This is a genomic window from Saccharicrinis aurantiacus (assembly GCF_001660705.2).
Classification (GTDB): Bacteria; Bacteroidota; Bacteroidia; order Bacteroidales; family Marinilabiliaceae; genus Saccharicrinis; species Saccharicrinis aurantiacus.
In genome coordinates this window covers 57,672-173,014 of the sequence record NZ_LYBV02000017.1, presented here as the reverse complement: position 1 = coordinate 173,014, position 115,343 = coordinate 57,672, and the positions used below count along the sequence as shown (strand labels likewise).

Genomic DNA, 115,343 nt, shown 5'->3' with positions numbered 1-115,343 from the left:
TATTTCAAAAGGGCGATATTAATAGAGCTTATAAGTATATCAAAGTAGCATTAGATGATGCGCTATTTAGTCATGCCCGTTTACGAAGCTTCGAAGTATTAAAAGTGATGCCTGTAATTGATTTAGCATATGAGCGATTAAAAGATAAAGAAAAGCGTAATCTAATCCTATTTAGTATTGTAGCATTTACCCTAGTGACTGTGCTTTTAGTGTCATTGTTTTTTAATAAAAGGCAAAATAATAAGCTTATTCTGGCTAATAAGAATGTAAAAAGTATAAATGAAGCTTTAAATGATAGTAACCATAAGTTAAAAGATAGTCATATTGCTATTAGTGAGGCTAATATGGCATTGGGGAAAGTAAATGCAATGCAGGGCGAATACATAGTAAAATACTTAAAGATGTGCTCTTCGTATATTGGAAGCATCGATAATTATAGGTTATCCCTATTAAAGAAAACAGCTTCGAGTAATACTGCTCAATTATTAAAAATACTGAAATCAAAAGAGGTTGTTGATAAAGAATTGCAATCATTTTATAATGATTTCGACAAGGCTTTTTTAGACTTACATCCTGATTTTATCGCAAAATTCCAGACTTTATTGAGAGATGATGAGCAAATTATACTAAAACAGGGCGAATTGCTCAATACAGAGCTTCGAATCTTTGCCTTAATTAGACTAGGAATCACTGAAAGTTCTCAAATTGCAGAATTCCTGCGTTACTCCAATCCAACAATATATAACTACAGAACTAAGGTAAGAAACAAGGCGAAAATGGATAGAGAAGCCTTTGATAGGGCAGTTTTAGCCTTGTAACTACCAAAAAAACGTCTACTTTTCAATCTCTATTTTACATTGTGTTGCTTTGGGTTAATTGTTTTTAAATCAGGTTAATATGAGTATTTTTAATTAATATTTATTCAAATATAGTCTACTTTCAGTTTAGTTTCATCTAATCACTTCTTATTTTTGATTAGAAGTTAATTCATACTAATAGTTAATGCAATAATTTATAGAGTTCGTGTTTATATAATTGCTGAACCTATGGATAAGTGTTATATTATATGAATGGTTTCTTACTCCAGTTAAATTATGGAGTTATTTTAATAATTAGAGTGTAATTAAAAAATAAAGAGATGAAAAACGTATTGTTATTTTTTGCTTTTATCGGATTCTTCAGTGTAATCAAAGCAGAAGAATTAAAATCGCCCAATGGCAATTTTAACTTGAAGTTTGAAGTTAATAATGGGGTGCCAATTTATCAATTAGATTATAAGGGTAAGCCTGTTGTTTTAGATAGTAAGCTTGGTTTTATTTTAAAAGATACTGCCGATTTGACAGATGGTTTTACTATTATTAAAACAGAGAATTCAAGTTTTGATGAAACTTGGGAACCTACTTGGGGGGAAGAAAGCGAGATCAGAAATAACTATAATGAACTTGCTGTAACGCTTAATCAAGATAAGGAAGATCGCCAGTTATTGATCCGTTTTAGGTTGTTTGATGATGGCTTAGGTTTTAGATATGAATTTCCTAACCAAAATAACTTGATCTATTTTGTTATTGAAGAAGAAGTAACAGAGTTTGCTATGGCAGGTGACCATAAAGCTTGGTGGATTCCAGGAGATAACGACACACAAGAATATAATTATACAACATCTAAGTTATCAGAAATAAGTTCAAAGTTAGAGGTATCAATAACTCCAAATGAGTCTCAAAGTCCAATTGGAGGTGCTTGCGTGCAGTCAGCATTAATGATGAAATCTGATGATGGTTTATACATCAACCTGCACGAAGCAGCACTAATAGAGTATGCATGTATGCATCTTGATTTAGACGAGACAAACATGACTTTTACAACTATGTTAGCACCTGATGTTAATGGCAATAAAGGATATATGCAAGCGCCTAGAACAACACCTTGGCGTACTATTATTGTTGGTGAAGAAGCAGGTGACATTTTATTGTCGCGAATGACTTATAATTTAAATGAACCACTAGCGCTTGAAGACGACTCATGGGTTAAACCAGTTAAATATATCGGTGTTTGGTGGGAAATGATTACAGGTATGAGTACCTGGAGCATGGCTGATGTGCCGAGTGTACAATTAGGTGTTACTGATTTTGAGAATGCTAAGCCAACAGGAAAGCATGCTGCGAATACCGAACATGTAAAAATGTACATTGATTTTGCTTCGGAGCATGGTTTTGATGCTGTTTTAGTTGAAGGTTGGAATGTAGGATGGGAAGATTGGTTTGGTAAATCAAAAGATTATGTTTTTGATTTTGTTACTCCTTATCCTGATTTTGATGTTGAAGGATTACGTGATTACGCAAAAAGTAAAGGTGTGGAGTTAATGATGCATCACGAAACTTCAGGTTCGGTGCGTAATTATGAGCGCCATTTAGATCAGGCTTTTAAGTTTATGAACGATAATAACTACAACTCAGTAAAAACGGGTTATGTAGGTGATATCATTCCAAGAGGAGAGTCGCATTACGGACAATGGATGGTAAATCACTATCAGTATGTACTTGAAAAGGCTGCAGATTATAAAATAATGATTAATGCTCACGAAGCAGTTCGCCCAACGGGTATCGCCCGTACTTATCCGAACCTTATAGGAAATGAATCTGCAAGAGGGACGGAATATGAGGCCTTTGGTGGTAATACACCTGATCATACTACAATTCTTCCATTTACTCGTTTAATTGGTGGCCCTATGGATTATACCCCAGGTATATTTGTTACTGATGTTAGCCAGTTAAATCCAGAAAATGGTTCTTATGTAAGAACAACTATTGCACGTCAGTTGGCTCTATATGTAACTATGTATAGTCCACTTCAAATGGCTGCTGATTTACCGCAACATTATGAGCAATTTATGGATGCATTTCAGTTTATAAAAGATGTACCTGTTGATTGGTCTAAAAGTTTGGTACTTGAGGCTGAGCCAGGCGATTATATTACTTATGCTCGTAAAGATAAAAATTCGGAAAATTGGTTTGTAGGTCGTACAAACGACGAAGAGCCGAGAACTTCTAAAATAGCTTTCGATTTTCTTACTCCGGGAAAGAAATACGTAGCTACTATTTATTCTGATAAAAAGGATGCACATTTTAAAGACAATCCTCAGGCATACCAAATTAAAAAGTATGTAGTTACCAATAAATCAAAATTGTCGCAGTTCTGTGCACCAGGAGGTGGTTACGCAATTAGTATTGAGGAAGTAACAAATAGTTCACAAACAAAAGGTTTAAGGAAACTGTAGCAGAAACGAAATAGTTTATAGCACAAAGCCTCCGCTTTATATTAGTATTTCTAATGTATTGCGGAGGCTTCTTCATTTCTTTATAAATCAAACGTGAGGCTTTGATAGACGCGAATGATTGTTTAGGAGCCATAATAAATACAATAGCTTTAGCTTAGAAATAAAAGTTTAAACTTTGGAGTAAATATTAAACATAAACTATTTTTTTTATTTTCGTGGAGAATTAAAAATAAACACGATAGGGATGAATTGACATATTTGACGGGATACATCTTAGTTGTGTGTAACCTAAAAAAGACTAACATATGCAAGAATTAAAAGATTATAAAAAAGAGAAATTGACTATTAGTTTAGCTTGGGCTAACATATTTGGAATTTTGATTATACTCCCAATTGGGTTAATATTTGGTTTGCCATATTATTTCTTGTGGGAACCTCAAATAAGTATTAAAGAATATCTGGATAATGCAGGACTACAGGTGTTTGGTTTAGGGATTTTGATGTTTTTTGGTATTATGCTATTCGGGATAGTATTGCATGAATTAATACATGGAATTGTTTGGGCGAAATATGCAAAGAATGGATTTAAGTCAATAAAATTTGGAGTGTTGTGGAAAATGCTAACACCATATTGTCATTGTAAGGAAGCATTAAATGTAAGACAATATATTAAGGGAGCAATAGCACCAGCAATTATTATGGGGATTATACCTTCAGTGATTGCAATTCTGATTGGAAATTTTGGAGTTTTAATATTTGGAATGTTTTTCACTTTGGCTGCTGGAGGCGATTTATTAATGATTAACTTAATTAGAAAGGAAAATAGCACGGATTTGGTTCAAGACCACCCATCAGAAGTCGGATGCTATATTTATAGAAAGTTTGAACAAAAGGCAACACACAACAAATTATAAACGTAATGCGGGCGAAGTGGGTAATTTAACCGAAATTAAACTAAACAACGATAGTGGTAACTTGAAAGGAAAGAGCGTTGAAACCCGCACTAAACTTATAAGTGGTGGCGGTAAGTTAAGTGCACATTTAATAGATAAAATATTAGTTAAAAGAGTATTATGGACATGAACATTGACAGCTTATTTAAAGAAGCAAACAAAATATGGCCATTTCGAAGTTTTGCAAAATATATGGGCGGTTTTGCAATAATTTTCCTTGTAGTTATACTCATTGCTCTTTTTGCTAATTCGAATAAACTTAACTCAGAATTTTACGAATTTGAAATTCACGGTGAAATCAGTGAAGTAGTTTTGGGAAGAAAAGATAATTACGTTAAAATAAATTCAGAATGGTTCGCTATTCAAGGGGAGTTTAATGCTTATCTGAAAGCAAATCTGAAAATAGACAAAGACATGTATAGCACAGTGATTATTATTAACGACAATGGTAATAGTGAGAAGTTGGATGTACCAAAAACTAAATTTGTACCTATTGACACTGATAGTGATTTGAGAAATGATTTAAATAAACTTAATAAAACCTACCGCTAATAAATAGGAATATGAGCAGTCAGCAAGACCCAGCGATTATTCGCATTTGAACTATAACCCGTTTTTGATACCACCCAAGTATTTTAATCGGGTTTTAAAGTTCTTTTTTGGATTTTAGGATTCGTGTTTATTGTATAATTTTCAGATGTACTTTAGCTTTTATAGCTACACGCTTATCCATCATTCAATAATCCATTTGGTTTAATTTTACGTGAAACTACATGCCACTCGGCGTAGGATTGTACGCCACTCGACGTAGGATTGTACGTCACTTGGCGTGAAATCTCACGCAGCCCTTGCGTAATAATTCACGTAAGGGCTGCGTGAGATTTCACGCAAGTAATACCTATTAATTATCTGTATGCTTAGTATATTTTACAGGGTATTTTACTTAAAAATTAAGTCTGTGTAAATTTCCACACGGGGCCTGTTGAAAAATGCACAGCCCCGTGTGGAAATATTCACACGAGGCTGTGGAAAAACTCACACGGGGCTGTTGAATTTTCCACAAACCCTCTACTAATTTTTTGCGGTGCAACTCATGATGCAGTTTTAGTTCTTAAACTTGCATACCATCAAGGCTTCCTGCTTTCTTGTTGCGTATCACTTCTTTGCAAAAACATCAATGTAGCTATGGCTATAGAACTGTTTCACTCATTACCGAGATCTTAAATAATTCAATTTCTTATCCATCATTCAATAATTCAGTTAAAAAAATAACCTATCCAAATAAAGTATCCCTAGCGAATTTAATTTTCTAGCTTTGTTATTAATCTTTCACATCCTTCTAAAAGCACTTTTTCATTATTATTGAGCTGTTCAACCCAAAAAAAGGCATTTTTAAGGTTCTTCTCAGGACTATCAGATTTACTTAAAGTATAAACTTCTTGCATCAGGTATTTCTCTAATTCTACTATGGTACTATAACCTTCATAAATATTAAGAATATCAATAAGTTCTTCCGAATTTAACTCTCCTAACAAGCCAGTACTTTCAATGCTTCGGTATACTCCCGTTCTAATACTAAGTGTATGAAAGGTAAAAGTTGAATTTACAATATCAGCAGTATCATTAAAGTTCGATAGCATCGAATCTTGTTTACTTATTAATTGTCGAAGTGATTCATTATTATTGTTAAGCTCTTGCGTAATGTTTTGTATGGCAATTCTCTTTTGCTTATTTAACTTATAGCTATCTTTTATGCTATCTAAAGAAAAAGCAATGCTTACACCTAACACTACAATTGCCAATTCAATTAGGAACTTCTTTTTTGTCATTATTCTCAAGTTTAATTTCAATAGTTAGTTTAAAGTAAGGCAAATTAAAGAAATTTTAGATTAGTTGTAAAAGGAGAGGCAAAATTCATTCTAATCTTCAAATATTCACTTCAGCTTTATATTAATACACTTCGATAAACTAATGGGTTTGTAAAAATTGGCTTGTTATACTTTTGTTTCAGAAATATTAATTAGAAGACCTAATAAATTTTAAAATGAAGCAAATATTTTTTATTGCAGTACAAGCAATACTGGTACTTGGTTTTTCTGCCTGCTCTAATACAAATGACGCAAAGGTAAAGAAAGCACGTTACGTAAAATCGTATAAAGTATTACCAAGCTCGGGTAACAAAACCATTGTTTATAATGGTGTAGTAAGTGAAAACAGAGAAGTAGCGCTGCCTTTTAAGGTAGGAGGACCTGTTACTCAATTATTAGTTGATGATGGTGAATATGTTGAGAGAGGACAAACAATAGCATCAATAGATAAGCGCGATTATAAAATTAATGTGCAAACTGCCAAGGCGCAATTTGAGCAAATTGAAGCTGAATATGATCGCTATCAAAAATTATATAATCAGGATAAATTACCTGCAAATACTTTAGATAAAGTAAAGTCGGGTTATTTAATGGCGAAAAGTCAGTTAGAAGCGGCTGAGAATGCCTTATCTGATACCGATTTAAGAGCACCATTTTCTGGATATATTAGTGAAAAACTAATCGAAAATTTCGAAACGGTTGCTCCTGGTCAGCCAATAGTTAAGCTAATTGATGTAAGTAAATTAGAAGTAATCATTAGTATTCCTGAAAACCAGATTAACGAAGTTGAGAAACTAGAGAATATTACTTGCGATATAAAAAATGCCAACAGATTTAATGTTCCAGCATCGGTAAAATCGATCAGTAAAAAAAGTGGTCCTGATAGAATGTTCGAGGTTCGATTAATTCTTAACGATATTGATGGAACACTTGTTAAATCGGGTATGGTTGCTAAGGTTAGTGTTAACTTTTTTCCTAAATCAAGCAATGGCATATCTGTTCCAATTGAAGCAATTTTTGCAGAAGGAACAAAAAGCTATGTGTGGAGTGTGAATAAAGTAAACATGAAGGTGGCTAAAAAAGAGGTTGTTGTTGGCGATTTAGTAGGAGCTGGTTTTGTAACAATTAAAGAGGGAGTTACTATTAATGATGTAGTTGTAACAGCAGGTGTATACTCATTACAAGAAAACCAGGAAGTAAAAATATTACCTAACAAATCAGCATCAAACGTAGGAGGTTTACTATGAGTATCTTAGAAAATATACTAGAAAGAAAGGCCTTCATCATTGCTTTACTGATTGCTGTTTTTATGGGAGGTATTCTCTCGTACCAAGGATTAGGGAAGCTTGAAGATCCTGAAATTCCTGTTAAATCAGCTGTTATTATGACGCCATATCCTGGCGCATCAGCTAGTGAGGTAGAGTTAGAAGTCACAGATTTACTGGAGAAGGCGATACTGAAGTTAGAGAATATTGATTTTATTGAGTCGCGTTCTTCTGATGGAATGTCTGAAATTACGGTAAATATCGATGGTTCAGTACCTACGTCAGACATGCCTCAGCTATATGATCATTTACGCCGAAAAATTAACGATGTAAAAGGTAATTTACCCGCTTCAGCTCACGATCCTATTGTGGTTGATGATTTTGGAGATGTATACGGAATCTTCGTATCTATTAGCGCTGATGGCTACTCATATAAAGAACTAGACGAATATGTAGAGTTTTTAAAGCGCGAATTTTTAGCGCTTAATGGCATAAAAAGGATTGAGATTTACGGACAGCAGATGGAAACATTCGATGTTGTTTTTTCTAACGATAAGTTTGCTCAGTTAGGCATTAATCCAATGCTAATTGCACAAGCCTTAGGTGATGAATCATCTTTAGTTGATGCGGGTGATGTTGTAATTGGATCCGACCGCGTTAGAATGAGTGTTGGAGAAAAATACAAGTCTATAGAGGATGTTGAGAATCTTTTGGTTCAAGTGCCAGGCGGCGGTTCTTTCTTATTGGGAGATATTGCCAAGGTTGAACGTTCGTTCTATACACCAATGATGAATAAGTTTAAGCACAATGGTGTACAAGCCATGTCATTAGCAATTGCTATGGATCCGGGCGTTAATGTAATTGAGATTGGCGAAATTTTCGATAATAAAGTAGCAGAGATAAGTGCCGATTTACCCATAGGAATAAACATTGATAAAGTGTTTTTTCAACCCGATAGGGTTGCTGAATCTATTCAAGGGTTTATGGTAAACCTAATAGAGTCGGTACTAATTGTGATTGTAGTATTACTATTCGCAATGGGAATGCGATCGGGCTTATTAATATCCAGTGGCTTGGTATTTACAATACTAGGTACTTTTATTATAATGAAAATGATGGGTATTGAGTTGCAACGTGTAACCTTATCGGCAATTATTGTTGCCATGGGTATGTTAGTTGATAATTCAATTGTTGTGGCCGATGGTATTTTAATGGATCTGAAAAAAGGTGTAGAAAGTAAAAAAGCTTTTGTCAACACTGCAATCAGAACATCTATGCCTTTGTTAGGAGCTACAATTATTGCAATACTCGCATTTATGCCCTTAGGATTTTCTCCTGGTATGGCTGGTGAGTTCTTAAAATCGTTGTTTTATGTATTAGCAATATCACTCTTTTTAAGCTGGGTATTTGCCATGATACAAACTCCATTTATGGCTAAATTCTTTTATAAAAAGAACGTAAGTGCAGGAGCCTCTGACGAAGCTGATTTATATAATAATGGTTTATACCGTTGGTTTAAAGGTCTTATACGAAAATTACTTTGGCATAAAACTGCTTTTGCAGCCTTATCAGGACTTGGAATTGTTGTGTCAATTTGGTCTTTCGGTTTTGTAAAACAAGAGTTTTTCCCAAATCTCGATTACAATCAATATGTAATTGAATATTGGTTGCCGCAGGGTGGTAATATTTATCAGGTAGAAGAAGATCTTGATGAAATACAAAAAGAAATCAGTACATGGGATAATATAGAGAGTGTAACAACTTCAATAGGTCAAACACCAGCACGCTATAGCTTGTTGCGCCCAATGAATACTTTAAATAGTAATTATGGTGAGTTTATTATTGATGCAACCGATTTTCCTACTTCTCAAACAACCTCTGCCCGAATATTAGAGTATTTATCAAAAGAATATCCGCAAGCTTTGGCAAGAGCGCGTACGTATAGTCCAATATTTGGTGAGTACTTAATGGAAGCAAAGTTCTCAGGTCCCGATCCTGCTGTACTACGTAGTTTAGCCGAAGAAGCCAAAGTAATAATGCGAGCTAATCCTAATACTACAGGAGTAACTGATAATTGGAAAAATAAAGCCAAGGTATTAACACCTGCTTATTCACCAGATCAAGCACGACTTTTAGATATTAGTAGAAGTCAGGTAGCTAATTCACTGGCAATGGCATCTAATGGTATGCCTATTGGAGTAATTCATGAAGGAAGTAGCAGTTTGCCTGTGATGCTTAAAATGGAAGAACCAATTGGAGAAGATGTAGAGCATCTTTCATCAGTACCTGTTTGGGGTAATGGAATGACGAGTACTCCTTTGAGTCAGATTACCGATTCTATTTACTTAAAGTGGGATAATCAAACCATTAGAAGGTACGATGGACAAAGGGCTATTAAAGCACAATGTGATCCTAAACCAGGCATTACACCTCCTGAGTTATTCGAACAAATTCATGAGGATATTGAAGCCATTGAATTACCGCATGGTTATTCAATGGAGTGGTTAGGTGATCATAAAAGTAGTACCGAAGCTCAAGAAGATCTATTTAATTTATTGCCATTAGCATTAGGTTTAATGTTCCTGATTCTAATTATGATATTCAATAATTTTAAACAGCCTCTTATTATTATGGGCGTGGTTCCTATGGCCATTACAGGTGTTGCCATTGGTTTTCATTTGATGAATGCAACCTTCGGATTTATCGGTATTATTGGTACGCTTGGCCTTATTGGTATGATGATTAAAAATGCCATTGTATTACTCGATGAAATTAACGATCAGCTAAAAAATGGAGCCAGTCAACTCGATGCAATAGTAAATTCAGCTGTATCTCGTATGCGTCCTGTAATGATGGCTTCATTAACAACCATTTTAGGTATGATTCCATTGTTATTTGATGTGATGTTTAAAGGAATGGCAATTTCAATTATGTACGGACTCTTAGTGGGTTCATTAGTAACATTATTAGTAGTACCTATTATGTATGCCATTATTTATAAAGTAGATACCCGTTCTTTAAAAGAGATAAAAGAATAAAACAATGAAGAAATTATATATCACAATTAGTTTAATATGCACTGTGTTATCCTTACAAGCTCAAAAACAATTGAGCTTGGAGGAAGCACGACTATCAGCTTTGGAGTATAATAGGTCTTTAAAAGTATCTGAATCTCATAAACAAGCAGCCGAAGCACAAAAGAAAGATGCTTTTACTAACTATTTACCATCTTTTGCGGCAAGTTCTTCAGCAAGCATTATGCCTGGTACAATAAGTACCGGAGAAATGTTTTTACCAACAGCAGCTAGTCCAGCAGATGCAATGGCTGGTAGTTATAATGGAGTAGCACATATGCCAAATTCAGAAATTGATAATTTTACTTTCATAATGGCTGATGTAAGCGTGCAACAAGCTATTTATGCAGGAGGTAAAATCAGAACGGCCAATAAAATGGCTGAGTCGGGAATAGTGATTGCTGAACAAGCATACCAACTTAAAGAATCAGAAGTAATATTGAATACTGATGAAGCCTATTGGCAATTGGCTGCTTTACGAGAAGGAGTTATTCTAGCAGAAAAATATGTTCAAATGTTAGATACTTTAGAAGGTCAGTTAAATGCTTCCTATGAATTAGGTTTGGTTCCTAAAAGTGAACAATTAAAAGTAAAGGTGCAAAAGAACGATGCTGAATTAAGCCTTCTTAGAGCAGGTAATGGATACAAAATGTTACAAATGAATTTGTGTCAGGTTATAGGTTTACCACTAGATACTGAATTTGAGTTAACGGAACGTGTAGATTTTAATCCAACATTACCAAATTTAGTAAATGGCAATGTTTTAGCACAAGATCAACGTCAGGAACTAAAAATTTTACAAGAGCAAGGTAATATAGCCGGATATGAAAAGCGTATGGTTAATGCTGAATACTTACCACAATTGGGTGCTCAAGCTGGTTATAATTATTTTAAAATTGATAATCTGATTGATGATGCACAGTTTATGGTTGCTGCTTCATTGCATGTTCCCATTTTTAATTGGAATCAGCGCAAACACAAACGCGTTGTAGCTCAAACTAAAATTGATGAAGTAAACTATAACTTAGAAGACACAAAGGAGTTTATTCAACTAGAAGTGCAGCAAATACAATTAAAATTACAAGAGGGTTTTGAAGAAGTTCTTTGGGCACAACGTAATAAATCTGAAGCTCAGGAAAGTTTAGAAGAAACACAACTTAGTTTTGATGTAGGCTTAAATACAACTACTGATTTATTAAATGCTCAAGCTACTTGGCAAAATGCTCAAGCTAAAGAAGTTCAGTCCTTAGCAAATTTTGAAATATTGAAAACACAATATTTAAAAGTAATTGGTTCGCTATAAGTATTGAGATTATAAGATTTTTTATAATATTACGATTGTCTAAGTATATTAGGCAATCGTAATAGTTTAAGGTGAGTGAGAGATGGTTAGAAAGGGCTTTATAAAAAGAGATTGTGACTTTATATTTCGTAGAAGTAGAATGCAACTTAAAGAACGATTATCAATAGTTCTTTTAATGTCAATATCATTTTACCTAATAATCTATCGTTTAATACTGAAAGATGTTGATTTTGAGTGGGTATCGTTATTTATAATTAATATTAGTTTTATACTAGGAACTGAAGTTATTTTCCTTTTTGATAGATTAATAGATAAAAAATATCCTTGGCATCAGGAGTTAAAGAAAAGACTTTATTTACTGGTCGTATTTAGTATATCATGGCTGCTTCTTTTTCGTTTTCTTGTACCATCACTAGAAACAGCATTCATTTATCAAGTCATACATGATTCCGAAACGTATAACTTAGTGTTCGTAGTAGGGGTGCTATTTATGATTATTTATGTGACCATAACTATTGCCAGAAATCATCACAATAGCCTCGTTTATTTTATGTTAGAGAATGAGCTGCTAAAAAAAGAAAAAATAGAAAACGATTATAAGCAATTAAGCGATCAACTAAATCCTCATTTCTTATTCAATAATTTAAGCACTTTAATTGCAATAATCCGAAGCGACCAGAAAATGGCCATTACATTTGCTGAAGATTTTACGGATGTATATAGATATGTACTCAGTAACAGTAGCAAAGATGTGGCAAGCTTAAGTGAAGAATTAGACTTTTTAAATGCGTACATAAACTTGCATAAAACAAGAATAGGTGAAGGACTTACTGTTACCTTTAATATTGAAGAAAGTGTGAAACACTTTAAGGTTCCTTATTTATCCTTGCAAATATTGGTTGAAAATGCGATAAAGCACAATATCACATCAAAATCAAAACCTTTAAGTATTACCATCTCAACTAACAATAACTGCATAGTAGTTGAGAATACTAAACAACTAAAGGAATCAACCTACAGTACAAAAACGGGTTTAAATAACCTCAATCAAAGATTATCAATACTCAAAGGTGAGGAACTCGAAGTAGAAGAAACAGATTCAATTTTTAAGGTATCAATCCCATTAATACAGTAATAATATGACTTTAAATTATATAATTATAGAGGATGAAGCACTAAGCGCTCAAATGCTTGAGTCAATGATAAAAGACCTAAGGCCTGATTGGTCCTACTTAAAAACTTTTGACAGTGTTAATGATTCTGTTGCTTGGTTAACTGATAATGAGGCACCTGATATCATATTTCTAGATATACAATTATCTGATGGCTTATGCTTTTCTATCTTCGAGAAGGTAAAAGTAGATAGTGCTATTATTTTTACAACGGCTTATGATGAGCACGCCATGCGCGCCTTTGAGCTAAATAGTGTTGATTATATTTTAAAACCAATTAAAGAAAGTTTACTAGTTAAGGCTATTGAAAAGCTAGAATCTGCCATTGATGTATTTTCTAATAGACAAGACCATACAGAGCAGTATACGGATTTATTAAAAGAATTAAAGCTTAATAAAAAAAGCTATAGAAAGCGTTTCTTAGTTTCTCGTAGAGATCAAATGATCTCTGTACAATTGAAAGAAATTGCTTATATATTTTTCGAAAACAAAATTACTTATGCAATAGGTTTTGATGGCAAAAGATCCATTATCAATTTTACATTAGATAAGCTTGAAGAAGAGTTGGATCCTGATATGTTTATCAGAGCCAATAGGCAAGCCATTGTTAATATTGAAGCTATTAGTAGTTTAGAACAGTACTTTGGCGGAAAGTTAATTGTAAAGCTCTTACCTGAATTAGATTATAAATTAATGATAAGCAGAGCAAGAGCAAGTGTATTTAAAGATTGGTTAGATAATTAACTGCCTTAAGTACCCGAATTAACTACCTTTGAGTTAATGTTGGTCATATGATCAGCTAAAGCACTTATAACTTTTCTGCTATTTCCCACAAATACCTTATCATTTACAATAAAAATAGGTCGTTTAAGCAAGGTGTACTCATTTAAAATGTAGCGTCGTATTTGTGCTTCTGTAAGTTCTTGAGAATGTAAACTAAGCTCTCTGTACTTGCGCGCCTGACGATTGAAAACAGAAGCATAACCTCCGGTTAATTTACTTAAATGGTCAAGCTGTATCGCAGATATAGGCATTTCCTTCAAATCCTGAAATATAAATGAAGAGTCAGGATTAATTTCTTTAATTATTCTTCTACATGTACTGCAGGTCGATAAATAGTAAATCTTTTTCATACTATTAGATTATTTCTACACCGTGATAGGAATTAATAATGTGGTAAAATTACGCAATATGCCTTTACCTATCGAGCATTGTACGCATAAGTGCCTTATCTTTTTATGAACAGTTAAATCTTAATGATTAAGGCCAAAAAAGAACATTTTTAGTAGGATAGGGGCTAACACAATTATTTAGAACAATATCAGGCGTTTTTTTCTAGGAGCATTTTGGAGTATAAACCATTTTATTATAGTAACTTATATTAATAGTTGTAAAATCTGAGTTACGTAATCTAAATCGGAAAAAAAATAGTGTATATTGCACGCATAACAGTAAAGTAAGTATAAGATGGCAAATATTAGAGAATTAAAAAAAGATATCAAATATTTAGTAAGTGAGTTATTAACTCAAGTGTATTTAAAACAAGGAGAGATTGATAAGAAAGACGAGGAGGAAGTTGTTGAAATAATGGTTGAAACATTAAAGATGCATAACGAATTTATTGCCAGAGCAAGTCATCCTGACGGTAAAGACAATCCGGAAATTGTTAAAGCTTACTACAAAAAATTGCGTAATGATGTATTAGACACTACAGCAAAACTTTTTGAACGCATCGGAAAGCTTTAGTATAAAATATAAGACCTCTCATTCAAAATTAGAGTCTGCAGATTACAAGACCTTAGTTAATATTTATTAACTAAGGTCTTTTTGTTTTACAGTTTGTGTATAACGAATAGTTTATCTGTACATTTGTATTGCATAAATAATACTTCATGAGCGATCAACAAACCAACGTAAAAGAGTTAGAATTTCAATCCATACCTAAATTATTGTGGCGCTATTTTTTACCAGCTTTTGCAGGAGTGATAATCAACTCTTTGTATAATATAGTCGATCGTATTTTTATCGGACAAGAAGTTGGTGCTCTTGCCTTAGCCGGACTAAGTGCTGTATTTCCTATTATGATTATAATGATGGCTTTTGGTATGTTAGTTGGTATGGGAGCGGGTGTGCGTATTTCTATCAATCTTGGCAAAAAAGACTTTAATAGAGCGGAGCATGTATTGGGTAATGCATTTATTTTAATGATTATTGTTTCAGTAATTATTAGTGTATTGGGTTTAGCATTGAATAAGCCACTTTTAGGTTTCTTTGGTGTTAACTCTGAAACTACAGCTTATGCCCGCGAATATTTGCACATAATTTTAGGCGGTACTGTTTTTAATATATTAGGTTATGGATTAAATAACTTAATTCGTTCAGAAGGAAGTGCAAAAATAGCAATGCTTTCTATGTTGATTAGTGCAGGTATCAATATTGCGCTTGATTATCTCTTTATTGTTGTATTACATATGGGAGTTTCTGGAGCGGCCTATGCAACTGTTATTTCACAAATTGCTTTAACCATTTGGGTAATTACTCACTTCAGAAGTAAGCGCTCAGTTATCAGGTTGCGTACCAGTAAAATGTGGCTAAAAAAGGATATTGTATGGTATATATTTACCATAGGATTTGCACCTTTTTCAATGCAATTGGCCTCAAGTGCTGTTTTTGGAGTGTACAATATTCAGCTAATTAAATATGGTGGCGATATGGCTGTTGGTGCTTTGGGTGTAATTATTAGTGTGGCCATGTTAATGGTTATGACCATTATGTCAATAAACATGGCTATGCAACCTATAATTGGGTTTAACCATGGAGCCAAACGCTTTGATAGAGTTCACCAAACACTAAAAATAGCCATGATATCAGCTACCATTATTTCCGGATTTGCATGGGGTGTAGTGGAGTTGTTTCCAGAGGCTATTATACAATTATTTAACGATGATAATGCAGAGTTGTTAGCTATTGGAACAAGAGGTTTGCAAATATTCGTGTTATTCCTTCCTATAATTGGTTTTCAAATAATAATTGGAAATTATTACCAATCCGTAGGTAAAGCAGGATTAGCTACTTTATTATCTATGCTCAGACAAGTGATATTTTTAATCCCATTACTTTTTATTTTACCAAAATATTATGGACTAGAAGGAGTTTGGGCGTGTGCACCCTTATCCGATGCATTATCAGCTCTAGTATGTATTATATTTGTAATTAGAGAGTTTAATAAGTTGAGTAGTCTAATTAAGATTCATAACACCTAAAGGTGAGGTTTTTCTAATTTTATTTTATTGATAATATTAATCCCGCAAAAGCTCCATATCCTATACTATTCCAAGGGTTAGAAGTTATGGCACAAGAGCCGGAGCTACAGCCAATAAAATAGTAGTAAGCATAGCCTAAGCCAGCACCAATTAAAATAGCAAAAGTGATCTTATACCAATTTTGTTGTTTTATTTTATCCCAAATCTTCATACTTTCGATAATTATTTTGCGTAAAGGTATTAAAACATCTATAAATGTCGATATATAAATTATTAATTTTAGCATTTCTATTTTCTTCGAATCTAATAAATGCACAATCCTCTTATCAATTAATTGAAGATAAGTTACAGGAGGTTAGTAAGATCAAAGATTTAAATGAAAAAAAGTATCAGTTAGCTTTACTTGTAAATTTATTTAAAAACATTTTGGTTAAAAGTGTTGAAAGCTACGAACTAGGTGACACAGCAATTTTTAAGAAGACGAAAACTAGCGACTCAAAATATACTGTGTATTATTACAATACTTTATTAGAGGCTCAAACAAACCGCCTAGATTGGTTTATAGTTTACGGAGATATCAATCAAAAAAAAGTAGTTCATCAATCCATTAACATCAATTTAAATAATTATAATAAAAATAGTGCGTCAACAAATTTCAAAATAGAGGTAACGCCACTGCAAAAAGGGGATAGTTATATTTATCCGCTTACGATTACACACCTTGCTTCAATGAAAATTTATAAGCAATATGTTGATGTGGCCTCACAATGTTTATTCGAAAATTTACTTAACTACAAATCTGATACTGATCGTTTACAACAGAATGATTTGCTTGAAAAACGTTTGCAAGTATTATTTGATGAGCCAGAGTATTTTGAGAATAAATTTGAGGGCTTAAAACATCTGTCTACTTTACATTCTGATGATGGCAAAGTGAAAGTCTGTACATGGAATGTGGAACTAAGTGAGGTAAATACAAAATTCTTCGGTTCAGTGATTACTAAGCACGACGATGGCACAGTAACTCAAATTCCATTATACGATAAAACAGAGTCTATTCGTAGTCCTGAAAAAGCACAACTCACTCAGAAAAAATGGTATGGAGCTGTTTATTACGATATAATTACAGTAAAAGATAAGCCGAGCAATTATTATATTCTATTAGGTTTTAAGCCTAATAACGAAATGACAAAGAAGAAGGTTATTGAAACATTAGCATTAAGCTCTAATAAACAAGTTCGTTTCGGTAACTCGGTATTTCAAAACGATAGATTTGTTGATAAACGCGTAATCTTCGAATTCTCAGCAAGTGTAAACATGATGCTTAGGTACGAAAGAGAAAATGAAAGAATTATACTCGATCATCTTGCGCCACCTGAAGATTTATACAAAGGAAATTATCGTTTTTACGGACCCGATTTTTCTTATGATGGCTACCTTTTAGAGAAAGGGAGATGGAAGTTACAAAGAGAGATAGATGTTAGAAATCCTAAACCAATAAAATAATACAAGTAAAAGATATGGAAGTTTTTGCAGAGAAATTTGATGATATAAAAATATTACGATTTGAGGTTCCTGGTTTTGAGAATTTACCTCTAAAAAAGAAATTATACATATATTATTTAAGTCAGGCAACTTTAGCTGGGCGCGATATATTATGGGATCAGCATTGCGAACCCAATTTATGGTTGCGCGAAATTTTAGAAGCCATTTATACAAAGGTTAATGATAATACCAACGATGATTGGGATGCTTTTGTGGTGTATTTAAAAAAGGTATGGTTTTCAAGTGGAATTCATCACCATTATAGCACAGATAAGTATACGCCTCATTTTTCACGGGAGTCATTTGTTAGTTGGTGCAATACTTTGGGTTTAGCTACAGAACATCAAAGAGAATTATTAAAAGTTATTTTCGATGAGAACTATTTATCAAAACGCGTAAATAGCTCGCCTAGTGTTGATATGATTCAGCAATCAGCAAATAACTTTTATAAAGGAGTAAGTCAGTCTGAAGTGGAAGAGTTTTACGCAAATCAAAAGGCAAACAGCAGTAATAAAAATTTGTCATTTGGGCTTAATTCAAGATTGATAAAAGAAGACGATACAATTTCTGAAGAAGTTTACTCAGCTCAAGGTAAATACGCAAATGCGATTTCTCATATAATTGAGAACCTTGAAAAAGCTAAACAATATGTTGAAAACACAAAGCAAGAAGAGTTAATTTCAGAATTGATAGCGCATTATCAAACAGGAGACCTTGAGAAATTTGATGCCTATAGTATAATGTGGATTCAGGCACTCGATGGCGATGTTGATTTTATTAACGGATTTATCGAAACATATGGCGATCCGATGGGCGCAAAAGCTACTTGGGAAGGTTTGGTTGAGTTAATTGATGATGAAGAAACAAAAAAGGCTACAATTATTGCCGAAAAAGCAGAATGGTTTGAAGCAAATGCTCCCATCGACGATAGCTTTAAGAAAGGAGCCATAAACGGTATATCTTTAAAAGCAATTGGAGCTGTAATGCTTGGTGGCGATTGTTACCCGGCAAGCCCTTTGGGTATTAACCTGCCAAATGCTGAGTGGATTAGAGAACAATATGGCTCAAAATCAGTAACCTTAACTAATATTGCCAATGCCCACCACAAAGCTTCCCTAAGTTCAGGTTTTCTCGAAGAGTTTACCTTAACTGAAGAGGAAGTTGCCCTAGAAAAGAAATATGGTAGCTTAGCAGATAATTTACATACCCACTTGCACGAATGTGTAGGCCATGGTTCTGGTAAAATGAAAGAAGGGGTAACATCTGAAGCTCTAAAAGCTTATGCTTCTCCAATAGAGGAGGCTAGAGCTGATTTGTACGGACTGTATTTTATGTACCATCCATATTTAATAGAATTGGGTTTAATACCTAATTTAGATGTTGCAAAAGCCCACTTTACAAGTTATATCCGTAATGGTTTGTTAACACAAATAACCCGAATTAAACTAGGTTCTGATGTTGAACAAGCACATATGCGTAATAGGCAGTTAATTGCCAAATGGTGCTTTGAAAAGGGGTTGGGAGAAGTTATTGAAGAAGTTAAGAAGGAAGGTAAAACGTATTACTTCATTACTGATTATGATGGACTTCATGATTTATTTGGTGAACTTTTACACGAAATTCAGCGCATCAAGTCAGAAGGAGATTATGAATCTGCTAAATATCTAATAGAAACTTATGGGGTTAAAATAGATCAGAACCTTCATGCTGAAGTATTAGAGCGTTTTAAGCAATTAGAAGTTCCTCCTTTTACAGGATTTCTAAATCCTAATATGAACCTAAAATATGATGGAGATAAAATATGCGATGTTTTATTAGATTATAACACCAATTATGCAGAGCAGATGCTAGAATATTCTGAGAATTATGGATTCTTAGAATAAGTAATTATTATAAAAAGGTTAAGGGTACAAGCAATTGCTTTGTACCCTATAATTCGAAGGTTTATATTATTATTCGTTCCAAATATCCCAAGCTTTAGCAGCTTGCAGGTGAAGCATTTCTAATCCATTCTTAATTTGAGCATTGTTCTTCTTTCCTTCAGCTAAAAATTGAGTCACTTCAGGATTGTATACTAAATCGTAAAACAGGTGTTTTTCGTTACAAAATTGATAAGGAATATCAGGCTTGCCATCAACCTTCGGATACATGCCCAAAGGCGTAGAGTTTATAATTAAAGTATACTCTTCCATAATGGATTCAGTTAATTCATCATAACTCAATATTCCACCTTTAGCAGTTCTCGATACGTATTTAAACGCAATATTCATTTTCTTTAATGAGTATTCAACGGCTTTAGCAGCTCCGCCTGTTCCTAAAATGAGAGCTTTTGTATGATGAGCCTTTAGTAAAGGTTTAATCGATTGGGTGAAACCATATACATCAGAATTATGACCTATAAGCCTTGGTTTCTCTTTATTTGTCCAATCGAATTTAATTACATTAACCGCTTTTATCTCTGAAGCATCGGGCGAAAGCTCATCTAAATATTGCATTACTTGTTCCTTGTAAGGAATTGTTGCGTTAAGTCCTGCTATATATGGGTGCTTCTTAATTAATTCTGGAAAATCGTTAATTGACTCTATCGGGAAGTTTAAATAACGGGCTTTAATAGATTCTGTTTCAAATTTATCAGAAAAATACTTTTGTGAGAATGATTGGCTAAGCGGATAGCCTATTAATCCGTAGGTTTTCATATCTAAATGAATTAACTTTTAATATATTATTTCTATTCTGCTTTACTTTGTTTAGCTCCTAAGTATTCTGTTATCCAGATACTGAAAACACCCAAAGCAATAAAAACTAAGGCAATAAAGAATTCGCTGTTAAGTGAAGGTAATTGCCAATCGTATCCCACAGTTTTAACCTTCTCTCCAAATGTCTTTGTAATCTCCTGTTTCCACGGCCATAAAATACCTAGTGAGCCTAATACAAATCCGGTTAGCATTGAAATTGTTTGATCTTGATATTTTTTTAACAACCACGAAAGAAAATGAGAGAATGCTAATAAGCCAATTCCAGCACCACCAACCACAGGAAGCAATATTTTAAGGTTTAATTCGCTAACAGCATCAACCATTATAAGTTGGTAGTTACCCAATAAAATTAATACGAAAGAACCTGATAAACCAGGTATTATCATACTACACATGGCTACAATACCGCATATAAATAAATACAACATACTATCATTCTGAGAAGCTGGTGTTGTTATGCTGATAAAAGCCGCAATAGCTGTACCTATTATAAATGTAATTATTGTTGAAGCATTCCATTTACCCACTGTTTTTCCAACAAAATAGATGCTGGCTAATACTAAGCCAAAGAAGAATGCCCAAATATAAATAGGGTAGGCTACAAATAAATACTTAAACAATCGGGCTAAGGAGATGATAGCTATGCCAACGCCAAGAAATACAGAAATAAGAAAGCCTAAGTCAATATGTTTAGCAAAGTTCTTAAATTGGCCTGATAATAACAGTCTAACTGCTTTTATATCGAATGATTTTATAGCATTTATTAATCTCTCAAAAATACCAGTAATTAGTGCGATAGTTCCTCCTGAAACTCCTGGAATTACATTTGCAGCTCCCATAGCAGCACCTTTTAATATATTGCTAGAAAATTCGTTTAGTTTTGTCATTATGTTGATAGTTTTTTGTGATTAGATAAAGAAACCAAAAATAATACAATTACTTAAAAAAAAAAGAGGTCGCAACACGACCTCTCCAATTATATAGCTTAATAAAATTTGTTTAAAGGAAGCTTAAAAGTGTATCACCTCTTAATCCTAAACGAAGCGTTTCTAATGGAATTACTTCATTTGGTGCGATGTTACCCAAGTTTACATTGGCATCAAAATGATTGATAAACCAAACCTGTTGAGATTTTTGAGGGGATTCCCATAGTACATTTTCTGCAACTACTTTTTCTTTAATCTCTTCAATCAATTCAGTATTTGCAGAACCATCGCTATTATAAATACCAATGTTGCCACTTTCACGAGCTTCAGCAATAACTTTCCACGAACCAGCTTGTAATTCTGTTTGCATCATGTAAACCCACTCTTTGTTGGTAATAACTTTATCACCCATTTTTGAGCCTACTTCAGATAATACAGTAACTTGTTCTGATAACCTACGAATGTACTCTAACTTTTCATCATGAGGAATTGGAAGTGCACCATCAGATACTTCAGCATACTCCATTTTGTATTTATCTAAATACCTTCTGTAGTCATCAAACATTCCGCGAGCAACAAAAGCTTCAAATAATGTACCACCAAAATAGGTTTTACATTGTGCATTTTTATAAATAGCAAGCTTATCTTCAAGACTGTTAGTAATTACTGATGTTCCAAAACCAAACTTAACAAGGTCAGTAAATTTTGATGAAGATGCTACAAAGTTTTCGCTTTCTCTAAGACTTAAGCCTTTGTCCATCATCATAGTTAATCCATATTCGCGGTTCTTCTCAGGACGTTCCGGAATATTGGGTAATTTTATATTCATCTGTCGATTATTTATATCTTCTTTTAAAATAGAGCCAAAACTATCACAAAATATTGTATTAACCCAATTTTATTAACAAATACACTTATGATACTTGGTGGTTATTTATTAATATAAGATGCAATTTTAGGGATGTTTGTAAGTTGAGGGTATTTATTTAAAACTAAATCTAAGTCATCAGGCAATAACTGTCGAGCCATTACTAGGTGAGCTAAAGATTGTTTATTGTCATTTTCTTTATTATAAATAATGGCGGCTAAATAATGCAAGGCACCATTAGTATGATCCTTAATTAGTAGTTTCTCAAGAAATGTGATGGCATCAAAGTCACTCTCCGATTCTTCTAAAAATTGATACATTTCAATCCAATTCAAGGTATCTTCGTGTCTATTAATAAGCGCTTTCTTCAAGCATCTTTTTGCTTCGGTCTTATTTTTAGCTTTTCGATGACTTTTACCAAGATACAACCAAAGTTGAGAAGATTCGGGAGTAATATTTAAAGCCTGATCAAAAGCCTCAATACTTGTTTTATAATCTCTATTTTCATAAGAAGTTCTTCCTAATGCCTCTAATGCCTCGATATGCTCAGGGTCAAGCTCCGCTGCTAATTTATAAAACCTATTTGCTAATTGAAGGTTACCTAAATTCTCCCAACAATCACCCATGTAATAATAAGTTAATGGGGTAAATAAGCTTAGTATAATATGCTCAGTATAACTATCCAAAGCTTCCTGATACTTTTCTAAATGTGCCAAGCTATTAGCTTTGTTGTAATAAGCTTCGCTTAATTCAGGAGAAATAGCTAAGGTCATGTTATAAGCATGTATGGCTTTTTCGTATAAATCTAGTTTATTATATAATATACCCAGATTATACCATGCTGTATCAGAGTATGGGTTTATGTTTAGAAGTTGATTGTATACTTCTACGCCTTTGTCAAAGTCATTTAACTTATCATAAGCATAAGCTAACTCAAATAAAATATTTTCCTGCTTTGGAAATTTACCCTTATAATAACACAGTAAGTTTCTTGATTCATTGAAAAACCCATGTTGATTAAGGGTAAAGCTAATTTCAAAAACAAAATCGCTTAATTCGTCACCACTTGCTAATTTTAATGCTTTCTCAAAGTTCTTTATGGCCAGAGTTCTATTTTTCTGATGCGTATGTATAATGCCAATATTAAGGAAAACCTCACTATTTGTTTTTTCTACCTTTTTAAGATAATCGAGTATTCTTAAAGATGCAGCGTATTCGCATCTCTCAATTAGTATAGTACTGTATTTAAGCTGAAGAGAAGTAGAATCGGGGTGTTGTCGCAATCCCATGTCTAAGGCTATTTCAGCCTTTTCGTACATGTTATTCTCGTTATAATGATCAAATATCGATTCAATTTGATGAACATCGAAGTAAGATTCTGATCGTTGCTTAATAAGTGACTCAAATCGTTCAATCTCCCCATTTGGTTGATTGTGATTTTCTTGCGAGAAATCTTGCATATATATACTTTGCTGTTAACTGTACAAAAATACCAATTATTTACCTATAAACAACATCTTATTGTTAACAAAGGTTAAGTAAATAATACCCTAGACGTTAGTGTAATAGGGCTTTTGCTTTAAAATGAATTCGAAAAAGTGAATTACACCTACTAAATAAAATAAGCCAATTATTTGTTCTTTAATTAGCTTATTCTATTTCAGTTTTTTAGGGTAATTACTTAATGTTGTTCAGAATATTCTGGTTGATGCTCAGGACGAAGTAAATCGTTTATTGTTTTAACCGGATTAAAAGTACTGATTGGCACTTCTACAAATAGGGTTATCCAATCTGACATAGCACCATTCCATAAACCAGGAAGCTCAAGCGCTTTTAAATCTTTCCCGTTAAGAGATTTTGCAGAAATAAAACCTGTTTTAGGATCTACAAATTCTAGTAAATCATATTTTTCTCCCTTGTGATTGTTAACTCCACAGATTAAATCCACAGGATTAAAATGTGTACTCTTGCTTACAAGCTCTTTTTTTATCGGGTCATTTAAGTCAATTTGTGAACTTTCAACAACTTGCAATGAAGTTTCTCCATGTTTACCAACTCCCCAAAATGGGCCACCTCCTGGTTCACCTTCATTTTTCACCATACCACATACTCTTATTGGTCGGTTTAACTTTTTGTTAATGAAATTTACTTTCTCTTCATTAGATGCCTTAAGTACATCATCTGGGACAATAATTTGTAATTCAGTTTTAATAACTTCTAAATAGCTATTTAGATCTTTGTTATCTGCACTATTTGATTCAAGATCTTTCAGTATATCAAAAACTTTTCCTTGGTAAAAGCATAGAACACCAGCTAAGGCTTCTTTATATTGTATGGTGTCTTTTAAGCGATATTCAGGACTAACATTATCAATATTCTTTATAAAGATAATATCGGCATAAATATCATTCAGATTCTCAATTAAAGCACCGTGACCACCTGGTCTGAATACAATCTGCCCTTTTGGGTTTCTGAAAGGTGTATTGTCTTTGTTAACTGCAATTGTGTCTGTCGACGATTTTTGAGTTGAATACGTGATTTTATACTGAACATCAAACTTTGCTTCGTATAAAGGCAACTTTTTATTAACAATTTCCTGAAAAAGTGCTTGATGATTTGGTGATACCGTAAAGTGAATTTGTACCTCGTTATGATTGCTGCAGCCATATAAAGCTCCTTCTATTAAATGCTCTTCAATGGGAGTGGTTTCTCTTACATCAGATAAATGAAACTTAAGAACGCCTTTAGGATAGATTCCATATTTTAATCCATCTTCTAAAAGTAGTTTACTAACAATTAAAACTCCGTTCTCGAATACGCTTTTTTCATCACTTAAATCTACTCCAGTGATTTTTTCAAGGTCTTTTGAAAAGGCAAAGTCATTAATGTGTGCTAATAAAGCTTTAATAGGACCCTCTTGTTCCATAAGTTTTTGTGCCTCTTCATCAGCATTTATGTATGTGAACAGATCTTTAAACATTCTAGTAGCTGCACCAGATGCAGGTACAAATTTTGAAACCGTATAATCGTTTTCTAAAGCAGCTCTGTAAAAATCTGTATAGGTTAGTTTACTTTCTTCATCAAGTTTAATAATACCATTTCCTATTGATGCTGGTTTTTCAATATTCATAAATGGAAATCCATTTTTGAAATGGTCTATTTGCGCAATAACCTTTTCAGGGCTAGTTCCTTTAGAAGATATTTGTTCTTTATCTTTTTCTGAAATCATGGTAGTCTTTTAAGTTTTGTGATTTAAATATAGCAATAGATTGTTAAAAATAGAATACTAAAACTCTATAATTAGATTTTTAAATATTCATTATTGATTGTTTTTTTACCTTTGCGGCTTGTAATTAGCTTCAAATAATATTTTGATTTAGTATGGCAGAAAACATATACGATTGGGGACATAGTAGACGGTTTAATGATTATAGTTCGTATATGCGAAGGTCTTTTGACGAGCGTGTTCAAAAAGTATCGATTGATGCAGGGTTTTCATGCCCAAATAGGGATGGGAGTAAGGGGCATGGCGGGTGTACCTTTTGTAATAATTCTACATTTAATCCTGCATACTGTAGTGAAGATGATTCAATAACAAATCAGATAAACACTGGCATTGGCTTTTTCTCAAGTAAGTATAAATCTCAACTTTATTTAGCCTACTTTCAAGCATATAGCAATACTTACGAAAGTATTGATGTTTTGAAAGAAAGATATACGGAAGCCTTATCACATCCTAAAGTAATTGGTCTTGTTTTAGGGACTCGTCCTGATTGCATTAATGATGAACTTTTAGAGTATTTATCAGATTTATCTAAAGAGTATTACATCTCTATTGAATATGGTATTGAATCGACCAATAATACAACTCTTGAGCAAATTAACCGAGGCCATAATTATGAAATTGGGGCAGAAGCAATTTTAAAAACTAGTGCAGCAGGAATTAATGTTGGTGCTCATTTAATTTTAGGCTTGCCAAATGAATCTCATGAAGAGATCCTTAATCATGCAAAGATTATATCTGAATTGCCTCTTGATTATTTAAAATTGCATCAATTACAATTGGTAAAAGGTTCTGTGATGGGAGAGCAATATTTAAAAAATCCGGAAGAAATGGATTTATTTACTGCAGACAGTTATATTGATATGGTAATAGGTTTTCTTGAGCTTCTGAATCCTAAAATAGTGATGGATCGCTTTATTAGTCAATCGCCAAAGGAATTTTTAATTGCTCCGAAATGGAATTTGAAAAATTTTGAGTTTGTAGCTAAGGTAGATAAACGATTAAAAGAAAGAGATACTTGGCAAGGTAAATTATACCCTGCCAAATAATCTTTTATTTAAATACTTTTTTTAGAATATCTGTAACTCTAGCTGCAGGATCTTGTCTAATTTTAGCTTCCTCTTCACTTAGTTTAAGAAAAAGACCATCAAGTGCTTTTTGAGTGAGGTATTTGTCAATCTCAGTTTCAACAGTTTTTAAATCAGCCATCTGTCCGAAAAAAGAACCTGCTATTTTATTGTAGTTTTTGGTTAATGTATCCCAAGTGTTTTTTGCAGATACACCGGCAACCAAATCCTTGCTTAAGGAAGCGTGAATTTTAGGTTGATATAACTCAAAAAGCTTTTGGTACGATTTACTCTTGAAATATTCTGTAGCGGCATTTTGTTCTCCATTTAAAATGGTCATTGCATCCGTGATGGTCATTTCCTTAATGGCATCCATAAAAATTGGCGTTGCTTCTTTGGCTGCATCTTCAGCGGCCCTGTTGATGTTTAAAATAACATCGTCTATTAGTTTTTGTCCGCCAGGAACCTTTGAAGCATTATCAATAATAATATTGGCTTCAGGGGGTAACAGAATCTTTACAAGGTCATCTTTAAAATATCCGTCTGTTGCACCCAGAATATTTACAGCAGAATCAGTACCTACCTTTAAAGCTTCTTTTAATCCTGCAGAAACATCAGCCTCTGAAAGCGGAGCATCAACAGGAAGACTTTGTGCTACTTTTTGCAATTCGGCGCAAGAGCTTATGAGTAAAGATAATAAGGCAATTGTGAATGTTTTAAATAATTTCATAAATTAAAATTTTCGTTTGCGTCTTGGTTTACTTGATTTTGTATTTTGAGACTCAGGCTTTTGTTTTTTCTTAAACTCCAGTTTCTTTCCAAAATGAATATCCTTTCCATTCTTAGTAAAAAGTTGATTCACTAATTCTTGTTGGTTTAACTGATTTAACAATGATTGAATACGTCGTTTAAATTCTGGTTTGTACCAAAATAGAAAAATTCTTTGATTTTGTTTGTCTTCTTTTGATTTTGCTGTATATGTTTTTTCTAAAGTGTAAGGATGATATCCTGAATAGAAAGCAACAGTAGCTACCGTCATTGGAGTTGGCGTAAAATCCTGAACCTGTTCTAATTTAAAATCTAACTGTTTTGTTTCAACTGCAAGTTGAGCCATATCTTCCATTTTACTGCCTGGATGGCTCGAAATGAAGTAAGGAATGATTTGCTGTTTTAAACCGGCTTCTTTGTTGATTATATCAAAGTCTTTTTTGAATTCGTGAAATAATTTAAAGCTAGGTTTTCGCATTTGTTTAAGAACAGCATCTGAGGTATGCTCAGGAGCCACCTTTAAGCGCCCGGAAACATGGTCAGTAATCAATTCTTTCATGTACACCTTATGGCTTTCTTTCTCTTCGTTTGAAGCCATTTTGTTATAAAGCATATCATATCTAACACCACTACCAATAAACGCCTTTTTAATAGAAGGCAAGGCGTTTACTTTTTTATATAGTTCAGTCATTGGTTTATGATCCGTATTAAGGTTTCCGCATATGTTCGGAAAAATACACGACGGACGGGTACAGCGCTCACAAATACGTAGCTCTTTACCTTGCATTTTATACATATTGGCACTAGGTCCGCCTAAATCAGAAAGATAGCCTTTGAAATCAGGCATCTTAGCAATTTCCCTTATTTCCTTAAGAACAGATTCTTCAGATCTTGACGCAATAAACTTACCTTGATGTGCTGAAATTGTACAGAAACTACAACCTCCAAAACATCCTCTATGTAAATTCACTGAGAACTTAATCATTTCAAAGGCTGGTATATTTCCTTTTTTATTGTATTTGGGATGTGGCAGACGGGTATAAGGTAAATCGAACGAAGCATCTAATTCATCAGAAGATAAAGGTGGGTAAGGAGGATTTATAATGATTTCTTCATCTCTAATAGGTTGGATTAATCTTGCAGCTTGCCATCGATTCGATTCTTCTTCAACATGCCTAAAGTTCTTGGCGTACTTAATTTTGTCCTTTAAACAATCTTCATGAGAATTAAGATAGAGGTCATTCCATTTCTTATTCTTTGGTAAATTCCCTTTTTCTTGAATAAAGGAGGTTTGAGGAACCGTTTTCAAGCTTTCAAATGGAACTCCTTTACTCAATAAGTGAAGAATTTCAGCAAGTGGTTTTTCTCCCATTCCATATACTAACAAATCAGCTTTTGTGGTTTCTAGTATACTTGGCATTAGCTTGTCCGACCAGTAATCATAGTGCGTTACACGTCTTAAGGATGCTTCTATGCCGCCAATTAATACCGGTACATCGGGGTAAAGTTCTTTTAGTATTTTAGAGTATGTTGTTGTTGCATAGTCTGGTCTAAATCCTGCCTTACCGCCAGGGGTATAAGCATCATCAGAACGAATTCTTTTATTAGCAGTATAATGATTCACCATAGAATCCATACTGCCTGATGTTACGCCAAAAAACAAATTAGGCTTGCCTAATTTCTTAAAATCTCGTAAGTCATCTCTCCAATTGGGTTGAGGAACAATGGCAACTTTAAATCCTTGCGCCTCAATAGTTCTGCCAACAACGGCAGCGCCAAAAGATGGATGATCAATATAGGCATCGCCACTAAATAAAATTACATCTATATCTTCCCAACCTCGTTCCTTTACTTCCTTAGCAGTTGTAGGAAGCCAATCTGACACTCTATATCTCACTTTTTTATTTGCAAAAATAGCTAAATAATAAGGAATTTAAGATGGATTAGTATGTTAATTGAAAATAAAGCTTCAATTAGCCTTCAATATGTAAAAAGATATTAACAAATGTACACCAATCATAAGTGTGAATAGATTAGTGTATTATGCTGGTATTTTAGCATAATAACTAAAGTATGTATTGTTTGTGTTAAAAACATAATATTAAGCAAATATTCACTTTAAATAAAAACATGTACTTTTGGGGTATACAACTTTATAATAAAATAAGTTTAGTATGTTGAAATTATCAAAGGAGGCGAAAGTAGGTTTAACGGTTTTAATAGGATTTGTTATCCTTATTTGGGGAATTAATTTCCTAAAGGGAAAGGGAGTCTTTTCTGGTGGTGAAAAATACTACGGACTTTATTCGCGTGTTGATGGATTAACTGAGGCAAGTCCCATATTCTATAAGGGTTTTAAAGTGGGAATTGTTAATTCAGTTGGTTTCTCAGAGAACAGGGAAGATATTATTGTTGGTATGAATCTGTATAGTGATGTACAGTTTAATAAAAATACTATTGCTCAAATATATAGTTTAGACCTCATGGGTACAAAAGGTATTAGGCTTGTGAATGGAGATAGTAAAGAGTTATTAGTGCCAGGAGATACATTAGTAACTTCAATTGCTGGAGATTTGGCTGATAAAGTTAGCCAAGAAGTTCTTCCACTAAAAAATAAGGCTGAGAATTTAGTAGTGAAAATTGATTCTTTATTGAGTAGTGTTAATAGTTTGTTTGATGAAGCCAATAAAGCTAGTATATCGGCCGGTATTCATAGCTTTGGTGTGACTATGAAAAATGTAGAAAGTATGAGTCATACTGTAAACTCAAATCTTTCTCCAGATGGTTCTTTAGGTAGAACTATGTCTAATATTGATTCATTAAGTTTTGTTCTGAAAAGTAATGGCGAAGCACTTTCTGGGATTATGAATAACTTGAATGAGGTTACTCAGCAAATGAAAGATGCTCATATAGATTCTATGGCTTCTAATATGAATAATGTTTTAGTCGGTGTTAACTCTATGCTCTCGGATATGAATAATGGGGTAGGAACTGCAGGAAAGTTATTAAAAGATGAAGAGTTATACTATAATTTAAATGAAGTTGCCACAAGTTTAGATCGATTACTAAATGATGTAAGGCATCAGCCTTCGCGTTATGTAAGGTTTAGTGCAGTAAGTTTTGGAGACGGAAAAGCTACTAATGAAGAGAAGGGTAATATAGTTTATAAAGTACAATTGTTAAAGGTTAAAGAACCAAGTGATATTAGAGGTGCTAATATTAATGATAATATTGTAAATGAAGATAGGCATGGGAAATACTTTATTTATACAATTGGTGCTGATGGTAATTATAAAAAAATAGAGGAATTACACACTCAAGTAAAAGATCAATATTCAAATTCTGAGATTATTGCATTAAAGGATGGAATTCCGGTTAAGGTTCCGAAAAATGTAAAATAAATTGAATGAAAACTTGAATATAAATTTTAGGGTCATTAAAAAAAATAAAAAAAAATCAGAGCATCTCCAACTGCTTTGTAATTAGTGGATTTATGCAAATACCAATAGTTTCTCCCTTGGTGTTATTGTATTGATATTTAGTTCCTTATCTTTAAATTGAGGTAAAAGCTTCAAAATTAGCAATCTAATTGATATTCGTAAAAAGCAAGAAATTGACAATTTTTTTTTCAAGAACTTTTTCACAATTTTTGTATTACAGAAAGTCATAATAATACATAATTAATTGAGCCTGAGGAGAAAAAGATGAAGCCTAGTTACGAGATAATTTGGAGCAATTGCCTAAGTGTAATAAAAGAAAACGTACCTCAAATAAGTTTTAAAACATGGTTTGACCCTATTGTACCTATAAAAGTTGAAAAAGATATCTTAACAATTCAGGTGCCAAGTGCTTTTTTTTATGAGTACTTAGAAGAGCATTTTATTGATTTACTTAGAAGTACTATAAAAAGTCAGTTAGGACATTCTGCAAAACTTGAATATAGTGTTATAGTTGATACTCCTCATAAAAAGAATCAACAACCGTTAACTCAAAAGTTACCTTCAAATAATAAAACAGATCTACGTAATCGACCAGTTTCAGTACCAAATAATAGTGCTGAAAAACCACTAGTTCGTAATCCATTTGTGATACCTGGTATAAAGAAATTGAATGTAGATCCTCAATTAAATTCGGCATATTCATTTGATAATTACGTAGAAGGAGAGTGTAATAGGTTGGCAAGGTCTGCTGGTTTGGCTGTTGCGAAAAATCCAGGTAAAACTGCGTTTAATCCTTTGTTTTTATACGGTAATTCGGGACTTGGAAAAACACATTTGGCACAAGCAATAGGTATTGATGTTAAAAAGTATTTTCCAGAGAAGACTGTATTGTATTTGAATGCAAACAAATTTCAAACACAATTTACAGAGTCTGTTAGAAATAATACTGTAAATGATTTTCTTAACTTCTATCAAATGATTGATGTTTTGATTATTGATGATGTTCAGGAATTTGCAGGTAAAGAAGGAACTCAAAACACATTCTTCCATATTTTTAACCATTTACATCAGTTAAATAAGCAATTAATTTTAACGGCAGATAAACCTCCTGTTGAAATTAAGGGAATGGAAGATCGTTTACTATCTCGTTTTAAATGGGGCTTATCAGCAGATGTACATATTCCTAATTACGATACTCGTAAGGCAATTCTAAAGCAAAAGGTTTATAAGGATGGAATTAGTATTACAGATGATGTTATTGATTATTTAGCCGGAAATATTTCTAATAATGTTAGAGAGTTAGAAGGAGCGTTAATATCATTATTAGCTCAAGCCACTTTAAATAAAAAAGAAATTACCATAGATGTAGCTACTTCGATTGTTGAAAAACTTGTCAGAAAACCAACCAAAGAATTAAGCGTAGATTCTATCCAGAAAACTGTTTGTGAATATTTTGGTTTGCAAATGGATGTGCTTCAGTCAAAAACGCGTAAGCGAGAGATTGTTCAAGCAAGGCAAGTGGCTATGTATTTTTCAAAAAGCTTAACAGGATCCTCCCTATCAGCAATTGGATTGCAAATTGGTAAAAAGGATCATGCAACAGTTTTGCATGCTTGTAAAACGGTTAATAATTTAATAGAGACAAATAAAGATTTTAAGAGTCAGATGCAAGAGATTGAGGCTCAGATAAAAATGTAACAGTTGCTAAAACTGAATTTATAAAAGTTGTTGGTTTAATTATCAGCAACTTTTTTTTTGTCAGCACCGATAAATTAGCATAATAAGTTTCGTATTGTCTTTGCTTTGATGGTACTCTTTTTATACTTTTGGGATCAATTATTCAGGAAAAGAATTAAACTAATGATATCTAGAACTATTCAACTTTTTACTATTCTGTTTTTTATTTTAATTTCTTGTGATACAGCTTATTCGCAGAATGTTGAAAAACAAAAAATAATTATTGAAGGTAAAACTTACTACTTGCATGTTGTAAAAAAGGGTGAAGGCTTTTATCGCCTATCAAAGGATTATGGGGTTTCTCAAAAAGAGATTATTGATGCCAATCCTGAAATAGTTAATGGTTTAAAAGTTGGTGAAGTAATCCATATTCCATTTATAAAAGGACGTACAGATAATATTAAAGATTCTAATGATTTTGTTTATCATACGGTAGAACACGGACAAACCTTATACTATCTTTCTAAAAAGTATAAAGTTAGTATCGACGATATTGTTACTAATAACAGAGGTGTTGATAAGGCTCTTGTGCAGGGTGCCATTTTAAAGATTCCCGTAAAAAAACAAAAAGTATTAGTTGAGGATGGTTATGCCTATCATAATGTTAAGCCAAAAGAAACTTTATATGGGATATCTAAAACCTATCACACTTCAGTGGATTCACTAATAATATTAAACCCAGCCTTGAAAAGTGGTGTTTTGTCGGTGAATAGTAGAATACGCGTACCTTTAATTAAAGATAAGGATGTAAAAACAACAAGTGTAGTTGATGAAGACTTAAAAATAGAGGATGAAGAATATATTTATCATTCTATTAAGCAAAATGATACATTTAATGGTGTTTGCAATATCTACAATGCAGATAAAAGAAGTGTTGAGTTAAGTAATCAGGGTATAGATACTAATAACTTGCAATCAGGTTATATATTACGCATTCCTAAAAGTGCAATTAAGAAAGCAGTTCCACTCCCTTTAAATAAAAGAAGTAGTGAGTATATTATTCATAATGTACGCCGTAAAGAAACCTTATATTCTATATCAAATAAATACGGAGTTACTATTAATGAAATTAAAGAGATTAATGATAGTCAGTTAGCATCATTAAAAAAGGGGCAGAAGATCAAAATTCCTACACAGGAATACTTAAATGATCAGAAGTTGAAAAGTGAGGAAGTTAAAAAAGATATTGTTAAGCGAAAGAGAGTTAACTACACAGATACCATAACTGTAGATTGCTTAGCAGAGTATAAAAATAACTTTGATGAAACATTAACAGTTGCTTTATTATTGCCTTTTGACATCGAATCTACTAAAAAAGCAAATATTGTTACAAAGGTTGTAGATGAAGAGGAAGTAGAAGTGCCACGAGAAAAACCTATCGTTTCATCACGATCACGCACATTTATTGAGTTTTACGAAGGTGCATTAATGGCTTTAGATTCGTTAAAAAAACAAGGCGTTAAAATTCATTTACTTACATATGATACAGCACCCGATACCAATAGAGTTAAAGAAATATTGGCTCAGCCAGAAATGCAATTAGCAGATTTAATTATAGGTCCTGCTTTTGCCAGTAATCTTCATTTGGTATCTGAATTCTCAGCCAATAACCATATTCATATGGTTTATCCGCTTTCGAGTATGAATGAGGAAATTGAGCAAAATCCATTTATGTTTCAAGTGAATCCTTCTGACAGTGTATTTTTTGATCAATATTCAGATTACATTGTTAATATGAGCGATACTGCTCGTTTGGTTGTGGTTAGTTCTTCTAAGCCAAGTGACGATGAGAAGAAGTTAACCCATATGATTAAGCAAAAATCGTATTTGCGAGCTATGCAACATGGGAAACAGCCTGATTTTATGCAAATCCCATTTTCAACTAAGGATATACAAGGAGTTGCAGCTTTACTTAGTTCAGATAAAAAGAATATCGTAGTGGTGCCTTCTACCAAAGAGGCTGACGTTTCAAAAATAGTTACTACGTTGAAAGGAGTTAAAGAAACTACTAAGTGTGAGGTTAAACTTATTGGGTTTAATAAATGGTTACGTTTTCAAACCATAAATCCTGAAGATATATTTGAATTAGACACTGAGGTTCTTACTACTCAATCGATAAATTATGATGACGATGCAACTCAAGAATATATTAAAAAATATAGAAATTGGTATCATACAGAACCATATGCAGTAGCTCCTTATTTTGTTCGATCGGGTAGTAATTCAAATTATTCAAGATATGGAACCTGGGGCTTCGATGTAGCTTATTACTTTGTTTCTGCGCGAGCTCAATATGGTCCAAAATTTGAGTATTGCTTAGATGATATTAAAGCAGAGCAAATTCAATTTAATTTTAATTTTAAACGCAGTGAAAACTGGAGTGGCTTTTATAATTCAGGACTGACTTTAATAAAGTTTGCACCTGATTTTAATGTAAAAGTTGAAAAGCTCTAGTCAGTCCAAAAATATACAATGGTTTCAGCAAATCAAGTTAACGTCACTTTCGGAGGTTTTACTCTTTTTAGTGACGTCTCATTTCTCGTTAATCCTAAAGATAAAATAGGTTTAGCGGGTAAAAACGGTGCAGGTAAGTCTACCTTACTGAAAATATTAGCGGGTTATCAAGAACCTAGTTCTGGTGTTGTATCCCGTCCTAAAGATGTTAAGTTGGGGTATCTTCCCCAGCATATGAAACATGATGACACAGGTACGGTATGGGATGAAGTTGAAAAAGCTTTTGGTGAATTAAAACAGCTCGAAACAGATATTGAGCAATTGAACAACCAATTGGCTACACGTACTGACTACGAATCGGAAGAGTATTTAGATATTATACACCAAGTTAGCGACAAAAACGAACGCCTAAGTATTCTTGGTGGTGCAAATTATGCATCTAGTATCGAGATAACTCTTAAAGGATTAGGGTTTGAGCGTGCTGACTTTACTCGCTTAACATCAGAGTTTTCTGGTGGGTGGCGAATGCGTATTCAACTTGCTAAAATATTATTACAAAAGCCTGATGTTTTTCTTTTGGATGAGCCAACCAACCATTTAGATATTGAATCTATTCAATGGTTTGAGGATTTCTTAAAGAATTATAGTGGTGCAGTTATTTTAGTTTCTCACGATAGAGCCTTTTTAGATAACATTACAAAGCGCACCATTGAAATACAAATGGGAAAAATATACGATTATAAAGCATCGTATACTAAATATTTAGAATTAAGAGCAGAACGTCACGAGCAACAATTGGCAGCTTATCGCAATCAGCAAAAGCAAATTGAAGATACTGAAAAGTTTATAGAGCGTTTCAGATATCAAGCAACTAAGGCGGTTCAGGTACAGTCGCGTATCAAGCAACTCGAAAAAATTGATAGAATAGAGGTTGATGAATTTGATAATTCAGCATTACGTATTAAGTTTCCGCCAGCTCCTCATTCGGGTGTAATTACACTCGAAGGTAAGCATGTATCAAAAAGCTATGGCGATTTAAACGTGCTTAATGATGTTGACTTTGCGATAGAGCGGGGCGAGAAGGTTGCTTTCATAGGTCGTAATGGTGAAGGTAAAACAACGATGGCTCGGATGATAATGAATGAAATTGCCTACGAGGGTAGTTTAAAGCATGGTCATCAAGTTAAAATTGGATATTTTGCACAAAATCAGGCTGATTTATTAGATGAAAGTCAATCCATACTAGAAACTATTGATAATGTTGCGGTAGGCGAAATTAGGCTTAAAATACGCGATTTATTGGGAGCCTTCATGTTTAGTGGAGAAACCGTTGAAAAGAAAGTTTCTGTTTTATCAGGAGGAGAAAGAACACGCTTAGCAATGGTGAAGTTACTTCTTGAACCTGTTAATCTTTTGATTTTAGATGAGCCTACAAATCATCTTGATATTCGATCGAAAGAATTATTAAAGCAAGCTGTTAAAGATTTTGAAGGTACTGTGATTGTAATTTCTCACGATCGTGAATTTTTAGACGGTTTGGTAGATAAGGTTTACGAGTTCAGAAACAAAAAAATGCAAGAGCACCTTGGAGGTGTTTATGAGTTTTTGCAACGTAAAAAATTAGAATCATTAAAGGAGATGGAGGCTCAAAAGGCCAATAGCCCTAAGGTAAAAGTTATTGATGAAGATTCATCTAAGGCAACTCAGAAATTATCCTACGAAGAAAGAAAAGAGGTTAGTAGGTTAGTTAAAAAGGCTGAGCAAAATGTTAAGAAATCGGAAGCTTTAATTGCTCAATTAGAAGAAGAAGTAGAATCTCTCGACAAGCAAATGCAAGATCCATCAAAAGCGAGTGATAATGAGTTTTTAATGAAATACCAAGAGGTAAATCAAAAGCTCGAAGCAGAAATGGAACAATGGGAAGAGTATCAGCTAGAATTTGAAAAGGCTGAAAGAAAAAAGAGTTTATTATAAACGATAGTAAAGAAGTACTTATTTTTGTACTTTGATAAAGAAATTGTAATACAATTAGATATGGCAGGTAAAGGTGATTTTTTATTTGGTTTGCATTCAGTAATAGAGGCAATTCGTTCAGGTAAAGAAATTGAGAAAATCCTAATAAAAAAAGGGTTAAAGGGTGAATTGTTTGATGAGTTAATGCAAGAGCTCGAGAGTGCAGATATTGTAACACAATATGTTCCAATGGAACGATTGAATAGAGTTACAAGAAAGAACCACCAAGGGGTTGTAGCCTTTGTATCTGCAGTTACTTACCAAAACCTTGAAGATGTTTTAATAGGTATATTTGAAGATGCAAAAATACCTTTAGTATTAGTGCTAGATGGTATTACAGACATTAGAAATATGGGTGCTATTGCTCGTACAGCTGAATGTGCCGGAGTTAATATGATTATTATTCCTGAAAAAGGAGGCGCACCTATTAATGCTGATGCAGTAAAAACATCCGCTGGAGCACTTCATAATATTCCTGTTTGTAGGGTTAAAAATTTATTTAAATCTGTTGAATATCTTAAAAATTCAGGATTAAATATTGTAGCAGCAACAGAAAAGGCTGATGATGATTATACTTCAGTTGATTATACCGGACCTACTGCAATTATAATGGGAGCAGAGGATAAAGGGGTGTCTGCTCAAATATCTAAAATTTGTGATACGGGTGCTAAAATTCCTATTTTAGGAACCATCAGTTCTTTAAATGTATCTGTGGCTGCAGGAGTTTTATTATACGAGGCAGTAAAGCAAAGACAGAACTAAATAGTTTAGGCGGTTAGTAGCTTGTTAAGATCTTCTTTTTAAGTTTGTTTTTTCTTAAAAAGAGTTTACATTTGATAAAATCGATTTTCGTCGATTTAGTACAGTGTTAATTACTGCCTAAAATAGTTCTTTATGAATCACAAGGAAAGAGTATTAAAGGCACTTCATTCGGAATTTCCGGATAGAGTACCTTTCTTTTATTGGGATACCCCAGAGTTTGGAGAAAAGATGATGAAGCATCTTGGATTTAGTAATAGAGACCAACTATTAGAGTATTTAGATGTTGATTTTAGATGGGTTGAACCCAAATACATCGGAACTCAATTAATAAGCGAAGATAGAAAGCGTAAAAGAGATATTTGGGGTGTTGGATACACTCGTATTGAAGAGGGTAATAATGCATATTGGTTAGCCGATTCTCACCCTTTTGAAGGAATTACTGATCCTACTTATTTAGAAGATTATAGCTGGCCAAGTTCTGATTTATTTGATTTTTCATCTTTAGATCAGCAGTTAACAAAGTATCAGGATTACGCTATTATGACTGCGCCTGGTTATTCCTCTCCCGGGTTATTCCGTATTGTAAAACGACTGATAGGAGAACAAACCTTTACGGAGGTGATGATGGATTATCCTAAGTTCTTTAAAGCGCTTTGCTTAAAAGTAGTGGAGTTTTACACTGATTTCATGAAGCATTTCTTCGAAGTTGCCGGAGATAGAGTTGATTTTATACGAATTGCAGATGATTTCGGCACAAAAGATGGTGTAACTATTAGTAGCGATCAATGGGATTTATACGTTAGGCCTGCAATTGATGCATTCACCGAGGAAGCAAAAAATAATAATGCACATTTTTATATGCATAGCTGTGGAGGCGTTCGTAAATTACTACCTCAATTTATTAGCGCTGGTGCTGAGGTTTTAGACCCAATTCAAACTACTGCTATTGGCATGTCGGCTGATGGACTTAAAAAGGACTTTGGAAAAATAATTACCTTTTGTGGAGCCATGGATGAAGAACTGTTATTAAAACAGGGAGCGCCGAATATGGTTAAAGAGGGAGTTAATAGATTATTAGATACTATGGCACCAGGAGGACGATTTATACTGGGTCCTAGTTATAAAATCACAGAGGATACGCCTGTTGAGAATGTACTGGCTATGTATGAAGCCGCTCGCTCCTGGACTTATCCTGAAGCTGAATAGTTGTAGGTAAATATTTGTCACCAATATGGAATTACATATTGGTGATATTAAAAGTGGCACAAGTCATTAAGGCTGCTGTTTCTGTTCTTAATCTAGCTTCGCCTAAGCTAATTGCCCTAAAGTTACTTTTCAATGCTAACTCCACTTCGCTCACAGAAAAATCACCCTCAGGGCCTATCATTATTGTAGTGTTTTCTCCTTTAGGATAAACAGACTTAAGAATGTCTTTAGTACCCCCATTACAATGAGCAATAAAACTATTATCAGCATTAGAATTCTTCGCAATAAAAGCTTTAAAAGGAGTAAGTTGATTTAAGATAGGTTTGTATGCTTTCAGTGATTGTTTCATTGCACTAATAATAACCTTCTCTAATCGTTCGGGTTTTATGATTTTTCTTTCAGAATGTTCACACAAAATAGGTGTAATTTGTTCTATTCCCATTTCGGTGGCTTTTTCAAGAAACCATTCTAAACGATCAATGTTTTTTGTTGGAGCAACAGCGATATGTAAAGCTGATTTTCTTGGGTTATCTTCTTTTTTACTTAGGATAGATACTTTGCATTTTTTAGGATTATCTTCAATTATTTCGCAATTAAACCAATTCCCAATACCATCCATTACAGATATCTGATCGCCAACAGTGTGTCTTAATACTCTAACACAATGTTTTGAGTCAATAGGGTTTAGTGTGTGTGTATCTAATATATTTGGTTCGTAAAAAAGCTGCATATACAATCTATTTAATTATCACCGCAAATATATTAAATCAAATCCTTTTTCTTCTGAGGAATTAGAATTAATGGTAATTCAACAATAAATGTAGAGCCCATATTTTCTTTAGACGCAACACTAATTTTGCCATTCATTAGTTCAACAAGACTTTTGCAAATTGATAATCCTAATCCGGTTCCAGAGCTAATTTTATTTGTTGATTTTCCACCTTGTCGGAAACGTTCAAATATTACTTTATGGTATTGTTTAGCAATCCCTTCGCCAGTATCAATTACATTAAATATTATTGACTCATTTCCTTTAAGGTAATACCTTAAAATTATTGAACCCTTTGTTGTGAATTTAGCAGAATTACTAATAAGGTTTAGTAGTATTTGTTCTAATCTTAATGGGTCAGTTTGTATATCGTATCCTTTAAGCTTGTCATCTTTATCAATAATTAAAGATACTTCTGGATTATCTTTAAGTAACGGACGTGCAGTTATGGCTATATTATCAATTAATTTTTCAACATCAAAATAAACGAAATTAATATCTAATTGGCCAGATTCAATTTTCGAGATATCAACAATGTCATTGATAATATTTAACAGTTTTTCAGCACTGTACTTTATTTGATGCAAGTAAATATGTTGTTCTTTAGTTTCAAGTTCTTGCTCAGTTACGATATCTGAGAACCCGAGGATAGCATTCATTGGTGTTCTTATTTCATGACTCATATTAGCTAAGAAGGACGATTTTAAACGGTCACTTTCTTCGGCTTTTTCTTTGGCTTGTTTTAATTCATTTTCAAAATCCTTTTGTGAATTAATATCAATCAATATCCCAGTTATTCGAATTGCTTGGTTTTTAGAATCAAACTCAGTAATTTTCCCATGCACAGCAAACCATCCTTGTGTTCTGTTCTTTCTATACATTCGTAACTCGCAGTTGAAGAAGTCTGTTGTATTATTTAAGTGTGCATTAAAGGCGGTTTCAAGTTTTTGTTTATCTTCTTCAACAATAAATTGACGCCAATTTTTAGGTGATAGGTTAAGATCTTCAACAGAATTATAACCAAGGAGTATTGCTAATTTAGTGTTAATAAAAATATTTTCATTACCTATTATATAATCCCAAATACCTTCGTTGGCACTATTTAATGCCATTTCTAATCGCTTCTCACTATCTAATAATTTGGTTTCAGCTTTTCTTCTGGCTAGCATATGATTTACCATCAATATATTGGCAACTATTAATAAAATTAAGGTTGTAAAAACGAAGACGATATAGGTTTTGTATTTGTTCCAAAATGTTGCTGGTTTATTAATGATAATACTATTATCAGGCAATAACTTTTCATCAATTTTATACTTGAGTAGTAAATTGTTGTCAAAGGTATTGATATGATTTGTAGATAAATTAGCCTTTGCAAAAGGCTTGCCATGTATCATATTCATTAAGAGGTTAGCCGCATCATACCCTTGATTATGAGCAGAAACCAAACAGCCGCCAACAATAAAGTCATCCAGTAAGAAATCCCAAAAACTATATATGGGTATGTTGGTATTTTGAAAAATATCTTTTCCAAAATCGTGTAAGTTAATTGGTAAAGAATTTTTTATTGAATATAAATTAAGAAGTATAATTACTTTATTTTCTTTGTTAAGGGAATCTAACTTATTGCATAAATCAGAGAATTCTGTTCCATCAATATTTATGTATGGTATGTGCGCATAATTATTCGTTAGCCCATCAGTAACCTGTTGGTGAAAAATTTTTCCAGATAAGGTTTCATCAGAAATAATGACAAGCGTATCTGTTTGTGGGTGAAATTTAAAAATCAAATCCAGATTTTCTTTAACGTTAATATCCTCTCTTACTCCCTTATATCGTTTTTTATCATATTCGATATCATCAATATTATTAACTCCACAGAATGTTACAGGAACAGGATCTTTCCAAATAGAATCACCATAAGTAAGGAAGAACTCGAAGGCATGATTGTCGGCACATATAATTCCATCAATGTTACTGTCGCGATATTTGTATTTATAGATGTCTTTAAGAGAATTTAAATAAGTTTGGTCGTAAAATCTTTTAGAGTCTAGGTATTCTACAAATATCCGATATCCTGAGCAGGCTCCAAATCCGTCAATAACACCCTCAGTAAGCATATCTGTCCAATTATAACCTACATGATACGAATTAAGTAATAGTGCATCATGTATTTCGTCGTCTATAGCACATAAATTACTGTAGATAAATAAAAATAATATCACAAAAGGTGATTTCATAAATGCATATGGAATTTAGATTACCTAAATTTACAAAAAAAAGATTCTTTGAGTACTTAAATGTTATTGTTTTAAAATTACTTTGATGAATGTGAAGGATATTTTAGTTTATGGCGTCTAAGTATTTATAAAGAACAAAACTGAATGACTACGAGCAATGAAATAGAGCAAATACAGATGGCTTCAAATGGCAATATTCAGGCTTTTGAACAGATTATTAACTCTTATAAGGAGAAAGTTATCAATATTTGTTATTCATATTGTAATAACCAACATGATGCTGAAGATATTGCACAAGAAGTTTTTATTGAGTTGTATAAATCGATGAAAAAGTTTAACCATAAGTCAACTTTTTCAACTTGGATTTATAGAATTGCTTCCAATAAAAGTTTAGATTTTTTGCGAGCACAAGGACGTACAAAAAGAGGAGCAGGCTTAGTTAGTTTTTTAGGAGATGATAATTATATTACTGCGTTCAAAAGTTCAGAATCAACCGCATCGGATGAGATTATAAATGAACAAAGAAAAGAATTTTTGTATGCTGGTTTAAGTAAATTGGCCAATAGGCAAAAAGAGGCATTTGTTCTAACGCAGGTTGAAGGCTTACCACAGAAAGAAGTTGCTGAAATTATGGAAACCACAGTAAAGAGTATTGAAGTGTTAGTCGTAAGGGCTCGTAAAAAATTAAAGACCGTTCTTGAAAAGCAAATAAAGAATTATTTGTAAAAAGTGAAGGGTTTTAATAAACATGACGTCTAATAGAATAGTAGTAAAGCTGTTAATCTTATTAAAGATTGGTATAATGGAAAAGAGAAATATAAATATTGAAGTTGAGAAGATACTGAATAGTACTACTAGAAAAGAACCGATTTCACCATCTCCCTTTTTTACAAATAGGGTATTGCATGAGATTGAACAACAAGGAAATAAATCTACCTTTAGAATAAATTGGGGTTATGTATTGAAGCCTGGTATTGCGGCTCTGGTTGTATTGAACTTAGCCAACTACTTCTTGACCAACGATGTTGGTTTAACAGAAGTTGCTGCATCAGATTCTGAAGTACTATATACTGAATACAGTTATAATTCAGCTGCTACGACTTATTATGAAGAATACTTGAAAACGGAATAATATGAATCAGAAACATTATATAATTATAATTCTACTATTAGTAGTTCTAAACGTTTTTTCTTGGCGTATGTGGTGGGAAAGACCAACGGTTGAAAAAAACATTAAGCAGCGAGTAGAACATTTTAGAGGTAAAGATAGTACTGCAGAGAAAGGGTTGCGTTTTCTGATTAGTAAGTTAGATTTAACTACAGAACAAGAGCAACAGTTTAAAGCTTTACGATATAGCCATTTTAAGCAGATGAAGAATAAAGATGAACATCTCGATAAGCTTAAAAATAATCTGATGCAAGCCTTAGCTGATGATAATGAAATAAAGCAGAAGGAAATAGTTGAGGAGATGGCTCAGATAAAGGGTTCGATAGAAACCGAAATGATAGATCACTTCATTAGTATGCGTAGAATCTGTACTTCAGAGCAGCAAGTAAATTTTGATTTACTATTTGGAAAAATGCTTTTTCATAAAGATAAAGGATTTAACCGAGGAGGACCTAATGGAAAAGAGGGCAGAGGAAGAGAGCGAAAAATACCAAACCAGGATTAAGAGTAGTTGATACGGAATTAAAATCAATTTAAATATATTTTAATTAAGGTAATTGCTTGACTTGTATAAGCAAATCAGGAAAGATGCATCCAATTAGATAATTAAAAGTTGTAACATATTAAGTAAATTATTAAATATTAATATTATGAAATCATTAAAAGTTTTAGCATTAGTAGCCATTGTAAGCGTATTTGGAATAAATAATATTTTGGCTCAAAAGGGTAGCTGTAATAAAGGAGAACGTCAGGGGCAAATGAAAGGTAAATTCTTTGCAGAGCTAACAGATACTCAAAAAGAAGAGATTAAGGCATTGCATGTAAAATTTACTAAAGAAAATATGCCTATTAAGGATGAGATTACAGTTCTTGAAGCTCAACTGAATAAAGCTTCTAAAGGTGATGAAGTAAACACTAAGGAAGTGAATAAGTTAATCGATCAGATCTCTGAACTTAAGGCAGGCATGATGAAAAAGCGTTTTGCCAATAAGCAAGAAGTTAGAAACCTTCTTACCGATGAGCAAAAAGTGATGTTTGATGCACATTCTGGTAAAATGCAAGGTGGCAAAAAGGGAAAAGGTAAACCTGGTCAAGGGCAAAGAGGTCCTCGTGCAGACAGAGGTGGTGAGCACCCAGGTAAATTATCATAAGTTATAGAAGTAAGCAAAAATGGCAAGCTATAGTTGAAAATTAATTTCAACAAGCTTGCCATTTACTATATTTAAAACTTATTTAATTTCAACAATAACCTTTTCTATTTTACCATTGAACTTAGTTTCTTCAGGGCCGTAACCAATACCTAATGCAACAGGGGTTTGATTATCTAAACCAACATCAGCTGTTTCATCAGCAGAAAACATGTTAGGTTGAGTTCTTTCTATTCGAGCATCACCAACTTCCTTACCGGCAATATGTAAAATGCCTTTACCACCTTTACCTAGTCCATCTCCATCGTATATAAAATCAAATTTTACAGTTGATTCACCAACAGGTAGTTTATCTTTTGATGATATAACAAAGCGCTCTAAACCAAGGAAGTTATAAGTAAATTCTGGTTTACCATCAATTATATAAAGCGCCCAGCCTCCAAAACGTCCACCCTGTGTTAAAATTACACCTTGTGAATTTTGGTTAGAGACAACAATATCAGCTGTTATAGTGAACGATTTATTTTTAATATTAATAAAAGTATTTTCCATCATTCCTTCCATACCTTCATAAAGAGTTAATGATGTACGCCCTCCCATAATATCAGGACGTCCTGCAATTGCGGGGTTTGTACGCTCTACAACTCTATCATCGATCGGAAGAACATGATATTTTTCTGCTTCAGCCATAAATAGACTCTTCATTTCTTCAAGTTTCTCTGGGTATTTTGATGCAAGATTTTTTGTTAAACTAAAATCTTCTCTCACATTATATAAATCCCAAACATCTTCTTCGAGAGGAGCAAAGTCTTTCATTTCCCAAGGTGCACGATGAATAGTACGGGCGAACCAACCATTAAGATATAAAGCTCTATTTCCAAACATCTCAAAATATTGAATTGTATGGCGCTCTGCCGCTTTAGCATCATTAAAGGTATATGCCATACTAGTACCTTCAATAGGCGTTTGAGGTACACCATTTACAACCTTAGGTTCAGGTAATCCTGCTATTTCAAGTACTGTAGGTGCTATGTCAATAGCGTGAGAAAACTGTGTTCTGATTCCATTATTTTCTTTAATTCCATCTGGATAATGAATAATTAAACCATTTCTAGTACCACCAAAATCAGAGGCAACTTGTTTAGTCCAGGTAAATGGCGCATCAAGAGCCACAGCCCATCCTGCTGCCATATGAGGGAAAGTATTCTTTAATCCCCAATCATCCATTAAAGGAATTAAGTCCTCAACTTTTTCTTCAACAAAGTTAAAGTAAGTCATTTCATTATACATACCCACCATGCCACCTTCGGCACTAGTACCATTATCACCTGCAACAAAAATAAATAATGTATTATCTAATTCTCCAATTGCATCTATAGCATCCATTAGTCTACCTACTTCATAATCGGTCATTTCCATAAACCCTGCAAATACCTCTGCTTGACGGGCAAATAATTTACGCTCATCATCAGTTAATTTTGCCCAGTCTTTAATGTCCTCTGGTTTAGGTGCCAATTTTGTATTTTTAGGTATGATACCCATTTCCTTCTGTTTTGCTACAGTATTTTCTCTAATGGCATCCCATCCTTTATCAAATTTACCTTTGTATTTATCGCTCCACTCTTTAGAAACATGGTGGGGAGCATGCACAGCACCCGTAGCAAAGTATACAAAGAAAGGTTTATCTGGAGTCATTGACTGTTGGGCTTGTACCCAATTAATTGCCTGGTTAGTCATATCGGTAGTAAAGTGGTAATTTTCCATTTTAGGAGGATTTACCTTCTTTACACCATCATAAATAAGTGGTGCCCATTGGTCTGTTTCTCCACCAATAAAACCATAAAATTTATCAAAGCCTTGATGTGTTGGCCAACGATCAAATGGGCCAGAAACACTAGTTTCCCAAGCTGCTGTCTCGTGCCATTTACCAAATGCACTAGTACTATATCCGTTTAAACGTAACATTTCGGCTAACGGTGCAACACTACCAGGCAAAGATCCTGTATTGCCTGGATATGCTGTAGCAGTTTCCATAATTGAACCTGTGTTACATGTGTGGTGGTTGCGCCCCGTTTTCAATGCCATTCTGGTAGGAGAACATAAGGCGGTAGTATGGAAGTTATTATAACGTAAGCCATTTTTGGCTAACTTATCCATAGTAGGTGTTTGTATTGGTCCTCCAAAAGCAGAAGTTGCGCCTAAACCAAGGTCATCTATTAGGATAACTACAACGTTGGGTGCATCCTTAGGTGCCTTTACAAAGAAAGGTTCCGGAGGTGTTGCTCTACGTGCATCTAATTCAGAATACGTTTGAGGTTCTGGGGGTACAATCGGAAGTATTTCACGATTCATAAAATCTTGAGCTGATAGACTTGCACAGCCCAATAAGAAGATGGCAAGAATCATTTTGAATTGTTTGTTTTTCATTTTTTGGTAGATTAATTGAACTATTATTTAATTGTGGCAATAACTATGTTACAGTCAAGGTAATATATCTATTGTTTAATATCAACATTAGAAATGCAGTTAATGTTTAGCATAAATGTTTTTGCATCAAGTTTTCTCATCAGGATAATTGTGATAAGGGCTAATACATGTGTTATTCTCCTATCTTTTTCACGAATAGATTAGTCATTACTGAGTGTAATTAATCGTGCAAGTTTAATGAGCGTCTAATTGTATCCCAATATTAGCTTACGACATTGTTGAATTAGGAAGTCAAACAGAGCTGAAAATTATTGCCAAATGCTTTTAATATTTAACTGCTAGAAAAGTTACTTTAGCCATAAATAACTACATTTGGGGAAAATTTATTTAGATGAAATATTTTGTTTGAATTTGATTGTCAATCTTTGCACTTTATTAATAAAAAAAATTATCCAACGATTATGATTTTTTAGCTTAGCTATTTTATTATTCAGATAGTTTCCAAAACTAAATAAAACCATTTCTTTCAATTAAAATATAAGCAGTATAGAGTTTATGAATTCCAAGAATACCCTTTTTGCAGTATTTACATCAATAGTTATTATTTACATTATCGGATTATTCCCAGAAGTGGGTATAGATTCGGCAAAGTATGCAGGCGTAAGCCGATATATAATTGATAGTGGAGATTGGCTACATATGCATATTTATGGAAAACCATATCTGCAAAAGCCACCATTTATGTTTTGGTTAAATGCTATATCATTCCAAATATTTGGGATGTCAATGTTTGCGTTTAAATTGCCTACTTTACTATTTACATTTGCAAGTATCTTTGCATTGTTCAAGTTTACAAAACTCTATTACAGTAAGAATACAGGAATAATTGCTGCAGTAATGTATGCTTCATCGCAAATGCTATTTTTATACCATAACGATTTGCATACAGATGCTTTAATGACTGCAAATGTAGTTATAGGTGTTTCGTTAATAGCACATTATTTGAGTACGAAACAATTATGGCAATTTATACTAGGCTTTGTATTTATTGGATTTGCAGTAAGTACAAAAGGACCAATTGGTTTAGCTGTTGCGGCATTTGCTGTAGGAGGTCATCTATTAATCTCTAAAAATTGGAAACAAATATTTTCTCCAATTTGGCTTTTGGCAATACCTATTTTGTCACTTGCATTGTTTCCGACCTTAAAAGGACTTTATGATCAGTTCGGGTGGGAGGGAATCAAGTTCTTCTTTTGGACCAATAATGCCGGAAGAATTGCAGGTTCACATGGTATGAATAAAGATTATGCTTTTTATTTACATACTTTAATCTATATTTATCTACCGTGGTCAGCCTACGCCTTCATTACATTTTACAATCACATTAGGTCTATAGTCAAAAATAAAAAGGCCATATTTAATCGTAATGAATTCTATACCTATAGTGCTTTGTTAATTTTTGGTTCGATACTTTCGGTTTCTGGACAAAAAGCGCCACATTATTTGTATCCTGCAATTCCATTTTTAACCGTTATTGTAGCAGATTTTATTAATACTAGCATTGCAAAAAACGCAAGTGGAATTCTAAAAGCATTTTCAATAGGAAGGTATATAATGCTTGGCTTAAGTTTAATTGTTGTTATTTTAGCAGTAACGTTTGTTTTTAGTACCAGTAATCCATTGATATGGATTGTTTTACTTATAGGTACTATACTTATTATTTACATATTAGTTAAGAGTGATGATGTTTTAACAAAATTGATTATTCCTTTAGTGATTTCTTCACTGATGCTTAATTTTGTATTAAACTATCACTTTATGCCAAAGGCATTCTCGTATCATGGAGCCATAAGAGCTTGTAATATGTATGACGAGTTAGCCAATGATGATGAATTGCTATTAACCTATAAATACAAGCAATTTGAAACGTTCTTTTATGCAAAAAACGTTTCAGAAAGAGCGATGGATATAGATAACCTTGAGAAATATAAACGCAAATCTAATTTTTGGATAATTACTAACCAAGAAGGGAAATCAGAAGTTGATAGCGTTTATCAAGATAGAATAAGCAGAACAGAAATATTTAAGCATAAAAAAATCTCACAGATGGATGGTAAGTTTCTTAATCCACGAACGCGAGAAAATAGTTTAAAAAAGATTTACCTTATAAAGGTTGAATAATTGATTTAAGAAGTATTTGAGAATGAAGATTTCTATTATAATACCCGTTTTAAACGAGGAACAGAATGTTGCTCCATTGGCTCAACAAGTATACGATGCTTTAAAAAACTCAGAATATGATTTTGAGACGGTAATTGTTGATGATGGTTCAACAGACAATACTGCAGAAGAAGTATTGAAAATAAAGGGTAAAAATGTAGTTTTAATTGAGCTGCGAAAGAATTATGGCCAAAGTGCTGCTTTAAAAGCGGGAATTGATTATGCCACCGGCGATTATATTGCAACACTTGATGGAGACCTACAGAACGACCCTGCAGATATTCTTCGAATGATGGATGTAATTAAAGAAAAGAGATGTGATGTTGTAACGGGTATCCGACAAAAGAGACAAGATGGTATGATTTTGCGTAAAGTGCCATCTAAAATTGCCAATAAAATTGTACGTAAGGTATCTAAAACCAACATCATTGATAATGGCTGTGCAATAAAGGTATTTAAGGCTGATATAGCGAAGGAAATTAAGCTGTATGGAGAAATGCATCGCTTTATTGCAATATCTGCAACAAATGAAGGGGCAAAGGTTGAGCAGATCCCTGTGAATCATAGGGCAAGGTTAGCTGGCGAGTCGAAGTATGGCTTGGGCAGAACATTTAAAGTAATTAGTGATTTAATATTAATGCGTTTTGCTAGTAAATATGCCTCGAGACCAATGCACTTATTAGGTTCTATTGGTGTAAAAGCTGTGTTTATAGGTATAGTAATACTAATGTATCTATTGGTATTAAAGATAATGGGTGACGATATTTGGGGGCGTCCGATAATTTTTGTTGGAATTATCTTTTTATTTGGAGGTTTTCAGATTATAACTACAGGAATTACAATGGACTTATTGATGAGAACGCATTATGAATCTCAGGATAAGAAAGTTTATAAAATACGAAATACTGAGCTGGCAGATAAATAAGTTTAGGAGATAAAATAGGGAGAGGCATAATTTCGAAAGAGATTGTGCCTTTTTACTTTTAGGATTATGCATTTGATCTAATTGGCTACAAAAAAAGGATGTCCAATTAAGAACATCCTTTATAGAATAATTTAAAATTGAGGATTAGTCAATTTTTAAATCTTTAACAATCGCTTGAATCTTAGTTTCAGCTTTTGCATCTGCTGAGTAATATTCATCTCTTGAATTCATTTCACCACGAACCTCAAAATAGAACTTAATTTTAGGTTCTGTACCTGATGGACGAACACTAATCTTAGAACCATCTTCAGTGTAAAACTGTAATACATTACTTGTAACAGGTAAATCAATAGCTTCTTCAGTTCCTTCAATCTTATTGTAAGCTTTAAGAACCCCATAATCTTTAACGATTGACATACGTGAACCAGCTAATTCTGTTGGAGGGTTTTCTCTTAAATCCTTCATGATTTGTTGAATCTCGTCAGCTCCTGATTTTCCTTTACGAACAATGTAAATCATTTTCTCTTTTGAGAATCCATATTCAAGGTAAATGTTTTGCAATAGTTCAAATAAAGTAACACCAGAGTCTTTTGCCCATGCAGCAATTTCTGCAAACATTGCACAAGAAGCAACAGCATCTTTATCGCGAACATAATCTCCAGGTAAGAAACCATAGCTTTCTTCACCACCACAGATATATTTTTTCTTTCCTTCTAATTCAAGAATTTTAGCTGCAATCCACTTAAAGCCAGTATAAACATCAAAGTATTCGATATCATTTTTGATAGCAATTTCTTTGATTAATTCAGTACTTACAATGGTTTTTACAATAAACTCTTTCCCTGTTAATAGGTTGTTTTCTTTCCAACGTTGTACCATGTACCACGTTAATAAAAGAGCTGTTTGATTACCGTTTAATAAAATAAACTCACCTTTATCGTTTTTACAAGCTACACCTAAACGATCGGCATCAGGATCTGAAGCCATTACTAAATCAGCGTCAATTTCTTTGGCTTTGTTAACTGCCATTGCCAAAGCCTCAGGCTCTTCTGGATTTGGAGAAATAACAGTAGGGAAATCGCCACTAACAACATCTTGTTCAGGAATGTTTATAATGTTTGTAAAACCATAGCTGCGTAAAGCATCAGGAATTAATTTAACACCAGTACCATGTATAGGAGTGTATACAATCTTAAGATCTTTCTGACGCTCAATTGCACCTGTATCAAGTGAAATAGATTTTACTTTCTCAATGTATTTATCGTCAACTTCTGAACTTAAAATTTCAATTAGATTGTTGGTATCTTCGAATTTGATATCGTCAACAGAAGCAATCTTTTTAACTTCATCAATTACATTTGTATCATGCGGAGCAATCATTTGACCTCCATCGTTCCAATAGGCTTTGTAACCATTGTACTCTTTAGGATTGTGTGATGCAGTAATGATAATACCACTTTGACATCCAAACTCTCTAATTACGTATGAAATTTCTGGAGTAGGGCGTAAATCATCAAATACTAATGCTTTAATACCATTAGCAGATAAAATTTTTGCAGAAATATCAGTGAATAAACGACTATTGTTTCTACAATCGTGACCAATAACTACCTTGATTTCATCAAGATCTGAAAATTGAGCGTTTAAGTAATTCGCTAAACCTTGTGTTGCTGCTCCAACAGTATAAATATTCATACGGTTAGAACCAGAACCCATAATTCCTCTTAAACCACCAGTTCCAAATTCTAAATCTTTATAGAATGCATCGATAAGGTCAGATTTGTCTTCATTCTCAAGAAGGGCTTTTACTTCGTTTTTTGTTTCTTCGTTATAATTGCCCAAAAGCCATTGATTGGCTTTTTCGGTTACCAAACTTAATACATCTTGGTTTTCCATTTTTGATAGTTGTTTTAATTTATATCTATTGTTCCGCTTTTATACTTTCAATACAACGTTCTAAACTATTCCGCCAATGCGGGATAGTTATTGAATAAACGTTTTTAATTTTCGCCTTGTTTAATACACTATAGCAAGGGCGAGGTGCTGGTGTTGGGTATTCTTTTGTTTCAATTGGGGTAACGTCGCAATTGATGTCATATATTTGATGGATGTTGATTGTAAAATCGTACCAACTTGCAACACCTTCGTTGCTATAATGATATATACCCGATTGAAATTCTTTTTCACCAGAAGATGTACTTTCAATAATATCTAATATAGCTTTGGCTAAATCAACAGCATAAGTTGGTGTTCCAACCTGATCCCAAACTATACCCAATTGATCTCTTTCAGTGCCCAGTTTTATCATTGTTTTCACAAAGTTGTTACCAAACTCAGAATATAACCACGAGGTTCGAATATTAATGCATTCCGCTTTTGATGCGAATGCTAATTGTTCTCCTTTAAGTTTTGTTTTACCATAAACTGATGTAGGTTCTGTATTGTCGTCCTCGATATAAGGTTTATGTGCATTTCCATCGAAAACATAATCTGTTGATACATTTATCAACTTGCAATTATTATTTTTTGCTACAATAGCAAGATTTTCAACCGCAGTGGCATTAATCTTTGTAGCTAAGTTCTCTTCCGATTCTGCTTTATCAACAGCTGTATATGCTGCACAATTAACTATATATTGAAATTTATTCTGGTGAACAAATTTTTCTATATCGTCAATATTGCAAATATCTAAACTATCAATATCTGTAAAAGTAATTTCGAGATTACTATATTTATCCTTAATTGAGTTAATGCTATTTCCTAGCTGACCGTTTCCGCCAGTTACTAATATTTTGGTCATAATTTATTTACTAAGTAAATTATCAAAATAATTAATAGTTTTTATAAGACCTTCATTAAGCTGAACCTTAGGTTCCCATCCATTTAGCTCTTTCTGTGCTAAACTAATATCAGGTTGCCTTTGTGTAGGATCATCAGTAGGTAAAGGTAAATAAGTTAATTTAGATGTTGAATTAGTCAATTTTATAATTTGTTGAGCTAATTCTAACATAGTAAATTCATTAGGGTTACCAATATTCACAGGGCCTAAAAAGTCAGGTTTCGAATTCATCATTCTAATCATTCCTTCAACTAAATCATCAACAAACTGAAAGCTTCTTGTTTGTTGGCCATCTCCAAAGATAGTAATTTCTTCACCTTTTAGTGCTTGTACTATAAAATTTGAAACTACTCTACCATCATTAGGATTCATTCTTGGCCCATAGGTGTTGAATATTCTAATTACCTTGATGGTAACATCATTTTGGTCGTGATAATTAAAAAACAAACTTTCAGCACATCTTTTACCTTCATCATAACACGATCTAATACCTATTGGATTAACATTTCCCCAATAATCTTCAGTTTGTGGATGGATATCCGGATCACCGTATACTTCAGAAGTAGAGGCTTGTAATATTTTTGCATTAATACGCTTGGCTAGGCCTAACATATTAATTGCTCCCATTACTGAAGTTTTAATGGTTTTTATTGAATTGTGTTGGTAGTGAATCGGAGAGGCTGGACAAGCAAGGTTGTAAATTTCATCAACTTCAATAAAATAGGGATGGGTAACATCATGCCTTATTAGCTCAAAAAAAGGATTATTAAGTAAGTGAATAACGTTTGTTTTGCTGCCAGTAAAATAATTATCAAGGCAGATAACTTCATTTCCTTCGTTTAATAATCTTTCACACAAATGTGACCCAATAAATCCAGAACCACCTGTAACAAGAATTCTTTTCATTATTTATTTTGTAGTTGATAATTTATTCTAATTGAAAAAATGGTGCTTTGAAGGAATCAAAGCACCATTAATTAATTTCTAGGCATTGATTACTTTTCGTCCAATGCTATGATAGGTAAATCCATTACTTACAACATCTTCAGGGTCGTAAATATTTCGTCCATCAAAAATTACTTTTGTACTTAACAGCTTTTCAAGTACTTTAAAATTAGGAATTCTAAATTCAGGCCATTCTGTAATAACAATTAAAGCATCAGAATCGATTAATACATCATATTGATCTTTACCATACTCAATTGTATCACCTAAAATTCTCTCTGCTTCTTCCTGAGCAACGGGATCATATGCCTTCACTTTCGCTCCCATTTTAATTAGCTCATCAATCACTACTAATGATGGTGCTTCACGCATATCATCAGTCTTTGGTTTAAATGAAAGACCCCACATTGCAAAAGTTTTACCGTTCAGGTTGCTACCAAATTGTTCTTTTATTTTTGAAACCAAAACATGTTTCTGAGATTCATTTACAGCCTCTACAGCTTGTAATAATCTAAGATCGTATCCATTGTTATTCGCTGTTTTTATAATAGCCTTAACGTCCTTAGGAAAACAAGATCCACCATATCCGGCACCAGCATATATAAACTTATTTCCAATGCGAGCATCAGATCCAATACCTTTTCTTACTGAAGTAATATCGGCACCCACAATCTCACATAAATTAGCCATATCATTCATGAAACTAATTTTTGTAGCAAGCATTGAGTTAGCAGCATATTTTGTCATTTCAGCAGAAGGGATATCCATAAAAATAATTGGATGACCGTTTAATAAAAATGGTTTATATAAACGTTTCATGGTTCCCTCAGCTTTTTCGCTTTCAGTACCCACTACAATTCTATCAGGTTTTAAGAAATCTTGAATTGCATTTCCTTCTTTTAAGAATTCAGGATTAGAGGCAACATCGAAATCAATTTCGACACCTCTTTTCTCTAATTCATCACTTATGGCAGCTTTAACCTTATTTGCGGTTCCAATAGGTACAGTACTTTTGGTAACAACAACTAAGTAGTTATTCATATTTCTACCAACTTGGCGTGCTACTTCAAGTACATATTTAAGATCAGCACTACCATCTTCGTCAGGTGGTGTACCTACAGCAATAAAAATGACATCAGTTTGATCTAGAGAATCTTTCAAACTTGTAGTAAAATTAAGCCTACCTTTTTCAATATTATTATGAACCATATCTTCTAAGCCTGGCTCATAAATAGGAATAATACCTTTTTTAAGGTTCTCAATCTTTTTATTATCTATGTCAACACATGTTACACTTACACCAACATCAGCGAAGCAAGTTCCTGAAACAAGTCCAACGTAGCCAGTTCCTACAATAGAAATCTTCATCTTGTTATAGTCTTTTGAGTTAAAATCATCATTAATAAAGTAAGATGCTAAAATAGCATTAAGGATAACTATTTAGTTAATATTGTACATCAACTAAATGAAATTCCTTATCAACTACACATAATAGTCAACAAAGCCCAAAAGTAAATAATTTTAGGTAAAAATTAATCTCTATTATAATAATGATTCAAAAATAAAGGAGATTAAAGAATAACTTTTATTGGTAACATATTGATTATACTTAGGCTATGTGATCAAAAAAAATGTGTATAATGTTAGAATCTGCAAAATATTTACTAATTTTGCGCTCGATTTTAAGCAATATAATGTCTAACAACTAGTAATTAATTGAATTTCAAATGAGTGAATTAAATGAAAAAGTAGCTGGAACTTCAGATGCCAATTTTGATTGGGATTTATTCGAGCAAGGTGATGTTGTAGGATCTACTTCTGTATCAGAATTAGAGGAAATGTACGACAAAACACTTTCAACTATTTCTGAAAAAGAAGTAATCGAAGGTGAAGTTATCGCATTAACTAAAAGAGAAGTTGTAATTAATATTGGTTTCAAATCTGATGGTATCATTAGTAGAAACGAATTTCGTTATAACCCTGAATTAGCTATTGGCGATAAAGTTGAGGTTTACGTAGAGAGTCAAGAAGACAAAAAAGGTCAATTAGTTCTTTCTCATAAAAAAGCACGTGCTTTACGTTCTTGGGATAGAGTTAATGCTGCTTTAGAAAACGACGAAGTAATTAAAGGTTACATCAAATGTCGTACTAAAGGTGGTATGATTGTAGATGTATTCGGAATTGAGGCTTTCTTACCAGGATCACAAATTGATGTGAAGCCTATCCGTGACTATGATATGTACGTAGGTAAAACTATGGAATTCAAAGTGGTTAAAATTAACCCAGAATTCAAAAACGTTGTTGTATCTCATAAAGCTCTTATCGAGGCTGAACTTGAGCAACAGAAAAAAGATATTATCTCTAAATTAGAGAAAGGTCAAGTACTTGAAGGTACTGTTAAAAACATCACTTCTTATGGTGTATTTATCGACCTTGGTGGTGTTGACGGTCTTATCCATATTACAGATCTTTCATGGGGACGTGTTTCTCATCCAGAGGAGATTGTACAATTAGACCAAAAATTAAACGTTGTAATCTTAGACTTTGATGACGAGAAAAAACGTATCGCTTTAGGATTAAAACAATTAACTTCTCATCCTTGGGATGCTTTAGATTCAGAGCTTAAAGTTGGAGATAAAGTAAACGGTAAAGTTGTTGTTATGGCTGACTATGGTGCATTTGTTGAAATTGCTCCGGGTGTAGAAGGTCTTATCCACGTTTCAGAAATGTCATGGTCACAACACTTACGTTCAGCTCAAGATTTCTTAAAAGTAGGAGAAGCTGTTGAAGCAACTATCTTAACTTTAGATCGCGACGAGCGTAAAATGTCTCTTGGTATCAAACAATTAAAAACTGATCCATGGGAGAAAATTGAAGAGGTTTATGCTGTAAACTCTAAGCATAAAGCAAAAGTACGTAACTTCACAAACTTCGGAGTATTTGTTGAAATCGAAGAAGGTATTGATGGATTAATTCATATTTCTGACCTTTCTTGGACTAAGAAAATTAAGCATCCAGCAGAATTCACTTCTATAGGTGAAGAAGTTGAGGTTGTAGTATTAGAAATCGACAAAGAAAACAGAAGATTAAGCTTAGGACATAAGCAATTAGAAGAGAATCCTTGGGATGTATTCGAAACTTTATTTACAGTTGATTCTGTACACGAAGGAACAATTGTTGAGTTATTCGACAAAGGTGCTGTAATAGCTCTTCCTTATGGTGTTGAAGGTTTTGCAACTCCACGTCACTTAACTAAAGAGGATAATTCTAATGCGAAAGTTGATGAAAAATTAGATTTTAAAGTAATTGAGTTTAATAAAGCATCTAAGCGTATAATTCTTTCCCATTCAAGAACTTTCGAAGACGCTAAAAAAGCTGCTGATGATTCAGAAAGAGCAACTGAAGTAAAAACTACTAAAAAAGGTGTTAAGAAGTTGAAAGATAATTTAGAAAAGACTACTTTAGGCGATATTTCAAGCTTACAGGCTCTAAAAGATCAAATGGAGGCTGACGAGAAGAAATAATTTAACTTTTAGAATGTAGCACTTAAATAGATCTTTATATGGATTTTCAAATTGATAAATTAGATGGTTTTACGCAAATTCAGATGCAAAAGGAGAAGCTTGATACTCATGTTGCTCCCTCTTTAAAATCTGAACTAGTTTTATTGTCAGGTAATGGAGAAAAGAATATTGTTCTCGATTTATCTAAATCAAGTTATTGTGATTCATCAGGATTAAGTGCTATTCTAGTAGCTAATAGATTATGTAAAAATGCTGATGGAGTATTTGTTTTAACAGGATTACAACCAGCTGTGGAGCGATTAATTTCGGTTTCACAACTAGATTCGGTTTTAACAATTGCTCCTGATATCGAAAATGGAATAGAAATAATGCGTAAAGCTATTGACTAAATTTATTTATGTCGAAAACATTTTCTGTAACTATTTTAGGTAGCAATTCAGCATTACCAACATCAGAAAGATATCCAACCGCTCAAGTGCTCAATGCATCTGAGCGGTTTTTTTTGATAGATTGCGGTGAAGGTACACAAATGCAACTGCGCCGTAATAAGATTAATTTATCAAAGATTAATCAGATCTTTATTTCCCATTTACATGGAGATCATTGCTTTGGCTTAATTGGTTTAATATCAACATTAGGCTTGTTAGGAAGAACTAAAGATCTTCAGATATTCGCCCATGAAGATTTAGAGCGAATGATGACTCCTCAATTACATTACTTCTGTACAGATTTACCTTTTAAAGTTATTTTTAGCTCCATCAATACTAAAGAATCAGAGCTAATATATTCTGATAAAACTATTGAGGTTGAAACTATCCCTTTGAAACACAGAATACCAACTGTTGGTTTTATTTTCAGAGAAAAGCCCGCTGAACTTAAATTAAGGAAGGAATTTGTTTTTAAGCACGAACCTTCAATTAAGGAAATGGTCAGTATTAAAAGAGGGGCAGATTTTACTGCAAAATCAGGAGAACTTCTCTTAAATAATGATATTACATTGCCATCAATCAAGCCAAGGTCATATGCTTTTTGTACAGATACTCGTTATAAACCACAGATAACTGAGAAACTAAAGGAAGTCGATTTATTATATCATGAGTCAACATTCTTAAGTGATAAAGCACATCTGGCAAAAAAGACCTATCATTCTACAGCTGAGCAAGCTGCTAAAATTGCTGAAGAAGCAAATGTAAAACAATTAATAATTGGGCATTTTTCTTCTCGATATAAGAATCTTGTTCCATTTCTTAAGGAGGCTAAAGAAACCTTCTCCAATACTTATCTTGCCACGGAAGGTTCTGTGTTTTCAGTAAAATAATTAATTCTTACTAGTGCTGAAAACAATTCAGTAATAAGCCATCATATTTTCACTTAATTAATCTATCTTTGCGGCAATTTTATTAGTCAAATAATCATTAAGCCTCAGATTAATGCAGGAGAAAATTATTATTCTTGATTTTGGGTCACAGTATACCCAATTAATTGCCCGTAGGGTTAGAGAAATCAATGTTTATTGTGAGATACATCCTTATCACTCAATTCCAGAAATGGATGAGTCTGTTAAAGGAGTTATTCTTTCAGGCAGCCCTTACAGTGTAAGAGATGAAAAATCACCAAAGCCAAATTTAGATCAAATTAAAGGAAAAATGCCTCTTTTAGGTGTTTGTTTCGGAGCGCAATATTTGGCTCATAATTATGGTGGTGAAGTTAAAGCTTCAAATACACGTGAGTATGGTAGAGCAAACTTAGGGTTTATTGATAAAGACAATGAGTTAATGACAGGTGTGCCTGATGATTCGCAAGTTTGGATGTCTCATGGTGATACCATAGTTAATTTACCAGATAGCTATAAAATTATTGCAAGTACTGCCGATGTTAATGTAGCAGCCTACAAAATTGAAGGTGAAACTACCTATGCGATGCAATTTCATCCCGAGGTTTATCATTCTACAGATGGAGCTACAATTCTTCATAATTTTATTGTTTCAATATGTGGATGTTCTCAAGATTGGACACCGAGTTCATTTGTTGAATCTACAGTTGATAGCTTAAAAAAGAAGCTTGGTGACGATAAAGTCGTTTTAGGTTTATCAGGAGGTGTTGATTCAACAGTAGCAGGTGTTTTATTACATAAAGCTATTGGCGATAACTTAACATGTATCTTTGTTGATAATGGGTTATTGCGTAAAAATGAATACGATAATGTGTTGGACTCATATAAGCATATGGGTTTAAATGTTATTGGAGTTGATGCTAAAAAAGCGTTTTTAGACGAACTTGCCGGAGTTTCTGATCCAGAAACTAAACGTAAGATTATTGGACGAGTTTTTATTGAGACTTTCGATGCTGAGGCTAGTAAAATAAACGGTGTAAAATGGTTGGGTCAAGGTACTATATATCCTGATGTAATAGAATCGGTATCAGTAAATGGGCCATCTGCAACTATTAAATCTCATCATAATGTAGGCGGATTACCTGATGATATGGAATTAAAGGTAGTTGAACCTTTAAATCTTTTATTTAAAGATGAAGTACGTAGAGTAGGTAAGGCAATGGGTATTTCTCCATCGTTATTAGGGCGTCACCCATTTCCAGGTCCAGGTTTAGCCATTCGTATTTTAGGAGATATTACTCAAGAGAAAGTTGATATCCTTCAAGAAGTTGATCATATTTTTATTCAAGGATTAAAGGATAATGATTTATACGATGAAGTTTGGCAAGCGGGCGTAATGTTGTTACCAGTTAATTCTGTTGGTGTAATGGGAGATGAACGTACATATGAGAAAGTTGTGGCATTAAGAGCAGTTTCGTCAACAGATGGTATGACAGCTGATTGGGTACATTTGCCATATGAATTCCTTGCTAAAGTTTCTAATGATATTATTAATAAGGTTAAAGGTGTTAATAGAGTAGTTTATGATATTAGCTCTAAGCCGCCAGCAACTATTGAGTGGGAATAATATATACATAATATAAGTAAAGAGGCCGGAACTAATCCGGCCTTTTTTTGTTTATAATCCATATATAAAGCATATTTGTCTTAAATATTGGATAGTCAATCCTTCATATGAAATTATACAAACATCATGAATATTAAACTCAAACTTTTTGTTCTTTTATTAATTACGATATCGTTTAATCAGGTAAGTTTTTCTCAAACAAAAGAACTTCAAAAGGTTCAATTAGCTTACAAGCTAATTTCAACATTTTATGTCGATTCAGTAAACAACGACCAATTGGCTGAAGATGCCATTGTAGGTATGCTAAGTGAACTTGATCCTCATTCTGATTATTTATCGCAAGAGGAAGTTTCTAAATTAAATGAGCCACTGGACGGGAGCTTTGAGGGAATTGGTGTTCAATTCAATATTTTTAATGATACACTTATGGTAGTAGCTCCAATTTCAGGAGGACCATCTGAAAAGGTTGGAATTGTTGCTGGCGATAGAATTGTAAATATTGATGGAGACGATGTGGCTGGTATAGGCCTTAAAAATAGCGATGTCTTTAAGTATTTAAAAGGTAAAAAAGGAACTAAAGTTATTTTAAAAGTCAAGAGGCGAGGGGTGAAGGATTTAATTAGCTTTACTGTTGTTCGCGATAAAATTCCTATTCATAGTGTCGAAGCTTATTATATGGCTACTCCAACTATTGGATATGCAAAAATTAATCAGTTTTCAGCTACCACGCATTCCGAATTTTTAGCGGCTTTAAACGAGTTAAATTCGCAAGGTATGAAAAACCTTATTTTGGATTTAAGAGGAAATCCTGGTGGTTACTTAAGTGCAGCTATCGATGTATCTAATGAGTTTTTGGAATCTAAAAAGCTAATTGTTTATACTGAAGGACGAACAAGCCCAAAACAAGAAAGCTTCTCAAACTCTAAAGGAGAGTTTAAGAAAGGAAGAGTTGCTGTATTAATTGATGAAGGAAGTGCATCAGCAAGTGAAATTGTTTCAGGAGCTCTACAGGATTGGGACAGAGCAGTAATTATCGGCAGACGAAGTTTCGGAAAAGGATTAGTTCAAAGACCCTTAAACTTGCAAGACGGATCGATGATGAGATTAACTATTGCTAAATATTTTACGCCTTCGGGTCGTAGTATCCAAAAGCCATATACAAAAGGAAACAAAAAAGATTATTCATTAGAAGTTTATGAACGACTTGAGCATGGTGAGGGGTATGAAGAAGATAGTATCAAGTTAAACAAATCTGAAGAATACTTTACCAATAATAAGCGTTTGGTATATGGTGGAGGTGGAATTATGCCCGATATTTTTGTAGCTATGGATACATCAGGATTTTCAAGTTATTACAGAGATATTATAGCATTTGGTGTATTAAATCGTTTTATTATAGATTACATTGATAATCATAGAGTAGACTTAGAAAAAGAATACAGTACTTTTACTGATTTTAATGATAGATTCAAAGTAGAGCAATCTTTAATGGATGCTTTAATAAAGGAAGCATCAGATGCAGAAATTAAGTTTGATGAAAAAGGATTGAAAAAATCTGAAAGTTTAATGAAAATGCAGATAAAAGCCTTAATTGCACGAAATCTTTGGGATACCCCACAATATTTTGAAGTGGTTAATCCTTCAATAGAGGCCTATACTAAAGCTATTGAGCTACTAAATAACCCTAAAGAGTACAATAAGCTACTTAACTAAATGGGAGTAAAGATTGTAATTACAGGACCAGAATCTGTTGGAAAAACAACACTAACAAAAGAGTTGTCTAAAATATATGACGGTATATGTATTGAGGAATATGCAAGGTTTTATGTAGAGAATCTTGGAAGACCCTATAAATACGAAGATGTTGAATATATTGCTAATCATCAAATAGATTCCTATGATAACCATCTTAATGAGAATCGTATTCTTTTTTTTGATACATTTCTTGAAATAACAAAAGTTTGGTTTGAGGAGGTTTATAATAAAATACCTTCATGGTTTAACATAGAGTATGAAAGTAGACCCGTTGATTTATATCTTTTATGTAAACCCGACATTGACTGGAAAAAGGATAATGTTAGAGAGAATGGACATAAAAGAGAGTACTTGTTTGATGAATATCAATCAATCCTAGATTCTTTAGGATTGCGATATGAGATTATAAGTGGCTCAGGTAAACAACGAATAAAGAATGCAATTGCAAAAATTGAGAATATTAATATAAGACCTATAGTAAAATGACCGCATTTAGATACCCCACAATTTTACAAAAAACAATAAAGGAATTAACATCAGAAGAATCTTACCGCGAGGTATGCCATACGCATTACTATGAGCACCCTATGCCGTCAAGTGATAAATTAGCTGAGGCTGTTAATCTATTTAGAGAAATTATATTTCCAGGATATTTTGGAGATTCGCCAGTTCGTAGTGAGAGTATAAATTATTATGTTGGAGTAAATACCGAAAGGTTATTTGAGGTATTGAATACTCAAATTTTAGCAGGCTTATGCTTTGCATGTGATGCCAACGATGAAGAAGCTTTAATTAATAACAAGAAAAATGCATATGATTTAGCAGTTAAATTTATTGCTCAACTTCCTGAAATTAGAAGATTATTAATTACTGATGTTGATGTGGCGTTTGTTGGTGATCCTGCAGCTAAAAGCAAGGGAGAAGTTATTTTTTGTTATCCAGCAATAAGAGCAATATCAAATTATAGAATGGCGCATGCTTTATTGTCGATTGGTGTACCTATAATTCCTCGAATTATTTCTGAAATGGCACACTCAGAAACAGGAATTGATATCCATCCGCAAGCCCAAATAGATGAATCCTTTACTATTGATCATGGAACAGGCGTTGTGATAGGAGCTACTTCTATTATAGGTAAAAATGTGAAGCTTTTCCAAGGAGTTACATTAGGTGCAAAAAGCTTTCCACTTGATGATGATGGAAATCCAATTAAAGGAATTGCAAGGCATCCTATTGTTGAAGATAACGTGGTTATTTATGCACAAGCAACTATTTTGGGCAGAATCACAATTGGAAAAGGTTCTGTTGTGGGCGGTAATGTATGGGTGACTAATACTATTAAACCCGATTCTAAGATTGTACAGTTTAAACCACGTGATCTTGTATATTCAGAAGGAGGAGGTATATAACTTATATAATTAGAAAATGTAAAGATATTTTGTTAAAGATGTTATATATTTGTCAATAATCCTATTTACTAATATGAACTTTGATATAGCGGAATGGTATAAAGATAAATTAGATGGTGATGTGATTTTAAACTTTAACGGTTCTATCACCCCTGATATTATTACAGATGTTTTAGATACAATTGAGAAGAGCTTAAATCTTAAAAATGAAAAGAATAGAGTTCGTAAAAAGGTTTACAATGTATTCGTAGAATGTCTTCAAAATTTATTTCACCATGTAGATAAAGCTCCAGCAGAATTAGATTTTAAACAGAAAGATAATTTTGGTATTATTATTTTGAGTCAAGATGGACCTTATTATAGAATATCAACAGGAAATTTTGTTAATAAAAATAAGATAACAGTCATTAAAGACCGAATAGATCAGGTTAATTCACTAACTGAAGCTGAAATAAAAATGCTTTATATAGATATTCTTAGTAATGGAGAGTTTTCAGATAAAGGAGGTGGAGGTTTGGGAATGCTCGACATAGTTAGAAAAACAGGAAATAAATTAGATTATTATTTTTACAAGTACAATAACAAAAATATATTTTTTTCACTTGATGTTTACATTAGCTAAACACCATTGATTATAAACCAATATGGAAGCAATTAAAAGAGAAGGAACACCCAAAACACCGTATGTAAGGTTTGATGGAGAAAATGGAGTAATAGAAATAAAAGGACGTTCAATACCCGAAAATTCAATTGAGTTTTATAAGCCGCTAATTGATTGGTTGGAGAATCTTGCATCAACAGAAGTAAGTGAAATTGCAGTTAATGTTCAATTAGAATACTTTAATACTTCTTCATCTAAATGTTTACTTGATATATTCAAAAAATTAGAATTAATACATAAAAAGAACTCTTCTATTGAAGTAAATTGGTTCTACGAAGAAGATGACGAAGATATGTTTGAGGCTGGTGAAGATTATCAGTCGATCATTGGTTTACCATTTAAAATGATTGAAATTGAAGAGTAGTTTGTCTGTTTATTAATTAAAGCACAAATCCTTAAATAGTAGAATATTTAAGGATTTGTGCTTTATTAAGGAAGCTTATTCTTTGCAGCAGATTTCTCTGCTTTTTTAGCTCCAATTGGTATGCTGCAATACAGATAAATAGACGAATTATAAGTACCTGATGTGATGTTCTGAGCATCAATATCAACAAAGCCTCGATAGTATTTAATTCCACATTGCATACTTTTATTTTCTTTACTCAGCTTTGAACCTATGCCAACTAAATATCCCGCATCTAACTTTTTAACTTGATGTTTTGCATCAAGTTCGTAAGTTAATTTACCTCCTTCTGGAGGTTTATATTTATAGGTGTCAGTTGCACCATGCATAAGACCTAATTGTACTCCAGCCTCAACATTAAAAAGTGTCAAAAAACGATACTTTACAGTAAAAGGTACATAGAAGTAACTAATCTCTTTTCTATATTTAGTTCCTTCTAATATTGCACTGATCTCCTCGTTTTCAATGTAGTTATAAGGAACCTCGTCTGCACCTACACTTGATTTAACCTGAACTCCAGTATGTAAAATCCAATTGGGATTTCTTTGCTTAAAATCAAAATAAAAACCTAAAAATAGATCACTAGCATAACTTCCAGATTCAATTCCATGTAGTGTTGAATAGTTGAATCCTCCATCTATACCGAATTCAATCTTATCACTATTCAATTTATCTCCGAGTAAAAGAGATATTAATACTTGCGAATTGGCATTAATGGAAATAAGTATAAAAAGAAAGAAAGAGAATAGGTGCTTTTCCATAATGTTTATTTTACATGTTTAATATAAGCATATTATTAGAATTTAAATAGGGAGTTATAAGTCTTTATAGTGAGGGATTGAGAATAACTCTTAAATAATTGAAAATCATCAAACTTATTGGGAAGCATCTAAGAGTTGATGCTGAACATTCTTATTAAAACTATGTTTCAAACTAGAAGCGTACCAACTAAATTATATAATCGTTCATATGAAGGAATTCAGCATATTTCTGATAGTTTTTTGCTATTCACTAATTAGCGCAAGTGCTCAAAGTTTAGAAATTGATAAAATGTTAGGAGCTGAGAGCGCCAAATCTGTTGAAGCTGAAATGGGCATCTATAATGATGATGAGCTTACAGAATATATCGCATCTATCGGACAGCGTTTAGTTTCTCACCTTGATAAATCTTTGTTCGAGTATAAATTTTATGTAGTCGATGATCCTATTCCAAATGCTTTTGCAACACCCGGTGGGTATGTTTACGTTACCAGAGGTATTTTATCAATAATTGTAAATGAAGATGAGTTAGCCTGTGTAATGGCCCATGAAATTATACATGCTCAAAACAGGCATTCGGTAAAGCAAATGGGTAATAGTATTTTGCCAAAATTACTAGAATTGCCAGGGAGGATTGTGGGCCAGGTAATTAACGAAGATATAGGCCGAATATTAACTGCACCAATTGCAACAAGTAATAGTCTTCTGCTGGCTTCGTATAGTCGATCTCATGAAAAGGAAGCTGATGAAGAAGGTGTTACACTTGCTTCCAAAGCAGGGTATGATCCAGATGCAATGAAATCCATTTTACTGAGACTTTCAAAATCGATGGAAATATTAACCAGTCAGAAAGAAACAAAAGGTTATTTTAATGATCATCCGTATACTCCTGATAGATTAGAAAGCATAACCAAAACTTCAGTAAAGTTAGATTGGGAAACAAAAGATAAAGTTTCAAGTAACTTCCCTCAGCCATTGAATTCTTTATTGTTTGGTGTAAACCCAGAGAAAGGTCTTTTTGAGGGTAACACATTCATTCATCCTACAATGAACTTTTCTTTTCAGTTTCCAGATGATTGGCATACAGAAAATAAGCCTACCTCAGTAAATGGGATGAATAAGGACCAAAGTGCTGCATTGTTCTTAGGTTTAGATGATGCATCTAAATCGCCCCAAGCTCTTGCCGAAGAATTTATTGCTGGTATTGAGAAAGAACATGGGGTTAAACCAATTTTTTCAGACCATTCTAAAATAAATAATTACGATGGCTATTTAGTTTCTTATCTCGATAAATCAGACAAAAAACAAATGTATATCCATACGCTTTGGCTAAAGATGGATGGTAAAATATTCAAAGTTATTGGTATTGGTCCTAAATCAGCCAAAGATGAACTTAAGCGTTCTGTTCTAAGTTTTCATCCGCTTACCGAAAAAGAAAAAAGTACAATAAAGAAACAGCTAATACGTGTAGTTGAAAGTAAAGCTGATGAAAAATTTGATCAAATTTGTAAACGTTATAATTGTGTAATTTCAAGTGAACTTACCGCATTTATAAATGGTATGAATCCAACAAGTAAGCTAAAAGAAGGTACTCTTGTTAAACTTATTGTTGAAGAAAGTTATTTCAATTAAATCAATCATCTAAAATCCTAATACCATCTATTATGACGGCAATAAAAACTTCTATTGAAAGTAAAGATCGCTTAAAAGAAATAATTTCAATATTAGTTAAATACGGCATTGCCGATTGGCTCAGTCAGAGCAAATCAGAATGGATAAAGAAGCTAGTAAATTCGGATAAACACAAATACTCACAAGACTTATCTACAGAAGAACGTATCCGATTGGCCTTTCTCGAATTAGGTACAACATTTATAAAGCTAGGGCAGATTTTAAGTACACGTGCAGATTTAGTCGGTGAGCCCATAGCTAATGAACTTGCTAAACTCCAGTCTTCGACCCCGGCTGATAATATTGAACAAGTAAGTAAACGTATTAAGGATGAATTCGGAATTAATTCAGTTGATGAGCTATTTGACGACTTTAGCGCCGAAGCCATAGCATCTGCTTCTATTGCTCAGGTGCATACGGCAAAGTTAAAAACAGGGGAGAGTGTAGTAGTTAAAGTCATGCATGATGATATTGAAAGAACGATTATTGCTGATTTAGACATAATGACAACGCTTGCTTCACTAGCACAAAAGCATGGAGGACCACTTAAAGCCTTTCAGCCAGCGGCATTTATCCGACAGTTTAAGCAGAGTATGCTCGATGAGTTGGATTTTAATAAAGAATTAAAAAATATAATTCGCTTCACAGATAATTTTGAAGAAGATGACAGAGTAGTTTTTCCTAAGGCTTTTACACAATGCTCCGGTAAAACAGTGTTAACCATGTCTTTTTTGGATGGCGTGCCATTGCCTGAGGTTGCTGAGTTGGAATGGACACCTGAAGAAAAAACAGATTTTACAGAAGAGAGTGCTGATGTTTTTATGGAAATGATGTTCAGAGATCGTTTCTATCATGCCGACCCGCATCCCGGAAATTTATTTGTTCGCGAAGATGGCTCTCTTGGTATTATTGACTGTGGTATGGTTGCCAAAGTGGATGCTAAAACAAACGATATTCTTGAAGAATTAATTATTGGTGTTGCGCAAAAGGATACCGAACATATTAGGAATACCATATTGGATATGTGTTCTATTCCTAAAGACATTGACTATGATGAGTTAAGTAGTCAAATTGAAGAATTTATCAATAAATACATCGATCTCCCTTTAAATGAATTTGATATGAGTGCCTCAATTGAAGAGTGCACCTCAATTATTCATCAGTACCATTTGATACTTCCAGCTAGTATGTCGAATCTCCTTAGGGTGGTGATGCTACTCGAAGGCTCTTCGAGATTATTAAATCCTGATTTTAACATCGTAGTTTTATTTAAAAACTACCATTATAAGATAATAAAACGTAGATATGCTCCTCAAGCTTTGCTAAAAAGAGCTATGAAGAATATAAACCACTGGGAGCGAATAGTTGATTTGGTTCCAAAGGCATTGGAGAAATTCTTTAGAAAAGCAGGAAGTGACAATTTTGAGGTAAATCTTGAACACAGAAATCTAGAGGAATCTGTAAATCGGATTGTTCTTGGATTGCTATCAGCTTCATTATTTCTTGGTTCATCGTTGCTTTGGGCTTTAAAAGTTCCACCTATAGTAAATGGTTATTCTTTACCCGGAATTGCAGGTATTATATCAGCTATTTATCTTGGTGTTTCTTTAATTAAAAGTATTAAACGATCGAATAAGTAGGCTCTTATCAAATAGAAAAACATAATGTAGTTTCAGTTTTCAAAATGAGTTGATATTCTTAAAATAGCTTAGTATGTATGTTGTTTGGCAGTTGATCATCATAAACTTTAATAGTAAGCATACTTACATAGAAGGATCCATATGCTCGGGAAAACATCATAATAGGAAAGAAAATGTGGGTAAGCTCACACATTTTGCCAATACCATTAAGTCTTATTTTAAAACGCCTTATTCAAAGCAGAATATTAACATCAACCTGAATAATCAAAATTATTATACCCAAACAGATGAGAACGGTGGGTTTAGTATTTCAGTTAACCAAGATTGCGATCGTAGTTCTAAAATTACAATTTCTGGTAATAATCAAATGTTGGATATAGTACAGTCTTATCCATTCTTTTTTAAGATATCCGAAAGTAATTTTGATGTAATTTCAGATATAGATGATACTATTTTAGTTTCGCATACTTTAAACCATTTTAAGCGGATAGTTACTACCTTACTTCAAACAACTCAAAAACGAAAAACGGTACCTTATACTGAAAGTTTGCTTGAGTATACACAGCAGTATAAACCAAATTATTTTTATGTATCAAGAAGTGAGCGTAATTTGTTTAACCTATTGTGCGATACCATATCTTATCATAACTTGCCAAAGGGTGCATTATTTTTAACCCCTCTATTAAAATGGAACCAATTACTCAAGCCTAATAAATCAAAGAGTCATAAATTCCATATAATTAGCCGATTAATTGAACAGTCAGGAAACAAGTCATATGTTTTAATTGGGGATGATACCCAGCATGATATGCAAGTGTACCTCGAAGTAATTAAAAAATATAGGAGCAGAATTAAGCTAGTTTTTATTCGCCAGGTAGGGCCAATTCGGACGGAGTTTCAGCAAAAGAGCTGTGACGCTTTGATAGCTGAAGGTGTACCTATTAACTATTTTAATCCATTTGATAAATTTAATCCCGATCTTTTAAAAAACGTAATATGAAACGAGCATGTAAATTTAATTATCCGAATATACATACTGGCGGATGATAAAATTTATTTGTGAGTTCCATGTGACCATTGATAAATAAAATTATGCACATGAAACTATTATTTGTAGTAAATCCTATCTCCGGAGGAGTTGATAAAGAGCCGTTTTTAATAGAAGCCAGAGCTCTATGTATCAACTACGGAGTTAAGTATGAGATTTTTAAAACAACAGGTACTAACGATGAAGCTGAGGTGCAAAAAGCAATTGATGCATTTAAGCCTACGCGGGTAGTTTCAATTGGTGGAGATGGAACCACACTTTTTACTGCTATTGCCTTGCTGAATTTGAATATTCCCATGGGTATTATTCCCTTAGGATCGGCCAACGGAATGGCCGTTGAATTATCTGTTAACCTGAATCCTTTGGAAGCCTTAAAAGACATTCTTATGTCGAATGTGATTGAAGGCTTAGATATGCTTCTCATTAACGATAAGCACTATACCATGCACATTGGCGATGTTGGTTTAAATGCAAGTATTGTTGAAGCCTATGAGAAAGATGAAAACAGAGGCATGGCCACCTATGCCAAATATTTTATTGAGGCGCTTAAAACATTATCTCCATTTAAAGTTACGGTTAACGCAAATGGCAAAACGGTATCGAGTCATGTTTTAATGACAGCAATATGTAATGCCAGGAAATACGGTACAGGGGTTCCTTTAAATAAGCTAAGCAACCCAATGGATGGTCAGTTTGAGATTGTTTTAATAGAAGAAGTCAATTTTACATCCCTTATAAAGGCTGGTCTTTCAAAGTTTGATGAACAATTTATGGATGATCAAAGTGGTCAGGTTATCGCTACCGAAAGCGCCGAAATAATTTTTGATAAGCCTCGTTTATTACAACTCGATGGAGAGGTTATTGATTTTTACAAAGAGATAAAAATTGAAATGCTAAAAGGAGCAGTTCAGCTTATTAGTACAAAAAGCAATACTTACATATCAGCTAAATAAAATAATATGAGCAATTTGCATATTGTTGAAGCTGGATATGTTTTACCAATTATCGACAAGTTAAGAAACGAAGGTGTAAACATTGATTCCTACCTCAAGGTAAGCGATTTAAATAGGTATAGTTTTAATTTAAACAGTTATATCCCTGTGGAATTAATGTACCTGTTATTAGAAGAGATACAAAAAAAACAAGATATACACTTTCTAGATTTTTTTAAGGATTCAGTTAGTGTTAAAGACTTGTCAGATAATGTACAGCATATTATTCGCACCCCCGATTTATTGCAAATTACACAAACTGCTTGTAAGTATAATCATCTCATTATGAGTAATGAGTTAATGACCTTGAATGTTGATGGCACTAAAGCTTCTTTAATGCTAAAAGTAGATGATCGTCCTTCCTTAGGTCGTGAATTATCCATCAAACTATCCATGTTATACACTTTAGATGGAATTCAAATTGCGACAGGCAATAATTGGGAACCATTAGAAATACACTTTCAATTTAAAGAGCCCCAAAAAGAAGATTCGTTTATCGATTTTGGTAAAAACATTAACATTAAGTATAATATGCCTTGTTCGGGTTTTATATTTAAAACCGTAGACCTAACCAAGTACAAGGTGAATAAAATAATAGAGCAAGAATTAGTTCTATTTGATTCTGATTTATCGAGCAGGGTAGAGTTATTATTAGACTCTATAGAACCGAATAAGTTACCTAACCTTTCCTATTTTTCCGATGTTATGAATATGTCATCGCGGAGTTTAATTAGAAAACTACAAGCAGAAGGAACTGAATTCTCATCGATCCTTGAGAACTGGCGCTTCAAAAAAGCCATCAGATCTATAAAAGATGAATCTATCTCCATTAATGAATTAGCCGCCACTTTAGGATATGCAAACCACTCTAATTTCATAAGGGCATTTAATCGTTGGACCGGAGTATCACCAATGAAATATCGAGAACTCTAATCTCAATCTAAGTTTTTTTATACCTGTGTTATAAAGTGAAATATGTTTTGTCACCAAATGACACATGGGGCCTTATGGTAACATATATAGGGTTTTACGATCAAATTTAGGATTCAAATAAGTGGGTTCATAAATCCTCATAAACAATAATTTATGTTATGCCTTAAAATATTGTGGTGTTTATCCTGCTATGCAATAACTGCATGTTAAAACACTTCAAATTTTAATAACTCTAAAAATAATAGTATGAAAAACGTTAGTATTTTGTTTGTGGTAATGTTCTGCTTCTCGCTTACCGGTTTAGCGCAAAAGAACAAAAAGCCAAATATTTTAGTAATAATGGGTGATGATGTTGGTGCACCCAACCTTAGTATTTACGGTCACGGAATGATGGGGTATAAAACACCAAATATTGATCAAATAGGAAAAGAGGGATTAATGTTTACCGATTATTACGCAGAACAATCTTGTACTGCAGGTCGATCTGCATTTATTACAGGCCAGCATATTATTCGTACAGGGCTTTCAAAAGTTGGATTACCAGGTGCTGATGTTGGTATACAAGATCAAACAGCTACATTGGCAGAATTACTAAAACCTTTGGGATATGCCACAGGTCAGTTTGGTAAAAACCACTTTGGCGATCAAGATAAATACCTTCCAACAAATCATGGTTTCGATGAGTTTTTCGGAAACCTGTACCACTTAAATGCAGAAGAAGAACCAGAGCATGAAGATTGGCCAAGAGGAGCAGAGGCTGCAAGAGTGCCAAAACCAAGAGGTGTAATTCAATCATCGTCTGATGGAGCTATAAAAGATACAGGTCCGCTTACAAAAAAACGTATGGAAACTGTTGATGATGAATTTATGTCGGCAGCTTTTGAATTCATGGAAAATAAAACTGAAGAAGGAACTCCTTGGTTTACATGGATGAATACAACAGGTATGCACTTTTGGACACATGTTAGCGAAGAGTGGAAAGGCAAATCAGGTTTAAATGATTATGCCGATGGTATGTTAAAGTTAGATTGGATTGTTGGTCAGTTCACAGCTAAATTAAAGGAGTTGGGTGTTGATGAAAACACAATTGTAATCTTCACTACTGATAATGGTGTTCACCAAGCTACTTGGCCCGATGCCGGAGTAACCTGGTTTAATAACGAAAAAACTACCAACTGGGAAGGTGGATTTAGAGTTCCTTGTGTTGCTAAATTTCCTGAGAAGTTTGGCGTTGAACCAGGCACAATTATTAATGATGTAACATCACATCTTGATTGGGTTCCTACGCTTTTAGCAGCTGCAGGTGATAAAGATACTCCGCAGAAACTTCTTGATGGAACATTCCAGTCGAACGGTAAAACATTCAAAAACCACCTTGATGGTTATAATATGTTACCGTTATGGAGTGGTAAAACTGAAGAGAATCCACGAAAGTATTTTATTTATGGTACAGATGCTGCACAAATTTCAGCCATTCGTTTTGCTGATAGATGGAAAGCAATGTATATGGAACAAAAGCACCATGGACAAGATGTGTGGGTGTATAAATTAGAGCCATTAAAAGCGCCATTATTATTCGATTTAAGAATGGATCCTTTCGAAAAAGCACGCGAAACCAACTCATATCACGATTGGTATGCACGCCATATATTTATGTTTGGATGGGCAGGTAGTTATGTAATGGAATTTAAACAAACATTTAAGGACTATCCTGCAGCGCAAGCACCTGCAACATGGAATGTTACTGAGATGTAGTTTTTATAACCTAATAATTTTTAATCATGACAAATTTCTTAAAAGTTGCAAAAAACTCAGTGAAGCATTGGTATTTACTAACTATTTCAGGCTTAATATTTATAGCATTGGGTATCTGGGTATTTGCAACCCCGCTTGAATCATATTTAACTTTAGCATTCATATTTACGCTTTCGTTTTTAGTTTCCGGAACTTCTGAAATCATCTTTGCTATTTCAAATAGAAAAGAGATTGATGGTTGGGGATGGACACTCTCAATGGGATTATTAAATGTTTTAATAGGTATTATATTGTTGATTCATCCAGGAATATCTATTACTACATTACCCTTATTTGTTGGTTTCTCAGTAATGTATCGATCTATTTATGCAATAAGCATGTCTATCGACCTACGTAACTATGGAATTATGGAATGGGGCAATCTTCTTGCATTGGGAATTATCGGTCTGCTATTTTCATTTATACTAATTGCAAATCCGTTGTTCTCGGGCTTATCGTTGGTTGTAATTACTGGTAGTGCCTTTGTTATCGTAGGCATATATACTATTTACTATTCGATAAAGCTTAAACAACTAAATAAGCTTGCAAAAGGAATAAAAGGAGAATTGATCAATCAGTTTGAGGATTTAAAAAGCCAGTTACGTTCTGAGTTAGCTGGTAAATAATAGGGTTAATATTTATCACTAGTAGCTGGGCTGGAATATAGTTTCTGGCCCAGTTTACCTAACGCTTTTATTATGATCAAACATATCATTTTAGGTTTATTTATTATTTGCTATACATTCTTGAATGCGCAAGAGCACGAGCCAATGAGTGTGCATAATAAAAACACGCTCTCCATTGCCTTTGGATATGCTTACCTACCTGATGGCGTAAAAATAGAATCTCAAAATGATCTTGGTCACTTTGTTCCTTCCATTGGAATAGACTATATCAGAAAGCTATCTCATAAGTTTGAATTAATAGCTGTTGTTGATTTTGAATTAGACCATTATTTAGTTTCAGGAAAAGACATTATGCGCGAGAATGCAACTATAGTAGTAGTTGGAGCAATGTATAATATAATAGAACATTGGAGTGTAATGTTAGGTTCTGGAATTGAAATGGACAAGCACCATCAATTATTTGTAGCCAGAATTGGTACTGAATATGGCATTCATTTGTCGGATAAATGGGTCCTCAGTCCTGGAATATTTTACGATTACAAACATATTCACAGCACTTATTCCACATCGCTTGCCCTTGGTTATAATTTTTAGAATTAACCATTGAAAATTTCATAGTAAAGCTCACTCTTCCTTCAACCCTAGAAGAAAAGAATACATTTTATTTTAACGCCTAAACAATGAAAATAAAAATAATAGTACTTACTACAGTATTTGTTTTATCGCAAATGCTAACGGCACAGGATAACGATACCTCAGAGAAGCAACAACAAAAGGCTCAGAAGAAAGCACAGAAAGATTCCATAAGAGCTAAAAAAGTTGCCGATGGTAAATTTATCATTAGTCCAATTGTTGCCCCTGGATATACCCCTGAACTTGGCGGATTAGTTGCCTTTGGCGGATTAATGAGTTTTAAGACTGATCCTAACGATCAACTCATCCAAAGATCTTCATTTCCTGTTACACTGGCCTATACTACTACAGGTGCAGTTGTGGCAAATGGTATTTTAAGTTCCTATTGGTTCGAGGATAAATTACGGATATATGGCGATTTTTGGTATAAAGATATGCCCGATCACTATTGGGGAATTGGTTATCAAAATGGCTATGAGAAACCAAAGGGCGAAGAAACTACGGCGTATAATCGTCAGTGGTGGTGGTTTAATCCACGTTTCCTCTATCAGTTTAAGAAGAACTACTTTGTGGGCCTTAATGTAGATTACAATTATACCAAAGGAACAGATCCTAGTATGGGTGTAGAAGAGGACCCTAACTTCATTAAGTTTAAGGATAAACCATTGAATTCTGGTTTGGGTGTAATGCTAAGGTACGATTCGCGCGATATTCCTGTTGACTCAAGAGAAGGTATGCTCATTGATTTAGTAAGTACCTTTTACTCCACAGGATTAGGAGGCGATAATAATTATCAGATTTATGCACTTGATTACCGCCAGTTTGAAACCGTTAATAGAGATGGTATGACACTAGCTTGGCAACTAAAAGCAAGAGTTGCTGCAGGAGAGGTTCCTTACGGAGAAATGTCTCAGCTTGGAACTCCGTTTGATTTGCGTGGTTACCAATGGGGTAGGTTTCGCGACGAAAGTATGTTTTTCTTTTTAGCTGAATACCGACATATGTTTTTAGATAAAACAGGTGAAGTAGGTAAACATGGTGCAGTTGTTTGGGCTGGATCGGGTACTATTTTCGATTTTGATACATTGGAGGATAACAATAATCAATGGCTCCCTAATTTTGGTGTTGGTTACAGATTAGAACTTCAACCTCGCATGCATATGCGCCTCGATTACGGGATTGGACGCGAAACAAGCGGCATCTATTTTAATTTTAATCAAGCATTTTGATTTATACAATAACTATGAAAAAACAAACCATTTACATTCTAATAATTTCTTGTTTTACTTTGCTTGCAGCATGCCATAACAATAATGGTAAAAACAATAAAGACCCTCTTCCTTCATGGAATGAAGGAGACGTTAAAAAATCAATAATAAGTTTTGTTGAAGCTGCCATTGATGAAAATAGCTCCAACTATATCTCTATAGAAGATAGAATAGCCACATTTGATAATGATGGTAATCTTTGGTCAGAACAGCCTTATTATTTTCAATTAAAGTTTGCTATCGACCGAATTAAAGAACAAGCTGAGCAGCATCCCGAATGGGCTGAAACCTATCCTTACAAAGCTGTTTTGGATAATGATATGGAAAAATTAATCAGTTTTGGTAAGCATGGCATACTTGAACTAGTTATGGCTACACATGCCGGAATGAGCAGCGAAGAGTTTAATGCATCGGTACAAGCATGGTTCGAAAAAGCTAGGCATCCAAGGTTTGATAAAAAGTATAATGAACTCATTTATCAACCCATGCTTGAGTTACTTCAATACCTCCAACAAAATCAGTTTAAAACATTTATAGTATCTGGCGGCGGTGTCGATTTTATAAGAGTTTGGTCTGATGAAGCTTATAATATTCCATCTGACCAAGTAATTGGGAGCAGTTTAGCAGCAGAATTTGTTTTTGAAAACAATGAAATGATCATCAGAAAACTGCCTAAGATAAATTTTATTGATGATAAAGAGGGAAAGCCCGTTGGTATTCATCAATACATTGGTAAAAAACCGGTATTTGCTTCTGGTAATTCAGATGGTGATTTACAAATGCTGCAGTATACATCTTCAGGATCAGGACCAAGTTTTATGCTTTATCTGCATCATACAGATTCTGTGAGAGAATGGGCTTATGATAGAGACTCGCATGTTGGCCGATTAGACAAAGGTTTAGATATAGCCGAAAAAGAAGATTGGGCTGTTATTGACATGGCAAAGGATTGGAAGGTTATTTATCCCTTCGAAATAGAATAGAATTGCATACATTTTAATCATATAAATTTTAAAATTATGAATGAAGATATCTTAAAAGGAAAGTGGAAACAATTAGAAGGAGAAGTGATTAAGGAATGGGGTAAACTCACCAAAAATGACATCGAAGTTGTAAATGGCGAAGCAAAAATTCTGAAAGGAAAGATTCAAGAGAAATATGGCAAAACTGCTGAAGAAGCCGAAACGCAGCTAAAAAATTTCCTGAAGAAATTTGAAAAGTGATTTATCGGCCTCATACAGCATGAGTTTCCTCGTGTGGTAAATCATCCTATAACAACCCGGCAGCGTTCTAAGAGCTGTCGGATTTATTAACAAAACAAACTACTAAGGCCAACCGATTTTCATATCACTGTTGGTTTGGGTTGATATATTTGAGCGATTATTATTTCATTCAGTATACCCTTGGGTATTATTAAAGAGAGCAGCACGGCACAAAGAAACTCCATCAAGCCATAGAATTTTCGTTCAAGGTCATATACGAATAACTCAAGGCCTCTTGCGAATGATTATAAGTCACCTTGAAATCGCAACAACTAAAGTCGTTGATGTTAGCTGAAGCTGATTAAAAATCGAAACTAAATACTTGCATTTAAATGCATAGCTTGGAATAACGGAAGAAATAGTCAAAAAATAACCCACCTTGCAATGTTTTAATACATTGATGGTGGGTTTTTTAGTTTTAAGAAAGCGTGGTCTGCTTTGAAAACAAATAGAGGATAGCGATAAATATTCTTGCAATAACAAAACTAAGAATACCTAACATAGGGCTGAGTAAAGCCATTTTTAAACCATCGCCCAATAGCTTAGGTGTTAAATCATTATACTGCTGAAGCGTATCGAAGGCAACAATAAGTCCGAATGTTCGGCCTAAAACACCCCAAGCAATTGATAACCATCCAATCTGTTTAATAATGGCTATGGTTTTAAATACACTAGGGATCTTAAATAAACCACTAATAAATAATACGATTGATGCGAGTATCAAACAGAGTATAGTATAGGTAAATACCGGTCCTCCTTCATTTAGTTTTATTACAATTTGTTCTATTAAACTCATCTTAGGGTTTTAATTGCTTCGTTCCCGAATATAGCCTAAAATTAAAATAAATAAGCGATTTAGCATGAATGTGAATGCTGATAAAATGAAGCAAATAAAAACCATTTTTAATCCGCCTGCTAAGTGCTGCAATTTAAAATCGCAAATAGCAGTGGTTTTAATAGAGTCAAAAGCTACAATTAGGCCTAAAGCTATCCCAACATTTCCCCAGCCTAAGGAAAGCCAAGAGAAATTGGTAATTAGATTTTCAGTACTGGAATAACTTCGTTTTTTTAGTAAAGCTTGTGCAAAATAAATTGCCATGGCTACTGTAATAGCCAAAATTGGGTAGGTGAAAATAGCGCCACCTTCGTTTAATTTAATCAAAATTTGTTCCATCATAATAGGTTTTAAATGTTTGATGTAAAAGTAATGGTGCAGAATGCCTTATTTTTTGAAGTGCGGTAAACTACAGAAATAACAGGCTTAATAGCCGGAAGTACCATAGCAGACTAATATTGGTTAAATAGCAACTAAATTCAGTCATTCGTCTACATTGTGCGGAGTAAGGGGAATTCTAAGTATAACAATCGTTATATTTGTTATTATGTATATCAATATTAATAAACAATGGAGTTCTGTTTTAAAACCAATAATCACCTGGCTTATTGTTTTTGGGATATATACATTATTCTTTAGTTTCAATAATAGTAATTACCGTTATTCATTGTCCATTTCATTGTGCATAACAGCACTATCGGCCATTGTAACTTACATTTTCACCAAACGCTTATTTCCTAAATTTCTGTTCGAAGGAAAATACGTGTACTTTCTTCTGTATAGCTTTTATGTGATGGTTTTTGCTTCGTATGTTATTGTAATCACCATGTATGGTTACTTATTTTTCATGTTTGATTTTAACATGGAAGTCTTTCCATCAATGAGCAAAAGTTTTTCTTCAATATTTTTATTAATCTTAATTATTACAGGTTTAATTGCTTCCTACGATTTACTTAAATTTAACCATAGCACAGTGCTTAATAACCAAGGTTTAAAGCAAAAAATAGTGGAGAATCAACTCGAGTTTAAAACCCAAGAACTGAATTATTTAAGAGCGCAACTGAATCCTCATTTTCTATTCAATACCTTAAATACTTTGTATGGTTTATCCATAAAGCAATCGGATTTAACTTCGGCGGCTATCTTAAAGCTCTCAAGTTTGATTAATTATTCGCTTTACAAAGCAAATAAACTAAGTGTGTTATTGCAAGATGAAGTAGATCATTTAAATGAGTACATGGAAATGGAAATGCTTCGTTTTGGAGATAATTTGCATATTAAAAAGCGCATAAGTGTTATACCCGATACTATTTGCATTCCGCCAATGATGCTCATTACTTTTGTTGAGAATGCCTTTAAGCACGGTCGTTTGGCAAGTGGGAATTTGAGAATAAGTATCCGATTAAAAATTATAGATGAATCCTTATTATTCATCATTGCCAATAGTAAACCATCTAAACCAATAGAAGAATTACAAGGAGGATTGGGCATTAAAACCCTTGAAAAGCGCTTAAAGTTGAATTATAACGATGGCTATACTTTACGAACCATCAATACAAGTGATGCCTTCTTTTCGGCTTTAGTTATCAAAAATATAAACCCTAATTTATGACTCAAATAATAAATTGCCTAATTGTTGACGACGAGAGAATTGCCTGCGAAATAATTGAAAGTTATCTGAAAAAAATAGCCAATGTAAACATTGTAGGAATGTGCTATAATTCGATTGAGGCATTGGATTTAATCAATTCAAAGGAGGTTGATTTAGTGTTTATGGATATTCATATGCCAGAACTATCGGGTTTATCATTGGCTAAATTAGTGGGGGATCACACTAAAATAATTTTTACTACGGCGTACCGCGAATATGCTTTGAATGGATTTGAGCTTAAGGCCATAGATTATCTGCTAAAGCCCATTTCGTTTGAACGGTTTATACAAGCCATTAATACTTATAAAGAAAGGGTGTTGACGGTGCCAACAGAACAGGTGAAAAGTGCTGATAATTCCCTTTCTAATGAGTTTATTTATGTGAGGTCGGAAAGAAAAATGGTTAGGGTTAATTTTAATGAGGTGCTTTATATTGAAAGCTTGAGCGATTACCTGAAAATAAACTGTGAGGATAAAGAAATTATTACCAGAGAAACCATCTCGAATATTGAGGAGAAGCTTCCAAAATGGTTTGTTAGAATTCACCGATCGTTTATTATCCCACTTCGTAAAATAGATTCATATACGCATGAATTGGTTGAGATAAAAGGGAAGGAGCTACCAATTAGCAGAAATTATAGAGATAGCGTGTTGGAACAAATTAAAATACCATCAAGTACTAATGAATAGCACTTGATGGTATGGGTATACACTTTAATATTTCCATTTATTGGCAAGCTTCACAAGCGAAAGCATAATAGGAACTTCAACCAAAACACCCACTACGGTAACCAAGGCTGCGGGAGAATCTAATCCAAATAAGGCAATGGCAACTGCTACAGCCAACTCAAAAAAGTTACTGGCACCTATCATGGCAGAAGGAGAACAGATGGCATGTGGTAACTTTAACTTTCGTCCGCTAAACCAGGCCACAAAAAATATAAAATACGTTTGTATGGTAAGTGGTATCGCTATCAGTAAAATTATTAAGGGATTGGCCGTAATAATATCGCCCTGAAAGGCGAATAATAATACCAATGTAAGCAATAATGCCACAATAGAAACAGGCTTAAACTTAGGCAGAAACTGCGTTTTATACCATTCTTCGCCATGTTTTTTAATCATTAACTTATTGGTAATAATTCCCGCTACAAGCGGAACCACCACAAATATAACTACACTGGCCACAAGCGTATCGTACGGAACATGCACATTAGTAATGCCCAATAATAAACCCACTATGGGCACAAAAGCCACCAATATAATTAAGTCGTTAACCGACACCTGAACCAATGTGTAGTTCGGATCTCCATCAGTAAGGTAACTCCACACAAAAACCATGGCTGTACACGGTGCTGCACCCAATAAAATTGCTCCGGCTATGTATTCGCCAGCTTGCTCGGGGCTAATAAAAGCACCATATAGCTTACTAAAGAAAACCCATGCAAAAAAGGCCATGGTAAAAGGCTTAATAAGCCAATTTATAACCAGGGTAAGTATAATTCCTTTGGGACGTTTACCTACATTTTTAATGCTTGAAAAATCTATTTGAAGCATCATAGGATAAATCATAAGCCAAACTAAAATGGCTACGGGTATATTTACCTTAAATAACTCAAGTTCACTTAGTATGCCAACGCTATCGCCGGCAAAATGGCCTATGGCTATGCCTACACTTATGCATAGCGCCACCCATAAGGATAAATATTTTTCAAAAAATCCTATTTCTTTTTTTGATTCCGTCATGCTAATGCAATTTATAACTGCGGCTTAATATCCTCAGTATATAGTTTGTAGAATGCTTCTTTTATTTCGTCGCGTACGCGGATAAACTCGCTCCAAATAAACTCCTCAGTTCCTGTGGCGTGCGATGGATCGTCGAAACCAATGTGTAAACGTGTTTTTACTTTACCTATAAAGGCCGGACAAGCCTCGTTGGCGCCACCACATACGGTAATAACATAGTCCCATTCCTGGCCCAAAAATTTGTTAACCGAGTCGGAAGTATGCTTGCTAATATCCATACCTATTTCGGCCATTGCCTTAACAGCTCCGGCATTTAACTTGCCCGAAGCTTCGGTTCCGGCAGAGTATACCTCTAATTTATCATCAAATGATTGTAAAAAGCCGTGTGCCATTTGGCTTCTACAGCTATTGCCTGTGCATAATATTAAAACCTTCATACTATTATAATTTTACTAACATTTATATTCGCTATTATCTACTTCGCTTAAAAAAGCAGACATTATTTGCTTCAATTCTTTTACTTTTTCGGTATTTAGGCAATATTTGGTTTTAACACCTTCTATATTACCCTTTATCAGCCCAATGTTTTTAAGTTCTTTTATGTGCTGATTCACCGTGGTTCTGCCCAATGGTAATTGCTCCGATATATCGCCTGTGATACAAGTATTTATTGTGGCCAAATAATTCAATATTTGTATCCTTGCGGGATGCGATAAAGCCTTAAAATAACTGGCTTGTTCAGTCAGTTCTTCGCTAAATAATTCGGATTTCTTTTGTACCATAGTTTCTTATTTGACGCAAACATACGTCGAATATTTTAAAAGTGACGTATAATTACGTCTAATTTAATATTATTTATAACTATTCAGTAGTAAGACAAAAGTATAAAGACAAAAGACTTAGGATGTTACAACTTTTCTTTTTTTAAGAACTTTTTTTTAAAAAATAGTTCAATTAATGAAATTCTAGCAAAATCATATTCCTTTTATCACACTAGCAAAAACTTTAATTATTTGATAATCTTTATACTTTTGTCTTTATACTTTATACTGAATAGTAACAATTATTTAAATGTTAAGTGTTTTGATGATCCTCTGTAAATCAGCTTTAGCGTAAGGCCATTTAATTTTTGTAGTTTTACACAGATATTATAAACCCGCATTTTGCATTAGAGCTTCAACATGAGTAGGAATCCGATGAGTTACACCACAATCATTATTTCGTTTGTAATCTATTTAGTATTATCTATTTTAATTTACTTCATGTACCAAGGAGGCGATTACACGGGGAGTGATGCAGCCGGAAATGGCATGGCAAAGGGCTTCGCAATTTTAATTTCCTTGGCACTTTATACCATTGCAACCTTGTTTTACCTTGGGTTTAATGTGTATGCCTACAATAGCGCACATGTATGGTGGTTTAAGGTGCTTACCTTTTTGCCGGCCATACCATGGTTGTATATTTTATCCACTATAAAGTGATGTTATAACAATTCTTTTTTCGAATGAACCCATGCGTTCAAAAATTAATTACCGCCACTGATAATTAAACTGTGACACTTGTAATTGGCCTACAGGCTTAAATAACTACATAAAAAAAGTCAGCTCACACAAGCTGACTTTCATAATATCCCTTCAGTAAACACTTTAATTCAATTTAATGCTGCGTTGCTTCACAGTTTACTTAGTAGGAATAACTTTTTTAGGATTTACTCCTTTTATCTTTTTAAACATCTCGGAGAATTTAGATAGGGTGTTGTATCCCAAATCGTAACTCACTTCGGTTACGGTGTATTTACCAGATAATAAGCGACGATAGGCTTCCTCCATTTTCGAATGTGTATAAAACTTGTAAATACTCATATTAAAAAGAGACTTAAAGTCGCGATTTAGTTTTGAGGAGCTAATGGCAAATTCTTCGGCAATCGACTCCACATTAATACTGTCTGTTAAGGAATTTAATAAACGTTTTTTAATCTGCATCAGACGCTTATAATCGTCAATGTGCAATCCGTTTAAATCATCATCCTTCATTTGCTCCAACATTTTCATGATGACTGCCAATATCTCTAAACCACGTGCCTTAAGCAGCGCTTTGGCAGCAAAACCACCTCTATGGTATTGCAGTATATCATCAACTAATTTATACACTTGGTGCGGAGGGGATATGTGATAGGCTAAACCTTCGGTGGTGCTATACATTCTGTTGAGTAAAGGCTCTATTTCGGGTATTAATTTTATTAAGGCCTTTTTCTCAAATTTAATGGAGATGGCTTTATGGGGTACTTTAGCAGGAAAATCGCCTGTTAAAGGGAACAAGCCGTTGTAAAAGAAAATACCTTTTGTGCTCTCGGCTTCAAGATGCTGCAATTGGTTATCATACTCCAGGGTATAGTGACCTGTGTGCACGACGATGAGATGCAAGAATTCAGGATTGTTATCTGGTAAGCGCAATAGTTTAATACCATCAGGATGGGTCACCTCAGACACCGATAATTCAATATTATTGGCTATTTCAGTAATCGAACCTATAAGTTCAATATTCCCTTGCTTGTAGTAATATGAATCTGATTTTAGTTCACCGCCAAAATGCTTATGAAATGTACTGATATAGTTAATAAAAGGGCCTTCTTGAAGTTCAAGAACTAAAGGTTCTTTTGTATCCATGGTATTGCTTCTTTCACGCAAAATTAGGATTTGTTAGTTCAGCTACAAGTTTTTAACTCTTTTTTATGATTTAATTACACATAATTATCATCACTTAAAATGAAAAAGAAAGCTAGGGGCGATGCTGCAAATGACGTTTGTGTAAATTATGGTAAGATGAGAGACATTCCGCCAGGCACATTGCCTAGCGGTAGTCTGCTCACTGTTATTTAAATCATTTGTAGTCAATTTGAACTTTAATCAATTCACCTTCGAAATGATTAGGTGTTTCATAGTCTTCAGAAATTGGTGTACCTGTATCTTCACCAACATCAAAAGTTTCGTCAAGAGAAATACGAATTGGAATGGTATTTCCAATTTCTCCTTTAGCTACTTTTTTGCCATTTACTAGCATAGTTGCTATTCCAGGACCTCCGAAACCGTTACCCTTATAATCAAAGTCGATGGTAACTGTTGATTTACCTAATGGTAAGGCATTTTTAGACACTACCTCGTAACGCTCAGTACCTACATAGTTGTAGTGGTATACTAATTTTCCGTCTCTTAGGTAAAGTCCGTAACCAGCCGGTCTACCACCTTGAGTTACAATAACACCGTTGGTTCCTTCTTCTGTTAAGTTAATTTCAGCAGAAATCGAGAACGATCTGTTTTTCAAGTCAGGAGCACTTCCTTCTGGTATTCTTACCATTCCTGGGTAATAAGTAAAAGAAGTACGATCGCCCGCATGACTTGGGCGGTTTGACACGGCAAAACGTGGTAAGATATTATCGTCTAAAGGCAATACATTGTATTTTGTAGCTTCTACCAAGAACAGGTCTTTCATCTCCTGTAGTTTTTCAGGGTATTCTGCTGCAAGATCGTTAGACTGACTAAAGTCTTCTGCTACGTTATATAATTCCCACTCATATTCTGTGTGTGCATTTTCCGAAGTAGGAACAATAATCCAAGGTGCAGATTTTGGTGTAGTACCAGCTACCCATCCATCGTGATAGATGGCTCTACGTGCAAATATTTCGAAATACTGTGTAGTACGTGTCGATGGTGCATCAGGATTATCAAAAGTATATACCATACTTGTTCCTTCCATAGGCTTTTGATCAACGCCATTTACTTTAGTAGGAGCAGGAATGTTAGTTGCTTCTAATACTGTTGGCAATACATCAATTACGTGGTGGAATTGAGAACGAATTTCACCTTTAGCCTTAATTTTATCAGGCCAAGAAATAACCATTCCGTTACGAGTTCCACCAAAGTGCGATGCTACAATTTTTGTCCATTGGAAAGGTGTAGCCATTGAGTGCGCCCATCCTGCAGGTTTGTGGTTGAAATGTAAAGGTCCACCAAGCTCATCTCTTTCGTATGCACCTCTAATGTCTTCCCATTTCTCTTGAACACCGTTAAATACGGCAATCTCGTTTAATAAACCTTGGTCGCCACCTTCACCACCAGGTCCGTTGTCTCCTTGAATATAGATGACAAGCGTGTTATCTAAACGGCCTGTTTCTTCAATGGCATCTAATACACGGTTAATTTGGTAATCACAGTGACTAAGAGCAGCAGCATAAACCTCCATCATACGAGCAAATACTTCTTGGTGCTCTTTGTCTAACGAATCCCAAGCTTGTATCGCATCCGGACGTGGTGTTAGTTTTGTTCCTGGAGGAATAATACCTAAATCCAATTGTTTTTGGTGAATTTCTTTTCTTAATTCATCCCATCCCATGTCGAATTGACCTTCGAATTTTTTAATCCAATCTTTAGGAGCGTGGTGTGGAGCATGTGTTGAACCAGGTGTATAATAAACCATAAATGGTTTTTCAGGAGCAATAGAATTCAGCATACGGATACGATCGATCGTTTGATCAGCCATATCTTTATCAAAGTGATAATCCTCTTTGTAAGGAGGTTCAATAGGCGTAGTGTTTTCGAATAATGCTGGTGCAAATTGGTGACAATCACCACCAAGGAAACCATAGAAATACTCAAAGCCTAAACCTGTAGGCCAGAAATCGTAAGGTCCGGCTTGGCTATTGTGCCAATCTGGTACATTGTGGTTTTTACCATACCAAGCAGTGTTGTATCCATTCTCTTTTAAAATAGTACCAATACCAACTAATGATTGTGATGTTAATGTGTTGTAACCAGGGTATCCAACACCTAACTCCATAATAGATCCGTTACCACCGGTATGGTGATTACGCCCTGTAAGTAGGCCAGTACGTGTAGGCGAACATTGAGCTGTTGTATGAAATTGGTTAAAAATTAATCCATCCTTTGCCAAACGGTCGAACGCTGGCGTTGGAATAGGACCACCAAATACTTCAGAGGCAGAGAAACCTACATCATCAGTCATAATAATTAATACATTGGGAGCTCCTTCTGGTGGGGTAACCATTTCAGGGAAATCCATTTCCGAATCGGATGGAGTAATACCTATCTTACCTTTAAAAGGTAGTTCTGGAATGGGAAGAATTGAACGATTAAATGGGTCATTGCCATTATTCTGTTGCGCAGTGGCAACCGAAAACGAAGTAATGATAGCCAGTAGTAATAAAACTGAAATCTGTTTCATAAAGTGTATATTAAATAGTAATTGTCTTTTTTAGAAGTTCCATTCTTTATTGTGCATGTTAACAGTATGCACATGTACGCTGGAATTCTACTTCACAAAAATCATTTAATTGTAGCAGACTTATTATTCCAAAATACCCAATAACTATTCCATAATTGTCATTTTTTGAATAGAAATACATCCAACAATATCGCATTATCAGTGAATTAAAGATGACTGTTTTGGGAAAATGATTGGGTATTATCGGATAATAAATCAGTCTTTCATATTCAATCTTTGCCAAGATTTTTAAATACATATCAATTAAAAGTAATAGTATTCATATGAATATAAAGTACATTTTTTCTTTAGTGGTAATGTTAGGATTATTCAGTCTTACACATGGACAAACCATTCAGAACAATCAAGAGGTCACTCCTGAGATTGAAAAAGAACGAGCGGAGCAAGATGAAAAAAAGGATAAATCAGAAGTAAAAGAAGGAAAGTTATATTTAGCACCAATTCCTATATTGGTTTCTAATCCTGCTTTTGGATTTATGTACGGAGGTGCAGCTTCAGGTAGTATATTTTTAGGTGATCCTAGTACTACAAAGATGTCTAACGCTATGATAACAGCTGCACACACTTCTAAGAAGCAAACTTTATTCACGTTAAAATCTACGGTTTATACGAACGAAAACAATTGGATGTTGCAGGGTGATTATCGTTTGTTTTTCTCGTCGCAGCCTACCTACGGATTGGGTACTGGTTCGGGTTCTAACACACTTACACCAGGTGTATCTCCTTTCGAGAGTGAAGATGAGTTAGGTGATGAAGAGCCTATGGAATTCGATTTAATTCGTTTTTACCAAACAGCATTGTATCAGGTTAAGCCAAGTTTCTATTTAGGTATTGGTGCACATTACGATAGATACAGCAACATTAACGATTTGGCTTTAGACAAAGAGAATGGAAATTATACACACCATTACACTTATAGTATGAAGCATGGTTTTGATCCAACAGGTTATACCATTGCCGGAGTTTCAGCCAATGCTATTTACGATACACGTGATAACATTGCTAATCCTTACACCGGACGTTTTGCAAATATCCAGTACAAGTATAACGCTGAGTTTTTAGGTAGCGATCAAAGTTCATCTACCTTATGGTTAGAGTATCGCGATTACTTTAGTTTATCAGACGAAGTGCCACGTAACTTAATTGCAGTGTGGACATATGCAAACCTTACTACTAGTGGAACATTGCCTTACATGGCTTTACCATCAGTAGGATGGGATCAAATGGGCCGTTCAGGTAGAGCTTTTGCTCAAGGGCGTTGGAGAGGTGATGATTTATTTTATGCTGAAGCTGAGTACCGTTTCAGGTTACCAATACTAGCAAAAAATCCAGACTTATTTGGTGGAGTAGTATTTGCCAATGCATCTTCTGCTTCGGCTAACGATGCCAATGTTGATTTATTTGATAGTTGGGCACTTGGTGCAGGTGTTGGTTTACGTATTCAAATACAAAAAGCTACACGTACAAACTTTGGTATAGATTACGGTGTGGGTACCAATGGTGCCAAAGCATTGTATTTAAATCTAACAGAGTATTTTTAATAGAAGTAGAAAAATAGGAAAGGCTTTGTAATTGACATACGGTTATAAAAGCAACATATTCATATAAGTTTAATATAAATTATAAATGATGAAGAAAATAATAAACTTACTTTTAGTAGTTTTGGTTCTTGCGTCTTGTGCACCACAACAAGGTAAAAGAACTGAGGGTGATGGCAACACATTACCCAAAAGCTTGCCAGAGTTTAACGGTAAAATAGGTGAAACCTTTGAAACGTCTGAGCAAGATTATCCACAGCCATTTAAGGCTCCAGAAGAGGCGCCTAATGTTATTATAGTATTATTAGATGATGTTGGTTTCGGACAAACAGGAACTTTCGGAGGGCCTATACCAACGCCAGCGTTAGATGAATTAGCAGAAGAAGGGATATCTTATACTCGTTTTCATACAACAGGTATTTGTAGTCCAACACGTGCGGCTATGTTAACAGGAAGAAATCATCACCAAGTTGGTTTCGGAACAATCTCTGAATTATCAACAGGTTACCCGGGTTACCATAGTATCTTAGATAAAAAAGCAGCTACTGTTGCCGAAGTGTTAAAGCAAAACGGATACGGTACTGCTGTATGGGGAAAATGGCATAATACGCCTGACTGGGAAACAAGTCCTGTTGGACCTTTCGACAGATGGCCAGTTGGTTTAGGATTCGAATATTTTTATGGTTTCCAAGGTGGTGAAACAAGCCAATGGGAGCCTCAACTTATCAGAAATACATTAAGTGTTGAACCTCCTAAAACACCAGAAGAGGGTTATCATTTAACTGAAGATCTTACAGAAGATGCCATTAGATGGATGCGTCAGCAGAAATCTGTTTCTCCTGAAAAGCCATATTTTATGTACTTCTCTACAGGTGCGGCTCATGCTCCACTACATGTATCAGAAGAATGGATTGAAAAGTTCAAAGGTCAGTTCGACGATGGTTGGGATGCCATGCGCGTAAAAACATTCGAGCGTCAAAAAGCAATGGGTATAATTCCAGAGAATACCGTTCTTACTGAGCGTCCGGATGCAATTCCATCTTGGGATGAGCAAACAGACGAAGCTAAAAAATTATATGCTCGCCAAATGGAAGTATTTGCTGGATTCTTAGCTCATACAGATCATTATGTAGGTAAACTTATTGACGAAGCACGTGCACTTCCTGGTGGAGAAAATACCATGGTAATGTATGTAATTGGCGATAACGGAGCTAGTGCCGAAGGTAGTTTAACAGGTACGCTTAACAACCTAATGACTCAAAATGGATTCCCAGATAATGTTGAAAGACAATTAGCTGTTTTAGATGAAATTGGTGGTCCTAAACACGAAAACCATTATGCTGTGCCTTGGGCTTGGGCCGGAAGTACTCCATTTAAATGGATGAAGAGAGTACCATCACACTTTGGTGGAACACGTAATGGTTTTATCGTTTCATGGCCAAAAGGAATTAAAGCTAAAAACGAAAAGAGAACTCAATTTCACCACTTAGTTGATATTGCTCCAACTATTTACGAAGCTGCAGGAATCGAATTCCCAACTAGTGTAAATGGTGTTGAGCAAACTCCATTGGCTGGAGTACCTATGAACTACTCTTTTGAGAATGCATATGTTGAAGGCACTAGAAAAACGCAATATTTCGAAGTAGGTGGTCATAGAGCTATTTATCACGATGGATGGGTAGCCGGATCGTTCCATGGTGTGCCATGGCAGTTGAGTGGTTCTGTTGGTTTCGAAAACGATGTTTGGGAACTATATAATATAGAAGAAGATTTTTCTCAGGCTAACGATTTAGCTGAGCAATATCCAGATAAGCTTGAAGAGTTAAAAGCAATATTTAACGAAGAGGCCAATAAATATGATGTATTCCCTCTTGACGATCGTTTTGTTGAGCGTGCCTTTAATAAAGCTCGCCCTTCTATTACAAAAGGAAAAAGACATTTTAAATATTTGTCTGGAACAAAAAGAGTTCCTGAAGGAAGTGCACCACAGGTATATGCTTTAGATCACACCATCTCTGCTAAATTGAATTTCAAAAAAGGCGACGAAGGAGTTATTGTAGCTAATGGCGGTAGCGCTGCTGGATACACATTATTTGTGAAGAATAACAAATTGTGTTACACCTACAATTTCTTCCATGAGAACTATTACAAAGTAGTTTCTAATATCAACGTACCTGCAGGTGAGATTGATGTTAAAATGGTTTACAAACAATCAGATGAAAAACATCATGGAGCTGGTGGAGTTTCTACCTTGTTTATAAACGGAAAACAAGTGGGTACTACTAAAATCGAAAAAGTTGTTCCTTTCAGATACTCAGCAACAGAAACAATGGATATTGGTATGGACCTTGGTTCTACCGTATCATCAGAGTACCGTACTCCGTTTGAGTACACCAATACAATTGAGTATGTAGAATTTACGCTTGACTAATTAATTCTTACATAGTGGATTATTTCCACCTATACATTTCCCTTCATCATAGCGATGAGGGGATTTGTGTTTTATACCAAATATTTTAGTATGCGTAATGCAAAAAAAGTCAGCTCACACAAGCTGACTTTCATAATATCCCTTCAGTAAAAACTCTAATTCAATTTAATGCTGCGTTGCTTCACTACATTATTAGCAGCGCTAACTTTATTCGCTATTTTTTCGCAAGGCTCCATAAAATCAGCATCGTCCATTGCCTGAACTAAGCGAAGATAGGGGATAAGCTTGTTGTTTAATTCCGCTACCAATTCCTTTTTTAGCGCACTAGCATTCGAATTTTGTTCCACTTTATTGATGGCATCCTTATAGTTATGCTGACTAGTAATAAATTCGTCTTCTTGCGTTTCAAGTGCAGTTACCATATCGCCCACAGTTGGCAACATGGCTATGCTAGCACTTATTTCAGGCTTTTTAAAATCGGCAAAGTACGATTTCAGTTGTGCCGATTGCGCCGAAAAGCCCAAGTTATTAAGCTCCGATCCGTAATTATCAATAATGGCATCCACTTGCTTAGCCGCATTGGCAATACCCTGGTCGGGATGCATTTGATACGCCGAAACCATATTCCTAATTGAACTGTATAATTTATCACGTTTGTTATCGAGCTCTTCCAATTCCGATTCGGCCTTATTGCGGCTAATGGCCTCAATTAATTTGCCCAATCGCATCTGAATAGAAGCTACAATACGATTTAAACGCCCATCTGCTGCGAGCAAATCATCGCTGAAATCTAACAAAATCTCTTGTGTTAAACCTGCTACTTCTGAATTTCGCATGTGCGAAATGGCTTTCTGTATTTTCTTCATATGTTAAACATTAAGTTATTAAAATGAGTTGCGATTTTTAGCTAAGGCATACTTACCCCAATTACTGCCTCTTGTGCGAGAAACAGGCCTCGCAACTCGGTTAATTCTGATTTAAAATAGTTACTAAAGGGATAAACGTTTATACTATCATTCGTTTTACTAATGTGGATTTTCGCAAAGCCCTGCTGCACTTTTTTGGTGGCTTGTGGGTTTACGTGCGCCTCTGCTGCAAATTTTTCAGCCCTTGCGTATTAACGCAAGCCTATGCTGCAAACTTCTGATGCCATGTTGGTTTATGAACGCCACCGCTGTAATTTTCTGATGGCTTACGGATTTGTGCAAAGCTCTGCTGCTCTTTTCCGGGGCCTTGCGGGTTTACGCATGCCTTTGCTGCAAATGTGATGCAATGTGTAAATAAACAAAAGCCAATACCATGCTAGCCGAAGCTTAACACAAGTGCAGCTAAGTGCAATACTGATGCTCCTTTTTAATATTGTATAGGCCGAAAGGCATGCAGAGTCTATTAAATATAAGGTGTGAAATTATGGATGGACTTTGATGTTTGTAGCTTTTAATAGGCACGTTTGTGCGATGAAATACTGGGTAATTGGGGTTCATATAATAAAGATTAAAAAGAGGTTTTATATTTTTTGTTTAAAAGAATACATATATGAAAATAATGAAATTCAGTACTATATCAAATTCTGAAATAAAAAAATAGCGGCATTTAGTTTCAGATGTATTCATTACAAACAACAGCTAAACAAGCTAGAAGTAATGATTGCAGCTAAATACCGTTGCTTATTTATTATGTATATAAATTACATAGGTTTAAACATTTATCATAAGTGATATTTGTTTGTTTTATGTACTTTCAGGGCAAAATAATAGCCATATAGATGTATCGACATAAAAGATGGGATACGGAATAGTTGGCAACATTAAACCTCAGCATAATTATGAGAATAAACATTTTAATAATATTTCTATCTTTTTTTTCAATATCGAAGTCGCAAAAAGACTTTCAACAGGTAGCGAGCGAACAAGCTGGAAAAATGATAGAAGCATGGAATAAAAAGAATTCGCGTGACTTTGTAGAGTGTTTAACTCATAGTCAATACGACAATAAAGAAAAGTTTATAGAAATTTGGGAGAATGTAATGACCAAAGATTCAAGAATTCTGACTAACCTAGAATTGATAAAATTTATTGAAAGTAACAACACTCAACAAGCCTATTTTAGTTTGAGTTTTGGAGGGAAAAAATGTGGAATTATTGGGATTTCTATAGATAATGGAATCACTTGGCATTTTACGCAACCCATTGTAAGATTTAATTATTCTCAATTAAAGGAGTCCTTTATTCCAGAACTTGACACCTCATTTATATCTTTTGACGAAGACTATAAGTCTAAAATAAATTTTGAAATAGGTACAAATCTTAAACAGTTCAAATTTGAGAAATTAGATGGTGATATAGTAGAAATCAGAAATTATGAAGGTAAAGTAGTAGTTCTTAATTTTTGGAATACATCATGCGGACCTTGTGTTGCGGAAATACCTAGACTAAATGAGCTTTCTTCTAGTATGAATAATAAAAATGTGGTTTTTATAGCTCCTGCTTTACAACAGAAAAATAAGGAATTAATAACAAGTTTTTTAGATAAGCATCCTTTCAATTATGAAGTCGTCTTTTGTGATTTTAAAAAGGTGAACATAAATTATATGCCAACTCATATCATTTTAAATAAGAATTTGGAAGTTATTGCAAAACTGATTGGAGGTAATGCAGAGAACATTGTTAAAATGGAAAGAATATTAAAGTCTCTCTAAAAAAAAAACGTTGCCTAACACGCTGGCATAATGCATAAGGGGTGAGTAGATATTTGGTAGTTATTTGGAAATTTGATCACCGCCAAATCTTTGATTTTATTTAGGTAAAGTATAAGTTTATAAACAAAATAAAAGCTTTGGCTCAGGGGAGTTTTAGAAGGTTTGGTTTTTCAAAACCTTTACGTATCATCCAACCACCGTTAGGTGGTATAATTAAGACTGTTTCAAGTAAGACAATATTTAAATTAATAATCAATATGAAAACAAATCTTGAAGTACTAATAGTGCTATTGGTGCTAACAGCTTGTCAAGGAACACAAAATCATATTAACAAGGAAACTGTTTTAAATAATATATCACATGTTGAAGATAGTATTCATTATGAGATTGATAGTTTAGCTCGCCTTTGTGACATTTTAGGATTAAAAAGTCAACGGGTTGATATAGGTGACTGTAAACTATATTGCGAAACAGAAGGAAAAGGTATTCCATTAGTTCTAATAAATGGAGGACCAGGAGGAACTCATCATTATTTTCATCCGTGGTTTTCAGAAGCATCAAAGTATTGTAAAGTTATTTATTATGATCAGAGAGGGTGCGGAAGGTCAGACTTTGAATCAGGGAAAAATGGATATTCTTTTGAACAGGCAGTTGAAGACCTAGATAGATTGAGGCAAAAACTTGGAATTAAAAAATGGGTTGTTGTTGGTTATTCATACGGGGGAGCAATTGCTCAGTTTTATACAGCTACTTATCCAGAAAATACAATTGGAACAGTATATATCGGAGCAAAACCATTAATTAAAGATGATGCCCTGAATGGAACACAACAGTATGATTATACTAGTGAAGAGGAAAGGCAGAAGATAAAAGAGTGCTATAAATTATACAGAAAGAACGAAATTACATTTTTCCAACTTCTTTACAATAAAGGATTAAATGGAGACTGGAAGCGTCAGCATTATTATAAGCCAACTAATGAAGAACTAATTCGAGCTTCATTATATGAATGGATTAATGACAAGGGGTTTAACAGCACAATGTCGGCAAGCGTTGGAAGATATAACTTGGAAGGTATTTTTGAGAAATGCCCAATCCCCACATTGCTTTGCGAAGGTAAATGGGATTTAACATGGAAAGCAGAAAAAAAAGAATTGATGCAGAAGTATCTTCCTAATGCTGATTATGTTTTATTTGAACAATCAGGGCATAACATATTTTCAGAAGAACCAGAGTTATTTTTTTCAGTTCTAGAAAACTTTGTTTGTGACCTAACAAAAGTACCTGAAGATACTTTACACATATGGAAAGAGGAATCTAGTAGAATTATTAGTGAACAACAAAATATGTTCAAGCGTGAAATAGAATTTTTTACGTTGATTAAGGCAGAAGGCATAAAAAAGTCGATCGGCTATTATAAAACACTAAAAGCAGACAATCCGAATGTTAAAGTATTTTCTGAATCAGGAATGAATAGGTTTGGATACTCTTACTACAAGCGGAATGACTATACGACAGCAATTCAACTTTTTAAAATGAATATTTCTGAATATCCGGAGTCATGGAATGTTTATGACAGTTTAGGGGAAGCATATTTGGCAAACGGAAATAAGGTTGAAGCTGTCAAAAACTATGAAAAATCACTAGCATTGAACCCTAATAATGAAGCTGGAAAAAAGGTTCTAAAAGAAATTACAACACTTAACAAATTGGAATAAACAATGTGAAGGAGGATTTTGCTGATTATGATAATTCGGCAATATAAAAGAAACAGGTACAATTAAACATTGAATTGGTTAATAAGATGAGAATAGCAATAGCACAAATAGAGGCAATAAAAGGAAATATTGAGCAAAACCTAGTCACCCATTTAAAATGGATAAAGCAAGCCGTTCAGAATAACGCAGATATGGTGGTTTTTCCTGAGTTGTCATTAACGGGTTACGAACCTGATTTAGCTGAAGGGCTTGCTAGTAATCAAGAGGATATAAGATTTGATGAGATTCAGCATTTATCTGATAAAAATGGAATTACAATTGGCGTTGGCTTACCAACAAAAGCGGATGGAGATACCTTCGTAAGTATGATTATTTTTCAAGCCAATAAGAAGCGAACTACCTATTCAAAACAATATTTATATCCACCAGAAGCACCGATTTTTAAAGCAGGCAAAAATCCACTAGTTCTAAAGTTTGATACAGAAATTGTAGCTCCGGCTATTTGTTATGAAGCATCAAATAAAGCACATTGCGAGTTTGCAAAACAAAATAATGCAACTATTTATATAGCAAGTGTATTAAGCTCAATAAATGGCATTGATGCTGAACTAAAAAAGCTTTCTAACATAGCTAAAAACAATAAGCTGCTAACTTTTATGGCCAACTATGTTGGTAAATCAGGAGGTTATGAATGCGCAGGTAAATCATCAATTTGGAATGAAAAAGGGGAGTTAATTGGGCAGCTCGGAGCTAAAGAAGACGGTTTAATTATTTATGATACAACTTCTAGAGATATAATCACTGCCACTAAATAATGCATTATTAATAATAGTATGCTACAAAAAATAAAATCACAGAAATAATTCTATAACATTAGAAATTGCCCCATTATTTTAACTACCAATACCCTGCAAATTGTTGCTGCAAGCTTACTTTTGAGTGATCACATAGTATTGGTAATAACTAACTAAGAAAAATGAAAATAGTACCACTAAAAATAAAAGATAATTTAGGCCGATTAATTACCATCCGAGAATGTGAAATAGAAGATTCCGAAAGTTTGCAGTCTTGCGTAAAATCGTATTTGCGAAGTGGTTTTATACCATTAACTGAGCCAGAGTTTTCAGAAATGGCCAAAACTCATACTGACTGGATTAACAAATTTAAGAATGGAAAAAATGACCTTCTGTTAGTGGCTGAATATAAAGGAGAGATTGTCGGAAATGTTGATTTAATGTTTACTGAGCGAGAAATGCTTAAACATACTGGCTATATCGGAATGGGTATCCATGAGGATTGGCAGGGTCAGGGTATTGGTACTGAGCTTTTAAAAATACTTTTATCGTGGGTTGATAAAAATGCCGACATTGAGGCCACTTGGTTACAAGTATTTAATACTAATCAAAGTGCACTTAAGCTATATGCTAATTTAGGTTTTGAGAAAACAGGGGTGCAAAGAAAATTTATAAAAACCAAAGAAGGTTCCTACATTGATAATATTATTATGACCAGATACACACAGTAGAATCTATACCATCACCAAAAAGTACAAAAGTCCTATTCTTAAAAAAAACAACCAATGAAAAAAAAGAATCTCACGCTAGTTATTGCCATATGTGCGCTGTTATTTGTGCCATATGCCCTTGCTGCTAAAAAAGAAAAACCAAATGTTTTAATCATCTGTGTTGATGATTTGAGGCCTGAATTAAACTGTTATGGGGCCTCTTATATTTCGTCGCCTAACATTGATAAATTGGCAAAAAATGGGGTTTCATTTCAGCAACACTATGTCAATGCTCCAAGTTGCGGACCATCGCGCTACACGTTACTAACAGGGCAGTATGGTTCAGCAAAGAACAATGCTATTTTTGTTCGCGCAGAAGAAATAAAAACCGGAAATAAAACAATTGACCCGAGCATGCCAGAGTGGTTTAGAACGCATGGATACACTACGGTTTCAGTGGGGAAGGTGTCGCATCACCCTGGCGGAAGAGGTGGTGCCAATTGGGATGATGATTCGGTAATAGAAATGCCCAATGCATGGGATAAGCACCTAATGCCCGTTGCAGAATGGCAACACCCAAGGGGCGCGATGCATGGATTAGCTCATGGCGAAATCAGAAAAAATGCAAAGGATATGGATGTTTTTCAAACTGTGGAAGGCGATGATACAATATATCCTGATGGAGTGATTGTCAACGAGGCTTTAAAGCAATTACAAATACTTACAGCAGACGATGAGAAACCATTTTTTATGGCTGTGGGTATTATTAAACCACATTTACCTTTTGGGGCACCAAAATCCTATTTCGATATTTATGAGAATTGTAAACTTCCAGCTATTCATCATCCTCATAAACCAGTAGGTAAAACTACTTGGCATGGATCAGGCGAATTCAATAGGTATAATACATGGGGTAAAGATGCCAATAATGATGCGGCTTTTGCTGATGACGTAAGGCGCCATTATGCAGCATGTGTAAGCTATGCCGATGCGCAAGTTGGAAAAGTGTTGGCTGAATTAAAAAGGACTGGTGTAGATAAAAACACCATAGTGGTACTTTGGGGCGACCATGGTTGGCACCTAGGCGAACATGCCATATGGGGTAAGCATAGCCTGTTTGAAGAGTCTTTGCATTCACCAATGATCATCCACTACCCAGGTATGAAGCACAAGGGAACCAAAACCAATGCTGTTGTTGAAACACTAGATATTTTCCCCACTCTGTGCGATCTAACTAAAGTTGAATTCCCAACATTTGCCCAGGGCGTATCCTTGAGAGGCATTTTAGAACAACCACATCAGAAAGGTCATTATGCAGTGGCATATAAAAGCAATGCATCTACCATAAGAACCGAAACGCATCGATTAACGCTTCATAAAAATGGTTTTGTTGAGTTATATGATCACACCAGTGCAGAAAAAGAAACCAAAAATATAGCTGATGAAAATCCTGAGTTGGTTAAAGAATTAGTAGCAGCCTTGAATCTAAAGCTACAGAAATAAAATACCTTAAATTCTGTCACATTAAAAGGCGTTTCTGAAGCAATATCAGAAACGCCTTTTCTATGCTTATACCAAAAACATCATCAAATGATTGATATAAATTGTTTCTATAAAGAATCATAACTGCTTATATAAGGCATGTTGTGTTTAATTTCTGTATTAAAAAGACACATTACTCTTTTATTATAAAAGTAAATACTATTTTTGCGCCCAAATTAACAGAGACGGCCTAATTATAATAGAAACCACAACCGTTTCTGATTTATAAAAAAAACATAACAATATGAAGATGAAAAGTTATTCTACTTCCAATTCAGAAGTAGTAACCTTTAAGAGATGGAGTAGAAAAGGATTTGCTTTATTTAGCACCATAGGCAGCAAAACTAAAATAGCCACTTTGGCAACCGCCTACTTTCTGTGCGGATTTAACACCGTATCGTGGGCACAAGAAGATACTGCAAGTATCAATCAAAACATCGATATCCGGGAAGTAGAAGTCTCGGCACGCCGATCGCCCGCCCTCTATTCCGAAGTAGGAAGAGTGGTAAACGTTATCACACGTAAAGAAATCGAAAGCTTGCCCGTTCAAAGTCCGCAAGATTTATTGAAATACGTAATGGGAGTAGATGTGCGTCAGCGCGGGCCCATGGGTATACAGGCCGATGTTAGTATCCGCGGAGGTTCATTTGATCAGGTAATGATTTTATTAAATGGTATTAACATCACCGATCCTCAAACCGGTCACCTAAGTCTTAACTTGCCAATCGACATGCAAAGTATAGAGCGTGTAGAAGTACTCGAAGGTCCAGGATCACGTGTACACGGGCCTAATGCTTTTAGTGGAGCCATTAACTTTGTTACTGGTACCAAAGAAAAAAATAATATTACGGTTAACGCCATGGGTGGCGATTTTGGTTTATATAATGTAGGAGGTAACGCTACAATTATTAAAGGAAATACCAAAAACTATATTGCAGCCAACAAAAGTGCCAGTAATGGTTTCATGGCCAACACTGATTTTGATTCGTATAACGTTTTCTACCAAGGTCAGTTAGATTTACAAGGCGATAAGCTCGATTTACAAGTAGGGCATACCGATAAAGAATTCGGAGCTAACTCATTCTATTCTGCAGCTTATCCAAATCAGTTTGAGCAAAACAAAACCACATTTGCGAGTTTGTCATTCCAATCTGATGGTAAAATAAAGCTGAAACCTTCTATTTATTGGCGCCGTCATCAAGATAGATTTGAACTTTTTAGAGATTATGAAGATGCAGCTTCGTGGTACGATGGTCATAACTATCATTTAACAGATGTGTTTGGGGCAAATATGAATGCAGTTATCCCTTGGGTAGCTGGTAAAACAGCTGTGGGTGGCGATTTCCGTTCTGAGAACGTATGGAGTAACGTATTAGGTTTACCAATGGATGAGCCTATTGATGTTCCTGGCGAGCCTGAAGGGACTTTCACTAACTCTTATAGTCGTAGCAATGCATCATTCTTTTTAGAGCATACTTATACACACAATCGTTTATCTGTATCTGCCGGCTTAATGGCTAATTATAATTCAGGCCTAGGTTTTGGCTTTGATTATTTCCCAGGTATAGATGCGAGTTATTGGATTACATCAGGACTTAAAGGATTTGCGAGTGTTAATAAATCATTACGTATGCCAACCTTTACTGATTTGTTTTACAATGGCCCAACCAATGTGGGAAATCCTAATTTAAAGCCTGAAGAAGCTACCACTTACGAAGCCGGATTTAAATATCTTGAATCGGGTATTAATGCAACGTTAGTTGGGTTTTATCGTGATGGAAAAAATATGATTGATTGGGGTATTCCTACTGAAGAATTAGGAGATAATGGAAAATATACTACCTCTAATATTAACGATATAGCTACAGTAGGTATTGAGGCCAGTGCCAATATTAATTTTGCTCAATTGGTTTCACCAAACTTTTTTGTACAGAATGTTAATTTAAATTACGCTTGGCTCGATCAAAGTAAAGATGCACTTCCGGGTTATACTTCAGCATATGTTTTTAATTATCTGAAGCATAAATTTAATGCAGGAGTATCGCATAAGTTAATTTCTAACTTAGGTGCCACATGGAATTTTCTTTACCAAGATAGAATGGGAGAGTACACCGATGTTGTAAATGGCAATGTTATTGATTACGATCCTTTCTGGCTTTGCGATTTGCGAGTTCATTGGACCAAGCCTAAGTATACCATTTATGCCGAAGCAAGCAATATATTCAATAACGATTATGTTGATTTCGGAAATATTAACCAACCAGGACGTTGGTTTAGAGCCGGTATTAAAATCAATCTCGACTTATAAGTAAGAATAAAGTTCGTAAACCTTATTATATAGAAATCCAATTAGCTTAAGTGTTAATTGGATTTCTTTTTTTTAGATATTAGGTGCGATAACATATGTTTATTACATTTATTCTTGAATTTACACGAATATGTAAAGTATGGCCACTATATATAAATCTAAACTACTGATTCCGAACTTACCCACAAACTACTTTAAGAAAGAAGATGCTCAACAAAAGTTAGGTAAAGTACAAGCCAATTTAGTACTTGTAAAGGCTCCGTATGGCTATGGTAAAACTTCTATTATAGCAAGTTGGAGTATTCAGCAAAACAATGTTTGTTGGTATTCTATCGATGAGAATGACAACAATTTACCGCACTTTCTTAACTATATCATTCATTCAGTTAGAATGGTGTATCCTAAATTTTCAGTTGAAAACGAAGATGACCTTCCGAAGATTGATGATTTAGATACATTATGTATGCTTTTGTCAAATGCATTCATAGATTTAGCAGAAAAACTAGTGCTAGTCCTGGATAACTATCATTTCATAAAATCACCACAGGTTCATCTGTTTATTTCTAAACTATTGAAGCTAAAGTTGCCTGCATTTACTATAATAGTATCTAGTATTAAATCACTGCCATTTGATTATTCATTTATAAAAGGGAGCGATTTATTTGTTGAAATAATAGAGAATGATCTCAAATTTTCAAGAAGAGAAGTAAAGCATTACCTCCAAACCCAAGATATTGATGATTCTTTTTTAGCGAAGTATCAATATATATATAGCACTACACGTGGTGCTATATGGATACTAAACTTGCTGAATGCCACATTCAAAGGTTCCTTCACTAAAAAACAATATCTATCCAATTTAAAGCATGTAATATCAGAGTTATTATCAGCCAAGGTAAATGACTTTACCAGTGAGGAGCGAAGTATGTTATGCTTATTATTTAGTTTGCCTTATTTTAACGAAGATATATTTAATAGACTAAGAAATCAGAATAATTTGCTTAGTATCAATTATGATGATTTTGTGTTTTTGTTGGTAAAATCACATTATCTAATAGCAGAAAATACCAATGGAGAGAATAAGATAAATAGCCTAATACAAACTAATTTATCCCTAAAAGATATACAAACCAATGCGGTCTACGTAAAACAATCTTACACAACTTTGGCTGAATGGTGTGTTGAAAATAAATTGATAAAAGATGCCATCTTTTTTTATATCAAATCGGAAGATACAGATACTGCAATAGAGTTATTTAAAACCCTTAGACAAAAGGTTGTAGCAGAGGGAGAGTGGCCTGTTTTAGATGAAGTGCTAAATATGTTTCAGCCCAATGAAATTCAGAAAAACAACTTGCTAAAGTTGAGTTATATATGGGTTGCTTTAAGTTCTGGCGATACTGATGGGATGAGAAAAGAATTGGAAAGCATTAGTGCCGATGATTTTAAAAATGAGCCTAATCTTTTAGGGGAGTATTTTTTGTTTATGTCTTATTACCACTTGCACTTTTCATTTGATATGAAAAAATGGGAATTATTCGGACAAAAGGCAATTGAAAATATTGATAATAATAACCATTATCCGCTAGGGTTGGCTTGGTTATTTCGTTGCGGAGCATTGCAGGCGCAAGGTAATACAGCAAAAGGGGTAAAATTGATTACTAGCTCAATTACTAATTCGAATAACCCTATAGTTATGACTCATCAAATCATAACCTTATGCTATATTCATTTTATAGAAGCAAATATGGTTGATTTATTGTCAGCGTCTAATCAACTATATAGAATTGGTAATGAAACAGGGAGGGAGGAAGTAGTTTTTAATGCGCATTATTTTCTAGGAATTTCCCATTTTAACCTTCTTGATAAAAGCAAAGCCATTGAACATTTAACGTGTTGTTACCTCGACTCTTCTGATAATATAGTTCCACATCGGTATTTTGCCATGGTAGCATTATTAATTTCAAAAATTGATATTTTAAGTATTGATGAGTTAATAGAAATGTTAGATGACATTAATGAAGTTACAATTGGTAGAGGAGAAATTCGTTTTTATAAGTATTCTAAAGCACTTACCAGTTTAGTATATTGGAGGAAACAAAAAGATTCATCAGCTTTAGCTTGGGCACGTAAGGCCAAATACAAACCATTTTTACCAATGACCTTCTTTATTTCTATACCAATTGTTCAAGCCTACATTTTAATGGGTTCCGACCTAAAGGACCAAGAAATAGCAATGGGTATAATTAAAGATATATTGTTGTATACCGAGGAAGTAAATAATGTTCAATTTAATAATCAGGCTAGGCTATTAGAAGCTATTTTACACCAAAAAATGGGATTCCCTGAGCAAGCAACAAATTCATTGATGCAACTAACGGATACTTTAATGGACAAAGGGGCGAAGCTCTCTTTTATTGTATTAGATAAAACAATAGCTTCCACTTTATCTGCGATAGAAATAGACTCTAAACGTAAAAGTTTTATTTCAGCGCAATTGCAATTTTCTATGGATGATTCTAAAGAAGAGAGCCTCACAAAAGAATCGTTAACTGATAGAGAAATTGAGATTTTTAAATTAATTAAGACGAATTTTGCGAATAAAGAGATAGGTGAAAAACTATTTATTTCAGAAAAAACAGTTAAACGGCATATTAGTAATATCTACAAAAAAATAGGAGCATCAAATAGGAGCGAAGCCATTGAATTATCAAAAGATAAAAAGTTTAAATAGGTAACTCAATGGAGCTCTCAACCCAATAGAATTGACAGGTTCCATTATCCCCAGCTTCAACTCTTTGCTTTATTTCTTTTTGATCTTTATGTTTTATTTCTATCTCAAAGCCTTTATTGTCTTCAATATAAATGGGTTGATATTCGACAACTTCATTTTTTTTAATTTTCATCCAATCAATTGTAAAATAAACATCTATGGTTTGATATACAAGAAATACGGCATGCTGCCCCAATTCCATATCAATAATTAAAGGTTCATTCTCTGGCCAACTCAGGAATTCAGTCTTTTTGAATTCGTAATAAGCCGAATAATTTGCATTTTTATTATTAAAATCGGGATGTATGACTTCCACTTCAAATTCACCAGCAGTTTCAAATTCAATATTATGATTTTTAAGGTCAATATTTTCAAATTCAAGATCTGTATAATATCCACCGTTGGGATTTGAATCATCACTCACCCATGCTCTAAATACCTTAACTGTATAACCAGTATATTGGTAATTATGAACCAACCTTTCTAGGTCAAGTTCACGATTATAAACACTTGCGGGCATTATAAATCCATGAGAGGTACTATTGCTTTTGAGTACCATACTTTCAGATATTATTAGGTTTCTAATTAATATGGGGCCTTCAGCTGCTAAAGGATATCTGCCTACAGGGTTTTCAATATTATTTTCGCAGCCATATATTAAAATAGCTAAGTATATTACAACAAAATACTTCATAATAGCTGGTTTTATTTGTTAAACTAAATAGATATCTTTATTTCATTATCAAGCAAAGTAAAGGTTCAACTTCTATTGGAATCTATTAAAAAAGAGGAATAAGAACGTTTCCTTACTCCTCTTTATATCAACACTACTTGACTACTATTTTTCTAAATATTTCTTGAGATTATTAGAAACCTATACCACCGCCATCTGTAGGAGGGGTAAACTCCGGAAGTTCGAAGATGATACCTTCGCTAATTGATTGATCATTGATGATATGGTAATAAGCTTCTCCAGCCAACCCACTATTAGTAAGAGTATCTGAACCTCCATCATGAGTAAAAACTACATCTACTACATAGTCAACCTCAGCAGGTACATAAACCGGAATGTTAAAGTCAGTAAGAATTACATCGTTAATTTTTGCCGATTGAATTTGTGAGTCAAATTCTTCAGCACCAGTTCCATTAGCCAAGTGAACTGATACTTGCGTTAATTCAAGATCAATACTTAAATTACCACTATTTGCGACATCAATTCTAGGGCTATTTACACTATAATACGCTTCGTATCCAGATTCGCTTACAACGTAATTAGGATGACTTACTTCAATTCCAAACCATCCAATAGCATCAAATATAATTTGAGGCGCTGCTAAATCTACATCCTCATAAGTTAGGTCAACAAATGTACCTGTTGCAACATCGTAGGCGTCTTTAATAATAACAGTATACCCTTTACTAATGTAGTTATGAGCTACACTATCATTGGTTGCTGTTGATTTTAAAGAATTAGCTCCGATAAATTGATCGTAGGATAATTCTATTGTTACTAATTCTCCAGAGTGATCTGGTGTTTCTGGTGCAGTTGTACCTTCATCTTCATTACATGCTGTAAATAAACATGTCATTAATAATGCTAAAAAGCTTAAGTTCTTAAAATTCATAATTGTATTTTTTAATATTTGATGATCAGTATATCACAAAGAGAAGACCAATGTGTGCCACAAATGACTCGTGAAAATTCAGTGATTTGCTCTGATGGTGTAATGAGTTAATAAACAGGTTTTTGTGCGCTTGTAATTACAACGTTGTAGGGGTCGTATTTACAACCTTTATGGGACCTAAATAGGGCAAATTATCACTGGTTTTTTAAGTTTGGCACGCTAAACTCTCAATTTTTGAACACAAAAAAAGCCGAGAATAAAGAATATTCTCGGCTTCTACTAAATATGGTTTTGTTTATTCTTTAACTAAAGAATCGAATATTTTATAAGTTAATGCTAAAACAACTGCGCCAACAAATAAGCCAACAGGGCCTGATAATAACATACCTCCAATTGCCCCTAACAATATTACAAGCATAGGAACGTCAACGCCTTTGCCTAAAAGCATAGGTTTTAAGAAGGTATCGGCAAGACTCCAAAATATACTCCAAATGGTAAATATTATTGCGGCAGTTGTGCCTCCCATACTAAATGCATAGATAATTACAGGTAGCATAACCAAAGTAGGGGGTAGCTGAATGATAGCAACGATTAATACAATAATAGAGATTATACCAGCAGCAGGAATGCCCATAAAAAACATTCCGATGCTTAAAAAGAAGGTTTGAATAACTGCGATACCAATAACACCTTGAACAACGCTTCTAATGGTTAACATCGATAATTCAGTAAACTCTTTTCCTTTTTCTCCTATTAAGGTGGCAAATACTTTATTGGCAGCAGCTTTACCCGGTTCAGCAAATAACAATAGAGATGATGCAATAACAATAGATATAATGAATAGCAGTACAGTGCTAACTAAACCTCCAACCGCTGAAGTAATTTTAGGAACAACACCTCTTAATTGAGCCTCATACTTTAAAATGAGCGCTGTTAAATTCTCAGATGCTAAACTCCAAGCTTCATAGGCCTTTTCGCCAATTATTGGCCAATCAGCAACAGATTCGTTTGGAGGGTCAATCTTAAATGTTCCAGCTTCTACAGCTTCGTAGGCATCATGCACACCATCAATGGTTGAATTGGCAAATAAAACCACAGGTACAACCACTAATGCAACACCTAATATCCCTATTATAGTTGCTGAAACTTTATCTTTATTACCCAATAGCTTTGAAAGTTTTTTGTGCAACGGAAATATACCAATTGCAAATATTATCCCCCAAGCAACCGGTGCCAAAAAAGGTTTTAGTATCCAAAAGCTAAGGATAATTAATAATGCTATAAAACTAATACGTAATGCCGTATTTACTGCTCTGTTTATAGCAGCTTCATTGTTGTCTTTTTCCATATTATAGGTTTTAAATTACTAATTGTTATTTAATTCTTCTTCAGTAAGCCATCCACCTCCTAATGCTTTGTATAGGGTAATGTATGAGTTTACCAAATTTAACTTATTATTTAATAAATCTAGTTGAGCCGAAAATGATTGTCTTTGTTGTTCTAGTACCTCTAGATAGGTGGTTGATCCTTCGTTGTAACGAATGTGGGCAAGTTCTTCCGATTCGATTGCAGTATAAGTTCGCGAAGACTGAGCATTTAATTCTTCCTTGTAGGTTGATATGCTAACTAGCGCATCTTCAACTTCTCTGAATGCAACAAGTGTACTTTGTTCGTAATTAATTAAAGCTTGTTGGGCATTTTGAATAGAAATTTTTACCCGATTTTTATTTTTACCAAATTGAAAAATAGGTCCAAAAATACTTGCTCCGGTAGACCAAGTTAAGCCCATGCTACTTAAGTTGCTCAAATCGCTGCTGGCACCTCCTATTATTCCCGTTAAATTTAACGATGGCCAGCGCATTGATTCAGCCACACCAATTTGTGCATTGCTTGCTTGATATAGAGCCTCTGCTTGTTTTATATCTGGTCGGCGTTGTAACAATTCTGAGGGCAGACCAACAGGAACGTCAATACTATAATTATACTCAGAAAAATAAATACCCGTTTCTATTTCATGGGGAGTTTCTCCTAAAAGTATACTTAAAGCGTTTTCGTTTTGTACAATTAATCGTTTGTAGGTTGGCACTGTAGTAGCAGCCACATCGCGCTGTATTTTAGCCTGATTATAATCCATTAACGATATTAAACCAGTTTCAAACTTATCGTACATTATAATTAAACCACTATCTCGGGTTGCTAATGTGTTATTTGCAATTTTTAATTGCCCATAACCTGCCATAATATTATAATATGTACTTACAACTGCTGTAACAACAGATAAACGCACCATTTGCTGTGCATATTCGCTTGCCAAATAACTAGCTTGTGCTGCCTCATTTAATCGTCGGTACTTGCCCCAAAAACCAACTTCCCATGCAAGCTGAGGATAAAAATTAAGAGAACTAGAAGTATTGCCCGATAATCCAGAAGTATTAACGTTTGCACCATATGAAAACGAAGGGTATTGATCTGCTTTTGTATAATCAATATTAATTTGAGCCGCTTCTAGTCTGCTTGCGGCAATACGTACATCATTGTTATTGTGTAGAGCTTTTGTTACTAAATTATTTAAAATGGTATCGTTAAATATTTTCCACCAAATTAAATTGACTTCTTCGGCATTTTTTAAAGTATCATTATTAAAATAGGTGGGTGTTTTAACTTCAGGGCTCGTGAAATTTGGCCCTAACATACATCCCGATAGGAATAAGCTGAATAGAATGCCATATATATGTTGAATTTTCATAGTCATTAAGAATTTGGTTTAATTTTGAATGCTTTACTTATTGAGAAAGCTATAAGAACATAAGCAATAGCAGTCATTATCTGAAATACACGAATCCAAACATTTGCACTAGCATCGTCGGTACTGGTTAAAAACTGACCCGTAATCAATAAGAATGTAGAAAAACCCATTCCGAAAAGTGGTGCTATTTTTTTATTTGAAAATAGATGCGAAGCACAGTATAAACTTCCTAAGGCTATTATGCAAATAAGCATAGGGTAGAAGGGAACCATGGTTAAAATTTGGAAGGCAATGATTGCTAATATTCCACCGCCTAAATTGCCTATAATCATGGCAAATCCAGATTTTAGATTAAAGGTTTCTTGCATGGATAATATAGCTACAAATATAAGAACCAATACAGCACCTGTCCATTGAAAAAAGAAGAAGCATAATACAATTGGCAAAACGATAAGGATTTTTTCAAGAGACCTATAAAACCGTTCTTTTTCATCATTGTTTTGATTAGCCTTACTTATACTTTTTATTTCATTAGCACTGATACCTTTATCAGGAAATAGAGCAAATATTAACCAAACTAACACTATTGTAATGCAAGCACCTGTAATAAAAGTAACCATAAATGCGTGTGCAATTTTTATAGATTGCATGCCCAATAGTGGAATTAGTAATAAACTAATTAGCATAAATACCTTTACTTGAGCATTTAGTTTATTGGTGTAAAATATACCAAATATGGCGAGTGTTTGAATTGGGATAAAAACAAGTTTCATATGAATAAAAAACTTAGTAAACACGAAGCCAATAAAGGTGGTAATAGCAATTGTAATTACAAATAATATTCCCTTTTTAAAGCTTGGTACTGTTGTGCCAGGAGCTATAAAACTTAAAGCTAAAACAGGCGTTAAGTAGGCCATGTCCCAAACAAAAGTCATAGCAATACACATCAGTAATGTTGATCCGAAGGCATACCTGAACAGAGGAACATATTCCTGTTCTATATTAGGAATTAAGCTAAGTGCTTTTTTATTAGCGTACATAAGATAACCACGAATTAATCCATAATCTGAATTTGGCTAGCGTATTAAAGAAACCGCTATCACTTGTAAAAACAACTACATCTGCTTGCCCCCCAGAACGACAGATTAAAGCGGCTTCTTCATCTGTAAATGAAATGGTAACCGGGAATCTTTGGGGATCTCTTAACCACGAGCTAGAGCTAGATATAGTAGGTAAGCCGCCTCTATTAACGGAATTGCCTGTATCTACACCGTTACCAATTCCTCGTACTTTACCTTCAAATCTTCTACCCGGAGCTACATCAAGTGCAAAACTAACGGGGTTGCCAATTTTCATTAGTGAGATATTATTCTCAGTAAAATCTGCCTGAATCCAAACATCCTGCTTTGAGACTAAGGTGGTCATAGCCTGCCCAGCTTGCGCGTAATAACCAATATCAATATTAAAACTCTCTATAAATCCATCATTTGAGGCAAAAATATTTGTAAAGGAAAGATCAAGTTCTGCTTTCTCAACTTCAGCAATTGCTAATCTTAGTTGTGCGTTGTTGTTACCTTCAGCGCCTAATTGTTCTTTAGCTTTGGTTAAATTTGCTTCTGCATTGGCTAACTTCTCAACAGATTGGCTAAGGGAGGTTTCAACTCTATCGATATCAGCCTGGGAAACAGCGCCCGGATTCTTCTGAATTAATCGTTGTGTACGGTCATAATTTCTTTGTGCTCTATCTAATTGAGCTTTAGCTACACCAACACTACTAGCTGCTGCTTTAACAGTTGCACCTTGTGCTCCGATTTGTTGCGAAGCATTATCTAAATTTGCTTCTGCCTTTTTAAGAGCCAAATCAAAAGGCTGTTTGTCAATTTCGAATAGCTTATCGCCAGTTTTAACACTGCTGTTGAGCTGCACATTTACTTCGGTAACATAACCAGTCACTCTTGGAGTTATTGGGATGATTAGTTCTGTAATATAAGCTTGTTGCGTATAGGGTGTTTTTCTATCAGATAATACATACCAAATAAAAAATAGTATTGCAATTATTAAGGTAATACGAGTAAATAGAACGATGGGATTTCCTTTTTTTTCGGAGCTAGTAATTTCATCTGGTTGTTGATCGTTATTTGATTCTTGTGAGTTGTTTTTATTCATATTAGGCTGTTTATAGGAGTATTCGTTTATATCTTTTCAAGATAGTTTACTAATTTATTAAAAAGAAATATATTTCTGTTTAATATAACAGCACTAATCATAATTTGTTGAGCTTAGTAAGAAAGCAAGTTAATGGCTAAAGATGTTTTAGTAGTTTTTTTGTTTATGAATAAATGCAATAAAAAAAGCAACCCAAAATTGGATTGCTTTTATAATAATGATTAAATATTAGACTATTGAGCAGCCATTTGTTGCAGTCTAGAACTAATACTAATTTTTCTTTCTTCAGCTATGTTATTTCGTAATTGAAAAGCCAGCTTTGAGTTGATTACTTTAAAGTTAATAATTGAATAATCAGGATGAAAATCTTGTTCTTCCGTTATAATCAGAACAGCACTATTCATCGCCTTCAGTGCCTTTTTTGCTTTATAGGACTTGCCATTGGGTATAAATAATAACTGACAGCCCGAAAACTCAGCTTCATCACTTATTTCTACTACTTTAATAATAGCAGTTCCAACATTTTTACCATCTAACTTTGTGCCCAATTCTTTAAATATAGCGGTACCTTTTCCGTATACCCCAAACTTAAGTGTTGTCAAGCTTTCTTGATTAGGCCATTTTACATATCGCATAAAATTTGCGATATAACTTGCTTCAATACGTTCTATTTGCATCTGACCAGATACATTGAATAGTACAAATAGACCCAAAACAATGCCGGATATCTTCTTTTTCATTATTCGTTGATTGAGAGTTATTAGTTCAATAAACGCAATAACGTTGATATACTAGTAAGGTTTCAGTTTTTATAGTTTTTAACATTTCCTTAAAGTAAAATATTTTGAAAGATCAACTTTCTGTAAATCACTATAAAATGAACTCTGAATTAATTTATTTAGTAATTAAATTGACTTCTAAGGTAAATTCATCATATATTACTTTATCCCCCAAATTATCGAAAAAAGAGCTTGAACCATATCTAACGTTGTATTTAGATCGGTCAATTACTAATGTTGTAATATATCCATTACTATTTTGTTTTACTTCAAAATCAATAGGGTGTGTTTTACCCTTAATGCTTAGATTACCTGAAACCTTGGCGACACCATTTTTGAAAGTTGAACTATTAGTAATAATAAGTTTTGAAGTAGGGTACTTTTCAACACCAAAAAAGTCATCTGATTTCAGGTGTCCAACTAGCTTTTGGTTGTATTCTTCATTATCAATGTCGGTATTTGTGATGCTAGCCATATCTATAATAAACTCACCATCTGTAATAATATCGTTCTTAATCGCTAATTTGGCATCTTTTAGTTTAACAAAACCATTGTGGGCACCACCAACTTTTTTGCCTTCCCATTTTATGGTCGATTTTTGAGTATCAACCTCAATTTTTTTTGCTTGAACACCTATTGCCGATAATAGGAATATTGCTGTTAATAATACATTTAAATTTTTCATAATTATTTATTTATAGTTTATTAATTGAACTTAGATATTTAATGTTATGCTTTTTGATACGTATTAATTTAGTTCCATCGGTACTTCTATAATCAGAAACTTACTTGCAGGTTTTGTATTAATAATTATTGCAGTAGAATCCCAAATTCCTATGGCATCTTTTGCAACAAGTTTGGTGTCATTAATTGACACTTCTCCTTCAATTATCATTATATAAACACCATTTTTCTTATTTTTGAGAATGTACTCAACAGATGCTTCTTTATTGTAATCTCCAAGATGAAACCAGGCATCTTGATATATCCATACTCCTTTATCGTCCTTATTGGGACTAAGTATTTGAATTAATTCATTCTGCTTAAGAATATCAGCAAGGTTTAACTGATCGTATCGAGGTTCTATATTCTTTACATTTGGGATAATCCAAATCTGAAAAAGATTTAGTTCCTGATCTTTGTTATAATTATACTCGCTGTGAAAAATTCCTTTGCCTGCACTCATCACCTGAATTTCTCCAGTTTTGATCACCGAACTATTACCCATAGAATCTTTATGAGCGATAGCACCTGATAGCGGAATTGTAATTATTTCCATATTATCATGAGGATGCTGAGGGAATCCGGCACCAGGAGCAATAATATCATCATTTAGCACGCGCAATGCTCCAAAACTAAGCTTGTCAGGATTATAATAATTAGCGAAACTAAAAGAATGTCGAGCTTCTAACCAACCATGATTGGCGAAGCCTCTTGAATCTGATTTATGTATAACTGTTTTCATCGAACCTACAATTTGTAAGAAATTGGATCAGCACATGAAAGTGTAATCTTATTCTTAATAACAATACAAATGTATGCTCTAAATTGTATAGTTGAATTACTAAAAAAAGGAGTGGTATTGCAAAAATCAGACTTTACACTCTTTTATTGGTGAAAATATGAGTTTATTAGCTCTGAACTGCATTTTCAAGTTTGAAATTCTTCGGAGTGGTTTGCGTAAACTTCTTAAAGAAATTACTAAAATGAGAGGGTTCGTCAAAGCCCAATTGATAGGATAGTTCTTTATTACTTATATTACTAAAAATTAGAGAGCGCTTTGCTTCAAGCAAAATTTTATCTTGTATTAATTCTTTAGCCGATTTCCCAATTTGTGATTTTACGTATTTATTAAGGTAGTCTGATGTGACTGATAATTCATTAGAGTAGTACGCAACTTTGTGTTCTTTAGAGTACAATTGGTCAACTAACTTCTTAAATCTGATAAGCAGATTGTTTTCAACTAGGTTGTTAGGTGGTTTATTTTGGTAAATATTACAAGATAAGTTTGCCGAATTAATAAAAAATAATTTAAGCAGTGCCCCTAAAGCGTCAAGTTTATATTCATTCTCTTTTTGGTAATAGTCAATAATCTGCTGAGCTAGTTGCTCAAATACAATAAACTGATCGTTGTTAATATATAGAGGAGGAGTATCTCCGTATGAATTATATAAATATACCTTATTAACTAAATCATTATTAATTTGCTGGCTAGCCAAAAATGATGAAGTAAAATTAAATACCCATCCAGATGGCCTATCAGGAGTGACAAAACTATGCACTTGTCCTGGATAGATAACATGTAGCGAGGAGTTGTTTATTTCAAAGTTTTTAAAGTCAATTGTATGTGTGCCACTGCCATCTTTAACTAAAATTATAGTAAAATAGTTGTGGCGATGCGGTTCATCTGTTATTCCATCATTTTTATCAAATAGAGTTTCTATTCTTTTACAAACAAAATCTATGCGATTGCCTGCTTCATCAACGAGCTCTAAAACTTGTATGGTGTTTGCCATTCTTTACATCACTTATAAAACTAATAAACGCGCTAAATATAGTAAAGTTTATGAGTTAATAGTGATTATAAATTTTTTGAGCATTTAAGTTAGTTTGTTAACGATTATTAAATGCCTCTTATTCATAATGGATAAAAATACATATGGTTATGTCTTGTTAACTCATTGGTGGATTGGGTTTTGATATTTGAAAAGTGTGAAAAAACTAAACCGGTAGGGACTGGTAGGTAATTTGTAAGAAAATTTTATTATTATTGCACTACCAAGACAAAAATTAACGTTTGGGCTAAGTATTAAATAATAAACAACCATTTAATAAATTAAATAATTATGGCTAAGATAAGTGCTTTAATCGAAAAGATTAACGGTGGAGATAACCCATTTTTTAAAGAGATTTACGGAACCGATGCTGCTGTGTTAAAAGAGCAAGCAAATCGTTATACAGAGTATTTAAATGATTTTGGTGCAGTATATGGTACTGATGATGTAACATTATTTAGTTCTCCAGGTCGTACTGAAGTTGGCGGTAACCATACCGATCACCAATTAGGTCGTGTACTTGCAGGTGCTGTAAATCTTGATAATATTGCTGTAGCTTCTGCTAACGGAACTAATGTTGTTAAGATTAAATCAGTAGGTTTCGATCCATTTGAAGTTGATCTTTCTGATTTAGAAGTAACTGAATTTAAAGTAACTCCAGGTAACTTAGTGAAGTCTATTGCTAAAGGAATTACCGATTTAGGATTAAAAATTGGTGGTTTCGATGCTGTAATTCATGGTTGCGTGCCAGAAGGTTCAGGTTTAAGTTCTTCAGCTTCTTTTGAAGTATTAATTGGAGCTATCTTTAGTCATTTATTTAATGATGGAAAATTAGATCCTGTTGATAATGCTAAAATTGGACAAAAAGCAGAGCACGCTTGTAAGAAATTTTGTGGTTTAATGGATCAAACAGCTTGTGCTGTTGGTGGTTTTATTACTATTGATTTCGAAAATCCTGCAAATCCAATTGTTAAAGCATTAGATTTTGATTTTGCTAAAACAGGATATTCATTAGTAATTACTAATACTGGTGGTAGCCATGGTGGTTTAGATGCAGAGTATAATGCATTACCAGGTGAAATGAAAGCTGTTGCCAAAGAATTAGGACAAGAAGTTTTACGCCCACTTTCAATGGAAGATGTGGTTAAAGGTATTCCTTCTATCCGCGAAAAAGTTGGAGATCGTGCTATTTTACGTTCTATTCACTTCCAAGGTGATAACGCTCGTGTAGTAGAGCAAGTTGCGGCTTTAGAAGATAACAGATTCCAAGATTTCTTAGGAATGGTAATTGAGTCGGGTAATAGCTCATATATGTATAACCAAAATATTTTTGTAGGTGGAAAAACTACTGAGCAAAATGTAGCATTAGGTTTAGCATTATCTGATTTAGTATTAAAAGGTAAAGGTGCATGGCGTGTTCACGGTGGTGGATTTGCTGGTACAATCCAAGCCTTTGTACCAAACGATTTATTAGATACATATATTTCTACATTAGAGTCAGTATTTGGCGAAGGTAACTGTCATAAGTTATTTATTCGAGCTAAAGGATCGGTAAAAGTAGAATTATAATAATAACATAAACATTAAAAGTTGGGTCATTCATTTGGTCCAACTTTTTTTATTCATTACAAACTACAATAAAGAATTAAAGTTATCATGGGGAATTCAAAAACGAATTACACGGTACCTTTTGCTATTATGTCTTTTTTACTTTTTCTTTTGGGATTTGTAACATGGATTAATAACATATTGGTTCCATTTATGAAAATTCAGTTCAATATAACTGAAAGTCAGGCACAACTCGTAAGTGCTGCATTCTTTGGTGCATATATCATTTCCATCCCAGTGGGAGGTATGGTAAAAAAGGTTGGTTATAAAATGAGTGTAATTATAGGCTCCATTATTGTTGCCATTGGTTGTGCTATATTTGTTCCTGCTTTAAATATTGGCTATGGAATGGTTTTAGCAGGTTTATTTGTAACAGCTATCGGAGTTGTAATTTTACAAGTTGCTGCTAACCCTTATGTAATCGCCCTAGGAACGCCTGAAACTTCATCATCTCGTTTAACATTAGCAATGGCTATTAACTCATTAGCTGCAGTATTAGCTCCAATTATTGGAGGATATATTTTAGATTCAAGTGGTGATTCTGTTGTTGTTAATGAGCAATTAGCTAAAACTCTTTTTATCACTTTATCAGCAATAGCAGTAGGTACAGCAGCTTTACTTTACTTTATGCACTTACCTGATATTGAAGGAGACGAAGATTCCTCAGATGCAGCTAAAGGGCGCAGTGCTTGGAGCTACCCTCAAGTTGTATTAGGATTTATTGCCATAGGTATGTACATGGGACTTGAAGTAGGTGTAGGTAATTATTTCCTTAACTATGTTGAGTACAATGTAGCTGGTAAATCA

At 34.0% G+C, this 115,343-nt stretch carries 96 protein-coding genes (2 of these 96 cut by a window edge); 60 read left to right on the top strand and 36 right to left on the bottom strand.

The window, feature by feature from the left end:
• The 4 genes from A8B35_RS06555 to A8B35_RS06535 form a co-directional block, all read left to right on the top strand.
• Positions 1 to 818, top strand: partial view of a DUF6377 domain-containing protein gene (locus A8B35_RS06555; RefSeq protein WP_075602542.1) — the 3' portion only. 817 nt of this gene lie to the left of the window's left edge; the window shows 818 of its 1,635 coding nt (coding positions 818-1,635); its start codon lies beyond the left edge, outside the window; its stop codon occupies positions 816 to 818.
• Positions 819 to 1,138: 320 nt separating this feature from the next.
• On the top strand, positions 1,139 to 3,274 hold the full coding sequence (locus A8B35_RS06550) for a glycoside hydrolase family 97 protein (RefSeq protein ID WP_075602541.1): 2,136 nt from the start codon (positions 1,139 to 1,141) through the stop codon (positions 3,272 to 3,274).
• A gap of 305 nt (positions 3,275 to 3,579) precedes the next feature.
• Positions 3,580 to 4,188: a DUF3267 domain-containing protein gene (locus tag A8B35_RS06545; protein ID WP_075602540.1), complete on the top strand. Its 609-nt coding sequence runs from the start codon at positions 3,580 to 3,582 to the stop codon at positions 4,186 to 4,188.
• A gap of 159 nt (positions 4,189 to 4,347) precedes the next feature.
• Positions 4,348 to 4,779: a hypothetical protein gene (locus A8B35_RS06535; RefSeq protein ID WP_139314831.1), complete on the top strand. Its 432-nt coding sequence runs from the start codon at positions 4,348 to 4,350 to the stop codon at positions 4,777 to 4,779.
• 749 nt (positions 4,780 to 5,528) lie between these two features.
• Here the strand turns inward: A8B35_RS06535 and A8B35_RS06530 are convergent.
• Positions 5,529 to 6,056 (bottom strand): hypothetical protein, encoded by a 528-nt coding sequence (locus A8B35_RS06530; protein WP_075602537.1) that lies wholly within the window; start codon positions 6,054 to 6,056, stop codon positions 5,529 to 5,531.
• Positions 6,057 to 6,271: 215 nt separating this feature from the next.
• On the opposite strand from A8B35_RS06530, the gene A8B35_RS06525 reads away from it, so the two are divergent.
• The 5 genes from A8B35_RS06525 to A8B35_RS06505 all read left to right on the top strand — a co-directional run bounded on the left by A8B35_RS06525 (position 6,272) and on the right by A8B35_RS06505 (position 13,653).
• Positions 6,272 to 7,342, top strand: coding sequence for an efflux RND transporter periplasmic adaptor subunit (locus tag A8B35_RS06525; RefSeq protein ID WP_075602536.1), 1,071 nt, complete (start codon positions 6,272 to 6,274; stop codon positions 7,340 to 7,342).
• On the top strand, positions 7,339 to 10,398 hold the full coding sequence (locus A8B35_RS06520; protein WP_075602535.1) for an efflux RND transporter permease subunit: 3,060 nt from the start codon (positions 7,339 to 7,341) through the stop codon (positions 10,396 to 10,398). Before A8B35_RS06525 ends, A8B35_RS06520 begins: the two co-directional genes overlap by 4 nt.
• A gap of 4 nt (positions 10,399 to 10,402) precedes the next feature.
• Complete coding sequence (locus tag A8B35_RS06515) at positions 10,403 to 11,737, top strand: TolC family protein (protein WP_075602534.1); 1,335 nt, start codon at positions 10,403 to 10,405, stop codon at positions 11,735 to 11,737.
• 175 nt (positions 11,738 to 11,912) lie between these two features.
• Positions 11,913 to 12,872 carry a sensor histidine kinase gene (locus tag A8B35_RS06510; protein WP_171973164.1) on the top strand — a complete coding sequence of 320 codons (960 nt, stop codon included), beginning with the start codon at positions 11,913 to 11,915 and terminating at the stop codon, positions 12,870 to 12,872.
• Positions 12,873 to 12,876: 4 nt separating this feature from the next.
• Positions 12,877 to 13,653, top strand: a complete 777-nt coding sequence (locus A8B35_RS06505; RefSeq protein WP_075602533.1) for a LytR/AlgR family response regulator transcription factor — start codon at positions 12,877 to 12,879, stop codon at positions 13,651 to 13,653.
• A gap of 5 nt (positions 13,654 to 13,658) precedes the next feature.
• Here A8B35_RS06505 and A8B35_RS06500 read toward each other — a convergent pair whose 3' ends face one another.
• The gene (locus tag A8B35_RS06500) at positions 13,659 to 14,042 is read right to left on the bottom strand and encodes an arsenate reductase family protein (protein WP_075602532.1); all 384 of its coding nucleotides are present in this window, start codon (positions 14,040 to 14,042) and stop codon (positions 13,659 to 13,661) included.
• Between the two features lie 334 nt (positions 14,043 to 14,376).
• On the opposite strand from A8B35_RS06500, the gene A8B35_RS06495 reads away from it, so the two are divergent.
• Entirely contained in the window at positions 14,377 to 14,655 is a 279-nt protein-coding gene (locus A8B35_RS06495) for a hypothetical protein (protein WP_075602531.1), read from the top strand.
• A gap of 146 nt (positions 14,656 to 14,801) precedes the next feature.
• Positions 14,802 to 16,172 carry an MATE family efflux transporter gene (locus tag A8B35_RS06490; RefSeq protein WP_075602530.1) on the top strand — a complete coding sequence of 457 codons (1,371 nt, stop codon included), beginning with the start codon at positions 14,802 to 14,804 and terminating at the stop codon, positions 16,170 to 16,172.
• 19 nt (positions 16,173 to 16,191) lie between these two features.
• Here the strand turns inward: A8B35_RS06490 and A8B35_RS06485 are convergent, their stop codons facing one another.
• Positions 16,192 to 16,383, bottom strand: coding sequence for a DUF6132 family protein (locus A8B35_RS06485; RefSeq protein WP_075602588.1), 192 nt, complete (start codon positions 16,381 to 16,383; stop codon positions 16,192 to 16,194).
• 44 nt (positions 16,384 to 16,427) lie between these two features.
• On the opposite strand from A8B35_RS06485, the gene A8B35_RS06480 reads away from it, so the two are divergent.
• Together A8B35_RS06480 and A8B35_RS06475 are read left to right on the top strand one after the other, a co-directional pair.
• Positions 16,428 to 17,678: a hypothetical protein gene (locus A8B35_RS06480; protein ID WP_075602529.1), complete on the top strand. Its 1,251-nt coding sequence runs from the start codon at positions 16,428 to 16,430 to the stop codon at positions 17,676 to 17,678.
• A 14-nt stretch (positions 17,679 to 17,692) separates the two neighbouring features.
• A complete protein-coding gene (locus A8B35_RS06475; RefSeq protein WP_075602528.1) occupies positions 17,693 to 19,600 on the top strand; it encodes a dipeptidyl-peptidase 3 family protein in 1,908 nt (635 codons plus the stop codon).
• 69 nt (positions 19,601 to 19,669) lie between these two features.
• Here the strand turns inward: A8B35_RS06475 and A8B35_RS06470 are convergent, their stop codons facing one another.
• The 5 genes from A8B35_RS06470 to A8B35_RS06450 form a co-directional block, all read right to left on the bottom strand.
• Positions 19,670 to 20,413, bottom strand: a complete 744-nt coding sequence (locus A8B35_RS06470) for a shikimate dehydrogenase family protein (protein ID WP_075602527.1) — start codon at positions 20,411 to 20,413, stop codon at positions 19,670 to 19,672.
• Positions 20,414 to 20,445: 32 nt separating this feature from the next.
• On the bottom strand, positions 20,446 to 21,360 hold the full coding sequence (locus A8B35_RS06465; RefSeq protein ID WP_075602526.1) for a DUF368 domain-containing protein: 915 nt from the start codon (positions 21,358 to 21,360) through the stop codon (positions 20,446 to 20,448).
• Between the two features lie 112 nt (positions 21,361 to 21,472).
• Positions 21,473 to 22,228: a phosphosulfolactate synthase gene (locus tag A8B35_RS06460; protein WP_075602525.1), complete on the bottom strand. Its 756-nt coding sequence runs from the start codon at positions 22,226 to 22,228 to the stop codon at positions 21,473 to 21,475.
• Positions 22,229 to 22,329: 101 nt separating this feature from the next.
• Positions 22,330 to 23,727, bottom strand: coding sequence for a tetratricopeptide repeat protein (locus tag A8B35_RS06455; protein ID WP_075602524.1), 1,398 nt, complete (start codon positions 23,725 to 23,727; stop codon positions 22,330 to 22,332).
• 221 nt (positions 23,728 to 23,948) lie between these two features.
• Complete coding sequence (locus tag A8B35_RS06450; RefSeq protein WP_075602523.1) at positions 23,949 to 25,496, bottom strand: DUF4301 family protein; 1,548 nt, start codon at positions 25,494 to 25,496, stop codon at positions 23,949 to 23,951.
• 152 nt (positions 25,497 to 25,648) lie between these two features.
• Here A8B35_RS06450 and A8B35_RS06445 point away from each other — a divergent pair, with 152 nt between their 5' ends.
• A complete protein-coding gene (locus tag A8B35_RS06445) occupies positions 25,649 to 26,599 on the top strand; it encodes a TIGR01212 family radical SAM protein (protein WP_075602522.1) in 951 nt (316 codons plus the stop codon).
• A 4-nt stretch (positions 26,600 to 26,603) separates the two neighbouring features.
• Here A8B35_RS06445 and A8B35_RS06440 read toward each other — a convergent pair whose 3' ends face one another.
• Positions 26,604 to 27,347: a DUF4197 domain-containing protein gene (locus tag A8B35_RS06440; RefSeq protein ID WP_075602521.1), complete on the bottom strand. Its 744-nt coding sequence runs from the start codon at positions 27,345 to 27,347 to the stop codon at positions 26,604 to 26,606.
• Between the two features lie 3 nt (positions 27,348 to 27,350).
• Positions 27,351 to 29,282, bottom strand: coding sequence for a YgiQ family radical SAM protein (locus A8B35_RS06435; protein ID WP_075602520.1), 1,932 nt, complete (start codon positions 29,280 to 29,282; stop codon positions 27,351 to 27,353).
• Positions 29,283 to 29,559: 277 nt separating this feature from the next.
• Between A8B35_RS06435 and A8B35_RS06430 the strand changes: the two genes are divergently transcribed.
• From A8B35_RS06430 to A8B35_RS06405, 6 genes are all read left to right on the top strand, one after another.
• Positions 29,560 to 30,786, top strand: a complete 1,227-nt coding sequence (locus A8B35_RS06430; RefSeq protein ID WP_075602519.1) for an MlaD family protein — start codon at positions 29,560 to 29,562, stop codon at positions 30,784 to 30,786.
• A gap of 303 nt (positions 30,787 to 31,089) precedes the next feature.
• Complete coding sequence (gene dnaA / locus A8B35_RS06425; protein ID WP_075602518.1) at positions 31,090 to 32,523, top strand: chromosomal replication initiator protein DnaA; 1,434 nt, start codon at positions 31,090 to 31,092, stop codon at positions 32,521 to 32,523.
• Positions 32,524 to 32,685: 162 nt separating this feature from the next.
• Positions 32,686 to 35,016, top strand: coding sequence for a LysM peptidoglycan-binding domain-containing protein (locus A8B35_RS06420; RefSeq protein ID WP_075602517.1), 2,331 nt, complete (start codon positions 32,686 to 32,688; stop codon positions 35,014 to 35,016).
• A gap of 18 nt (positions 35,017 to 35,034) precedes the next feature.
• A complete protein-coding gene (locus tag A8B35_RS23805) occupies positions 35,035 to 36,990 on the top strand; it encodes an ABC-F family ATP-binding cassette domain-containing protein (protein WP_075602516.1) in 1,956 nt (651 codons plus the stop codon).
• Positions 36,991 to 37,050: 60 nt separating this feature from the next.
• Positions 37,051 to 37,791 (top strand): 23S rRNA (guanosine(2251)-2'-O)-methyltransferase RlmB, encoded by a 741-nt coding sequence (rlmB, locus tag A8B35_RS06410; RefSeq protein ID WP_075602515.1) that lies wholly within the window; start codon positions 37,051 to 37,053, stop codon positions 37,789 to 37,791.
• A gap of 132 nt (positions 37,792 to 37,923) precedes the next feature.
• Positions 37,924 to 38,997, top strand: coding sequence for a uroporphyrinogen decarboxylase family protein (locus A8B35_RS06405; RefSeq protein ID WP_075602514.1), 1,074 nt, complete (start codon positions 37,924 to 37,926; stop codon positions 38,995 to 38,997).
• A gap of 31 nt (positions 38,998 to 39,028) precedes the next feature.
• Here the strand turns inward: A8B35_RS06405 and A8B35_RS06400 are convergent, their stop codons facing one another.
• The gene (locus A8B35_RS06400) at positions 39,029 to 39,727 is read right to left on the bottom strand and encodes a 16S rRNA (uracil(1498)-N(3))-methyltransferase (RefSeq protein ID WP_075602513.1); all 699 of its coding nucleotides are present in this window, start codon (positions 39,725 to 39,727) and stop codon (positions 39,029 to 39,031) included.
• Between the two features lie 32 nt (positions 39,728 to 39,759).
• Positions 39,760 to 42,006 carry a sensor histidine kinase gene (locus A8B35_RS06395; RefSeq protein WP_075602512.1) on the bottom strand — a complete coding sequence of 749 codons (2,247 nt, stop codon included), beginning with the start codon at positions 42,004 to 42,006 and terminating at the stop codon, positions 39,760 to 39,762.
• Between the two features lie 144 nt (positions 42,007 to 42,150).
• On the opposite strand from A8B35_RS06395, the gene A8B35_RS06390 reads away from it, so the two are divergent.
• The 4 genes from A8B35_RS06390 (at position 42,151) to A8B35_RS06375 (ending at position 44,325) form a co-directional block, all read left to right on the top strand.
• The gene (locus A8B35_RS06390; RefSeq protein ID WP_075602511.1) at positions 42,151 to 42,732 is read left to right on the top strand and encodes an RNA polymerase sigma factor; all 582 of its coding nucleotides are present in this window, start codon (positions 42,151 to 42,153) and stop codon (positions 42,730 to 42,732) included.
• A gap of 76 nt (positions 42,733 to 42,808) precedes the next feature.
• Positions 42,809 to 43,138, top strand: a complete 330-nt coding sequence (locus A8B35_RS06385) for a hypothetical protein (RefSeq protein ID WP_139314829.1) — start codon at positions 42,809 to 42,811, stop codon at positions 43,136 to 43,138.
• A 1-nt stretch (position 43,139) separates the two neighbouring features.
• Complete coding sequence (locus tag A8B35_RS06380) at positions 43,140 to 43,679, top strand: Spy/CpxP family protein refolding chaperone (protein WP_075602509.1); 540 nt, start codon at positions 43,140 to 43,142, stop codon at positions 43,677 to 43,679.
• 145 nt (positions 43,680 to 43,824) lie between these two features.
• On the top strand, positions 43,825 to 44,325 hold the full coding sequence (locus A8B35_RS06375; RefSeq protein WP_075602508.1) for a Spy/CpxP family protein refolding chaperone: 501 nt from the start codon (positions 43,825 to 43,827) through the stop codon (positions 44,323 to 44,325).
• 78 nt (positions 44,326 to 44,403) lie between these two features.
• Here A8B35_RS06375 and A8B35_RS06370 read toward each other — a convergent pair whose 3' ends face one another.
• Complete coding sequence (locus tag A8B35_RS06370) at positions 44,404 to 46,749, bottom strand: arylsulfatase (protein ID WP_083634346.1); 2,346 nt, start codon at positions 46,747 to 46,749, stop codon at positions 44,404 to 44,406.
• A 555-nt stretch (positions 46,750 to 47,304) separates the two neighbouring features.
• Between A8B35_RS06370 and A8B35_RS06365 the strand changes: the two genes are divergently transcribed.
• On the top strand, positions 47,305 to 48,930 hold the full coding sequence (locus A8B35_RS06365; protein WP_075602507.1) for an ArnT family glycosyltransferase: 1,626 nt from the start codon (positions 47,305 to 47,307) through the stop codon (positions 48,928 to 48,930).
• 22 nt (positions 48,931 to 48,952) lie between these two features.
• Positions 48,953 to 49,894, top strand: coding sequence for a glycosyltransferase family 2 protein (locus tag A8B35_RS06360; protein WP_075602506.1), 942 nt, complete (start codon positions 48,953 to 48,955; stop codon positions 49,892 to 49,894).
• 144 nt (positions 49,895 to 50,038) lie between these two features.
• On the opposite strand, the gene A8B35_RS06355 is transcribed toward A8B35_RS06360, so the two are convergent.
• The 4 genes from A8B35_RS06355 to A8B35_RS06340 form a co-directional block, all read right to left on the bottom strand.
• Entirely contained in the window at positions 50,039 to 51,790 is a 1,752-nt protein-coding gene (locus tag A8B35_RS06355; RefSeq protein ID WP_075602505.1) for a phospho-sugar mutase, read from the bottom strand.
• A 25-nt stretch (positions 51,791 to 51,815) separates the two neighbouring features.
• Positions 51,816 to 52,694 (bottom strand): dTDP-4-dehydrorhamnose reductase, encoded by an 879-nt coding sequence (gene rfbD, locus A8B35_RS06350; RefSeq protein WP_075602504.1) that lies wholly within the window; start codon positions 52,692 to 52,694, stop codon positions 51,816 to 51,818.
• Positions 52,695 to 52,697: 3 nt separating this feature from the next.
• The gene (locus A8B35_RS06345) at positions 52,698 to 53,639 is read right to left on the bottom strand and encodes a UDP-glucuronic acid decarboxylase family protein (protein ID WP_075602503.1); all 942 of its coding nucleotides are present in this window, start codon (positions 53,637 to 53,639) and stop codon (positions 52,698 to 52,700) included.
• 78 nt (positions 53,640 to 53,717) lie between these two features.
• Positions 53,718 to 55,046 carry a UDP-glucose dehydrogenase family protein gene (locus A8B35_RS06340; RefSeq protein ID WP_075602502.1) on the bottom strand — a complete coding sequence of 443 codons (1,329 nt, stop codon included), beginning with the start codon at positions 55,044 to 55,046 and terminating at the stop codon, positions 53,718 to 53,720.
• Positions 55,047 to 55,405: 359 nt separating this feature from the next.
• Between A8B35_RS06340 and rpsA the strand changes: the two genes are divergently transcribed.
• From rpsA to A8B35_RS06295, 9 genes are all read left to right on the top strand, one after another.
• On the top strand, positions 55,406 to 57,202 hold the full coding sequence (gene rpsA, locus A8B35_RS06335; RefSeq protein ID WP_075602501.1) for a 30S ribosomal protein S1: 1,797 nt from the start codon (positions 55,406 to 55,408) through the stop codon (positions 57,200 to 57,202).
• A 38-nt stretch (positions 57,203 to 57,240) separates the two neighbouring features.
• Entirely contained in the window at positions 57,241 to 57,591 is a 351-nt protein-coding gene (locus A8B35_RS06330; protein ID WP_075602500.1) for an STAS domain-containing protein, read from the top strand.
• 8 nt (positions 57,592 to 57,599) lie between these two features.
• Complete coding sequence (locus A8B35_RS06325; protein ID WP_075602499.1) at positions 57,600 to 58,520, top strand: ribonuclease Z; 921 nt, start codon at positions 57,600 to 57,602, stop codon at positions 58,518 to 58,520.
• 112 nt (positions 58,521 to 58,632) lie between these two features.
• Positions 58,633 to 60,162: a glutamine-hydrolyzing GMP synthase gene (gene guaA / locus A8B35_RS06320; RefSeq protein WP_075602498.1), complete on the top strand. Its 1,530-nt coding sequence runs from the start codon at positions 58,633 to 58,635 to the stop codon at positions 60,160 to 60,162.
• A 126-nt stretch (positions 60,163 to 60,288) separates the two neighbouring features.
• Positions 60,289 to 61,875 carry a S41 family peptidase gene (locus tag A8B35_RS06315; RefSeq protein WP_075602497.1) on the top strand — a complete coding sequence of 529 codons (1,587 nt, stop codon included), beginning with the start codon at positions 60,289 to 60,291 and terminating at the stop codon, positions 61,873 to 61,875.
• Entirely contained in the window at positions 61,876 to 62,403 is a 528-nt protein-coding gene (locus A8B35_RS06310) for an AAA family ATPase (RefSeq protein ID WP_075602496.1), read from the top strand.
• Positions 62,400 to 63,326 carry a serine O-acetyltransferase gene (locus A8B35_RS06305; protein WP_075602495.1) on the top strand — a complete coding sequence of 309 codons (927 nt, stop codon included), beginning with the start codon at positions 62,400 to 62,402 and terminating at the stop codon, positions 63,324 to 63,326. Before A8B35_RS06310 ends, A8B35_RS06305 begins: the two co-directional genes overlap by 4 nt.
• A gap of 73 nt (positions 63,327 to 63,399) precedes the next feature.
• The gene (locus A8B35_RS06300; RefSeq protein WP_075602494.1) at positions 63,400 to 63,948 is read left to right on the top strand and encodes a SiaB family protein kinase; all 549 of its coding nucleotides are present in this window, start codon (positions 63,400 to 63,402) and stop codon (positions 63,946 to 63,948) included.
• A gap of 22 nt (positions 63,949 to 63,970) precedes the next feature.
• A complete protein-coding gene (locus tag A8B35_RS06295) occupies positions 63,971 to 64,351 on the top strand; it encodes a DUF1987 domain-containing protein (RefSeq protein WP_075602493.1) in 381 nt (126 codons plus the stop codon).
• A 65-nt stretch (positions 64,352 to 64,416) separates the two neighbouring features.
• Here the strand turns inward: A8B35_RS06295 and A8B35_RS06290 are convergent, their stop codons facing one another.
• Positions 64,417 to 65,151, bottom strand: coding sequence for an outer membrane beta-barrel protein (locus tag A8B35_RS06290; RefSeq protein WP_075602492.1), 735 nt, complete (start codon positions 65,149 to 65,151; stop codon positions 64,417 to 64,419).
• A gap of 208 nt (positions 65,152 to 65,359) precedes the next feature.
• On the opposite strand from A8B35_RS06290, the gene A8B35_RS06285 reads away from it, so the two are divergent.
• The 11 genes from A8B35_RS06285 to A8B35_RS06235 all read left to right on the top strand — a co-directional run bounded on the left by A8B35_RS06285 (position 65,360) and on the right by A8B35_RS06235 (position 76,977).
• Positions 65,360 to 66,781 (top strand): M48 family metallopeptidase, encoded by a 1,422-nt coding sequence (locus A8B35_RS06285; RefSeq protein WP_075602491.1) that lies wholly within the window; start codon positions 65,360 to 65,362, stop codon positions 66,779 to 66,781.
• A gap of 32 nt (positions 66,782 to 66,813) precedes the next feature.
• A complete protein-coding gene (locus A8B35_RS06280; RefSeq protein ID WP_075602490.1) occupies positions 66,814 to 68,460 on the top strand; it encodes an ABC1 kinase family protein in 1,647 nt (548 codons plus the stop codon).
• 73 nt (positions 68,461 to 68,533) lie between these two features.
• Complete coding sequence (locus tag A8B35_RS06275) at positions 68,534 to 69,460, top strand: phosphatase domain-containing protein (RefSeq protein WP_075602489.1); 927 nt, start codon at positions 68,534 to 68,536, stop codon at positions 69,458 to 69,460.
• Positions 69,461 to 69,558: 98 nt separating this feature from the next.
• Positions 69,559 to 70,461, top strand: coding sequence for a diacylglycerol/lipid kinase family protein (locus A8B35_RS06270; RefSeq protein ID WP_075602488.1), 903 nt, complete (start codon positions 69,559 to 69,561; stop codon positions 70,459 to 70,461).
• Positions 70,462 to 70,467: 6 nt separating this feature from the next.
• Positions 70,468 to 71,433: an AraC family transcriptional regulator gene (locus A8B35_RS06265; protein WP_075602487.1), complete on the top strand. Its 966-nt coding sequence runs from the start codon at positions 70,468 to 70,470 to the stop codon at positions 71,431 to 71,433.
• A 246-nt stretch (positions 71,434 to 71,679) separates the two neighbouring features.
• On the top strand, positions 71,680 to 73,188 hold the full coding sequence (locus A8B35_RS06260; protein WP_075602486.1) for an arylsulfatase: 1,509 nt from the start codon (positions 71,680 to 71,682) through the stop codon (positions 73,186 to 73,188).
• 26 nt (positions 73,189 to 73,214) lie between these two features.
• Positions 73,215 to 73,853, top strand: a complete 639-nt coding sequence (locus A8B35_RS06255; RefSeq protein ID WP_075602485.1) for an HdeD family acid-resistance protein — start codon at positions 73,215 to 73,217, stop codon at positions 73,851 to 73,853.
• A 72-nt stretch (positions 73,854 to 73,925) separates the two neighbouring features.
• Positions 73,926 to 74,447, top strand: a complete 522-nt coding sequence (locus A8B35_RS06250; protein WP_075602484.1) for a hypothetical protein — start codon at positions 73,926 to 73,928, stop codon at positions 74,445 to 74,447.
• Between the two features lie 86 nt (positions 74,448 to 74,533).
• Positions 74,534 to 75,715: a BamA/TamA family outer membrane protein gene (locus A8B35_RS06245; protein WP_075602483.1), complete on the top strand. Its 1,182-nt coding sequence runs from the start codon at positions 74,534 to 74,536 to the stop codon at positions 75,713 to 75,715.
• A gap of 14 nt (positions 75,716 to 75,729) precedes the next feature.
• The gene (locus tag A8B35_RS06240) at positions 75,730 to 76,737 is read left to right on the top strand and encodes an HAD family hydrolase (protein WP_075602482.1); all 1,008 of its coding nucleotides are present in this window, start codon (positions 75,730 to 75,732) and stop codon (positions 76,735 to 76,737) included.
• Positions 76,738 to 76,773: 36 nt separating this feature from the next.
• On the top strand, positions 76,774 to 76,977 hold the full coding sequence (locus tag A8B35_RS06235) for a CsbD family protein (RefSeq protein WP_075602481.1): 204 nt from the start codon (positions 76,774 to 76,776) through the stop codon (positions 76,975 to 76,977).
• Positions 76,978 to 77,434: 457 nt separating this feature from the next.
• On the opposite strand, the gene A8B35_RS06230 is transcribed toward A8B35_RS06235, so the two are convergent.
• Both A8B35_RS06230 and A8B35_RS06225 read right to left on the bottom strand, forming a co-directional pair.
• On the bottom strand, positions 77,435 to 77,812 hold the full coding sequence (locus A8B35_RS06230; protein ID WP_075602480.1) for a MotA/TolQ/ExbB proton channel family protein: 378 nt from the start codon (positions 77,810 to 77,812) through the stop codon (positions 77,435 to 77,437).
• A gap of 9 nt (positions 77,813 to 77,821) precedes the next feature.
• Positions 77,822 to 78,190, bottom strand: a complete 369-nt coding sequence (locus A8B35_RS06225; protein ID WP_075602479.1) for a hypothetical protein — start codon at positions 78,188 to 78,190, stop codon at positions 77,822 to 77,824.
• A gap of 208 nt (positions 78,191 to 78,398) precedes the next feature.
• Between A8B35_RS06225 and A8B35_RS06220 the strand changes: the two genes are divergently transcribed.
• Both A8B35_RS06220 and A8B35_RS06215 read left to right on the top strand, forming a co-directional pair.
• Positions 78,399 to 79,463 carry a sensor histidine kinase gene (locus tag A8B35_RS06220; protein ID WP_075602478.1) on the top strand — a complete coding sequence of 355 codons (1,065 nt, stop codon included), beginning with the start codon at positions 78,399 to 78,401 and terminating at the stop codon, positions 79,461 to 79,463.
• Complete coding sequence (locus A8B35_RS06215; protein ID WP_075602477.1) at positions 79,460 to 80,191, top strand: LytR/AlgR family response regulator transcription factor; 732 nt, start codon at positions 79,460 to 79,462, stop codon at positions 80,189 to 80,191. Before A8B35_RS06220 ends, A8B35_RS06215 begins: the two co-directional genes overlap by 4 nt.
• 24 nt (positions 80,192 to 80,215) lie before the next feature.
• On the opposite strand, the gene arsB is transcribed toward A8B35_RS06215, so the two are convergent.
• The 3 genes from arsB to A8B35_RS06200 are packed head-to-tail and all read right to left on the bottom strand — an operon-like array spanning position 80,216 to position 82,029.
• The gene (gene arsB / locus A8B35_RS06210; protein ID WP_075602476.1) at positions 80,216 to 81,247 is read right to left on the bottom strand and encodes an ACR3 family arsenite efflux transporter; all 1,032 of its coding nucleotides are present in this window, start codon (positions 81,245 to 81,247) and stop codon (positions 80,216 to 80,218) included.
• 11 nt (positions 81,248 to 81,258) lie between these two features.
• The gene (locus tag A8B35_RS06205; protein ID WP_075602475.1) at positions 81,259 to 81,684 is read right to left on the bottom strand and encodes an arsenate reductase ArsC; all 426 of its coding nucleotides are present in this window, start codon (positions 81,682 to 81,684) and stop codon (positions 81,259 to 81,261) included.
• A 15-nt stretch (positions 81,685 to 81,699) separates the two neighbouring features.
• Positions 81,700 to 82,029, bottom strand: coding sequence for an ArsR/SmtB family transcription factor (locus tag A8B35_RS06200; RefSeq protein WP_075602474.1), 330 nt, complete (start codon positions 82,027 to 82,029; stop codon positions 81,700 to 81,702).
• A 399-nt stretch (positions 82,030 to 82,428) separates the two neighbouring features.
• On the opposite strand from A8B35_RS06200, the gene A8B35_RS06195 reads away from it, so the two are divergent.
• Complete coding sequence (locus A8B35_RS06195) at positions 82,429 to 82,728, top strand: hypothetical protein (protein ID WP_139314828.1); 300 nt, start codon at positions 82,429 to 82,431, stop codon at positions 82,726 to 82,728.
• A gap of 198 nt (positions 82,729 to 82,926) precedes the next feature.
• Here A8B35_RS06195 and A8B35_RS06190 read toward each other — a convergent pair whose 3' ends face one another.
• Both A8B35_RS06190 and A8B35_RS06185 read right to left on the bottom strand, forming a co-directional pair.
• Complete coding sequence (locus tag A8B35_RS06190) at positions 82,927 to 83,913, bottom strand: helix-turn-helix domain-containing protein (RefSeq protein WP_075602472.1); 987 nt, start codon at positions 83,911 to 83,913, stop codon at positions 82,927 to 82,929.
• A gap of 214 nt (positions 83,914 to 84,127) precedes the next feature.
• Positions 84,128 to 86,485: an arylsulfatase gene (locus A8B35_RS06185; RefSeq protein WP_083634345.1), complete on the bottom strand. Its 2,358-nt coding sequence runs from the start codon at positions 86,483 to 86,485 to the stop codon at positions 84,128 to 84,130.
• Between the two features lie 323 nt (positions 86,486 to 86,808).
• On the opposite strand from A8B35_RS06185, the gene A8B35_RS06180 reads away from it, so the two are divergent.
• The gene (locus tag A8B35_RS06180; protein ID WP_083634344.1) at positions 86,809 to 88,086 is read left to right on the top strand and encodes a BamA/TamA family outer membrane protein; all 1,278 of its coding nucleotides are present in this window, start codon (positions 86,809 to 86,811) and stop codon (positions 88,084 to 88,086) included.
• Positions 88,087 to 88,174: 88 nt separating this feature from the next.
• On the top strand, positions 88,175 to 90,514 hold the full coding sequence (locus A8B35_RS06175) for an arylsulfatase (protein ID WP_139314827.1): 2,340 nt from the start codon (positions 88,175 to 88,177) through the stop codon (positions 90,512 to 90,514).
• A gap of 155 nt (positions 90,515 to 90,669) precedes the next feature.
• On the opposite strand, the gene A8B35_RS06170 is transcribed toward A8B35_RS06175, so the two are convergent.
• Complete coding sequence (locus A8B35_RS06170; protein WP_075602470.1) at positions 90,670 to 91,380, bottom strand: DUF6261 family protein; 711 nt, start codon at positions 91,378 to 91,380, stop codon at positions 90,670 to 90,672.
• Positions 91,381 to 92,339: 959 nt separating this feature from the next.
• Between A8B35_RS06170 and A8B35_RS06165 the strand changes: the two genes are divergently transcribed.
• The 7 genes from A8B35_RS06165 to A8B35_RS23735 all read left to right on the top strand — a co-directional run bounded on the left by A8B35_RS06165 (position 92,340) and on the right by A8B35_RS23735 (position 103,018).
• Positions 92,340 to 93,212 carry a TlpA family protein disulfide reductase gene (locus A8B35_RS06165; protein ID WP_075602469.1) on the top strand — a complete coding sequence of 291 codons (873 nt, stop codon included), beginning with the start codon at positions 92,340 to 92,342 and terminating at the stop codon, positions 93,210 to 93,212.
• A gap of 257 nt (positions 93,213 to 93,469) precedes the next feature.
• Positions 93,470 to 94,930 carry an alpha/beta fold hydrolase gene (locus A8B35_RS23555; protein WP_075602468.1) on the top strand — a complete coding sequence of 487 codons (1,461 nt, stop codon included), beginning with the start codon at positions 93,470 to 93,472 and terminating at the stop codon, positions 94,928 to 94,930.
• 86 nt (positions 94,931 to 95,016) lie between these two features.
• Positions 95,017 to 95,745 (top strand): carbon-nitrogen hydrolase family protein, encoded by a 729-nt coding sequence (locus A8B35_RS06155; RefSeq protein WP_075602467.1) that lies wholly within the window; start codon positions 95,017 to 95,019, stop codon positions 95,743 to 95,745.
• Between the two features lie 161 nt (positions 95,746 to 95,906).
• Positions 95,907 to 96,455, top strand: coding sequence for a GNAT family N-acetyltransferase (locus A8B35_RS06150; protein WP_075602466.1), 549 nt, complete (start codon positions 95,907 to 95,909; stop codon positions 96,453 to 96,455).
• Positions 96,456 to 96,509: 54 nt separating this feature from the next.
• Positions 96,510 to 97,937: a sulfatase gene (locus tag A8B35_RS06145; protein ID WP_075602465.1), complete on the top strand. Its 1,428-nt coding sequence runs from the start codon at positions 96,510 to 96,512 to the stop codon at positions 97,935 to 97,937.
• A gap of 283 nt (positions 97,938 to 98,220) precedes the next feature.
• Positions 98,221 to 100,284, top strand: coding sequence for a TonB-dependent receptor plug domain-containing protein (locus A8B35_RS06140; protein ID WP_075602464.1), 2,064 nt, complete (start codon positions 98,221 to 98,223; stop codon positions 100,282 to 100,284).
• A 139-nt stretch (positions 100,285 to 100,423) separates the two neighbouring features.
• A complete protein-coding gene (locus tag A8B35_RS23735) occupies positions 100,424 to 103,018 on the top strand; it encodes a LuxR C-terminal-related transcriptional regulator (protein ID WP_075602463.1) in 2,595 nt (864 codons plus the stop codon).
• On the opposite strand, the gene A8B35_RS06130 is transcribed toward A8B35_RS23735, so the two are convergent.
• The 10 genes from A8B35_RS06130 to A8B35_RS06085 all read right to left on the bottom strand — a co-directional run bounded on the left by A8B35_RS06130 (position 103,011) and on the right by A8B35_RS06085 (position 112,889).
• Positions 103,011 to 103,751, bottom strand: a complete 741-nt coding sequence (locus tag A8B35_RS06130; protein WP_075602462.1) for a hypothetical protein — start codon at positions 103,749 to 103,751, stop codon at positions 103,011 to 103,013. The genes A8B35_RS23735 and A8B35_RS06130 overlap by 8 nt on opposite strands.
• A 172-nt stretch (positions 103,752 to 103,923) precedes the next feature.
• Positions 103,924 to 104,682 carry a hypothetical protein gene (locus tag A8B35_RS06125; RefSeq protein WP_075602461.1) on the bottom strand — a complete coding sequence of 253 codons (759 nt, stop codon included), beginning with the start codon at positions 104,680 to 104,682 and terminating at the stop codon, positions 103,924 to 103,926.
• A gap of 295 nt (positions 104,683 to 104,977) precedes the next feature.
• On the bottom strand, positions 104,978 to 106,030 hold the full coding sequence (locus A8B35_RS06120; RefSeq protein ID WP_075602460.1) for an AI-2E family transporter: 1,053 nt from the start codon (positions 106,028 to 106,030) through the stop codon (positions 104,978 to 104,980).
• Positions 106,031 to 106,048: 18 nt separating this feature from the next.
• Positions 106,049 to 107,428, bottom strand: coding sequence for an efflux transporter outer membrane subunit (locus A8B35_RS06115; RefSeq protein ID WP_075602584.1), 1,380 nt, complete (start codon positions 107,426 to 107,428; stop codon positions 106,049 to 106,051).
• 5 nt (positions 107,429 to 107,433) lie between these two features.
• Complete coding sequence (locus tag A8B35_RS06110) at positions 107,434 to 108,468, bottom strand: DUF2955 domain-containing protein (protein WP_075602459.1); 1,035 nt, start codon at positions 108,466 to 108,468, stop codon at positions 107,434 to 107,436.
• Complete coding sequence (locus tag A8B35_RS06105; RefSeq protein WP_075602458.1) at positions 108,458 to 109,594, bottom strand: HlyD family secretion protein; 1,137 nt, start codon at positions 109,592 to 109,594, stop codon at positions 108,458 to 108,460. The genes A8B35_RS06110 and A8B35_RS06105 overlap by 11 nt, the downstream gene beginning before the upstream one ends.
• Positions 109,595 to 109,827: 233 nt before the next feature.
• Positions 109,828 to 110,334 carry a YfiR family protein gene (locus A8B35_RS06100; protein WP_075602457.1) on the bottom strand — a complete coding sequence of 169 codons (507 nt, stop codon included), beginning with the start codon at positions 110,332 to 110,334 and terminating at the stop codon, positions 109,828 to 109,830.
• Positions 110,335 to 110,488: 154 nt separating this feature from the next.
• On the bottom strand, positions 110,489 to 111,058 hold the full coding sequence (locus A8B35_RS06095) for a YceI family protein (protein ID WP_075602456.1): 570 nt from the start codon (positions 111,056 to 111,058) through the stop codon (positions 110,489 to 110,491).
• Between the two features lie 63 nt (positions 111,059 to 111,121).
• Positions 111,122 to 111,838: a pirin family protein gene (locus tag A8B35_RS06090; RefSeq protein ID WP_075602455.1), complete on the bottom strand. Its 717-nt coding sequence runs from the start codon at positions 111,836 to 111,838 to the stop codon at positions 111,122 to 111,124.
• 166 nt (positions 111,839 to 112,004) lie between these two features.
• The gene (locus tag A8B35_RS06085; protein WP_075602454.1) at positions 112,005 to 112,889 is read right to left on the bottom strand and encodes an AraC family transcriptional regulator; all 885 of its coding nucleotides are present in this window, start codon (positions 112,887 to 112,889) and stop codon (positions 112,005 to 112,007) included.
• 330 nt (positions 112,890 to 113,219) lie between these two features.
• Between A8B35_RS06085 and A8B35_RS06080 the strand changes: the two genes are divergently transcribed.
• Together A8B35_RS06080 and A8B35_RS06075 are read left to right on the top strand one after the other, a co-directional pair.
• Positions 113,220 to 114,497 carry a galactokinase gene (locus A8B35_RS06080; protein WP_075602453.1) on the top strand — a complete coding sequence of 426 codons (1,278 nt, stop codon included), beginning with the start codon at positions 113,220 to 113,222 and terminating at the stop codon, positions 114,495 to 114,497.
• An 87-nt stretch (positions 114,498 to 114,584) separates the two neighbouring features.
• Positions 114,585 to 115,343, top strand: the 5' portion of a protein-coding gene (locus tag A8B35_RS06075; protein WP_075602452.1) for an MFS transporter. 474 nt of this gene lie beyond the right edge of the window; 759 of the gene's 1,233 nt are visible here — the first part of the coding sequence; it begins with the start codon at positions 114,585 to 114,587; its stop codon lies off the right edge, out of view.

What these genes read in the sequence shown, in the direction of transcription:
- A8B35_RS06295 (WP_075602493.1), top strand. Translation starts at nt 63,971, where the DNA reads ATGGAAGCAATTAAAAGAGAAGGAACACCCAAAACACCGTATGTAAGG.
- A8B35_RS06400 (WP_075602513.1), bottom strand. Translation starts at nt 39,727, where the DNA reads ATGCAGCTTTTTTACGAACCAAATATATTAGATACACACACACTAAAC.
- A8B35_RS06285 (WP_075602491.1), top strand. Translation starts at nt 65,360, where the DNA reads ATGAAGGAATTCAGCATATTTCTGATAGTTTTTTGCTATTCACTAATT.
- A8B35_RS06305 (WP_075602495.1), top strand. Translation starts at nt 62,400, where the DNA reads ATGACCGCATTTAGATACCCCACAATTTTACAAAAAACAATAAAGGAA.
- A8B35_RS06170 (WP_075602470.1), bottom strand. Translation starts at nt 91,380, where the DNA reads ATGAAGAAAATACAGAAAGCCATTTCGCACATGCGAAATTCAGAAGTA.
- A8B35_RS06340 (WP_075602502.1), bottom strand. Translation starts at nt 55,046, where the DNA reads ATGAAGATTTCTATTGTAGGAACTGGCTACGTTGGACTTGTTTCAGGA.
- A8B35_RS06360 (WP_075602506.1), top strand. Translation starts at nt 48,953, where the DNA reads ATGAAGATTTCTATTATAATACCCGTTTTAAACGAGGAACAGAATGTT.
- A8B35_RS06155 (WP_075602467.1), top strand. Translation starts at nt 95,017, where the DNA reads ATGAGAATAGCAATAGCACAAATAGAGGCAATAAAAGGAAATATTGAG.
- A8B35_RS06310 (WP_075602496.1), top strand. Translation starts at nt 61,876, where the DNA reads ATGGGAGTAAAGATTGTAATTACAGGACCAGAATCTGTTGGAAAAACA.
- rfbD (WP_075602504.1), bottom strand. Translation starts at nt 52,694, where the DNA reads ATGACCAAAATATTAGTAACTGGCGGAAACGGTCAGCTAGGAAATAGC.
- arsB (WP_075602476.1), bottom strand. Translation starts at nt 81,247, where the DNA reads ATGACGGAATCAAAAAAAGAAATAGGATTTTTTGAAAAATATTTATCC.
- A8B35_RS06460 (WP_075602525.1), bottom strand. Translation starts at nt 22,228, where the DNA reads ATGAATATAAAATTACCCAATATTCCGGAACGTCCTGAGAAGAACCGC.
- A8B35_RS06195 (WP_139314828.1), top strand. Translation starts at nt 82,429, where the DNA reads ATGAGTAGGAATCCGATGAGTTACACCACAATCATTATTTCGTTTGTA.
- A8B35_RS06390 (WP_075602511.1), top strand. Translation starts at nt 42,151, where the DNA reads ATGACTACGAGCAATGAAATAGAGCAAATACAGATGGCTTCAAATGGC.
- A8B35_RS06520 (WP_075602535.1), top strand. Translation starts at nt 7,339, where the DNA reads ATGAGTATCTTAGAAAATATACTAGAAAGAAAGGCCTTCATCATTGCT.
- A8B35_RS06265 (WP_075602487.1), top strand. Translation starts at nt 70,468, where the DNA reads ATGAGCAATTTGCATATTGTTGAAGCTGGATATGTTTTACCAATTATC.
- A8B35_RS06490 (WP_075602530.1), top strand. Translation starts at nt 14,802, where the DNA reads ATGAGCGATCAACAAACCAACGTAAAAGAGTTAGAATTTCAATCCATA.
- A8B35_RS06260 (WP_075602486.1), top strand. Translation starts at nt 71,680, where the DNA reads ATGAAAAACGTTAGTATTTTGTTTGTGGTAATGTTCTGCTTCTCGCTT.
- A8B35_RS06430 (WP_075602519.1), top strand. Translation starts at nt 29,560, where the DNA reads ATGTTGAAATTATCAAAGGAGGCGAAAGTAGGTTTAACGGTTTTAATA.
- guaA (WP_075602498.1), top strand. Translation starts at nt 58,633, where the DNA reads ATGCAGGAGAAAATTATTATTCTTGATTTTGGGTCACAGTATACCCAA.
- A8B35_RS06525 (WP_075602536.1), top strand. Translation starts at nt 6,272, where the DNA reads ATGAAGCAAATATTTTTTATTGCAGTACAAGCAATACTGGTACTTGGT.
- A8B35_RS06245 (WP_075602483.1), top strand. Translation starts at nt 74,534, where the DNA reads ATGAAAATAAAAATAATAGTACTTACTACAGTATTTGTTTTATCGCAA.
- A8B35_RS06465 (WP_075602526.1), bottom strand. Translation starts at nt 21,360, where the DNA reads ATGACAAAACTAAACGAATTTTCTAGCAATATATTAAAAGGTGCTGCT.
- A8B35_RS23735 (WP_075602463.1), top strand. Translation starts at nt 100,424, where the DNA reads ATGGCCACTATATATAAATCTAAACTACTGATTCCGAACTTACCCACA.
- A8B35_RS06495 (WP_075602531.1), top strand. Translation starts at nt 14,377, where the DNA reads ATGGCAAATATTAGAGAATTAAAAAAAGATATCAAATATTTAGTAAGT.
- A8B35_RS06130 (WP_075602462.1), bottom strand. Translation starts at nt 103,751, where the DNA reads ATGAAGTATTTTGTTGTAATATACTTAGCTATTTTAATATATGGCTGC.
- A8B35_RS06530 (WP_075602537.1), bottom strand. Translation starts at nt 6,056, where the DNA reads ATGACAAAAAAGAAGTTCCTAATTGAATTGGCAATTGTAGTGTTAGGT.
- A8B35_RS06275 (WP_075602489.1), top strand. Translation starts at nt 68,534, where the DNA reads ATGTATGTTGTTTGGCAGTTGATCATCATAAACTTTAATAGTAAGCAT.
- A8B35_RS06365 (WP_075602507.1), top strand. Translation starts at nt 47,305, where the DNA reads ATGAATTCCAAGAATACCCTTTTTGCAGTATTTACATCAATAGTTATT.
- A8B35_RS06110 (WP_075602459.1), bottom strand. Translation starts at nt 108,468, where the DNA reads ATGTACGCTAATAAAAAAGCACTTAGCTTAATTCCTAATATAGAACAG.
- A8B35_RS06345 (WP_075602503.1), bottom strand. Translation starts at nt 53,639, where the DNA reads ATGAAAAGAATTCTTGTTACAGGTGGTTCTGGATTTATTGGGTCACAT.
- A8B35_RS06370 (WP_083634346.1), bottom strand. Translation starts at nt 46,749, where the DNA reads ATGAAAAACAAACAATTCAAAATGATTCTTGCCATCTTCTTATTGGGC.
- A8B35_RS06550 (WP_075602541.1), top strand. Translation starts at nt 1,139, where the DNA reads ATGAAAAACGTATTGTTATTTTTTGCTTTTATCGGATTCTTCAGTGTA.
- A8B35_RS06235 (WP_075602481.1), top strand. Translation starts at nt 76,774, where the DNA reads ATGAATGAAGATATCTTAAAAGGAAAGTGGAAACAATTAGAAGGAGAA.
- A8B35_RS06240 (WP_075602482.1), top strand. Translation starts at nt 75,730, where the DNA reads ATGAAAAAACAAACCATTTACATTCTAATAATTTCTTGTTTTACTTTG.
- A8B35_RS06280 (WP_075602490.1), top strand. Translation starts at nt 66,814, where the DNA reads ATGACGGCAATAAAAACTTCTATTGAAAGTAAAGATCGCTTAAAAGAA.
- A8B35_RS06470 (WP_075602527.1), bottom strand. Translation starts at nt 20,413, where the DNA reads ATGAAAACCTACGGATTAATAGGCTATCCGCTTAGCCAATCATTCTCA.
- A8B35_RS06140 (WP_075602464.1), top strand. Translation starts at nt 98,221, where the DNA reads ATGAAGATGAAAAGTTATTCTACTTCCAATTCAGAAGTAGTAACCTTT.
- A8B35_RS06095 (WP_075602456.1), bottom strand. Translation starts at nt 111,058, where the DNA reads ATGAAAAATTTAAATGTATTATTAACAGCAATATTCCTATTATCGGCA.
- A8B35_RS06115 (WP_075602584.1), bottom strand. Translation starts at nt 107,428, where the DNA reads ATGAAAATTCAACATATATATGGCATTCTATTCAGCTTATTCCTATCG.
- A8B35_RS06080 (WP_075602453.1), top strand. Translation starts at nt 113,220, where the DNA reads ATGGCTAAGATAAGTGCTTTAATCGAAAAGATTAACGGTGGAGATAAC.
- A8B35_RS06100 (WP_075602457.1), bottom strand. Translation starts at nt 110,334, where the DNA reads ATGAAAAAGAAGATATCCGGCATTGTTTTGGGTCTATTTGTACTATTC.
- A8B35_RS06385 (WP_139314829.1), top strand. Translation starts at nt 42,809, where the DNA reads ATGGAAAAGAGAAATATAAATATTGAAGTTGAGAAGATACTGAATAGT.
- A8B35_RS06230 (WP_075602480.1), bottom strand. Translation starts at nt 77,812, where the DNA reads ATGAGTTTAATAGAACAAATTGTAATAAAACTAAATGAAGGAGGACCG.
- A8B35_RS06380 (WP_075602509.1), top strand. Translation starts at nt 43,140, where the DNA reads ATGAATCAGAAACATTATATAATTATAATTCTACTATTAGTAGTTCTA.
- A8B35_RS06515 (WP_075602534.1), top strand. Translation starts at nt 10,403, where the DNA reads ATGAAGAAATTATATATCACAATTAGTTTAATATGCACTGTGTTATCC.
- A8B35_RS06085 (WP_075602454.1), bottom strand. Translation starts at nt 112,889, where the DNA reads ATGGCAAACACCATACAAGTTTTAGAGCTCGTTGATGAAGCAGGCAAT.
- A8B35_RS06225 (WP_075602479.1), bottom strand. Translation starts at nt 78,190, where the DNA reads ATGGAACAAATTTTGATTAAATTAAACGAAGGTGGCGCTATTTTCACC.
- A8B35_RS06480 (WP_075602529.1), top strand. Translation starts at nt 16,428, where the DNA reads ATGTCGATATATAAATTATTAATTTTAGCATTTCTATTTTCTTCGAAT.
- A8B35_RS06270 (WP_075602488.1), top strand. Translation starts at nt 69,559, where the DNA reads ATGAAACTATTATTTGTAGTAAATCCTATCTCCGGAGGAGTTGATAAA.
- A8B35_RS06300 (WP_075602494.1), top strand. Translation starts at nt 63,400, where the DNA reads ATGAACTTTGATATAGCGGAATGGTATAAAGATAAATTAGATGGTGAT.
- A8B35_RS06105 (WP_075602458.1), bottom strand. Translation starts at nt 109,594, where the DNA reads ATGAATAAAAACAACTCACAAGAATCAAATAACGATCAACAACCAGAT.
- A8B35_RS06450 (WP_075602523.1), bottom strand. Translation starts at nt 25,496, where the DNA reads ATGATTTCAGAAAAAGATAAAGAACAAATATCTTCTAAAGGAACTAGC.
- A8B35_RS06190 (WP_075602472.1), bottom strand. Translation starts at nt 83,913, where the DNA reads ATGGATACAAAAGAACCTTTAGTTCTTGAACTTCAAGAAGGCCCTTTT.
- rlmB (WP_075602515.1), top strand. Translation starts at nt 37,051, where the DNA reads ATGGCAGGTAAAGGTGATTTTTTATTTGGTTTGCATTCAGTAATAGAG.
- A8B35_RS06255 (WP_075602485.1), top strand. Translation starts at nt 73,215, where the DNA reads ATGACAAATTTCTTAAAAGTTGCAAAAAACTCAGTGAAGCATTGGTAT.
- A8B35_RS06205 (WP_075602475.1), bottom strand. Translation starts at nt 81,684, where the DNA reads ATGAAGGTTTTAATATTATGCACAGGCAATAGCTGTAGAAGCCAAATG.
- A8B35_RS06125 (WP_075602461.1), bottom strand. Translation starts at nt 104,682, where the DNA reads ATGAATTTTAAGAACTTAAGCTTTTTAGCATTATTAATGACATGTTTA.
- A8B35_RS06200 (WP_075602474.1), bottom strand. Translation starts at nt 82,029, where the DNA reads ATGGTACAAAAGAAATCCGAATTATTTAGCGAAGAACTGACTGAACAA.
- A8B35_RS06405 (WP_075602514.1), top strand. Translation starts at nt 37,924, where the DNA reads ATGAATCACAAGGAAAGAGTATTAAAGGCACTTCATTCGGAATTTCCG.
- A8B35_RS06145 (WP_075602465.1), top strand. Translation starts at nt 96,510, where the DNA reads ATGAAAAAAAAGAATCTCACGCTAGTTATTGCCATATGTGCGCTGTTA.
- A8B35_RS06505 (WP_075602533.1), top strand. Translation starts at nt 12,877, where the DNA reads ATGACTTTAAATTATATAATTATAGAGGATGAAGCACTAAGCGCTCAA.
- A8B35_RS06120 (WP_075602460.1), bottom strand. Translation starts at nt 106,030, where the DNA reads ATGGAAAAAGACAACAATGAAGCTGCTATAAACAGAGCAGTAAATACG.
- A8B35_RS06420 (WP_075602517.1), top strand. Translation starts at nt 32,686, where the DNA reads ATGATATCTAGAACTATTCAACTTTTTACTATTCTGTTTTTTATTTTA.
- rpsA (WP_075602501.1), top strand. Translation starts at nt 55,406, where the DNA reads ATGAGTGAATTAAATGAAAAAGTAGCTGGAACTTCAGATGCCAATTTT.
- A8B35_RS06175 (WP_139314827.1), top strand. Translation starts at nt 88,175, where the DNA reads ATGAAGAAAATAATAAACTTACTTTTAGTAGTTTTGGTTCTTGCGTCT.
- A8B35_RS06290 (WP_075602492.1), bottom strand. Translation starts at nt 65,151, where the DNA reads ATGGAAAAGCACCTATTCTCTTTCTTTCTTTTTATACTTATTTCCATT.
- A8B35_RS23555 (WP_075602468.1), top strand. Translation starts at nt 93,470, where the DNA reads ATGAAAACAAATCTTGAAGTACTAATAGTGCTATTGGTGCTAACAGCT.
- A8B35_RS06315 (WP_075602497.1), top strand. Translation starts at nt 60,289, where the DNA reads ATGAATATTAAACTCAAACTTTTTGTTCTTTTATTAATTACGATATCG.
- A8B35_RS06545 (WP_075602540.1), top strand. Translation starts at nt 3,580, where the DNA reads ATGCAAGAATTAAAAGATTATAAAAAAGAGAAATTGACTATTAGTTTA.
- A8B35_RS06445 (WP_075602522.1), top strand. Translation starts at nt 25,649, where the DNA reads ATGGCAGAAAACATATACGATTGGGGACATAGTAGACGGTTTAATGAT.
- A8B35_RS06165 (WP_075602469.1), top strand. Translation starts at nt 92,340, where the DNA reads ATGAGAATAAACATTTTAATAATATTTCTATCTTTTTTTTCAATATCG.
- A8B35_RS06510 (WP_171973164.1), top strand. Translation starts at nt 11,913, where the DNA reads ATGTCAATATCATTTTACCTAATAATCTATCGTTTAATACTGAAAGAT.
- A8B35_RS06440 (WP_075602521.1), bottom strand. Translation starts at nt 27,347, where the DNA reads ATGAAATTATTTAAAACATTCACAATTGCCTTATTATCTTTACTCATA.
- A8B35_RS06180 (WP_083634344.1), top strand. Translation starts at nt 86,809, where the DNA reads ATGAATATAAAGTACATTTTTTCTTTAGTGGTAATGTTAGGATTATTC.
- A8B35_RS06395 (WP_075602512.1), bottom strand. Translation starts at nt 42,006, where the DNA reads ATGAAATCACCTTTTGTGATATTATTTTTATTTATCTACAGTAATTTA.
- A8B35_RS06485 (WP_075602588.1), bottom strand. Translation starts at nt 16,383, where the DNA reads ATGAAGATTTGGGATAAAATAAAACAACAAAATTGGTATAAGATCACT.
- A8B35_RS06325 (WP_075602499.1), top strand. Translation starts at nt 57,600, where the DNA reads ATGTCGAAAACATTTTCTGTAACTATTTTAGGTAGCAATTCAGCATTA.
- A8B35_RS06355 (WP_075602505.1), bottom strand. Translation starts at nt 51,790, where the DNA reads ATGGAAAACCAAGATGTATTAAGTTTGGTAACCGAAAAAGCCAATCAA.
- A8B35_RS06150 (WP_075602466.1), top strand. Translation starts at nt 95,907, where the DNA reads ATGAAAATAGTACCACTAAAAATAAAAGATAATTTAGGCCGATTAATT.
- A8B35_RS06500 (WP_075602532.1), bottom strand. Translation starts at nt 14,042, where the DNA reads ATGAAAAAGATTTACTATTTATCGACCTGCAGTACATGTAGAAGAATA.
- A8B35_RS06250 (WP_075602484.1), top strand. Translation starts at nt 73,926, where the DNA reads ATGATCAAACATATCATTTTAGGTTTATTTATTATTTGCTATACATTC.
- A8B35_RS06330 (WP_075602500.1), top strand. Translation starts at nt 57,241, where the DNA reads ATGGATTTTCAAATTGATAAATTAGATGGTTTTACGCAAATTCAGATG.
- dnaA (WP_075602518.1), top strand. Translation starts at nt 31,090, where the DNA reads ATGAAGCCTAGTTACGAGATAATTTGGAGCAATTGCCTAAGTGTAATA.
- A8B35_RS06375 (WP_075602508.1), top strand. Translation starts at nt 43,825, where the DNA reads ATGAAATCATTAAAAGTTTTAGCATTAGTAGCCATTGTAAGCGTATTT.
- A8B35_RS06455 (WP_075602524.1), bottom strand. Translation starts at nt 23,727, where the DNA reads ATGCAAGATTTCTCGCAAGAAAATCACAATCAACCAAATGGGGAGATT.
- A8B35_RS06220 (WP_075602478.1), top strand. Translation starts at nt 78,399, where the DNA reads ATGTATATCAATATTAATAAACAATGGAGTTCTGTTTTAAAACCAATA.
- A8B35_RS06090 (WP_075602455.1), bottom strand. Translation starts at nt 111,838, where the DNA reads ATGAAAACAGTTATACATAAATCAGATTCAAGAGGCTTCGCCAATCAT.
- A8B35_RS06185 (WP_083634345.1), bottom strand. Translation starts at nt 86,485, where the DNA reads ATGAAACAGATTTCAGTTTTATTACTACTGGCTATCATTACTTCGTTT.
- A8B35_RS06475 (WP_075602528.1), top strand. Translation starts at nt 17,693, where the DNA reads ATGGAAGTTTTTGCAGAGAAATTTGATGATATAAAAATATTACGATTT.
- A8B35_RS06535 (WP_139314831.1), top strand. Translation starts at nt 4,348, where the DNA reads ATGGACATGAACATTGACAGCTTATTTAAAGAAGCAAACAAAATATGG.
- A8B35_RS06215 (WP_075602477.1), top strand. Translation starts at nt 79,460, where the DNA reads ATGACTCAAATAATAAATTGCCTAATTGTTGACGACGAGAGAATTGCC.
- A8B35_RS23805 (WP_075602516.1), top strand. Translation starts at nt 35,035, where the DNA reads ATGGTTTCAGCAAATCAAGTTAACGTCACTTTCGGAGGTTTTACTCTT.